We start from the raw sequence: 114,455 nt of genomic DNA on the forward strand, positions 1-114,455 counted from the left end.
CTCAAGAACAGGATCGAGAGCTGCCGCGATGTGGAGATTAACAAGCTCTGGCACGAGGACATCGTTCGCCTGGAGCAACGTGAGAAGAACTCACTCAAGGCTCTGGTCGCCTCGATCCGCAAGCATCCTGACCTTGCCAAGAGGCTTGCGCTAATCAACAGTGTCGATGGCATCGGGCTGCCGACCGCCGTTGCCATCCTGGTGCGTCTGCCTGAGATCGGCCGGATCACCCGGGAGCAAGCCGTCGCTCTCGCCGGCCTTGCGCCCTATGACGACGACAGCGGGGACCAGGTCGGTGTTCGGCATATCGAGGGCGGTCGCAAGCGGCTGCGGCGCGCCCTTTATACGGCTTCACTGGCCGCATCGTTTCGCTGGAACCTGCAGCTCATCCAGCTCTACCAGAGGCTGACCGCGGCTGGAAAGGAACACAAGCGAGCGCTTGTCGCCTGCGCCAGGAAGATGCTCATCTTCGCCAACACCGTGGTTGCTCGCGGAACGCCGTGGCGGGAGTGTCCACCCTGACAGCCGGATAGCTTTCGTTTCTTTGTTCGATCCAAAGCAACGTTTCTTCGTCCCGACCTGCCGGTCCCAACGACACCGCGCGCAGCGGCTGTCAAGGATGGCCGTCGCTCTTTGCCATCCCGTCCTCCGCAGCTGCCAGGCCGTCCTTGACGGCCGCGAGCACGGTGTCACGCTAGACCAGTACGGGCGATCACACGTTCTTATGGTTGCTACGATCCCGACTCGCTATAATTGCGACGCGGCGACTATTATCTGGTCCACACACCGTCGTGGAGGGCTTCGGCTTCGTCTTCCAGGAGCGGGCCGACCACCTCCGTTGGCCGCTGACCGCTCGCAAAAACCTCGCGGCAGGGCAGGTCGAGCGTCGGGTTCTCCGGGTGGTTGCCGGTGACGCCGCGCAGGCGATGCTCACTCAAGGCATAGACCACGCGGCCGATGCCGGCCCAGTAGATCGCGCCGGCGCACATCGCACAGGGCTCGGCGGAGGAATACAGCGTTGCCTTGGCGAGCACCTCGCGGCTGAGCGTGCGGCAGGCCTGTGTGGCGGCGAGACGCTCGGCATGCGCGGTGCCGTCATGGTCCGGCATGTAGCCGTTCTCGGCCTCGATCAGCACCTTGCCGTCCGCATCGACCACGATGCAGCCGAACGGGTGGTTGCCATGGGCGAGGGAGCGGCGGGCGACTGCAAACGACAGGCGCAGGAAGTGCTCGTCGCGTTCCGATGCGCCGCTCATCGCTACTCCCGGTCAGTGTCCCGCCATATGACGGCCGACCACGGTGAGGTCGGCTTCGCTGGTCCGTGCTTCATACACGAATTCGCCGTGGAACATCACCACCAACCGATCGGAGAGCTCCAGCAATTCGTCGAGATCCTCGCTGACCAGCAGCACCGCCGCGCCGCGATTGCGAGCGGCCATGATCTCGGCATGGATCTGGGCCACCGCGGCAAAGTCGAGGCCGAAACAGGGATTGGCCGCGACCAGCACCTCGACGTCACCACCGAGCTCGCGCGCCAGCACCGCGCGCTGGACGTTGCCGCCTGACAGCGCCGAGATCGGCGTCTCCGGCGTGCGCGTCTTGATCTTGTATTGCGCGATCTTCTTCTTCGCGTCGTCACGGAAGGCGCCGCGGTTGAGCCACCAGCCGAGGCTCGCAAAGGGCGCGCGGTCGAACTCGCGGAAGGCGATATTGTCGGCGACGCTCATGCCGCCGACGCAGGCGTTCTTGAGCGGCTCCTCGGGCAAGAGCGACATCTTGTGTCGGCGCATCTCCTCGCGCCGCGCGTGATAGGGATCGCCGGCGACGCGGATCTCGCCGCTCTCGGCCTCGCGCTGGCCGGCCAGCACCTCGACGAGCTGGCGCTGGCCGTTGCCGGAGACGCCCGCGATGCCGACGATCTCGCCGGCACGCACAGTAAGGGAGACATCGTGCACGGCAACGGCGCCGGCATCGTCGAGCGCGCGGACCTTTGCCAGCTCCAGCCGCGCCTGGCCTGTTTCGCCGGTGCGTGGGGGCTGCACGGTTAACTCCTCCGCACCGATCATGGTGCGCGCCATGGCATCGGGCGTGAGCTCGGCGACCTTGCCCTGGCCGGCGAGCTTGCCGCGCCGCAGGATCGTCACCTCATCGGCGAAGGCCATGACCTCGCGAAACTTGTGCGTGATCATCAGGATCGTCAGCTCGCCTTTGACCACCATGTCGCGGAGCATGCCGAGCACCTCGTCGGCTTCCGCCGGTGTCAGCACCGAGGTCGGCTCGTCCAGGATCAGGAAGCGCCGCTTCAGATAGAGCTGCTTGAGGATCTCGCATTTCTGCCGCTCGCCGGCGGAGATGTCGGAGACCTTGGCGTTGAGCGGCACCTTGAACGGCATCCGTGCCAGAAAAGCTTCGAGCTCTCGTTTCTCCTTGGACCAGTCCACCACCGCCGGAACGTCGTCGCGCGCGAGCACGAGATTCTCGGCAACCGTCATCGCCGGCACCAGGGTAAAATGCTGGTAGACCATGCCGAGCCCGAGCGCGTGGGCGTCCTTCGGGTTACTGATCGCCTGCTGGCGGTCGCCGATCAGGATGTCGCCTTCGGTGGCGTGGTAGTAGCCCATGATGCACTTGACGAGCGTCGACTTGCCGGCGCCATTCTCGCCGAGCAGCGCGTGGAAGGAGCCGGGGCGCACCTTCAGCTCGACATTGTCCAGCGCCAGGAAGTCGCCGAAACGCATGGTCATGGCGAGCGCGTCGACGCCGAAGGCTCCGCTCGGCGGGGGTATTTCGCCGATGATCACGAAATCGCTCCGATGATGGCATCCGAGGTCGACACCGCGCCGAACACGCCGCCCTGCATCTTGATCATCTTCAGCGCGTGGTCGTGATTGCCCTTGTCGGTCGCGCCGCAACAATCGTGCAGCAGCACGCATTCGAAGCCGCGGTCGTTGGCTTCGCGCATGGTGGTGTGGACGCAGACGTCGGTGGTGATGCCCGTGAGCACGATGTTCTCGATGCCGCGCACCCGCAGCAGCAATTCGAGATCGGTCGCGCAGAACGAACCCTTGCCGGGCTTGTCGATGATGGGTTCGCCCGGCATCGGCGCAAGCTCGGGGATGATGTCCCAGCCGGGCTCGCCGCGCACGAGAATACGGCCGCACGGGCCGGGATCGCCGATGCCGGCGCCGATCTGCCGCGACCGCCAGCGCTTATTGGCGGGCAGGTCGGAGAGATCGGGGCGATGGCCCTCTCGGGTATGGATGACGTGGAAGCCCTGCTTGCGCATCACCGCGAGCAGCTTTTTGATCGGCTCGATCGGCGCGCGCGTCAGCGACAGGTCATAGCCCATCTTGTCGACATAGCCGCCGACGCCGCAGAAATCGGTCTGCATGTCGATGATGATCAGCGCCGTGTTCTCAGGTCGCAGATCGCCGTTATAGGGCCAGGCGTAGGGCTCGGACTTGATATGGCGCTCGGGCATGGGTTCGCTTCCTAGCGGGTGATCGACAATTCGGCCGGCGCGCCGGTCAGCGTGCGCTTCGGCGAGCAGGTGATGATCATGATCGCCAGCGTCAGGATGTAGGGCGCGGCGTTGAAGAGATGATAGCCGGAGGTGACACCGACCGATTGCAGCGCGGGGCCGAGCGCCGCGGCGCCGCCGAAGGCGAGCGAGGCCCACAGGCACAGCATCGGATCCCACCGCGCGAAGATCACGAGCGCGACCGCCGTGATGCCCTGGCCCGAGGACAGGCCCTCGTTCCAGCTTCCGGGATAGAACAACGACAGGAACGAACCGCCGATGCCGGCAAGAAAGCCGCCGACCATGGTGGCGCGCAGCCGGATCAGGAGCACGGAATGGCCCATGGCGCGCGCCGCATCCGAGCTTTCGCCGGCGGTGCGGATGAGCAGGCCCCAGCGCGTGGTGCGGAAGGCCCAGTAGAGGATGGGCGCAAGCGCGACGCCGATCAGGAACATGACGTTGATGCGCAGCGCCGCGCGCACCTGCGGGATGTCGCTCCACCAGCCGAAATCGATCGCCGGCAGCCGCGGTGCGGTTGGCTCGATCAGCGGCTTGCCGAGATAGAAGGCGAGGCCCGTGCCGAACAGCATGAGCGCAATGCCGACCGCGATGTCGTTGACGCGCGGCAGCGAGCAGATGCCGGCATGCAGCGCGCCGAGAAGCGCGCCGGTGACGCCGGCGGCGAGCACGCCCAGCCACGGCGAGCCTGAGAGATAGGAGATGCCATAGGCGCTCATCGCGCCCATCACCAGCGTGCCTTCAAGGCCGAGATTGATGCGGCCGGAACGCTCTGTGATGCATTCACCCAGGCTCACGAAAAGGAACGGCGTCGAAACGCGAATGGCGCCGCCGAACACGGCGAGCGGCACGGTCCAGAGTCCGATCGAGCCATCCGCCATCTCAGGACTTTCCTTTGAGAAAACCGACGCGTCCGTAGAGCGCATCGCTTGCCAGCACGAAGACGAAGATGATGCCTTGCAGCACCAGCACGGACGCATCGGGCAGCCCGAGGCGGCGCTGCAACAGCCCGCCGCTGGCGCTGATGCCGCCGAGCAGGATCGCGACCGGAATGATCGCAAGCGGATTTTGCCGCGCGAGGAAGGCGACCAGGATGCCGGTGAAGCCGTAGCCGGCGGCGAGATTGGCATTGGTGCGGCCCTGCACGGCCGCGACCTCGACCATGCCCGCGAGCCCCGCCGCGCCGCCGGCGAGGAAGCAGATCGTGAGGATGAGCTTGTTGACGCCGAGCCCGACGATCTTCGCGGCGCGGATGTTGCCGCCGGCAACCCGCGCGGCGAAGCCGAACACGGTGTGGTAGATCAGGATGTAGGCGGTGATTGCGGCGATGAGGCCGAAGACGAGGCCCCAATGCACGTCGGTGCCGGGGATGCTGCCGATCATGTTGGCCGCGCCGATCTCGCGCGTCGAGGGCTTGTTGAGGCTTGCGGGATCCCGCATCACGCCTTCGACGAGATGGTTGAGGATGGCGAGCGCGATATAGACGAGCAGGAGGCTCGAGATCGTCTCGTTGACGCCGCGATATTGCCGCAAGCCGCCGGACAGCATGATCCACAATCCGCCGCCGATCACGCCGCCGCAGACCATCGCAATCTGGATCACGAGCGGCGGTGCGCCTTGCAGCGCCAGCGCCGCGCTGGTTGCCGACAGCGCGCCGATCAGGAGCGCGCCTTCGCCGCCGATGATGACCATGCCGAGCTGCGCCGGCAGTGCCGTGCACAGCGCGGTCAGGATGAGCGGTGAAGCGCGCGTCAGGGTGTTCTGCCAGGAGAACCAGGTGCCGAACGCGCCCTGGTACATGTAGAAATAGAGGTCGAGCGGGTTCTTGCCGAACAGCGCGACGAAGATGCCGAACACCGCGAGCGCGCCGACCAGCGCCGCGCCCGGGATCAGGATGTACTCGATGCTCGCGCCGTGGCGCTGGAGGAATCCCGGCTCGGCGGCCGGGGCGACGGCCCCGACCGCACCGACGGGATCCGCCGCTTCCGTTGTCACGAAGTCGCTCCGATCACGCCTTCGACGAGATAGTCCATCTTCTCGAGCTCGGGATCCTGCTGGCCGCGCTCGGTACCAGCCGCGATCACCGTCTTGCCCTTGTTGTCCGTGATCGGACCCTTGAAGATGACGTAGTTGCCGGCGGTGAGCTTGGCCTTGATGTCGTCTGCATGCTTGCGCGCCTCGGCGGACACCGCTTCGCCATAGGGCGAGACCTTGACAATCTCTTCCTTGAGGCCGCCGCGATAGAAGTTCGGGATCTCTTGACCCGCGGCAATCATCTTGACGAATTTGGGATAGAGCGCCTCCCAATTCCACTCGGCGCCGGTGAGATACGCCTTGGGCGCCAGTGCCGACTGGTTGCAGTGATAGCCGCACACCATCGCGCCGCGGCGCGCGGCGTTCTCGACCATGGTCTTCGGACCGTCGACATGGCAGGTGAGCACATCGATGCCCTGGTCGATCAGGCTGTTGGTGGCCTCGGCTTCCTTGACCGGCATCGACCAGTCGCCGGTGAAGATCACCTGCGTGGTTGCCTTCGGATTGGCGAGCCGTGCGCCGAGCGTGAAGGCATTGATGTTGCGCAGGACCTGGGGGATCGGTTTTGCGGCGACGAAGCCGAGCTTGCCGCTCTTACTCGTGTAGCCGGCGACGATGCCCGAGATATACTGGGCTTCGTCGATGTAGCCGAAATAGCTGCCAGCGTTCTTCGGGTCCTTGTCGGTCCACAGGCCGCCGCAGTGCTCGAAGCGGAGCTTCGGGTACTTTGTCGCCATCTTGATCATGTGCGGGTTGTAGTAACCGAACGAAGTCGGGAAGAGCAGGGTGGCGCTATCGAGATTGATCATGGACTCGATGGTCTTCTCGACCGCATCGGTCTCCGGCACCTTCTCTTCCTCGACCACCTTCAGGCCGGGAATCTTCTTCAGCGCCGCCGCGCCCTGCGCGTGCGCCTGGTTGTAGCCATAGTCGTCGCGCGAGCCGACATAGATGAAGCCGATCGTCGTCTCGGCCGCGAAAGCCGGGCGGACACCGACCGCCGCTCCCAAGGAGAGCGCCGCGCTACCCTGCAACAAATGCCGTCGTGAAATCCTGCCAAAATCCATTGGATTCTCCCTTGGCGGATGGACCGCCCCTCTCTCCTGGCCACCGCCGGTCTGGGGTAGCCGGAATGAGATGTCGCAAGCTTCGTGCCAGAGATTATCGAGCAAGCATGCACAATTAAGTCATTGTAAAATAACGAGTATGTTTAGAGTTCGAAACTTAGGCAGGAGGTGGATAGTCTAAATTATAGGCAGTATATCGGAATTGTATGCAAGGTAGTTAAGCAGCATTAACCCGGTCTCCTGGCGGCCGTCCGATGTGCCGGATGGCCTGCCGGCCCTGCATTCATGCTAACCAGTCCGCGAGTCGGACCCGCCGCGCTGGCACCGAACTTGTATCGATGGTCATCGGGCCTCCCTCGAGCGGTTGCGCCTGCAGGATGGAAAGTTTGAGCGAGATGGCTCGTGGTATCGCCGTTCAAGATGGCTCGCTCGGCGAGGAGATCGTACGTCGCATCAACGAGCTCGGCGCCATTTCGGAGGACGCGGGCAAGCTCACGCGGATCTATCTGAGCAAGGAATTGCGCACCGCCGCCGATCTCATCCTCGGCTGGATGCGCGAGGCCGGCATGCGCGCACATCTCGATGCGATCGGCAACGTCTGCGGCCGCTACGAGGGCGAGCGGCCGGGCTTGCCGTGCCTGATGCTGGGCTCGCACTACGACACCGTGCGCGATGCCGGTAAATGGGACGGTCCGCTCGGTGTGATCACGGCGATTGCCTGCATCGCCGAGTTGAACCGCCGCGGCACGCGCCTGCCGTTCGCGATCGAGGTCATCGGCTTTGCCGACGAGGAGGGCGTGCGGTTTGCGTCCACGCTGCTCGGCAGCCGGGCGGTCGCCGGCACGTTCGACGAGAGCGTGTTGAACGCGCGCGACCGCGACGGCGTCTCGATGCGCGATGCGCTCGTGCAGTTCGGTCTCGATCCCGACCACATCGGCGCGGCGGCGCGGACGCGGCGCGAGCTGCTGGCCTATCTCGAGCTGCACATCGAGCAGGGACCGGTGCTGGAGGCGCAAAATCTCTCGGTCGGCGTCGTCAGCGCGATCGCCGGCGCGACGCGGCTTGCCGCGCGGTTGACCGGCATGGCCGGGCACGCCGGCACCGTGCCCATGGCGCTGCGCCGCGACGCGCTAACGGGGGCGGCCGAATGCATCGGCGCCATCGAGCAGTTCTGCCGCACCGATGAGGGCGGGCTCGTCGGCACCGTCGGCTACGTCCACGCAAAGCCCGGCGCGACCAATGTCATTCCCGGCGAAGTGTCGTTCACCATCGACATGCGCGCGCCGACCGACATGCACCGCAAGCGTGCGGTCGCCGACGTCGTCCGCCAGATCGAGGCGATCGCCAGGCGCCGGCAGTTGTCGCTCCAGCTCGACGTCACCCACGAGAACCGCACCGCGCCCTGCGCACCCTGGCTGAAGGACCAGATCGCGCAGGCGATCGCCGCGGAGGGATTTGCGGTGTTCGAACTCGCGAGCGGCGCCGGCCATGACGGCATGGCCATGATCGACATCGCCGATGTCGCCATGATCTTCGTCCGCTGCCGTGGCGGCATCAGCCATCATCCCGACGAGCACGTCGAGCCCGCCGACGCCGACGTAGGCGCCCGCGTGCTGCTGAGAGTGATCGAGAATTTTCGGCTGCGGGAAGGTAGCTAGTTCTCTTACCTTCTCAAGACTGGCGCGGCCTCTCACTGCACGCGCGTGAACCTATTCCCAGAACATTGACTTGGATCAATACTGCCTACGGTCTGAGTGCGCCGGTGTTGGGCCATCTTGGAGGCAGCTCCAATGCGCACATTGGCTTTGACGATTTTGACGACGGGTATCGCCTTAGCAGCAGGGCACGTCCAGGCTCAGAGATATGATCCGGCTTTTCCCGTCTGCTTGTACGTCGTCTCTTTCGGAGCCACCCCTTACTATAGATGCAGCTACACGACGATGGACCAATGCAGGGCGTCGGCCAACGGTCAGATGTGCGTCCTCAACCCGTATTACGCGGGTGCGGCGGCGCCGGTGAGACGGGACAACCGGCGTCATTCTCGCCAAGCCGGATCAAGATCACCCGCGCCCGTTGAGACCAGATCGTACGCGCAAGGTAAGCCGCCGATCCACTACAGGGCCGCACCGCACAATCAATACAATGAACCGTATTATGGAGCTTCCCAAGGTTACGCGCCCGGCGAAAAACAACGATTTCTCGAAAGTGTGAGACGAAGCCTCTAGACACGCCCGGTGCAGAAGCTTGGCACCCGTGCCGAACCTGAGACATCAATTGATCGATCAATTCGGCGGGCAAAGATGAGAGAGCGCATAAGCATGGACAGGAAGCGCCTCCGCTTGAGTACCTCCTAATGGTAGGCGCCCGATCTACCGTTTGCTCGCGAGGATCGGCATGATCCACGGACTGTACGCCGTGAGGTATTAGACAATGACCAATGACCGCCTCGTGCAGCCACCGCCGATCTCTCGCATTCGCAAGAGCGGCATCGTCGGAACCGCGCTCCTCCTGCTTGGGCTAATGGTCGCTTCCACCGCGCTTGGAGAAGGGACGCGCATCTCTGAAGGCTTCGAGCCGTTCGAGAAATCAGCGAATGAACGCGTCGCCCAAGCCTTCGAGGATATTGAGGGGCTCTCGCCCATCTCTGACGAGCTGAAGACGGCGCTGGCATCGCTGAGCCAGAGCGTCCAAGGCACGCAGAAGCCGCCGGTTCAGGCCGAGGGGCAATGATCCTGCCGATCAACAAACTTGCCGTCGAATGTTCGATAGCAGCACTCCCGCTCACGCCCGGTTGCGATGGAACTCGCGGGAGATCGCCGGCAAGCCATTGACTGCAATCGACAAGCGCTCGCCGGTTGCGACAATTGGTCCCTGCACGTTGTCATAATCGCGTAATGGAAGTGACACGTCTGCGCAGCACGTCTGACAAATGCGCCTCTTAACCTGACATGCACTGAAACAATTCTCTGCATTCAGGAAACGAACAGAGGGGCGCGCAATGCTTTCGAACATGACACGACGTCTACGCGATCGCACGGTGGTGACCACCGCGATCCTGTCGCTGATGGGATGTGATGCTTATGCGATGGACAACAATTCGCTCGGGGGCACCAACAAAAACGGCGACCGGACCGAGACGCCGATCAAGCATGTGATCGTCATCCTTGGCGAAAACCGCACCTTCGACCACGTCTTTGCCACCTTCGAACCGCGCCGTCCGGGCGAGCGCGTCGACAATCTGCTCTCCAAGGGCATCATCACCAAGGACGGATTGCCCGGCCCGAACTACGCCAAGGCCGCGCAGTTCTCTGCCGTCGTCAACAATACGTTCTCCATCAACCCCGGCCAGAAGACGCCGTACAATCACACGACCAACAAGGTGCAGGCGCCGGGAACCTCCTACGCGCCGCAATCCTGCTACACCTCCGTCGATCAGGCGGCGCTCAACGGTCCGGGATGCCTCGCCACGCTGCAACTCGCGGCGCAGGCGGACTACGGCCTCAGTCAGCACGATCTGCCCCTCCTGACGACCGGCGCGACGGGATTGCCTGGCAATTCACCGGACTCGCGTATTTTGGATTTCGACAATCTGCCGAACGGTCCCTATCCGCTGGTTACGCTGGCGCAGGCCGGCGAAACCCCGACCAGCCTCTACAAGACCTATGGTGGCAGCCCGGTCCACCGCTTCTACCAGATGTGGCAGCAGCTAGACTGCGACGTCGCCAAGGCTACGCACCACAACCCCAGCGGATGCCAGGCCGATCTCTTCACCTTTGTGGAAGAGAGCGTCTCCTCGGGCAGCAATGGCAACCCGACCCCGCACGCGCTCAAGGAGGGCGCGATCGCGCTGGGCTTCTACAATGTCGCCAAGGGCGACGCGCCCTATCTGACCGAGCTTGCGCACAAGTACACGCTGAACGACAATTTCCACCAAAGCGTGATGGGTGGCACTTTCGCCAATCACATGATGATCGGCTACGCCGACGCGCTCTATTATGCCGACGACAAGGGTGATCCCGCGACGCCCGACCACGTGCTCATCCCCGGTTCCAATCCACCGCAATACGTCAACGAGATCGAGAATCCGAACCCGGCGCCTGGCACCAACAACTGGTATCTCAATGACGGCTACGGAGGCGGCAGCTATTCAAACTGCTCGGATCCGAGCCAGCCGGGCGTTGGCCCGGTCGTCACCTACCTCAACGCCATCCACGTGCCGCCGCGCTGCGCGCCGCACGCCTACTATCTCCTGAACAACTACGTTCCTGCCTTTATCGGCAGCGGCGCGACCGATCCGATCAACAACGGCCCGTTCACCTTGCCGCCGGTCATCAAGCAGCGGCACATCGGCGACGCGCTGACCCAGGCCGATGTCTCCTGGGCGTATTTCGGTGAGCGCTGGAATGACTTCAAGACCGCGCCTGGAGAAGGCACCAATTTCGGTGCGCTGGACCCGGTCGCCTACCTCTATTGCAACATCTGCAATCCGTTCCTGTTCTCCGCCTCGGTCATGACCAATGCGGCACAGCGCAACGCACATCTGAAGGATACGCTCGATCTCTACGACGCAATCGCCAACGGCAATCTTCCCTCCGTGTCCTTTGTCAAGCCGAGCACGTTCAACGATGGTCATCCCTCGTCATCCCGGGTCGATATCTTCGAGGCCTTTGCCAAGAAGATCGTCGATCAGGTGAAGTCCAACAAGGAACTGTGGAAGTCCACGGCCATCGTCATCACCATGGATGAGGGCGGCGGCTACTACGACTCCGGCTATGTCCAGCCGGTCGACTTCTTCGGCGACGGTACGCGGATCCCGCTGCTTGTCGTGTCGAAATATTCGCGCGGCGGACGTATGTCGCACGAATATGGCGATCACGTCTCGATCACCAAGTTCATCGAGCGCAACTGGCACCTCAAGCCGCTCGGCGCCAAGACGCGCGATACGTTGCCCAATCCGGTGACCTCGGACGAGAATCCTTACGTCCCCGTCAACCGTCCGGCGATTGGCGACCTCTTCGGCAATTTCAACTTTGCCGACCGCCGCGACGACGATCGCGACGATGATTGATCGAAGCTGATCGCTTCACCAGGCATGACCCGGCGGCCCACTGCCGCCGGGTCAATTCTCATATCAATCGTCGCAGCATTGGAGCAATTCGCTTGGATGTTAAGCTCCAGGGGAGCGTCGCTTCGATCGACGCCGCGCGCGGTGCGTTCGCCGCAGGTGATCTAGCTGGCACCGAGCGGATGTGCGCGCAGATCCTCGGCCAAAATTCCAACGAGTGGCGCGCCTGGGCGTTGCTGACTGAAACCGCGCTGCTGCGTGGCCGGCAGGATGCGGCCAGCGTCAGCGCAGATCGCGCCGTCGCGCTCGCACCGACCAACCCGATTGCACTGGTGTTGCGCGCGAAATGCCTGTTCGTGGCTGGTGAGACCCGTCAGGCCTGCGCGGCGACGGAGGTCGCGGCCGAGCATCTCGGCAAGGAACCGGACGCGCTCGACGCCGTCGGCGCGATGTTCGGCCTGCTCGGGCTTCAGCAGCGGGCGAGGGAGCTTTTTCGTCGCGCGGTGGCCGCGCGGCCGGATGTACCGCAATATCTGTTCAATCTGGCGGCCGCCGAGCGGATGATCGGCGCGCTCGGCGATGCCGAAGCGCATTGCGACGCGGCGATCGCTCATGACCGCAACTATGGTCTTGCGCACTATTTGCGTTCGGACCTGCGCACTCAGAGTCCCGATCGCAACCATATCGATGAGATGGAAACGCTGCTTCGCGAGGGGCGGCTATCGCAGCCGAGCGAAATCATGCTGCGCTTTGCGCTCGGCAAGGAGTGCGAGGATCTCGATCGCTGGGATCGCGCTTTCGATCATATCGAGGCCGGCTGTGACCTCCAGCACCGGTCGCTTCCGCGCGATCCCGCCGACGAGATCCGCGAGATCGATGCGATCATCCGAGCGCACACGCGAAGCTGGATCGAAGCTGCGCCGCGCAGCTTTGCTGCGGCTGCGCCCGTCTTCGTCACCGGCCTGCCGAGGACCGGCACGACGCTGGTGGAGCGGATCATCGCCAGCCATTCCGCGATGCATTCCGTCGGCGAAACCAGTGCGTTCGCAGCCGAAATGCGCCGCGTCATGGCAGAGCGTCCGGGCGGCCGCGACCTCGAGAGCATAGGCAGGCGCTATCTGGACCAGGCCACGGCGCTTCGCGTGCCGGACAATGTCCGCTTCATCGACAAGACGCTGGAGAACTATCTCTATTGCGGCCTCATTCACGTGGCGCTGCCGTTGGCCAAGATCATCCTCGTGCAGCGGCATCCGATGGATTCGTGCTGGGCGATCTACAAGGCGCACTTCCGCGGCAAGTTCTCCTTCGCCTATCACCAGATCGAGCTTGCGGACTATTATCTGGCGTATCGCCGCCTGTCTCGGCACTGGCGCGCGGTGCTGCCACCCGACGCGCTCATGGAGATCAACTACGAGGACATCGTGCGGGATCAGGCGGCGGCGAGCCGGAACATCATTCGCTTTCTCGGGCTTCCCTGGGAGGACGGCGTGATGCGCTTTCATGAAAGCCCTGCGCCATCCTCGACCGCCAGCGCCGTCCAGGTGCGCCGCCCGATCTACCCGTCATCGGTCGGCAAATGGCGTCACCATGCCGAGCGGTTGAAGCCGCTCCGCGAACGCCTGGCGCGAGAGATTCCGGAGGCGGAACTGGCATGACGATATGCAGGCGATCCATGCTGCTCGCGGCGGTATCGGCCAGCCTTTTGGCCGGTGATTGCGCGGCAACCGCGGAGGTGCAGGTCGACGGCAGGCCGGATGCCGTGCACATTGAGGCCCGCGACGCCACCCTGCATGACGTCCTGGCGGCGCTGCACGACCGCTTCAACCTGCGCTATCGCACCAGCAACGCGCTTGAAACGCAAACGTCCGGCGTGTTCGACGGTCCGCTGTCGCGCGTGGCAGCGCGTCTCCTCGATGGCTACGACTATGCGATGCGGATTACGCCGGATGGCGTCGATTTGCTGGTGCTGGGACGGCAGCAATCCAGCTCCGCCGTCGTGATTGCGGTGACACCGGCAAACGCGGCCAGACCGCCGCTCACGGCGGCGGAGCGCAGGCACTATGAGAACGCGCACCTGCGCTAGAGCATGATCCGGAAAAGTGTGAAGCGGTTTTCCCTCGCGACAAACGCGGAACGCGTTTGCCCGGGGATCATGCTCAAACAACAACCTAAAGCGCGATGACGATTCATCCGAATCTCATCGCGCTTTAGCCCCGACGGCGGCTTAGCCCGCCGTCACATCGACGGTCTCGCCGCCGTCCAGCACCTGCGCCGCCTTGGCGCGGTCGAGATCGCCTTCCCAGGCGGCGACCACGACGGTGGCAACGCAATTGCCGGTGAGGTTGCCGAGGGCGCGCGCCATGCCGATGAACCAGTCTACCGAGAGCACCAGCACGAGACCGATCGCCGGAATGCTCGGCACCGCGTTGAGTGTCGCTGCGAGGATCACGATCGCCGAGCCGGGCACCCCGTGGGCGCCTTTTGACGTGATCAGGGACACGCCGAGCACCAGCAGGAGATCGCCGAAGGACAGCGGCGTGTTGGTCGCCTGCGCGATGAAGACGACGGCGAGCGTCAGGTAGATCGAGAAGGCATCGAGGTTGAAGGAATAGCCGGTCGGGATCACGAGACCGACCACGGAATCCTTCACGCCCATCCGCTCGAGCTTCTTCATGATCTGGGGCAGCACCGCGTCGGAGGAGGCGGTCGCGAGCACGATGGTCAATTCCTCGCGCAGGTAAGCGAGGAATTTGAGGATGTTGATTCCGGCGAGCGCCATCACGCTGCCGAGCACGCCGAGCACGAAGATGCCGACCGAGACGTAGAACAGCATCACCAGCGAGACGAGCTGCTTCAGCGAGCCGACGCCGTATTTGCCGACGGTGTAGGCGACCGCGCCGAGCACGCCGAGCGGGGCGACCCGCACGATCAGCCCCATGACGCGGAACAATACGGTGGAGGCTGCATCGATGATGGAGGTGACGAGCTTGCCCTTCTCGCCGCCGACCAGCGCGAGGCCGACGCCGAACAGCACGGCGAAGAACAGCACCTGGAGCACGTCGTTGCGCGACAGCGCGTCGAACGAGGTCGACGGGATGACGTTGAGCAGGAAGGCGCCGATGCCCGCGCCCTGCAGCTTGTGGGCGTTGTCGGCGTAGGTGTTGAGCGCCTTGGCGTCCAGCGTCGAAGGATCGATGTTCATGCCATGGCCGGGGCCGAAGACGTAGGCGAGGATGAGGCCGACCACGAGCGCCACCGTCGTCATCGCCTCGAAATAGAGCAGCGCCTTGACGCCCACGCGGCCGACCTTCTTGAGATCGCCGGCGCCGGCAATGCCGTGCACGACGACGCAGAACACGATCGGCGCCACGATCATCGAGATCAGTTTGAGGAAGGCGTCGCTCAGGATCTTGAGGCTGATGGCGAAGTCCGGAACGGTCACGCCCAGAATGATGCCGAGCACCAGCGCCGCCAGAACCTGGACGAACAGCGAGGTGTAAAGCGGCTTCGGCTCGGCGGCCGGCGCCGCGGTAATGGTCGACATGGTGAACTCCCCCGGTTTGACGCGTCTTGGACGCCAAAAAGGGAGCAACAACCATGCCAGATTGTCGCGGTCGGGCCGGAATCCGCCCGTTTTTCTTGTCTTTTCCCCGGCGGCTCGCTTCAAATCGAGGGAGTGGTCGCCCTTTCAATGGATGTCTCGCCGGCCTGTTCGGTCGGGCCGTCCGAGTGCCGCCGCAGGATCAGCGGCAGTAGCCCGCCGACGCGCAGGGTCTCGCATTCCAGATTGGTTTCGACAGCGGCAGTGCCGACGAAGCGGTCGATTTCGGCGCCGTCACGCAGGATGCGAACATTGACCGCCGCGCGGGGCTTCAGCGCTTCGAAGGGGGCGTCGATCTCCAGGCGATCGTCCGGCCTCAAGCCCAACTCTTGCGGTCGGTGGTCCGCCGGCAGGCGCAGCGGCAGGATCCCCATGCCGATCAGGTTGGAGCGGTGGATGCGCTCGAAGCTCAGCGCCAGCACGGCGCGCGCGCCGAGCAGCGCAACGCCCTTCGCCGCCCAGTCACGTGATGAGCCCATGCCATAGCGCTCGCCGGCCACGACGACGACCGGGCACTGCTGCTTCTCATAGTGCTCGGCGGCAAGCCGGAGCGACAGCCGTTCACCGGAGCCTGCAAGGATCGTCTGCCCCGGCGGCAGATCGGGGCCGAGCAGGTTGCGCACGCTCTTGTTGGTGAAGAGCCCGCGCAGCATTGCCTCCCAGTTTCCGCGCCGCGCGGCGTAGACGTTGAGGTCGTGCGGGTTCTCGCCGCGCGCGACGAGATATTGCGCTGCCTCGCCGTTTGCCGCGATCGCGCCTGCCGGCGAGATGTGGTCAGTCGTGATGTCGTCGCCGAGCACCAGGAGCGGCGTGGCCGCGTAATGTCCAAGGCGCGTACCGCGGCCGAAATCCGCGAAAGGCGGACGGCGGATATAGGTGGAGGCGTCATCCCACGGAAACAGCGCCGTGCTGGGGGCCTCGAACGCGGCCCAGTCGGCGCTGGCTTCCGCGGCGTCATAGGCCCGGCTGTAGTCGCGGCTTTCACGTGCGCGTGCCAGTGCGGTATCGATTTCGCGACCGGTTGGCCAGAGATCCGAAAGGCGCACCTCGGAGCCGGCGGCACTGCGCGCGATCGGGTCGCGAAGGATATCGCGTGCGACGTCGCCGGCGAGCGCAAAGGCGACGACCAGTGGCGGCGATGCGAGGAAAGCAAGCTCGATCTGCGAATGCACCCGGCCGGGAAAGTTACGGTTACCCGACAGCACGGCGACAGGCGCCATTTTCGTCTCTGCAATCGCGCTGGTCATGGCAGGCGCCAGCGGTCCGGAATTGCCGATGCAGGTCGTGCAGCCATAGCCGACGATGCCGAAGCCGAGCGCCTCGAGATCGTCGAGCAGGCCTGAGCGCCGCAAATAGCGCTCCGCAGTCGGCGAGCCCGGTGCGAGCGAGGTCTTCACCCAGGCGGGTGGCTTGAGCCCGAGTTGCCGCGCCTTGCGGGCAAGCAGTCCAGCCGCGATTAGCAGCCTTGGGTCCGACGTGTTGGTGCAGCTCGTGATCGCCGCAATTGCGACCGCGCCATTGGCCGGCGGATCGGCGCGATCCACGTCGGTGGTTGCGGTGGAGCGTCCGAGCGAGAGTGCCTCGGCGGTGTTGCCGGCAGCGATACGGTCCTGCGGGCGGCGAGGGCCGGCGAGACTGACCTCGACCTCGTCGAGATCGATGCTGATGGTCTCGGTGTAGCGCGGCGCGGCCTCGGGATCGAACCAGAGTTTTTGACGCCGCGCATACGCCTCGACCAGCGCGAGCTGCTCACGCGACCGGCCGGTCTGCCCGAGATAGTCGAGGGTCCGGCTGTCGATCGGGAAGTAGCCGGAATTGGCGCCGAACTCCGGCGTCATGTTGGCGACGACGGCCCTATCGCCGGCCGAGAGCGCCGAAACACCCGACCCAAAGAACTCGACGAAGCGGTCCGCAAGATCGATTCTTCGAAGGCGCTCGGTGACGGTCAGCGCGAGATCGGTCGCGAGCACGCCCTCACGCAGCCGCCCGGTCAGGCGGACACCGACGACGTCAGGCACGCGCATAGTCACGGGCATGCCGAACATCACGCTTTCGGCTTCCAGCCCGCCGACGCCCCAGGCGAGCACGCCGATGCCGTTGATCATCGGGGTGTGGCTGTCCGTGCCGATCAGCGTGTCGGGTGCGGCCCAATTTTCGCCGTCGCGATGCAGCGTCGTCACGACGCTGGCGAGCCGCTCGAGATTCAGCGTGTGCATGATGCCGGTACCGGGTGGATGCACGCGCACGCCGTCGAGCGCCTGGCTTGCCCATTTCATGAAGCGGTAGCGCTCGCCGTTGCGCGTCAGCTCCTGCGCCATGTTGCGCACCATCGCGTCCGGCCGTGCAAACACGTCGACGCCGAGCGAATGGTCGGTCGAGACGTCGACCGGGAGCACCGGATTGAGCCGGTTCGGATCGCCGCCGGCTTCCGCGAGCGAGGCGCGCAGGCCCGCAATGTCGACCAGCGCCGGGCCGCAGGTCGTGTCGTGCATGAGAACGCGCGAGGGTTGGAAGGCGATCTCGCTCTCGCTGCGTCCATTGGCGAGCCAACCGAGAATGGCGGCAACCGACGCATCCCGATCCGTGCCGCCGATGCGCAGCACGTTTTCGAGCAGGATGCGGTGGATCACGGGCAGGCGAGGGAGGTCCTCACCTGCCACGGCCGCGATGTCGGCGATGCGATAAGTCTGCGATCCGCTGCGAAGCATTCCGAAATCAGTCATCTCTCGATCCTGCCTATCCGATCAGGCGTGTTGCTCAGCAGCCTGCGTCTGCGCTTCGTCCGCGTTCTCCATCCGGGCGAACCAGGTCATCAGGAACGACACGAACAACAATCCGCTGAGGAACAGGAGTCCGCCATAGGTGCTGCCGGTCCAGTCCTTGATTGCGCCGATGGCGTAGGGTCCGGCGAAGCCGCCGAGATTGCCGATGGAGTTGATCGCCGCGATCGATACGGCTGCGGTCGAGCGCGTCAGGAACAGGCCGGGCAGCGACCAGAACGGTGACTTGAAGGCGTAGATGCCGGCGAGCGACAACGAGATCAGCGTCATGGCGACGGCGGGCTGAACCACGAGGCCGGTGAGCGCGAGCGCGATCGCACCCCATAACAGTGGAATCGCCGAGTGCTTCTGCCGCTCGCCGGTGCGATCGGAGTTGCGCGACCATAGCACCATGACCACGGTCGCGAAGGCGTAAGGCAGCATGGCGACGAGGCCGACCTCGAAATTGGTCAGCGAGGACGAAAGGCCCTTGATGATCTGCGGCATCCACATTCCGATGCCGAGATTGCCGACCTGGTAGATGAAATAGATCATCGACAGGAACAGCACTTTTGGATTGGTGATCGCGGCGACGATGCCGAGGTGCTGAACGTTACGCCGGCCCGCATGGTCCTTGCGCAGCTCTTCGGTGAGCCAGTCGCGTTCCTGCTGTGTGAGCCATTTGGCCTGCTCGGGACGATCGGTCATGACGAAGTAGTTGACGACACCGGCGATCACCGCGGGTCCGCCTTCGAGCAGCAGCATCCAGCGCCAGCCGCTGAGACCAAAGCCCGCGACGTGGTCCATGATCCAGGTGCTCAGGGGCGCGCCGATCAGATAGGACACCGGAATAGCCGCGGTGAACAGCGCGACCGTCGTCGCCTGCTCCTTGGCGCGGAACCAGTAGGTCAGATAGATGATGATGCCGGGAAAGAAGCCGGCCTCGGCGACGCCGAGCAGGAAGCGCAGGACATAGAGCTGCATCGGGCTCTGCACGAAGGCGCTTGCGGTTGCGACGATGCCCCAGCTGATCAGGATGCGCGAGATCCAGATCCGTGCGCCGTATTTGTTGAGCGCGATGTTGCTCGGCACCTCGAACAGGAAATAGCCGATGAAGAAGATGCCGGCGGCAAAGCCGAAGGCTTCGCTCGACAGCGCGAGCTCCTTGTTCATCTGAAGCGCGGCGTAGCCGATATTGGCGCGGTCGAGATAGGAGATGACGTAGAGGCCGAAGCAATAGGGCACGATGCGCCAGGACACCTTGCGCATGGTGGATTGTTCGATGGTCGCTGCGGTGGCGGACATTGTCGGCGTTCCCTTGCTGCGTTTCGTCGGGGCTTGTCGGCAACGCCAACCTCCCCTGCAGGCGGGCGCCTTGCAGGCATTTATGCATTTTATACGATAAAATGCAATATCGTCGAAATCAGACCTTCGGGACCTTGATCAGGCCGGCGCCCTCGATGTGGATGCGGAGGAAGTCCGACGCCTCCTGCCGCAGGCCTTTTTCCAGCAATGTCAGGATGTTGATGTGCTCGCGGCACTGGATGGGGAGGCGGCTGCGGTCCACCGTGATGCGATACTCCACCAGCCGGCGCAGCCGGTTCACTCGCTTTACCGCGTCGAGAAAGAACGGATTGTGCGCGCAGCCGACCAGCATCTCGTGGAACTCGGCGTTGGCGGCAAAGATCTCCGAGCGTGACGCGCGCTTGTAGCCGCCGTCGAGCAGCCATTGCTGCTGCTCGCGCGCGGCCGCGAACGCCGCACGATCGATCTCAAAGCTCGACAGCAGCAGGGCCTGCGGCTCCAGCGCTACGCGCAGTTGATAGCCCTGCTGATAGCTCTCGCGCGAAGTGAGCAGCGGACCGAACGCCCAGCCATTGCCGGGCAGGCGCTCGATCCAGCCTTCATCGGCAATCTTGGTAAGGATCTTCAGCAGGCGTGTGCGCGAGAGGCCATAGCGGCGCATCAACTCGTTCTCGCTGACCTTGTCCGGGAGCTTGCCCGCCAGCCGATCCTCGGCGATGGCGAAGTACCACTCGTCCTCGCGCTCGGGCTCGGCTTCCTCCGCATCCGGCAGGTCGGGAAGCTCAGCGGCGCTCTTGACCAGGAAGAAGCCGCGATTGGGCTCGGAGCGGACGATCTTCATGTCTTCGAGGATTTGCAGCGCCGTGTTGATCGGCGCACGCGAGACGCGCAGTGCATCCGCCAGCGTCTGGCTCGGCAGATGCTGCTCGGCCTGCAGGTCGTTGGCGCGGATGTAATCGAGGATCCGCGCGGTCATCTGGGTCGCGAGATTCGGGCGGGGCATGGGGCGACTCGGGTTGGTCCTCTCTCAAGGAGGTGTCGCTTACCGGCGCGGGCGGCACAAGCGGGTCGCGGGTGGTTCTTGCGTCTCGCGCATAATTGTGTTTTAAAAAATAAAAAGCAATATGAGGGGAGCCATGACGCCTGGAGATTCTGCTGCACACCCCGCGTCGTTGCCCCGCTCTGATCGAGTTTCCCTCTCGCGGCGCGTGTTCGCGCGCCTCGTCGCCGCCGGCGCCGTTACGGCTGCATGGCGCGCCGCGTCAGCGCTATCCCAGACACAGAAGTCTCATCCGGAGGACAACATGCCCGAAGGCTCTCGCTCATTCGTCTTTGTCGGAGCGCGCACCACGAAGGAGCGCAACGCCCGCGGCGACGGGCTCAACGTCTACGCGATGGACAATGCGACCGGCGCCTGGCGTCATGTCCAGCTCCTCGGCGATCTCGTCAATCCGTCGTTTCTCGCCTTCGACCGCACGCGACGCTTTCTCTACACGGTGCACGGCGATCTCAGCGAGATCACGGCGATGGCGATCGATCCTGCGAGCGGCAAGCTTGCCGTGATCAACCGGCAGAGCACGGAAGGAAAGAACCCCGTCCATCTCGCGATAGATCCGACCAACCGGTTCGTGGTGGTCGCCAATCACATCACGTCCACGCTTGCACTGCTGCCACGGCAGGAGGACGGCTCGCTCGGCGCCGTGATCGATCTCGTCAAGCTGGAAGGGAAGATTGGGCCGCATCGCGTCGAGCAGCCCTTCGCCAAGCCGCACCAGGTCGAGTTCGATCCATCAGGCGCGTTCGTCGTGGTGCCGGACAAGGGCCTCGACCTCGTCTTCACCTACAGGATCGATGCCAAGACGGGAAAGCTCGCCCTTGCCGGCAAGCCGGTGCCGGCGCGCGAAGGGGCAGGGCCACGCCATGTCGCGTTTCACCACAGCGGGCGGCTCGCTTATGTCGTCAATGAACTCGACTCGACCGTCACGGCCTATCACTTCGATCCTGCAACCGGCGCACTTGCGCCGTTCCAGATCGTCTCCGCGGTGCCTGATACCTATACCGGCAACAGCCGTGCGGCCGAGATCGCCGTTTCGGCCGATGGTCGCTTTGTCTACGCGACCAACCGCGGTGACGACAGCATCGCTGTGTTTGCGATCGAGGCCGCAACCGGCAGACTGACACCCGTGGGCTGGACGGCAAGCGGCGGCAAGACGCCGCGTTTCTTCGCGCTGGCGCCATCGGACGACTTCCTGTTCGCGGCGAATGAGGACACCGACACGGTCAATCTCTTCAAGCGCGACGCCGCCAGCGGCCGCCTCTCTGCGACCGACCAGGTCGTCCATGTCGGCAGCCCGGTCTGCATTCTCTTCAAGACGCTTTGATCCAGTGAAGAGGGGGGAGGCATGTTTCGACTGCGTTGTCTGCTGCTGCCCGTTGCCGTGGTCATCGCCTCGATGAACAGTCCGCCCTCGCGCGCGGAGACGGTCATCGATGAATGGCAAAGCATCAAGGCGCCACCTCCGCCCCAGCTACAGTCCGTGACGCTCGATCCCAAGACAACAGCGCTCCTGCTTGTCGATATCGTCAGGCAGACCTGCAACACGGAGAGGCGGCCGCGCTGCATAGCGGCCGTGCCGAAAATTCAGAAGCTTCTCGCCGAAGCTCGTGCCAAGGGTGTGTACGTAATCTACGCGCTTTTTCCCAGCCCGTCGCCGGCGACCTTCCCTGATCCGAAGATCAGCGATTACATTCCCGAGCTTGCGCCACAGGGCAATGAACCCGTCGTAACGGCGTTCGTCGACAAGTTCATCCTCCGCGACAAGGACACGGGCCTTCAGAAGCTGCTGACTGAGCACGGGATCAAAACCCTCGTGCCCGTTGGTGTCGCGTCCCACAACGGCGTCCTGTTCACATCGGTTTCGGCCGCGCTGCGAGGGTTCAGTGTTGTCGTTCCGGTCGATGGGATGGCCGGCAACAACGCCTATGAGGATCAGGCTGCCGACTACATCCTGACGAGTTCGATCGTCTACAAGGTCACGCCGACAAGTATCGGTATGATCAATTTCGCGAACTAGCGCGGCCCGGCTCGAGTTCACCACGGATTGAGAGAGTTGATGAAGGTATCGGCTGCAATCGTCGCCCCGCTTGTGACCTCAACTTTCCTTGCTTTGGCAAGCGGAGCTTTGGCTCAGGGTTCCGATAGCACCGGCTCTGCGCCACGCCCCTTCCGCGGACCTTGGAAGCCCGACCTGCCTCTCTCCAAAGCCTATGACGATGCCGCCAAGGCCATGGCCATGGTCGACGACAATCCTTTGATCCGCTGGGAATATCGGGTGTGGTGCGTCACAGGCTACCGACATCCCGATGAGGCGGGAACCGGCCAGGCTGTCGATCGATTGCCGGACCCGACGAAAGACCTCATGTCGCCCAATGGATTCTTCTACAACACATTGGGGATGAAGCGCGTCATGCCGCCGGGCGGCGTTCGGTTCATGGACAATGCCTGGTACTTCGGCACTGATTACGTCGGTGCCGTCGTCGTGAAGACGCCGGATGGCTTGTTGATGTTCGACGCACTCACCACCCCAGAGGATATGCAGACCCAGGTCCTGGATCAGATGCCTGCGGCTGGTCTCAATCCCGCAGACTTCAAGTACATCTTTCTGGGCCATCAACATCAGGACCACATCGGCGGCGCCAATCTGATCCGACAGCGATTTGCTCCGGATGTGAAGTTTGTGATGGCTGAACCGGACGCGAAGGCCGTCGCCGCGATGCGCACAGCCGTGATAGACGGGACAGCAAAGCGGCGAGGGCCGGCGCCGACGACGCCTGAACAGGCTGAAGCCGAGAAGGCTGCGCGTCTCTTGGCTCTTCCCGACAAGATCGATATCCAAGTGCCTGCCGCACCCGCTGTGAAAGTCGGCGCCATGCGCTTGCGAGTGGGGCCGAGCACGGAGGTCGTCACGATTCTCGATCCCGGGCATACGGTCGGCCAAATGTCCGCGATCGTTCCTGTGACGAAAGACGGCAAACCCCACAAGCTCTTCGTTTTCAGTGGAAACGACGAGCCCTCCGAAGCCGCGCAATATGCGATCTCCATCGATTTCGCCCGCGGTGTTGCCGAAGCCGAAGGCGCCGACGTCTGGATCAACACCCACGCCTATCAGAGTGCGCTGTTCTATCACCTTCGCGAGCTGCGGAAGAATCCTGACGCGCCCAATCCGCTGTTGATGGGAACGAGCGGGGTATCCCGCTATCTCGGAATATTCGCGGCATGCCAGAGAGCGGTGAAGCTGCGCCTTGAAGACGGAACCTGGCAGGCCTGGTGAACGCTGTACGCCGGCTCCCACACCTCGCAACGACGGCGTGGGTGCAGTGAGCGCTAGCCCGTCATCCCCGCACAGCGGCGAGGCCGTTGTCACTGGGCGCGCTGGAGCGTAGCGGAGGTCTCGAAGGGCGACGGGTCCGCTGTGGGAACGTTTCTCCTTCGAGGCTCCCCAGGCGGTGCGCTGCGCCCCATGGTTCGCACACCTCAGGATCAGCGACGAACAACTGTCGGTTGCCGGGCATCGATGGCCGGGTGGCAGAAGCACCGCTGCGTCCATTGTTGCAGCGCGGGGTGCCTCAAATCTCGGCTTGACCGCCGAAATCGCCATGTCAGACTTATGACATGAATACAGCCAAGCGACACGAACCCAGCCTGCGCGACGAATACGCCGAGATGACGCGGCAGCGCATCGTTGCGGCGTTCGTCGAGACGCTGGAGGACGAGGCGGCCGACGATATTTCGATGGCCGCGGTGGCCAAGCGTGCCAAGGTCGCGGAGCGGACCATCTATCGCCACTTCAAGACCCGCGCGGAGCTGTTTGCGGCCGCCGGCGAGTGGATCGAGAACAACGTTTTCAGCTACATTCCCTTCACCTCGCCAGATGAGCTGCCCGATATTTTCCGCAAGCTGTGCAAGCGGTTCGACCGCCATCCGCATCTGGCGCGGGCCATTGCGATGACACGGGCGGGTCGCCGCGTGCGCGCGGGCTTCCGGCGGCACCTGATCGAGCAGCACCGCAAGGCGATGGCGCCGCTGGTGCAGCATCTGTCCGCGAAGGAGGTCCGCCAGGCGGAGGCGCTCGCCTCGTACCTGAACAACGTGCTGGCCTGGAATGCGATGCGTGAGGATTTTGGCATGTCCAGCACTGATGTCGCCGACGCGATCGAGTGGGCGCTCACGACCCTCTTGAAGGATGTCCGTCAGCGCGATGCCGCTGCGGCGCGCAGCGGCAAGGTCGGTAAATCGCCGCGAAAGCGAACCACGGCTGCGAAAGAGCCGGCGTAGAACGAGGCAGGCCATGAATGCGATACCCGACGATCTCCTGATCAATGCGCCCGACGAGGTTCGCATCCGCCAGGACCTCGTGCTGACGGCGCTTGGCCGCCGCCCGGCCGATCGCTCCTTGCGGGTCGGCAAGTTGCTCGACGTGCACAGCCGCACCTGGAGCGAGGATCAGGAGATCGTCTTCAAGGGGCGGCGCATCGCGTGGGTCGGGCCCGCCGGAAGCTATCCGGGCGAGGTGCGCGAGCGCGTGCATCGGCCGGATCTTGCCGCCGTGCCCGGCTTCGGCGAGGTGCACAAGCATATCGAAAGTTCGCATCTGACGCCGGAATGGGAGGCGGCGCTGGTGCTGCCGCATGGCAATACCTGGACCTGCGAGGCGAGCCACGAATTCTCCAACGTCAACGGTGCACGCAATCTCGAATTCTGGTTCGAGGCACGCCGCCGCGGCTCACCGCTCAAAATCTTTCCGCAGCCGGGTTCGGCCGTGCCACCGACGGCTTACGAATGGGGCGGCGGCTGGTATGGCCGTGATGAGCAAGCTCGCTTCATGGGCGAGAGCCTGATGGTCACCGGGCTCGACGAGGTCATGGACTGGCCGGCGGTGTGGAATCCCGACAATCCCTCCTACAAGCGGCTCTGGGGCATGATCGAGGCAACGTTCGCGGCGCGCGGCGTCGTCGAAGGCCACGCGTCGGGCTTGCGGGATTTGCCCTCCATCAACGCCTTTGCCGCAGCGGGGCTCGCCTCCGACCACGAGGTGCAGACGCCGGAGGAGACCTGGGACAAGCTCACGCGCGGCCTGTTCGTCGAGTTGCGCGTCTACGCGATGGATGAGATCGTCAAATGGCTGGTTGCCAAGGGTTTGCAGGACTGGTCGCAGATCGCGTTCACGACCGACGACCGCAGCGCCAGCCACACGCTCGAGCTCGGCGCCAGCGACCACAATGCGCGGGTCGCCATCGAAGCCGGGCTCGCACCGGAAATCGCGATCCAGTGTCTCACCATCAACCCGGCGCGGCACATGCGCCTCACGCCGTTCGTCGGCAGTCTCGCCCCCGGGCGCTTCGGCGATGTCGTGCTGCTCTCGGACGTATCCAAGCTCAGCATCGTCGAGGTGTGGGCCGATGGCGCGCAGGTCTCCGACGGCAAGCGCTACCTCGGCGATGTCCCCAGGATCGAATGGCCGGACTGGGCGACGAAAACGGTCAACATCGAGCGCACGATCAGGCCTGAGGATTTCGCGCTGCCGGCCGAGCCCGGTCGTGCCACGATGAAGGCGGCCGTGATCCGTCCCTTCCATTGGCATCCCGAGTTCTACACGCTCGAATTGCCAGTGCGCGACGGCGCCGTGCAGCGCGATGAGCGCGAGGCCATCACCAAGTTCGCGATCGTCGACCGCTTCTCGGGCGACGGGCGGGTTGCAAAGATGTTCTGGCGTGGCTGCGGGCCGCGGACGCCGGAGACGGCGCTGGCCTGCTCGGTCGCGCATGACAAGCACAACATCTGGGTGGTCGGCTCGTCGGACGCGGCGATGGCCAAGGCAGTGAATGCGCTGATCGAGCTTCAGGGCGGATGGGCGCTGGTGCGCGAGGGCGAGCTCGTTGCCACCGTGCGCTTCGAGGTCGGCGGCCTGATGAGCTGCCGCTCGGCGCAGGAGCTCGATGCCGAGATGCAGGCGCTCTACGCCGAGGGCCGCAAGGTCGACTGGATGTATGAGCCGACCTTCCGGCCGCGCTGGTATCCGGGATTCCCCGAGAGGCTGATGTTCGCGACGCTGACCTGCGCGCCCTGGAGCTGGGTGCTGGTGGCGCCGTGCGAGCAGGCGCCGCTCGGGTTCATCAATGTGCAGACCGGTGAAGCGCACCCGGTGGTCTGGTAGGGGAGTGACTGGGATGAACGAGATGACGCCGCCACAAGCCGCTTCCGCCGAGCCGGCGCCGCGCGCCGCCTCAGGCTCGCTGGATCGCATCTTTGGCCTCACCGAGCGCGGCACCAGCGTCGGTCGCGAGGTGATGGCCGGTGCGACCACCTTTGCGGCGATGGCCTATATCATCGCGGTGAATCCGGCGATCATGTCCAACGCCGGAATGGATCGCGCCGATCTCGTCAGCGCCACGGCACTCGCTGCGATCTTCGGCTCGGTGATGATGGGCCTTTGGGCCAACCTGCCGCTCGCCGTTGCGCCGGCGATGGGTTCGAACGTCATCTTTACCTACGTCATCGTCAAGCAGATGGGGATGCCCTGGCAGGGCGCGCTCGCCATGGTCGCCTTCACCGGCGTGCTGTTCCTGATCCTCAGCCTGTCGAAGCTTCGCGAGAAAGTTGCGAAGGATGTTCCGGAAGCGCTGAAGATCGGTATCCAGGCTGCCGTCGGCACGCTCATCGTCTTTATCGCGCTGCGCGGCGCCGGCTTCGTCGTGCAGAACCCCTCGACCTACGTCGCCATGGGGTCACTGCGTAGCCCGCCGGTGCTGCTGACCCTGTTCGGTCTCCTGCTGACGCCGGTGCTGGTGGCGCGTCGGGTGCCGGCAGCCCTGATCCTGTCGATCGCGGTGCTCACCCTGATCGGCTTCTTCGTTCCAGGCGCCAACGGCAAGATGGTGACGTCGGTGCCATCTGCCATCATGTCGTGGCCGCGCTGGCCGACCAGCACCTTCATGGCGCTCGACGTCGGCTATCTCTTCAGCCATTTTCTCGTGGCGCTGCCGCTCCTGTTCTACTTCCTATGCGCGGAGTTCTTCTCGACGCTGGGCACGCTGATCGGTGTCACGGGCGCCGCCAATCTGCGCAAGCCCGACGGCTCGATCCCGAATGCCACCGCGGCATTCGCGACTGATGCGACGGCATCCATCGTCGGTCCGCTGCTCGGCACCTCCGTCGTCACAGCCTATATCGAGTCCATCACCGGCGTGCAGGCCGGTGGGCGCACTGGCCTGACCTCCCTGACCGTCGCGGCGCTGTTCTTCCTTGCACTGTTCTTCTGGCCGATCTTCGTCATCATCCCGCCGCAAGCCACCGCGCCCGCGCTTGTGCTCGTCGGCGTCTTGATGATGCAAGGCCTCGCGCGCATCGACATGACCGATCTCGTCAATGCAGTGCCCATTGTACTGACGTTGCTGGTCACCGTGCTCACCAACAATCTCATCAACGGCATGGCGCTGGGGACACTGAGCTATATCGCGCTGGAGGTCGCCATGGGGCGCCGCGCGCAGATTCCGGCGATGGTCTGGGGGCTGGGTGTCGTGTTCATCGCCTACGCGATCGTGATCGCGCAGATATTCTGAGGGCAGGGCTACGCCGCCAGATCCAGCAGCCGGCACGATCCGCGCACCAGCACCTTGCGGCCGGATGAAGTCATGACGGGCACGCCGTCCCTGATTGCGACGAGGCCGAGTTTGACGAGATCTTCGACCGCATGGGTCTTCGAAAAACGATACTGCATCGCCGGACAGCGCAATGCCCTCAAGATTTCCCACTGGTCCGGCGAAAGATCGAAGTCGAAATCGTCGTTCATGTTGCCTCGAAATATCTGGCCGTTCGTGCACCGATTAGCGGTGCAGCATGAAAACCATGCGACGACATTGAGTCGGGAATTCGATTAGCTGTTTAGAACATCTCTTCACGAATGCCTGAAATCGCTGCGTCACAATCGTTAAGATCGCGCGCATGTAGATATCTTCCCGAGATTCGATCACTTCTCGAAGATCTGGCGGTTGGTGCGTTGCGAATTGCCGCAGTGCACGGGAAGAGGGCCTGTCCCATTCCGCGCTGCGATGTGCACAGGAAAATGAGACAAGCCGTTCAAGACTCTGTTACGCTGTTTCGCAGGAAATGGCTTCACGCGGCAGGAGTGGAGTGCATGAACAGGCTGGTGGCAATTCGCAGTCAGGAATCCTTTTGCCGGGAACGTGCGGCGCTGGATTTCGATCGCAGGGTTTTCTGGCTCGCGCAGGCGGAAGAGTGGGAGCAGCGCGCGCTTGACGAGATCGCCCATCACTTTCGCGAGTGCAATCTGGCTCACGGCGATTTGCGCCCAGTTGCCAGCTAGCGGATCGTCACGGGTTTACTGATAGCTCGCCACGATATCCGACACGGCGCGCTCGAGCTGTTGCGCGGTGCCGCATTGTCGCACCACGCTGCAAAATGTCGCGTAACGCGGCATCTCGGAGTCGCCAAAGCCCCAGACCATGCGGCCCTCGGGATTGAGCCAGACCAGCCGCTTCGACCGTTCTGAGATACGGCGCAAGATGTCGGCGCGCGGATCGAGATTGTTGCTGCGGGCGTCGCCCAGCACGATGACAGTGGTCTGCGGCGTCAGCGTGCTCATGAACTCGTGCTCGAAGTCGTCGAGGGAGGAGCCGTAATCGGATGAGCCGAAGCCGACCTTGGACATGATCTCGGCCATCGCAACTTCTGGCGAGTTCGATTCCAGGATGTCGCTGACCTCGATCAGATGTGAGGAGAACGCGAAGGAGTGGACGTCGTCGACCACCTCGTGCAGCGAGTGGATCAGCAGCAGGAAGAAGTCGGAGACGCGCGCGACCGAGCCCGAGACGTCGCAGAGCGCGACGATCTTCGGCCGGTCGCGGTGCTTGCGCTTCCAGGCGGTAAGGAACGGAACGCCGCCCCAGGCCGCGTTGCGGCGCAGCGTGCGGCGGACGTCGAGATGGCCGCGGCGCTGGCGCTTGCGCGGCTTGGAGTAGCGCTCGCGCAGACGCCGCGCGATCTTGCGGATCAGCGCGCGCATCTCCTCGACCTGGCGCGGCTCGATGCGGGCCAGGGGCGCGTTGCGCAAGATATCGTTGCGCAGGTTTTCGGCCTCCTCGCGCGCATAGAGCGCGAGCCCCTGCGAGACCGTGTCGCGGACGGCTTCGCGCAAGCCCTCGAGCGCCGCGCGCAGACGCTCCGCGAGCGACGGGTTGGTCGCGGTCAGTTCGTCGAGATCGTCGCGCAGGCGCTGAAGACCCATCGCGTCGAGAATGCGACTGGAAAATATCCCGCGTTGGGTGGAGTAGCGGATGTCGGACAGCGACGCCGCGCCGGCGGCGCTGGCAATGGCGGCTGCGATCGCATTGCGGTCCTGCGACAGGAGCATTTGCGCCAGTGCACCCAGGCCTTCGGTGGGCTGACCGCCGCCGGCCTCATTCGTCGCGTCGGGAGAGGGCGGATGGCTACCCTCCGGAGGCGTATCGTTGTCGTTGGCCTCGGGCTGCTCAGGGCGCGGCTCCGGTTGGCTGAAAAAAAGATCGAAGCAGTCGCCGAGCGCGAGTTTCTCGTCCTGCGACTTCGCCAGCGTCAGCAGCAGCGCATCGCGCAAGATGTCGCGGTCGGCAAAGCCGACCTGCGCGACCGCGCGCATCGCGTCGATGCTTTCGGCGGGCGAAACGTGGACACCGGCGCCGCGCGCCGCCCTAAAGAAGCGATGGAGGTTCTCCCGCATCGGTGTCAACCGAAGACGTTGGACCGCGCCGCCTTGGCAATGAACGTCGTGACGTGGGGCGCCGCCGCCTCGATGTCGGCCTCGTATTTCAGGAGCACGTTGAGCGTGTCCTTGACGATCTCGGTGTCGAGCTCGCCGGCCTGCAATAGCACCAGCACGCGTGCCCAGTCGATGGTCTCGCTGACCGAGGGCAGTTTCTTCAGATCCAGCGTGCGGATCTCGTGGATGAAGCCGACCATCTGCCGTCGCAGCGTCTGCGAAATGCCGGGCACGCGGCTCTCGACGATGCGCTCCTCCAGCCGTTGCTCGGGAAAGCCGATGTGCAGATGCAGGCAGCGCCGCTTCAAGGCGTCGCCGAGATCGCGCTCGCTGTTGGAGGTGAGGATCACCGTCGGCGGTGTGATCGCCGAGACGGTGCCGAGCTCGGGAATGGTGACCTGGAAATCGGACAGGATCTCCAGCAGCAGCGATTCAAACTCGGCGTCGGACTTGTCGATTTCGTCGATCAGCAGCACGCAGCCGCCGGGCTGCTCGAGGGCCTGTAGCAGCGGGCGCGGTTCGACGAACTCCTTGGAGAAGAACACGTCGCCGAAATCATGCAACTGATCGAGCGCGGCGTGCAGAGTCTGCGCGCCGCCGAGCACTTCGCCGAGCTTGTCCTTCAGGATCTGCGTGTACAGAAGCTGCTTGGCGTACTTCCATTCGTAGAGCGCCTTGGCCTCGTCAAGACCCTCGTAGCATTGCAGGCGGATCATCTTCTTGCCGCGCCAGGCGGCGATCGCCTTGGCAAGCTCGGTCTTGCCGACGCCGGCGGGCCCCTCGACGAGGATCGGCTTCTCGATCTGTTGTGACAAATAAACAGCGGTCGCGATCTGCCGGCTCGCGATATAGCCCTGCGCGGCGAGGCCGCTCTCCACTGCCTCGATCGAGGTCGAGGCCTTCTGATCAGCCACGAATGGGCGCTCCCGATGGTCTTGCGTGAGGCTTGTTCTGCCCCCCTTCCGGACAAAGGACAAGCCTCGATTATCGGGGAACACGTTGCGCTGACGGCATTTTTCCGCTCGGCGCAAATACGCGAGCGCTAGGCTCGGGCGTCTCGATCAGTGATGCAGATGCTCAGGTTTGCAGATGGTCTGCCGCAACTCGCCACCGCAATCGGCGCATTCGTAGACGAAGTCGATCTTGGCAAGGCTCCAATGCGGCTCGACCTCGCGTACATACATTGGCAGGAACCCCATGCAGCTGGGGCAAATCACAGGCGCGATCTCGATGTCCTGATGATGCTGTACATAGGCTGGCATCTCGGCTCTCCTTCGCAGGCGACCATCTAACCCCGCGCAGAATCTACCGCCGGTGGCGTAAGTGCCGTCATCAACTCTTTCGAACAGAGGCGGAACAGCGGGCATTTGTCCACCGCTGTGGCATTCATGTAACGTCTCTGTACTGTAACGGGCGGACTAAATGCCTATTTCACAGTGTCCGATCCGCGTCTTCGACGAACACCCAGCGATAAGGGAGCAAACACCCATGACGCATGCCATTCGTTTTCACAGGACCGGAGGTCCGGAAGTCCTGGTTTGGGAGCAAGTCGAGGTCGGCAAGCCCGGTCCGGGTGAGGCGCGCATCCGTCACACCGCGGTCGGTCTCAATTTCGTCGACATCTACAACCGCTCGGGTCTCTATCCCGCGCAATTGCCCAGCGGGCTCGGCAGCGAGGCGTCCGGTGTGGTCGAGGAGGTCGGACCCGGCGTGACCGATTTGAAGCCGGGTGATCGCGTTGCCTACGGCGCCTCGCCGCTCGGCGCCTATTCCGAGGCACGGCTGATCCCGGCCGACCGGTTGTTGAAGCTGCCCGATGGCGTCGACGACAAGACCGCGGCGGCGATGATGCTGAAGGGGCTCACGACGCAGTATCTGATCCGGCAGACCTATCGCGTGAAGGCGGGCGACACCATCCTGCTGCATGCGGCAGCCGGCGGCGTCGGCCTGATCCTGAGTCAGTGGGCGAAGCATCTCGGCGCAACCGTGATCGGCACGGTGAGCAACGACGAGAAGGCCAAGCTCGCGAAGGCCCATGGCTGCGACCACGTCATCATCTACAGCCGCGAGGATTTCGTGAAGCGTGTCGACGAGATCACCGGCGGCAAGAAGGTGCCGGTCGTCTATGATTCCGTCGGCAAGGACACTTTCCTGAAGTCACTGGACTGCCTGGCGCCGCTCGGTGTCGTCGCACTGTTCGGCCAATCCTCCGGCGCGGTCGAGCCGCTCAATCTCGGCCTGCTCGCGCAGAAGGGCTCGCTCTACGTCACCCGCCCGACGCTCTTCACCTACGCGGCTAAGCGCGAGAACCTGGTGGCGATGGCAGGTGAGCTGTTCGATGTCGTGAAGTCCGGCGCGGTCAAGATCGAGGTCCACCAGACCTATCCGCTAAAGGACGCGGCGAAGGCGCATGCCGATCTCGCGGCGCGCAAGACCACGGGATCGACCGTGCTGCTGGTATGATGCCCGACCAGATGGTGATGCAGGCCCCTCGCGGCCTGCATCACGACCGTTCGTGCTTGCGCAGGTCGCGGGCGTGATCGAAGCTGGCAGCCTGGAGGTCGACCTCGCCAGGCGCAATCTCAGGCAGCGCGGCCTGGGTGAGGATGTCCGCGGTCACGTCCTCGACCGCGGACCCGCTGATTTCGTGGATGAAGCAGATGTTTCCGTATTCACCGGAGGCGACGCGCGAGACGACCTCGCGCCGGGTGATTTCGGGGTCGACGACCGCCTCGCGGCCGCGGCGGCCATAATCGATCATCACGACGAAATACTGCATCAAGATTCCCTGCCCGCATCGAGGCAGGCTGCAGTATTTCTGAAAATAAGAATATAGTCAAGCCTCGACTTCCAAAAATCGGAAATCGAGGCTCTGCGGTCCCGAACAGTCCGCGCGTTACTTGCCCTTGCCTTTGCGGGCGCGGGCCGACTTGGCGCGCAGGCGCTCGAGCTGGCCCTTGGGCATCGTGAGGCAGATTTCGCCGACCCACTCCAGCTTCACGCCGACGATCGGCTTGGCGTTGAAGCTGGCGAGATTGACGACCGAGGGGGTCTTGCCCCGTTCGATGGTCTTCAGATAGCGCTCTCCCGTCTTCAGCCGGACCACGGCCTCCTCGCCATAGAAGCTCGACAGAGGGAAGCGTTGCTCCTTGTAGACCACGATCACGTCGCCGTTCTCGTACTTGGGCAGCATCGAATCGCCCATGACCTCGAACGCGACGGTCTCCTCCATGATCGGGAAGGGTAGCACGATGTCGCCAAGTCCTTCCGGCGGGACCTGCTCATATTCCGGCTCGATCACGGCCCCGGCGCCGACCCGGCCCATGATCGGCGACAGATTGAGCTCGAGGTATTCCATAATGGGCAGGATTTCCGACGCCTTGACCAGGCGCTCGCCGCCGAGGATTTCGGAGACCGCGCCCGGGCGGACGCCCATGGCCTGGGCCAGCCCGCCCTTGCTCTTGCCTGACCGCTTCAGGCCCCGTTCGATCATCGTTGCGTCCAGCATGGTGATTCCCTCATTTGTCCAGCTTCGTCTATATTAAACCGAAATTCGGAATTATCTATTACGAATATCAGAATTCTAGTTTGACTTAACCTTCGGAATATCGGAATGTGTGTTTCGCCTCAAGGGGGCCGTTCGGGCCAGATGAGGCAGATCACAGGGCAAGACAGTATGGAACCGGGCAACTGGGCGTCGGAGCACTCCGACGCACTGCGCGACTATTTTCTCAAGGGAATGTCTTTTGCGGAGATCGGAAGGGAAATTAACGCAAGATTTGGAACGGATTACACCCGAAATGCGGTGATCGGGCGGGCCAAGCGGATGGGGCTTGCCGCGCCCGGGCGGGCGTCGAGCCCGCCGATCGCGCCGCATCTGCCGAATGGAGTTTTCCCGCAACACCCTTCGGGAAAAGGCGAGGCGTCCAAACCGCCTCTCGTGCCGGCCGAGCCCGCGAAACTGCGCTGTGTCGGGATCCGGCCGCGGCTGGTCTCGCTGCTCGCGCTCAAACCCGGCGACTGCCGCTATCCGTATGGCGGGGACAAGGACGGGGAGCCGATCGCCTTCTGCGGTCATCCCCGGCGCCCGGGCTCCAGCTATTGCACGCCCCATTTTCACCTGACCTCCGGGCCCGACACGGCGCGAACGACCGGCCCGGTCATCCTGCGCCTCGTCGCGGCCGCCTGAACGCGGTCGCCCCGTGCTGGGAATCCGATTTCCATCGTTTCATGTCAAGGAGTATCCGAGTGGCACGTGCCAAACGCAGCAAAACCTACAGGTTGGGAAGGATCTGCGACCGCAGGTCACGCGACGTGCCGCCCCACGCCGAAGTGGCGGAAGTCGAGGTCGACAATCCCCTAGGCCTTGATCCCGGCGAGAAGATCGTCGCGTTGCGCTCGACCCGCAACGATCCGTTGGGCCGGCTTCATGCCCATCACCAGATCGACGAAGCGCAGTACCGCGGCGGCCGTGCGTTCCAGAGTGACTGGGAGAAGGCGGAGCGGGGGCCGCAGGCGGTCGATCCGAGCCGGGAATATGTCGACGGCACCCTTGGCCGGGAGCCCGTGACCGAGAGCCAGCGCCAGGCGGTGCTGCGGCTGAACCGGATCGACCGCGAGCTCGGCACCGACGGCACGGCGCTGGTGCACGATGTCCTGGTGCTCGGGCTGACGATGGAGCAGGTCGGCGAACGCCGTGCCGTGCGCAGCCAGCGCTGGAACGACTATTTCTCCAAGAGGCTGCAGGAATGTCTGGACCGGCTGGCGCAGATCTACGGCTTTGCGTCCGACGGCGGCGCTGGCGCGCCGAGCCCGCCCAGCCGCTAGCTCAGGTCTCGCTTGAATAGGGTGCAGGGACAGTCCGGCGTCGATTTTTGTCCACATGCCCAAGAGCGCGATGAGATTGGATGAATCGTCATCGCACTCTGGGTTATTGTTCGATCGTGATCACGCATCTCACGGATGCGGCACGATCTGGTATGGCGTCGTGTAGGGTTCGACACGGAGCGAGGCGTTGGCCAGCAATCCGATCTTGGCGGTCGGCGCCTGCTGCATCTCGCCGTTCTGGCCGCGGTGGACGTTGTATTGCCACACCGTGAGATCGCCCTTCTGCGCCAGCGCATGGGCCACCGCGCTGGCGTCGGTGCCGCCGAGCGCCTGGAGCTCTTCGGCGTTCAGTCCGATGACGATTTCATCCTTGACGGTGACGATCTTGAACAGGTTCATCTTGGCCTCCTGCGCCCATGCGCCGTGTGATGCGAGAGTGAAAAGCGCAACCGCCGCGCCCTTGATGAGATCGCTGCGAGAAAGCATGCCGTCTTCCTTTGCTGGACGTGCGCCCGAATCGTTGGTCGAAAAGTGTCAGCCATGGCGCCCATGATCTGCGTGGCCGTGTCGCACTGGGCTTTGGTCGCCCGCTTGCGAATGGCGGTTCATGTCTTTGAAAAATATCGTTGCACGGGTGAACCGCGACGCGGCGCCCCGCGTCCAATTACGAGAATTAGGGACCCTCGGATGAAATTGACCGGCGTCGTTTGCTTTCTTGTTTCTGCGGCTACGGCCGGCGTCGCTCAGGCAGCCGATCCCTCCTACGTCGGAAGCTGGAAATTCACGAGCGCGGTGGTGGCGCCTTGGGCGGATCCGCAGCACAAGCCCGACAGCGCCGAGCAGGTGCGGCTGATGGGCAAGACGGTTGTCGTCAAGGCCAAGGAAATCTCCGGACCGCGCCCCTTTGCCTGCGCCAAGCCGCAGTACAAGCTCGCCGACTACGGCCCCGACATGATCTTCCAGGGCGCCTTCGACGAGATGCAGCACTCCAGCAAGAAGGTCGATCCGAAGGCGCTCGCCGCCTCGCTCGGCTTCACCGGCGACAATATCAAGACGCTTGAAACGGGCTGCGAGATCGATTTCCACATCGTGGATGATGCGACCATCGAAGCGGGTCTCAACGATTACGTTTACACGCTGAAGAAGCAGTAGCCGATCGGTTCTGCTTGCTGGAATCACCCAGCAAGGTGATCGTCTTTCACGGATCGCTCGGGCAGTTCCCGGCGGGAAGCTGCTGCGCCAGATCCTTGCTGCGCGCGATCGCGGTAGCCAGTGTCGAAAACTCCACGCCTTGCCGGATCCCGAACCGAGACGCCACCCTTCAAATCGAAATAATATGTGCGCATCGTGACCCCGCTCCTGTTCATATTGGGAAACACTTGTCGCATTGACGCCGATCAAGCCAACGTGCAGCTATCACCCGCTGAATCCTGTCGCCTGCGGGGCCGGACCGGGTCCGTCATCCGGAAATGCCGAGGTGCGATGACGACGAAGCAACCCTCTCCTTGCAGTTTGGCTTGCCGGAGGGGTTGTTCCTTGTCATAGTTGCAACCTCATCGGGTTCGCCCGATCGGTTGCAGGCATGCAGTTTGGCGGTCCGCCCGCGGTTGCCAGGCCGAGAGTCGTTCATGTCCGAGGCCCGGTGCTCGAATGACGTCTGCCCTCTCACGAAGGCGGTTCCTTTCATAGGTGCGAGATGAAAAACCTCAATTTCGCGACTGAACTGCACCTGAAGCTGGGGGCGCCTGCGAGTCAAACCGTCGAGAGCCTGCGATTGCTGCGCGCATTTCTCAAGCTCGCGCCGCGGCAGCGTTTCGAGGTCATCAAGCTGGTAGAGGACCTTACTACCGAAGAGATTCCCGAGCACCCGCTTTCGTGAGGCGGGGTATCGCCCGTCGACGCCCCAGCCAGAACCGCCGTCCCCAGGGTCCCTGACGCCAGCCGAGCCGCTGGAATGCGATCCGATAAGTGTGATAAATCAGTCAGGGACAAGGGGAGGACGGCGACATGATCGAACCGAAGCTCGAAGTTCCGGCCGAATTGCGCGATCTGGCCGAGAAGACCATCGATCAGGCGGAGAAAGCCTTCGGCCTGTTTTTCGATGCTGCCACCAAGTCGATGACATCGGTGCCTGGAACCGGCACAGAGGTTTCCAAGCAGGCGCTTGCTTTTACCGAACAAAACATGAAGGCGGCGTTCGAGCACGCGCGTAAGCTGGTTCACGCAACCGATCTCCAGGAAGCGATGCGCATCCAGTCCGAATTCCTGAGAAGTCAATTCACCAATGCGGGTGAGCATATGCGACAGATTACCGGCAATCTGATGCAGCCCGGCAAAGGCAAGTCCTGAACCGCGGGCGGCGCGCTTGCTCACAAATTGATCTTGCGTGAGAGCGTCGCGCGGAATTCAATTGCACGGCAGCTCCATGATGGGCCACCGGATGAGCATATCATCCGCCGTCCGTCATCCTTTCTGCTGATCCCTGTCGGCTCAACCGGCAGGGATTTGCATGTGAGGCCAGCGTCAGCGCGCTACTGGTGCAGCGAGCCGATATAGGCGGCGATGTCGCCGGCCTCGATCCGGCTCAAGGGAAAGTTCGGCATCTTCGGATGCGGATCGAGCAGGAAGAAGGCAAGCTTCTCCGGCGTGAAGTCGGGCCTGCGCGCGATGGCCGCAAAGCCGGGGACGTCGGCGCTCGCCTGTTTCTGTTCACTCGCCACGACGTGGCAGCTCGCGCACCAGCGCTTTGCGAGATCGGCGCCGTGATCTGGATCGGCGGCGAAAGCCGGCGATCCATGCAGGCCTGCTGCGACGATCAGAGTTGAAAGCCGTCTGATAGGCGCGCGCATGAGGCGTCCTTGAACCATTGGCTGGTGTCCGTACTCAACCGCAGCACGATCCGGGAAATTGCGAGAGATCGATGCGGGCGATGATCGACCGGACCAGCCTGCGGGTGGAGCGGTAGAGGCGGCGAAGGAAGGCCGGCGCAGCCGCGGCGGGCAGTCTTAGACTTTGTGTGTAGTGCGACATCTGGGCTTTCCCGACGTTCGAGGTCCGCCTTGTCGCGTATTCGGCGCCGCGCCGCCTTGATCTGCCGCAAGTCGGGCCTGGCTGGGGCCCAACCCACAGCACCCGATGGCTGGACCATCCGAACAGCCAGGCTATTGGAGGACAAACGGGCCTCAGGCGTGCCCGTCGATTGACGAGTGGGCCTAAAGCATGATCCGGAAAAGTGTGAAGCGGTTTTCCGGAAATATCATGCGCAAACAACAACCTGAAGCGCGATGACGATTCATCCTAGTCTCATCGCGCTTTAGTAGTCGCCGGGATTCATGATCATCGGGCTCGTCGTATCGGCCGGTGCGAGCTCGCTGCTGGAGCTGCTGCGCAGGAACTGATCCAGCGTAGCCTGGATCTTCTCCTTCACCGAATCCGGACCGCGGTCGCTCAGCTCGGTGTGCTGGGCGCCGGTATTGATGATGTCGATGCCGCGCGACTTCGCCTGTTCGGGCGTTGGCAGAACGCCGGGATCTGTGACGAATTTCGGATCCTTCGAGCGGAATGACAGGATCTTCAAATGATCGCTGAGCACGAAGGGCACCCGCAGATTGTCGAGCGTGATCACCTTGGACACCAGCTCGGGATGCTGGTGGGCGACATACATGGAGACGTCGCCGCCGTTGGAATGGCCGACGAGCGTGATGTGATCGTATTCCGCATTCTCCTGCTGCTTCTTCAATTCGTTCAGGACGAACAGGATGTTGGCCTCGCAGCGCATATAGACGCCCTGCCTGCCGACATAGGGCTGGCCGATCTTGGTCATCAGGGGCGGATCGGTTGGCAGGTCCTGCTGGATGCTGGCCACGAGATATCCGCGCGCGGCGAGCGCGTTGGCCAGGAACGAGTACTCCGTGGCCTTGACCGTGTTGCCGTTGCTGATGACTGCGAGCGGAAGCTTCCAGAGGCCGAGATTGGCCTTGGTCTCGTAATCGCGGCGCACGGCGATGTCGACCGAGACCGGCCGCTGGCGTGCGGGGTCAAACAGATTGAGCGTCTCGTGGCGGATTGCGAACTTGCTCACGGCGAAATATTCGCCCGCAGCAAGGACGCAAAGGAACGCCAGAATCGCAAAAGCCCTTTTCATCGTTTCATCCCGATCACTTTTCACTGACGTGGTGAGGGGGAACTCACGGATCGAGCGATTGTGAGGGCGGGACGGGATTAAATTTAGGCAAGCTTGCTGCGATCGCACCGCAAACAATAGTCTGAGAATTAGAGGCAGTTCGCCTTGCCGCGCTCCGGACAAAGCCTGAAGGCGTTCGACAGCGTGAACAGGAATCGCGCGTTCCGCCGCTCATTGTCAGGCGCGCGGTAGCTGAGCGGAGCGGCGACGGCGAGATCGGCTCGCAAATCGTCCCACAGGAACAGGCGTATGCCGGCGCCGGCGGATGTCAGCGACAGCCCGTCGCGCAGCCGATAGCCGTCGTTCCACACCGCGCCGGCATCGGCAAAGCCGTAGATCTGGTAGCCGGTCCAGTAGCGGAAATTGACCGTCTGGTCGAAGCGGAGCTCGAACGATCCGGCAAGCCCGTTGTCGCCGCTGATTTCGGCTGTGCCATAGCCGCGGCCAAAGGCGGCACCGCCGAGATAGAATTGCTGCGACGTGAACAGCGGCCGGGACGCAGTCTGGCTTGCGCCTGAGAGCTTGATCGACCACGCGTCGGTAAGAGTCTGGTAGCGCGTGAACCAGGCGTTCAAGACCGAGAAGTTCGCCGAGGCGCCGTCGCGCGACAGAAGGTCGTCGGTCCAGTGCGAGGCGCCGAAGATGTCGAGCCCCTGGCGATAGGTCAGCGTCAGATAGTTGGTGCCGCCGAAGCGGTCCTGCAGTCGATAGTCCGAGGTCAGGCTCGCGGTCCTGATATGGTCATTGTACCACGGCCCGAACATATCGTGCTCCGATACGTTGCTGAAGGTGAAGGCCGAGGTGAGCGTGAGCGAAGATGCTTGCGACTGAAGCGGGACGATGCTTGCCCGTACTTCGAAGGATTCGGTCGTCGTAATGTCGCTGTCGAGGCGGCGGGCATCCCCCGGCCGCACTGCGCTGTACAGGATCGAGGCGCCGAGCCGCACGCCGTCGACGCCAACAGGCGCGTCGTAGGACAATCGTCCGAAGCCAAGCTGACGCGGATCGTTCGCGATCGTCGACAGGTTGACCGCCAGCGTGTCGCCGGGTGCGAGGTAAGAGTTGAAGGCGCCGGTCGCATAGGTCTGCCACGGTCCGACCGATGATGATCCAAGATTGTCCAGGCCGAACGAGGTGAAGATGTGCCAGGTCTTCAGGAAGACGGTGAGGCGGAAACGGCCGCTCGCGGTGCCGACCTCCTCGAGCCCGGTATCGGCGATCCGCACGCCCGGCCATCCGTTGATCAGATAAAGCTGGCGTTCGAGCGTAGCGAGGCGCGAGGGATGTTCGGCGAGGACCGGGCCCAGCATCGGACGGATGCCGAACTGCTCGGCGCCATCGCCTTTCAAGTCGACCTCGACGATGGCACCTTCGATCACTCGGATCTGCACGCGTCCATCCTGAATGTTCTGCGGCGGGATGATGGCCCGGCTCAGATGGAAACCGGCGGAGCGATAGAGATCGCTGATGGCGCCGGCGATCGCCGCGAGGTCCGCCTGCGAGACCTGCTTTCCAAGATACGGTTGCCAGGTGCCGGTGAGGCGGTCACGCGGAATGCTGTCCGCACCAACGATGCTGACGCCGCGGAGCACGAACTGCGGTCGGGTGTCGGCGCCGACGTCTGGCCGGCGGAGACTCGGTAGTTGTACGGGGGGGCGGCTGCGGGAATTCTGATCGGATTGCGTGTCGAAATATTTTTCGGTCTGGCGCGGATCGAAGCCCGGCTGGTTCGCCTGCTGCGCGAGCACCTGCGGAATTCCCGCAAGAGTGGGCGCAAGCAGGCCCATTGCGGTAACAAAATGTCGCCACCGACGGCTCCATCGGGACCGCCGTCCGTAGTTCAACGGAGTCCCTCCACGGGCTCGGTAAGAGATCGTTAGCCGCATGATTTTTCTTAGTTTTTTATGGTCAACGAATGGTTAACGCGGCGGTGGAACTTGCCGGGACTCCGGCTAATCCTATCTTGAGACATCTCCGATAAGCCTGAGGACCGCTATTCGCGGACTGAGGACTGATCATGCTCGGCAGAGATGGAATGCGGCGCGCCCTGTTGGCCGTGCTGGTACTGGGATTTGCTTCCAACGCCATTGCGGCGGATGGCGGTGTATGGTCGGTCAGCAAGGCGTCCGGCGACGTCTGGATCGCGACGGACGGCGCACAGCAGGTCTCGCTCAAGCAGGAAGAGACGCTGAAGCCCGGCGAAACCATTCGGACCGGGCGCAACGGTCGTGTGCTCCTGGTACGCGGCGAAGAGACCATCCTGATCTCACCAAATTCCGTCGTCGGTCTGCCGACGGAGCAGAAGGACGGGCTTTCAACCACCATCGTGCAGCAAGCGGGCTCGATCCTGCTCGAAGTTGAAAAGCGCAACGTCAAGCATTTCGAAGTCGAGACGCCCTATCTCGCAGCCGTGGTCAAGGGCACGCAGTTCAGCGTCACGGTGAACGCGGACAGCACCAAGGTCGGCGTCGTCCGCGGGCAGGTCGAAGTCTCCGATTTCCGCACCGGTCAGATCGCCCAGGTGATGCCCGGCCAGGCCGCGACGGCTTTCGAGCATGGCAAACCTGGCCTCAATCTGAGCGGCTCTGGCACCTTCAATCCGATCGAGCAGGGCAAGCCGCGCGCGTCGACCATCGAGCGGGTGCCGGTACCGAAATCGGGCCTGCCGGCTCCGCGCAACGCCGCGAACGTCCACACCTTCCACGCTCTCGCGCACATCGAAAAGGGCAAGGCGGCCGGCGCGGAGCCGAAATCCCAGCAGGCGGTTGGCGGGTCTCATGCCACACCGGGCGTAATCCGCATCTCCGGCACGCTTGGCGAAGTGAAGCTCAATTTCCACAAGGTGACACACGGGCTCGCGCGCGGGACCGTTGCGGCAGGCGCCGTCAGAAGCGCGTCGACCTCAAGCACCGACACCGTGTGGAGCGATAGCAAGACGAGCACGACCACGACGGCTTCCAATAGCACCGCCCAAACGGCGGTCGTGACGAGCGGCAGCGCGGCGAGCAACAGTACGAGTTCGTCGAGCACGACCACGACGACGGTCGCGACGACAGCCGGTTCGTCGAGTGACAGCTCCAGCGGCAGCAGTGGAAATTCCGGCAGTGGCAACGGCGGTTCCACCGGCAACGGGAAAGGCAACAACGGCAATGGTAACGGCAACGGCGGGGGTGATGGCAGCAACGGCCATGGCCACGCTTACGGCCACAACAAGCACTGAGGCTATTTCGTAGGCGACCAAGGGGGCGCATCCGGATTGAGCCGGATGTGCGGGGGGATCGGGTGAAACGTTATCGACCGCATATTCTGGTTGTGGCTGCGCTTGCGGTCGTGCTGTCCACGGGATGGCACGGCGCGCTGCGCAGCGCGCTCACCGATTTTCGCTTCGCCTGGCAATCGCGCGAGGCGAGCGGCGATATTGCGGTGGTTGCGATCGATGCGGCATCGATCGACCGGATCGGCGTCTGGCCGTGGCCGCGGCGGCTGCATGCCGAACTCTTGCGCAAGCTCGAAAGCGCCGGTGTCCGCGATGTAGCCTTCGACGTCGATTTCAGCACACCGTCCGATCCTGCATCCGACCAGGCTTTCGTCGAGGCGCTGAGGGACGTCGGCGGTTCGACGATCCTGCCGTCCTTCAAGCAACCAGCACCGAATGGCGGCGCCATCCACATCAACCGCCCCCTGACTCCATTCGGCGAACAGTCATGGCCGGCCGTCGTCAATGTTACCGTGGAGTCCGATGGGCTGGTTCGACGGTATCCCTTCGGCGAGAAGCTCGGCGAGGAGTTCGTACCTTCGATGGCCGTGGTGCTCGCGGGGCAATATGCCAAGCGGAGCGCGCCGTTCCTGATCGATTTCTCGATCCGCGCGGCATCGATTCCGCGCGTCTCCTTTGCCGACGTGTTAAGCGGCGACGCCACAACCCTTGCCAAGCTGAAGGACAAGAAGGTCCTCGTCGGGGCCACCGCCCTCGAGCTCGGCGACCGCTTCAGCGTACCCAACGGCAGGGTCGCATCCGGTCCGGTGCTGCAGGCGCTGGCGGCGGAATCGATCCTTCAGCAGCGCACGCTGCGCTGGACCTCAGATATCGGCATGATCCTTGGCCTGGGCGCCCTGGCTTTGCTCATGATGTTCTCCTGGCGCCGGCTCGGTCCGGGAGTTCGGGTCGTGATCCTCGTTACGGCGGCGGCGGCAGTCGAGCTGGTTGCCGCCCTCGTGCAGCTGAAATGGCCGCTCGTCATCGACACGTCGCTGTTCCACATCGCAACCGTTGCCTATCTCACTGCGATCGCGCTCGACGAGATCGATTTCCGCAGCCTGCTCGGTCGCATCGCCGAGAGCCGCTTCCATCGCATTGCGATGTCGCTCGGCGACGGCCTCGTCTGCACCGACGAGAACCACATGATCACGGTGTGGAATCCCGGCGCGAGCGCGATCTTCGGCTACATGCCGGCGGAAATCATCGGCCGTCCCTTCGAAGCGCTGTGCGCGGCGGCGAGCGACGGCGCGGCCAAGCGCTTCTCGACGCGTGACGCTGCCCGCCAGGCGTTGCTGGTCCCGGGCGGCGCCGTCGTCGTCGAATTCGAGGGACGGCGCAAGACCGGCGAGGTGTTTCCGGTCGAGGCCAGCTTCTCGGGTTGGCAAGGCACCGATGGCTTCCAGTATGGCGCGATCCTGCGCGACATCTCGGTCCGCAAGCGCGAGGCCGAACGCGTGAAATATCTCGCCGAACACGACTCGCTCACGGGCCTTGCCAACCGCAACACGCTGCATACGGGGCTTGTCAGCCTGGTCGCCGCGGCGGAGCGGCAGTCGCACGAGGTCGCGCTCCTGGTGTTGGGCCTCGACGGCTTCCAGCGGATCAACGATATGCTCGGCCATGCCGCCGGCGATCTCGTGTTGCGGGCGGTGGCCGAGCGGTTACGTGCAGAAGTGGACGACAAGGCGATCATCGCGCGGCTCAGCGGAGACGAGTTCGCGATCGCCATTGACTGCGCCGAGGCCGATGAGCCGATCTCGGAGTTTGCCGATCGTATCGCCCGCGCGTTCGAGCTCCCGCTCACTGCCGGCACGCGCCAGCATCGCGTCAGGATCAGCGTCGGGATCGCAGTCTATCCGGACGGCGGACGCAATGTCGACGACCTCCTGGGCAATGCCCATCTCGCGCTATGCAGGGCAAAGATGATCCGGCGCGGCAGTCATGTGATCTTCGAGAGCGCCATCAGGCTGGAGCTGGAGACCAGGCTGACGCTGGAGAGCGAACTGGCGCAGGCCGCAGATCGCAACGAGTTCGAATTGTTCTACCAGCCGCAGGTTCGCCTGGTTGATGGCGCGCTCCTCGGTGCCGAAGCGCTGATCCGCTGGCGTCATCCTATGCGCGGTTATGTCTCGCCGGCCGAGTTCATGCCTGTCGTCAACACGTCAGCGCTCTCGGAACGGATCGCCGGCTGGGTGATGGAGACGGCGTGCAAACAGGCGCGGGCATGGGAATTGCTCGGTAACAACGTTCGCGTCGCGATCAATCTCTCCCCATCGCAGCTGCACTCGGGGGATCTCGCTCATTCAGTCTCCGAATTGCTTGCCGCCACCGGCCTTACGCCATCGCTGCTCGAACTCGAGGTGACCGAGGACATCCTGTTGCTGGACGAGGCGCGGGTGCTCGACATGTTCAAGCGGATCCAGGAACTCGGCGTCCGCGTGCTGTTCGACGATTTTGGTACCGGTTACGCGAGCCTCAGCTATCTGAAGAAGTTTCCGCTGGACGGGCTCAAGATCGACCGCTCCTTCGTGCTCGATCTGCTCGCCGATTCCGACGATGCTGCGATCGTCAGCTCGACGGTAGGGCTAAGCAAGCAGCTCGGCCTCTCCGTGATTGCCGAGGGTATCGAGAACCGCGCCACGGCCGACTTCCTGGTCAGCATGGGATGCGAGGAAGGGCAGGGCTATTTCTTCGGCCGCCCGATGCCGGCTGCTGAGTTCGAACGACAATTCCTGACGGTGCAAGACGTCCGGGTGGCGGTTGGCGCCGCCTAAGCGCGGCGCGTGGCCGTAAAGACAATCCCGCCCAAATCTGTATCATAGGTCGCGTGCGACACGCCCGTCGTGTGGGGCTCATCGAGACCGTGACCAATGATCAGCCGAAGGTGGCCAAGTCCGCACCTCTGCACGATCAGAAGGGCCGTCGCGATTTGCGTTTGGACATCTGTCGCGGGCTGGCGCTGTGGTTCATCTTCATCGATCACATCCCGGACAATTCGTTGGCATGGCTGACGCTGCGCAATTACGGCTTCAGCGATACCACCGAGGTGTTCGTCTTCGTCTCCGGCTATACCTGCATGCTGGCCTATGGCGGTGCCCTGCCGGAGCAGGGATGGCTCACGGTGATCGCCCGGGCGCTACGGCGCAGTTTCGAAATCTACTGTGCATTCCTGCTGCTGTTCGTCGCCTATGTTGCCCTGGTATGGCTCGTCGGCGGTGGCGAGCGGTACGTCGACGAAACCAACACGGGCTTCTTCTTCAAGGACCCTGGCGCGGCGCTCGTGCATGCGGCGATGCTGCAATATACGCCCGTCAATACCGACATCCTGCCGACCTTCGTGCTGCTGCATCTCGCATTTCCCCTGCTGCTGTGGCTTCTGATCCGCATCCCCACGACGACGCTGGCCGCTTCGTTTCTCGTGTATCTGATGGTCCAGCTCCGGAGCTGGCATGTGCCGGCATGGCCGACGGGGGAGCTCTACTTCAATCCGTTCGCGTTCCAGCTCCTGTTTGTGATCGGCGCCTGGTATGCCGGCGGCGGCGGTAACATGATCAGACCGCTCGCGCGGTCGCGGGTGACCCTGGTGGTTGCGCTGCTCTATCTGCTGTTCAGCCTTGTCATCGCCTTGAGCTGGCAGTTCGATGTGCTGAAGCTGTTGATCCCGGACGATGTCTCTGGATGGATCTATCCGATCTACAAGAGCCACCTGGCGCCGGTGCGCCTGTTGCACTTCCTCGCGCTGGCCGTCGTGGTTTCGCAGCTCACGCTGCGGAAGGGTCGCCTAGGTGTGCCGTCGCTTGCGATCGCGATGATCCGCTGTGGTGAGAACTCGCTTTCGATGTATTGCCTGGGAGTCCTGCTGTCCTTTATCGGTCAGGTCATCCTCAGCGATGTTTCCGGCGGCTTCGTCGCGCAACTTTGGGTCAGCGTTGCCGGCATCGCGGTGATGATCGTCGCTGCCACGCTGGCGACATGGGAGGCCCAACTCGACCGGCGGGGACCAAAGCTATTCTAGCGCTACCGCCTGCGTGCAACGGCGACGCCGAACAGGAATGCGACGAAGAGACTCGCCAGCGGCGCCTCGCGCGTAATCGCAGCGACTGTCGAAAGCGGCTTTCCGGGCTTTCGCGCTTCTTCAATGGTCGCGGTCAGGCGATCCACAGCGGCATGCAGGCCGCCTGCGACCTCGCCGATCGTGCGCGAGACGTCGGTCGCCGCGTCGATCGCGCGCTCCGCCATGCCTGGCTGGGAAATGGGTTCCGGCATGTCCACGCTCAAGGCTCAAGCCCTCCACACCCGCGAAACGGCTGGGACCGGCACCTTTGGCTATCCTCGCGAGCGCTCGTTTTGAACAGCGGGCCCGAAGACCTTTGGCTATCCGCGACTGGCGCCGTCTTGACGGCGGGTGCCGGCCTGCACTGAAAATGCCGTCGGCGGGGTTTTGTTCCTGCAAGGTCGGCGGGCGACAGCAACGGATCCGGGAAACGACGGATGCGAATCTCTGTTAGGCTGACGCCTCAGCGCAGACCTGATCAGGGAGATGGTCGTGACCGATCGCACAACGTCGGATCGAACCAGGCGCATTGCGTTGCTCGGCGCTCCCATCGATATGGGGGCTTCGCAGCGCGGGACGCTGATGGGCCCTGCGGCCTTGCGGACCGCTGGCCTTGCGACCTTGCTGGAAAGTCTCGACTTCGAGGTCGTCGATCATGGCGACCTTTGGGTCGCCGGCATTCCCGATCCAAGCGACGAGCCGCCGCAGAACGCCAATCACTACCGCGAGATCCAGCGCTGGACGCGCCTGCTGAGCCATCGTGCCCACGACGTCGCGAAGAGCGGGGCGGTCCCGATCTTTCTCGGCGGCGATCACACGCTGTCGATGGGCTCGGTCAATGCCATGGCGCGTCATTGGCAAGAGCGCGGGCGCAAACTGTTCGTGCTTTGGCTCGACGCGCATGCCGACTACAACACGCCGGCGACGACGATCACGGCGAACATGCATGGCATGTCCGCGGCATTTTTGTGCGGGGAGCCCGGGCTCGACGGGCTGCTCGGCAAGGAACCGCGCGCCTCGATCGATCCCGGCCAGCTCGAGCTGTTCGGCACGCGCTCGATCGACAAGCTCGAGAAGGAGCTGATGCGCACGCGGCGCATCCGCGTCGCCGACATGCGCCAGATCGACGAGTTCGGCGTCGCCGTCCTGATCCGGCGCCTCATCGAGCGGGTGAAGGAAAGCGACGGCGTGCTGCATGTCAGCTTCGACGTCGATTTCCTCGATCCCTCCGTAGCCCCCGGTGTCGGTACCACGGTGCCGGGCGGGGCGACCTATCGTGAGGCGCATCTCATCATGGAGCTGCTGCACGATTCCGGGCTCGTCCGCTCCGTCGACATCGTCGAGCTCAACCCGTTCCTGGACGAGCGCGGGCGCACTGCGCGCACCGCGGTCGAGCTGATCGGCAGCCTCTTCGGCCAACAGATCGCGGACCGCCCCACGCCGAGCAACGCGATCTCGTCGGCGGAATGAGGCGGCCGGCCGGGCTGCCCGAAAAGGAACTCCTCCCCCCGCAACGGGATTTAGATCAGCTTCGACTGAAATCGCCTCCTTTTGAAACGTTGCTGAATTGCCAAGCGCGCCGCCGCGGGATTTCATGCCGCGCGGCTGCAACGGAGGATCGCTGATGGCCAAGGACAAGGATGCCGGGGCGGCCACGCGTCGGCGCTTTCTTCGCGATGGCGGCGTCGCGCTGGGCGGTGCAATTCTCGGCGGCGGTGCGGGCGCCGTGACCGCCAAGGCGGACAATCTGCCGCCCGAGATTCCGGAATGGATGAAGGCGCCAGGCGAGCCGATGGGCAGTCAGCCCTATGGGACGCCGTCGCCGTTCGAGAAGGGTGTCGTCAAGAACATCTCGAAAAACCTCAAGCAGTACATCTCTGCGTCGAGCCGGACACCGTTGCAGGAGCTCGACGGCATCATCACGCCGAACGGGCTGTTCTACGAGCGCCATCATGGTGGCGTGCCGACGATCGACCCGGCGCAGCACCGCCTGATGCTTCATGGCCTGGTCGAACGTCCCCTGATCTTCACCGTGGACGATCTGCGGCGCTTTCCGTCGCAGTCGCGCATCCACTTCCTCGAATGCTCGGGCAATCCCGGCTACACGAAACCCTACGGCAAGACCGCCTCTGACCTCGTGGGCCTCGTCAGTTGTGCCGAATGGACCGGCGTGAGCCTGAAGCTCGTGCTGGAGGAAGCCGGTCTCAAGCCCGAGGCCAAGTGGGTGGTGGCCGAAGGCGCCGACGCCGCGGCGCTGACGCGCAGCATCCCGATCGAGAAATGCCTCGACGATGCCATGCTGGTCTACAGCCAGAACGGCGAGCGGTTGCGGCCGCAGCAAGGCTATCCGCTGCGGCTCTTCCTGCCGGGCTTCGAAGGCAACATGAGCGTGAAATGGCTGCGGCGCCTGCACGTGACCTCGGAGCCCGCCTATTCGCGCGAGGAGACCTCGAAATACACGGATCTATTGCCTGACGGCACCGCGCGCGAGTTCTCTTTCTACATGGAGGCCAAATCGATCATCACGCGTCCTTCCGGCGGACAGCGCCTCGACGTTTCAGGCTTTCACGAGATCACCGGCATTGCCTGGAGCGGGCACGGCAAGATCGTCCGTGTCGAGGTGTCCGTCGATGACGGCAGGAGCTGGCAGTCAGCGCAATTGCAGGAGCCGGTGCTGACGCGTGCGTTGACGCGCTTCCGCTTTCCGTGGCGATGGGACGGCAAGGCCGCCGTGATCCAGAGCCGTGCCATCGACGAGACCGGCTACGTCCAGCCGACGCTTGCCGAACTGCTGGCCGTGCGCGGCGAAAACTATTTCTACCACAACAACGCGATCTGGCCCTGGCGCATCGCAGACAGCGGAGAGGTGACCAATGCGCTGGCGTGAATTCGGCGGCATCGCTGTCGCGATCATGTTGTGCGCGTGGACGACGGGCGCGCGGGCGCAAAGCCCTTACGGCATCGGACGGCCGGCCAGCCTCGCGGAGATCGCGGGCTGGAATATCGACATAGGACGCGATGGCAGCAATCTGCCCGAGGGACGCGGCACGGTCAGTCGGGGAGGCGAGGTGTTCGCCCAGCAATGCGCGTCCTGCCATGGCGACAAGGGCGAGGGCGGTTTGGGTGATCGGCTGGTTGGCGGGCAGGGGACGATCGGGACGGCGCGGCCAATCCGCACCGTCGGCAGCTACTGGCCTTACGCGACAACGCTGTTCGACTACATCCGCCGCGCCATGCCGCAGAACGCGCCGCAGTCGCTCAGCAATGACGACGTCTATGCGGTGTCGGCCTATATCCTGAGCCTGAACGGACTGCTGGGCGCGGATGCGACGCTCGATGCGAAATCGCTGGCCGCGATCAGGATGCCGAACCGCGACAAGTTCGTCGGCGATGCGCGTCCCGACGTGAAGTGAGCTTGCGGAGCGGGCCTTCAACGATCCATCTGCGGAACTTTCGCACCTAGCCTGAGTTAGCCGGGAGAATTCGCAAATCCAGCCGACGCGAGGCGCCGCCCTCCATGACCGAGACCGCTCTTCCCGCAGCGCCAAGATCCCTTCGGATGGTGCTGAGGCGGCTGGGGCCCGGTCTGATCACGGGGGCGGCCGACGACGATCCGTCGGGCATCGCCACCTATTCGCAGGCCGGCGCACAGTTCGGTTACGGCCTGCTGTGGACAGTGTTTCTCACCCTGCCGTTCATGATCGCAATCCAGCTCGTGAGCGCGCGGATCGGCCGGGTCACCGGCAAGGGGCTGGCGGCCAACGTCATGAAGCTCGCGCCGCGCTGGGCCGTGCTGGCGCTGGTCGGCATGCTGGTTGCCGCGAACACGTTCAACATCGCCGCCGACATCGCCGCGATGGCCGAGGCGCTCTCGCTCGTCATCGGCGGGCTGAACCACGAGCACGCGCTGATCTTCGCGGCATCATCGACCCTGCTCCAGGTCTTCGTGCCCTATCGCCGCTACTCGCCGCTGCTGAAATTCCTGACGCTGTCGCTGTTCGCCTATGTCGCGACCGCCTTCACCGTGAAAATTCCCTGGAGCACGGCGCTGCTGGCGGCGGTCTGGCCGCAGGCCAATGTCAGCGCCGATTATTTCCTGATGGTGGTCGCCGTGCTCGGCACCACCATCAGCCCCTATCTCTTCTTCTGGCAGGCCTCCCAGGAGGTCGAGGAGATGAACCACAGACATCGCCGGCCCCTCGCGGAGGCGCCGCGCGCCGGGGATCCCGAGCTGACGCGGATCAGGACCGACACCACGCTCGGCATGCTGCTCTCGAACGGCATCGCCTTCTTCATCATCCTGACCACGGCGTCCGTCTTGCACGCGAACGGCGTCACCAGGATCAACTCGGCGACGGAGGCCGCCGAAGCGCTGCGGCCGCTCGCCGGCGACTTCACCTTCCTGCTGTTCGCGCTGGGCATCATCGGTACGGGCCTCCTGGCGATCCCGGTGCTGGCGGGCTCGGCCGCTTATGGCGTCGCGGAGATCTTCGGATGGCGCGCCACGCTGCAGGCGAAGCCCGACGAGGCCATCGGCTTCTACACGATCATCGCGGCCGCCACCGTGATCGGCTTCTCGCTCGGCTTCACCGGCATCGATTCCATCCACATGCTGGTGTGGAGCGCGGTGCTGAACGGCATCGTCGCCGTCCCCATCATGGCGATGATGATGCTGATCGTCTCGAACGCGCAGCTGATGGGCCGGTTCAGGGCGCGGCGATGGCTGATCGTGCTCGGCTGGCTCGGCACCGCGCTGATGGCGCTCGCGGTCGTGGCGCTGCTCGGCTCGTCCGTCGTTGCTTGAGGCGGCGCGCGGCTCAGTTCGAGGTCAGGGCCGCCGAAACCTGCGATGCGATGATGAAGGCCACGAACACGGCCGGCACGCTGATCAGTCTCAGAAACTGGTCTACCGAAAGCATCTGTCATCCCCCAAGGACAATGCGCCTTCGCGAACCGTGCGCCCTTACTCAACCCTCTGCACGATTTGCTGGTCGGCCGTGAGAATCTGGTCGGAAACGGCTGCCCCACCCAGAGTGAGCAGCGCCAGAATCGAGATAACGGCCAAGGCTTGCATGGGGCTGATGCTTGGGTCCGATTGTGGCCAAAAGTGCGAGATACCGGCACGATTTCGCGGCGGTCCCGGGATAGATCGTGGCTATCCCCAGCCTTGTCCGGTGGCTTCTTTCGCGCCGCAACGACGCCGATGCATGGGGCTTCCGCGCTTCCTGCCGCTTCACGGGTGCTGGCCGTTGGCTTAACAAGCTAAAGCATGATCCGGAAAAGTGCGAAGCGGTTTTCCGGAAAGATCATGCGCAAACAACGACCTAAAGCGCGATGACGATTCATCTGAAATCTCATCGCGCTTTTGGCGGAGCGTAGCGCGCACGCCAGAACAAGCGCGACAAGCGCGACAACCGCGAAGCGTTTGCGCGGAGATCAACAAGGCTCGAAAAGAGCCGCCGGGGAGCGATATGACCAATTCATCGAAAGCCACCAGTCTCGAGATTCTCGCCTGCGATGCCGGCTGGCGAAACTACCATTTCGTCAAGCTGACGACGGAGGACGGCATCGTCGGCTGGAGCGAGTTCGACGAGGGCTTTGGCTCACCCGGCGTCGGTGCCGCGATCCAGCGCCTCTCCAGCCGCGTGGTCGGGCAAAACGTCTTCCAGCACGAGCGCATTCATGCCGAGCTCTTCGCGGCGACGCGTCCCGCGGCCGGCGGCGTGGTGGCGCAGGCGCTGGGGGCGATCGAGAATGCGCTGCTCGATGCCAAGGCCAAGTGCCTCGGCGTGCCCTGCTATGAGCTTCTCGGCGGCAAGATCCGCGACCGCGTGCGCGTGTACTGGTCGCATTGCGCGACGTGGCGGATCAATCATCCGTCCTGGTACAAGCCGCCGATCGACAGCCTCGACGGCGTCAAGGCAATGGGGCGCGAGGTGCGCGAAAAGAAATTCACCGCGCTCAAGACCAACATCTTCTCCTATGACGACGGCAAGCCGACCGGCTGGCGGCCAGGCTTCGGCTCGCCGTTCCTGCCGGAGATCAATGTCGACCGAAAAATCCTGCGCGACCTGCACATGCATCTGGAGGCGATACGCGACGGCGCGGGACCCGATGTCGAGATCCTGCTCGATTGCAACTTCAACGCCAAGACCGAAGGCTATTTGAAGATCCTGCGCGCGATCGCCGACATCGACATGTTCTGGGTCGAGATCGACAGCTTCAATCCCGAGGCGCTCGGTTACATCCGCAGGCAGAGCCTGCACCCGATCTCGTCCTGCGAGACGCTGCTGGGCCTGCGCGAATTCCTGCCCTATTTCCGCGAGCAGGCGATGGACGTTGCGATCATCGACACGCCCTGGAACGGCGTCTGGCAGTCGATGAAGATCGCATCGGCCGCCGAAGCCTTCGAGGTCAACGTCGCCCCGCATAATTTCTACGGCCATCTCTGCTCGATGATGAACGCGCATTTCTGCGCCGCGGTGCCGAACCTGCGCATCATGGAGATCGACGTCGATCGCCTGGCCTGGGACCGCGAGCTGTTCACGCACGAGCCGGAGCTCGCGAACGGCCATCTCGTCATTCCGGATCGCCCCGGCTGGGGCACCGAGCCGAACGAGGAGGCGCTGCGCGCGCATCCACCGAAGACCAGCGGCGGGCTGCTCAGCTACGGACGCAAGAGCTAAAGGCCAAGGCCTGAGGGCTAAGGCGTCACGGGATTGACGGCCGGAGACGTCTTCGGCCCCGGCCGCGCCGGCTCGACCGGCGATCTCGGCTCGGTCGGCAGCACGATCGCGCCTGCGGCGCGCGCGGCTTCACCCGTGGTGTGATACATCGCGACATGCGCCGGCTGGGACTTGGCCCGGCTCCACGGGCCGTGATCGACGAGCAGCATCGCGGCGATGGTAAGGCCTGCGACGATGAGCGCAATCACGCCGGGATGGCGAAGCGCAATAGCAAGGGAGTTCGTGAAGCGGGTTGCCATCGAACACTCTGGGCTGTTTCCTCTGAAAGGTTAATTCAATGAGGGCGCGCGGGGTTCCGGCTCATTTGGCCCGGTTCCCTGCGGCTCGTTTCGGATTATGCGCATTTGCACTTGACGCGTCGGGCAAATCAGGTGTAAACAGGCATCATCGCAAGAGTCGTCGATGCCCGCGAACTACGTATTCATTTTGGGTTGCGGGACCGGTTGCCTCGACGGAAGGCTGGTGCTTTCTGCACGTTCAGGCCATCCAGGTCGTGATCGATCAATATGCGGAAGCCGCTCTCGGCAATTGCGCGTTCTTCTGGAATAAGCCCCACAGTGCTGGCTAGGGCCAGCTCACCCGGCTCTCTGGCCCGGTACGTTCCCGCTGAGATGACGCCGTACTTTGTACGATCCCTGCCGAGGAGATGCAAAAAGGGCGATGCTGGATCGGCGCCGCCCAACCAGGTGATCCCAGAGTCGCTTGAACCACGCTACATGACCCGTCACGCCTCTACGGTCGGCGCGATGCATGGAGCCCACATTGCGTGGACGCAACGTCGTAGTCTTTCTATCGGAGGGAGCGAGATCCCTGACTTCGTGGCTCACATGCCCGGCGGAAGAATCCTCGATATCCTTCGCCCGGATCACGTCATGAACGCGTGGTTCGTCGTCGTGACTTTCCTTCACGGGGTCGGCGCGCTGATCCTGCACAGATACGACGTGCGACGCGTCCTGAACTGGAGCGCGTTCGTTTGGTTCGTGCCGGGCTGGCTCCTGCACGGTTACTGGAGTGAGCACGACAGGAGCGGGCGGCTGTGGCCTCGCAGCCGAGCTTGCAGTCTGCACGCTAGCGCTAGGATGCAGACAACGACGCGCTGTTTCGATTTGGGCATCGCTGGCGCCGTGATTTCGTGCCCACGTCTCAGCGGCTGCTTCCGAGTATTTTGCGACATAGAAGCGTACCATGGCGCAAGAGACGCCGGCCGTGGCCGTTTGACCAAGCGCAATCAATGCAACAAAAGCTGGGATTACTCGTCTCATCATCGCGATGCCCCCTGACGCTAACGCAGCAACTTCGAACGCCTCTGCTTTGGTCCCGCTCGCCGCCGCAAAGCACAGAACCTAGCGGATGCTGACGAACATGCCCCAGGCCGCGGCGAGGGCCGCGCCAGCAAAGACAATGATGGGACTATCGCAGAAGGCGCTGCCATAGGTGCACATGGTGACGCCTAACGAGCCGATCTCGTGATGGCTCGCGGAATAGAACAGGCCCGACAGGCCGAGCAGTGCAGCGGCGACGTAGTACATCGATCTCCTCCGATGGATTTCAAGCGCCGGGCCGCCGCGCAGCGCTTGATCCCTGATCGGAGATGATGGTGGCGTGAAGAAGTTTCATTCCGCCAAATTCGATTTAGTGCATTTTAGATAAAGTTTGATACGCCTGCGCAATCACCGGCAGAACGGCAATCATCGAGACGAGTTCGCCGTTTATTGATAGAACGGGTTTCGTGAGCGGCCCGAATCTACGCCCGCTTCACTCCGAATGCGCTTCGTTAACGCGCAACTGCAAGACGACGTTAGCGGCCACCTTTGATGGCCGCTATGAAGCGAGCCACTTTACGCGTGCCCATAGCGCGACGACTACACAGATATCAATCAAAAGGTGGATCGCCAAGGATATCCAGGGCGGGTTAGCATTTGAAACAAGCATCTTAATTGACGGTTCGAATGGACTGCATCCCGGTTTAGATAGCATGAAACCAGAAATATCGTCCTGTAGCTGCCGATTGATTTGAAGTCCTTGTCTCAGCAATTGCGAATGTCCGATGGCGAATGCCAAGAACCCAACCGTCACGGCTGCGGCAATACGGGGAGACAGGGGCGATGCGGCAAACCCATATCCCGCCGCGGCGAATGTCGCCGCAGCATAGACGGTCCAGAGACCATTAATTGTTGTCGTCTGTTGAGTGAACAGACCAACGGCATGGTTAAGCTCAAACTTGTCGTCCATTCTCACCTTCCCTGATCATCATGAATAATCGCGGTCTTCACTGAAACAGCGATTTTCAGTACCAGCCGTGTGGCGCTTGCGGTGATCCGGAGCCGAATGTCCGCCTCAAGATGCGGCTAGATAATCTCGTGCGAGTTCAAGTATGCGAGAAGCGCGAGAATGAGCATGAGCACGCCTGCAACAAGCAATCCCGTTGAAGCAACTCCTTGCCATCTCACCTTGACCGGCCCCACCTTGACGTCTGCAGAGCTTTTGTCTGCAGAGCTCTTGTCTCGGGAGGGGGACGGCAGAACAAAGCCACCCAAGGCAAGAAACATCCCGCCGAAAGTGACTCCCAAAAATGCCTTCACGCCCAGTATCGTCACGAAGGCAATGATGAGAGGCAGTATTACAGGCAACAGTTCGTGCAGAACCACTTTCATGGCGACCTCCTGGGTTCTCCGCCGTTTACGACGCAAAGGACCGCGCGGTTATTCGCACAAAGCAATTCGTTCCGAGTCCATACGGCTCGGTTAGGCTACCTCTGAAAATCTAATCCTAGTTGAGGAAGAGGGCCTCGAGTGTGAGATGCATTACATTACTCCACAATCATGGATCGAAATCTCGTGCGCATGATGCGCTCGCCTTCAGGATGAGGCGAAGCATCCCATTAGATAGGAAAATCCGAAATACACTTGACACGTCGGGCAAAACACCTCTAAAGTGGCATCATCGAAAGAGTTCGCATCGACCCGCGCGGAGAGATCCGCTGCGGGTTTTTCATCTCGATCCCAACCATGCGGCGATGGCGTTGGCCCAGCCGAACGTCCGCTTTCAATACGAGAGCAGACGGTATGCGACTAAGCCGAGACTGGCGCTCTTGACCCTTTGCGGACATATCGAAATCAAAACAGACCGAAACGGCCGAGACGAGAAGCACTGCGGCTCAACTACGGAAGTCCTTTTGTCGCCGTAAAGGGATTGAACCCGCGTTCTGCAAGAGCAGCCCATGAAGCTGCGCCAAGATGTGGCAATCGGAAATAGAGTCGTGGCTTGGCCGGATCGGTATCCAACATGAACCCAGTCGGCAGCCCTCGGACACTTGTGGCATAGAACCCGCCATCCGGCGACCTCTGGGATTCGATTACAGCGACCAACGATTTTGCCTCCCCAGTCCTGCCGAGCAATTCCAGCAAGAGAGCCATTTGGCTCGTCCCTTCGGTCCACACACCATCTCGATCTTCGCCGTAAGAAAAGCCCTTGTCGACACTCATTCGCTGTTCGGCGGTCGCAATTGCCGATACAAATTTCTTGGCCGCTCCGGGGAGCGCCGTTAAGGGCCAGACTTGAGCATCCAGAGCCAAAGTCGGGTTGCGCGTGACGCCGTCTTCGGCGGTGCCTGCGGCGAAACAAGCGCATGCCGGATCCCACATCGTATTTACGAAGTGCTCTGCAGCTGTTGCCATATCACGCCAGCGCGAATCGCCTGTGCGGGTTGCAAGAAGGCCAAACGCGGCGGCGAGGTCAGTATTGTGTTCAGTCGATTTCCATGTCCGTACGTCGGGCGTCGGTTCGTGCCCAAAAGTACCGCCCGTGAAACCGCCAGTACCGCGCGTGTCGACCCATTGCGCGACCCAGGTGCCAAGCCGTGCCGCACCATCGCGGAACCGAGAGCTGGCGCTCACATCGTCAATCGACAGCAAAGCCAACATTGCCCATGCAACGTTGCCATTGTCGCTGCCCACCTGATATCGATCTTCTAACCACTTGTTCTGAGTATTGTCCCACCAGCCCGGAAGCTTGGCGGAGCCACTCGCCACCACACCCGCGGCGTAAGCGTTCCGGAGCCGTCCATCATGCCAGGTCCGGTCGTTATCGATGGCCCAGAGAATCGCCGCGCCGATCCGAGATGCTTTGTCTCGCTCACCGCAACCGACTAATGCGATGGCGGCCACCGCATTGTCATAAAGGTATGCGGCGCCATTTAGAGGCCCCGATTCCACGGTCGGATAGCTGGGCAAGAACAACGGCCCTGGTGGTGCCTTATCGATTAGACCAGCGAGGTACCCGCATGCAGACACTTCTGGTGTTGCTAAAGCCCGTAGTGGAGTGGCGGCCATAATGATTATGAAAGTCGTTACGATCCATACGGAGGTTTCTATTCGGGCCACTTGCTGTTCTCCGGGGTGGACGATGATCCTATATGCCATCGGCGATGTCTGGAAGTGGCCCATAAGAGACGAACTGCCATACCTTTGCGAATGTCGGTTTGAAAGGTAGAGCGGGCATTCGGTCGTGTATGAAAATCCGAAATCGACTTGACACGTCGGGCAAATCACCTCTAAAGTGGCATCATCGAAAGAGTTCGCATCAACCCGCGCGGAGAGATCCGCCGCGGGTTTTTTCATTCCAATCCGAGATCGGACGGCGGCGGCGCTTCGCGGCCTCGCCCTCGTTGATATGCGTTCATTGAGCGCCGATCAGCGCGCCGTCGTCCGAACCATTATTGGCCGTGCACGCGCGAACGTGCCGGCCCGCGGCGCGAGCCAGTTGCTTGCGCCGCCGCGGCCCCCTGGCTGGGGATAGGGTTCGCGCCCGAAATGAATCGCGCTTCGTCTCGCGATCTGCCGCGCTCATTCTTTTTGGGAGTAGCCAATGACGGCTTATCTGATCGCGCTCGCGCTTGCGCGCGCAAATCCGCTGCGGGTTTTTTCATTCCGATGCCCGGCCGTCTTACCCGCAGCCGCAGGCTTGTTCGCTGTGAAAAGCGCGTCTGCAAGCGGTGGTGCGCGAAGATCGTCACAACTAGGCCGGGTGACTTGCGGAGATCGGGCATTGGTATGAGCCGGACAAGCTGATGGGCTATTGCGTTGCGATCTACTTTTCGAAGCTCCTCGTCTTCGACAAGGTGCTCGGTCTTGGTTCGACTGATCCTCTTGCAGGTTTTGCCTCGGTCACCGCAAATCTCGTGGTCTCATTCTATTTCGCCAAGCGCGGGTTCGAAAACGTCGCAAGGATCATCAAGCGGTGAACATTCGGGATGACGAGATCAGGGCCATCGTTGTGGAAACGCGTCCTTACGAAAAAAAACGGCCCGGCAGCTTGATGCTGCCGGGCCGCTTTTTGTGTTTTGATCGACTCGCTGTGCGGGCCTTATGATCGGAAACGTGCAGGGGACTTGCGCCGTGGCGTGCGGCGGGCTTTAAAGTCGGCATTCGGCGGCAACAAGCCGAGTAGGGAGAAAGCGCGCATGTTCGATCAGCAGCAACTGCCGGAGCGCCCACCGCGCGCCGGGAACGGGCCTACGGCGCTCGACGGACTGCTGGTCATCGATTTCACGCGCGTGGTTGCGGGACCTGCCTGCACGCAAATGCTTGGCGATTTCGGCGCAGAGATCATCAAGATCGAGAACCCCGACGGCGGCGACGATACGCGGGCCTATGAACACGCCGAGATCGGAGGCGAGAGCGCCGCCTTCCTCAGCCTCAATCGCAACAAGCGCGGCATCGCGCTGGATCTCGCAGTGCCGGCCGCGCGCGAGGTGGCACGCGAGCTGATCCGCAAGGCGGACGTGGTCGTCGAGAATTTCTCGGGCGGCGTCATGAAGAAGTTCGGCCTCGATTACGAATCGGTCGCGCCGATCAATCCGCTGCTGATTTATTGCTCGATCTCCGCCTATGGTCGGACCGGGCCGTTTGCCTCGCGGCCCGGCTTTGATCCCATCACCCAGGCCGAGAGCGGCTTCATGTCGCTCAACGGCTTCCCCGATGGTCCCCCGGTCCGGACTGGTCCGCCGATCGTTGACATGGCGACAGGGATGGCGGCTGGCAACGCCATCCTGCTCGCGCTGCTGGCCCGGCAGAAGCTGGGTCGCGGGCAGCACGTTGAAGTCGCGCTGTTTGATATTGCGATGGCCATGACCGGCTTCTACGGCATGGCCTATCTGATCAATGGCCAGAATCCCGGACGATTTGGCAATTCGCCGAGCGGTTCTCCCACCGTCGGAGTCTATGAGGCATCTGACGGACCTCTCTACATGGCCTGCGCCAATGACAGGCTGTACCGGCGCCTGGTCGTTGAGGTGCTTGATCGTCCCGACCTCATCACCGATCCTCGCTTCGCAACGCGGAAAGCGCGGTCCGAGAACAAGGAGAGGCTGCGCGCCGCCATTGCCGAGGTGTTTGCAACCGATCGCCTCGAGAACTGGATGATGAAGATGAAGCAGGCCAACATCCCGGTTGGCTATCTTCGCACCGTCGAGGAAGGCTTCAATGCGCCCGAGGCGCGAGAGCGGCAACGGCTGAACCGGATCCCGCACCCCACGGCGGGCTGGGTGCCCAACATCGAATCTCCGCTGTCCATGAATCTCACGCCCGCAATTGAGCCCGTCGCGGCGCCGCTGTTGGGTGAGCACACCAGGGACGTCTTGCGCGAGACGCTTGGTTATGACGAGCAACGGCTCGCCGAGCTTGCGGAGAACGGCGTCTTCGGATCAGGCCGGCGATCGGGGTAACCCGGCTGGATCCTGCCGCTGACATTGCATCGTCTTGATTTGGCGGGCTTCCGGCCGCATAACAGTCGAGAAACGAGGGACACGAATGGTGGCCGGCAATCCCATCACAGGTGCGGCCCAGCCGGAGGCTGAGACCGGTGAGCGTGCCTATGCCGCGATGATCGCCCGTACCAGGGCGCTCGTCCCTCAATTGCGCCAGCGCGCGGCGCGGACGGAGGAGCTTCGATGCCTGCCGCCCGAAACCGAGCAGGACCTTCATGAGGCCGGCCTGTTCAGGATCCTTCAGCCCAGGCGCTTCGGAGGATCGGAGCTCGAATACGTTGCGCTGATCGATTGTGCCGATCTGCTTGGGCAGGCAGACGCTTCAGTGGCCTGGAATTTTGCCAATCTGGCGAGCCACCACTGGATGCTCGGCATGTTCGAGGAGAAGGCCCAGACTTTGGTCTGGGGCCACGATGCCAATGCCCTGATCGCCTCGTCGTTCATTTTCCCCGCCGGTCGCGCCCGGAAGACCGAGGGCGGCTATCGGCTGCACGGAAGCTGGCCGTTCTCCTCGGGCGTTGCGTCCTGCGAATGGAACATGCTTGCGAGCGTGGTCTACTCCGATGATGAGGCCGACGGCATCGAGTATCGCATCTTCCTGCTTCCCAAGAAGGACTACAAGATCCTCGACACGTGGAACGCGGCGGGACTGCGCGGCACCGGTTCGAGCGATGTGGAAGTCAGGGATGCCTTCGTTCCCGACTACATGACAGTCGCCGTCGGCAATCTAGCTGGAGGTCCAACGCCCGGAAGCGTGGCCAATCCCAATCCGCTTTATGCACTGCCGGTATTTTCCTTGTTTCCATACGTTCTGTCCGGCGTCGCGCTCGGAAACGCACAGGCGTGCCTGGATGACTATGTCGAGGTCGTGCGCCATCGCATATCGACCTACAACCGCGCCAAGCTGAGCGATTTCCAGAGCACCCAGATCAAGATTGCCGATGCCTCCGCGAAGATCGATGCCGCACGCTTGATCATGCGCTCGGCCTGTGCGGTTGCCATGGAGGATGCGCGGCGTGGCCACGTTCCGAGCATGGCAGGCAAGACCAAGTACAGGCGCGACGGCGCATTCTCGGTCAATCTGTGTACCGAGGCGGTGTCGATGCTGTTTGCCGCGAGCGGCGCGCGTGGATTGTTCACGAGCGGCGTCTTGCAGCGGCAATTCCGCGATGCTCACGCCATCAACTCGCACCTCGCGTTCAACTTCGACGCGGCTGGTACGAATTACGGCCGCGTGGCGCTCGGCCTGCCGTCCGAGAACCTGACGCTGTGAGGCCGGCCGATGACTGATTTGCCCAAGCAGCCGCCGGCCGCCGACCCGGCCAACGAATTGGCGAGCGACAGCTCGCCGATCGACCCGCGCGATTTTCGCAATGCCCTCGGCACCTATGCGACCGGCGTGACCATCATTACTGCGGCGGGGCCCGACGCCAAACCTTATGGTCTGACGTGCAATTCGTTTGCGTCGGTGTCGCTCAATCCACCGCTCGTGCTTTGGAGCCTCGTGGTCTATTCGTCGAGCCTGACCGTGTTTCAGAATGCCAGCCATTTCGCGGTCAATGTGCTCGGCGCCTCGCAGCAGGCGCTTGCGAACAAGTTCGCAAAATCCTCAGACGACAAGTTCACCGCTGTTGACTGGAGCCCCGGGCTCGGCAATGCGCCGGTGCTTGCGGAAAGTGTTGCCAATTTTCAGTGCCGGTCCGTCAATCGATATTACGGCGGCGACCACGTGATCTTTCTTGGAGCCGTCGAGGCCTACTCCTACAATCGAAACGAGCCGCTGCTTTTTGCGCGGGGGAGCTACGGTCGTTTCTTGGCGGAGGATGATCGCCAGAAGTCCTCGTAAGATGGGCCGGTTCGGCGCGCAGCGCTCAAACTAATTCAACCCTTCGGCGCAGAGAGCTTGTAGATCTCCAGTGCATCGGCATCCGCGCCGCGGCTCGCGCTTGCCAGCCTGAACAGCTGCCCCGCGAGCGAAGCCATCGGTACGGGCGTTGAGGTGGCGTGGGCGACATCGGCGATGGTGTCGAGGTCCTTCATCATCGTCGCAATGTGGCCGAGCGGCGGGGAATGAATGCCCTGAACCATCCGCGGAACAAAGAGCTGGAGGGGAATGGAATCGGCAAAGCCTCCGGCGAGGGCTTCCGGAAGCCGTCCTGCGTCGATCCCGGCGTTCACGGCAAGGCGCGTTGCTTCGGCGAGGACGGCCATCGCGCAGCCAACGATCACCTGGTTGCAGAGTTTGGTAGTCTGTCCGGCACCAATTGGGCCCATGTGCGTGAGCCTGCGTGCCATTGCGAGGACGTACGGCCGCACTCTCTCGATATCGGTGGCGTCTCCGCCCGCCATGACCGCTAGCGTACCTTCCTCTGCTCCTTTCGTGCCGCCCGAGACCGGCGCGTCGATCCAGCCCATACCGTTTGCCGCCTTGAGCCGCGCAGCGATGTCGCGCGCGGCATCCGGATGGATGGATGAGAAGTCGACGACGAGTTTGCCCGCGCCGGCGACTGCCGACAGTCCTTCGGGGCCGAAGATCACGTCCTCGACCGCTGCGGCATCCGTCAGGCACATGAAAACGATGCTGGCGCTGGTCAAAACGTCGCGGGGGCTGGCCGCGCGCTTTGCGCCGGCTTCGACCAGGGGAGCCGCCTTCGCGGCCGAGCGGTTCCAGATCGCCACGTCAAAGCCAGCCGCGAGCAGTCGCCAGGTCATGGGGGCACCCATCAATCCCAGGCCGAGATAACCGAGCTTCTCGGCGGGGTGCGCCTTCGCGCCGGCGGATTCAGCCATGGGTCGCTTCCTTCTGTCGCGGTGCAATGCTGGTTGAATGTCGCCCTAGCATACATCGGGTGGTGATGGGGAAATTGCGGCGGCGGGCATGGCTTGCCTGACTGTTTGAACCATGAAACATTTGGCTCCTGGTCGGGTTGGGTGGCGTCGGTCGGCGCCGAAGTAGCGGAGCGGGCATGATGCGGACGGTTTCAAAGTGGGTCCTGGCATTTGGGACGGTGGCGGCACTCGCCGCCAGCGCAGGCTCATCGCGGGCACAGCAGACGATCCGTGTCGGCTGGACCATCCCGGCCGAGGAATCCAAATATTGGATGATGCGGCGGCCGGCGGAATTTCCCGATCTCGGCAAGACCTACAATATCGAATGGACACAATTCCAGGGCACCGCGCCCATGACGCAGGCGCTCGCCGCCGGCGCGCTCGACTGCGCGACGCAGGCGCCGTTGTCGCTGTCCAACGGCGTGGTTGGCGGCAATCTCAAGGCCTACATCGTGGCTCAGCACGTCTTTGAGAAGCCGGGCGGCTTTTCGGTCTACTGGGCGGTGATGGACGATTCGCCGATCAAGACGATCGCCGATCTCAAGGGCAAGACGGTCGGCATTTCCGTGATCGGAGGCGGCACCCAGGGGCCCTTCAACATGCTGCTCAAGCAGAATGGCATCGATCCCGCAAAGGACATCAAGCTCGTCGAGGTCGGATTTGCGGTCTCGGAAGACGCCCTGCGGCAGGGCCGGGTCGACGCCGTCAACATGAACCAGCCATTCGCTGCGCGGGCGGAAGCAAAGGGTGGCACGCGCAAGCTGTTTTCGCTGTCGCAGGCCATGCCGAACATCGTGCACATCCTCGAAGCCTGCCGCGCCGATTTCGTCGACAAGAATCCGGAGTTGGTGAAAGCCTATGTGCGCGACATCACCTCGGGCATGAAGAAGGCGCTGGCAAACCGCGAGGAGACGTTGAAAGTGGTCTCGGAGGTCCTCAAGGCGCCGATCCCGGTCCTCGACACCTACTTGCTCAAGGACAATGATTTCGGACGAGATCCGGGCGCTGCGCCGAACTTCCCAGCGATCCAGAAGATGCTGGATATCTACGCCGAGACCGGCATGCTGCCGAAACTGGATGTCGCGCAGTTCAAGCATCCGACCATCGTTGCGCCGCTGCAATAGACAACCTGGCGAATAGCCGGAACGATCTGCGGCGTCCCAATATTGCGTGGGACGCCGAATGTAGATGATACAGGCATGAAGAAGCTGCGCTCACGGGTAACGACTGACGGCCTTGACCGCGCGCCGCATCGCGCCTTCATGCGTGCGATGGGATTGGACGACGCGGCCCTCGCCAAACCCATGATCGGCGTCGTCAGCATGAAGGGCGAGCAGACGCCCTGCAACATGACGCATGATTTCCAGGTCGAGGCCGCCAAGGCGGGTATCGAGGAAGCCGGCGGAACGCCGCGCGAGTTCACGACGATCTCGGTGTCCGACGGCATCAGCATGAATCACGAGGGGATGAAGTTCTCCCTCTTTTCACGTGAGCTGATCGCCGATTCCATCGAAGCCGTCGTTCACGGCCTTGCCTACGATGCACTGATCGGCTTCGGCGGCTGCGACAAGACGCTTCCCGGCGTGATAATGGGGATGATCCGCTGCAATGTGCCGTCGATCTTCATCTACGGCGGCAGTGCATTGCCAGGCCGACTGGAAGGACGAACGCTGACCGTCCTCGATTCCTATGAGGCGGTCGGCGGGTTCATGACCGGTGAGATCGACGGTACCACGCTCGAAAAGATCGAGCGGAGCTGCCTGCCGACCATCGGCGCGTGCGCCGGACAATTCACCGCCAACACCATGGCGATGGTTTCGGAAGCGATGGGCCTCACCATCCCCAATTGCTCGATGATCCCCGGCGTGTATCCGGAGCGCGCGCAGGTCTCGCGCCGTGCGGGCCGGCTCGTCATGGACATGCTCGAGCGCGGCGGGCCACTGCCGCGCGATATCGTGACACGGAGGGCGCTGGAAAATGGCGCTGCGATTGTCGCCGCCACCGGCGGCTCGACGAATGCGGCCTTGCATCTGCCGGCAATAGCGAACGAGGCCGGGATCTCCTTCACGATCGATGATGTCGGCGAGGTTTTTGCCCGCACGCCGCTGATTGGGAATCTGCGTCCCGGTGGCAAGTACACTGCAAAGGACGTTTACGATATCGGAGGAGCGGCCGTCGTGATCCGGGAGCTCGTTCAGAGTGGGCATATCGACGGAAGCGCCCTGACGATTACCGGTCGTACACTTGCCGAGGACTATGCCAGCGCCAATGTGCCGGATGGCGAAGTCATCTATCCGGCCGGCGCGCCCATCATGAATGACGGAGGCGTCGCGGTGTTGAAGGGCAGTCTCTGCCCGGATGGCGCCGTGATCAAGGTTGCGGGGCTGAAGAATCTGTCCTTTGAAGGACCAGCGCGTGTCTTCGAGGATGAAGAGGCCTGTGTCCAGGCCGTCCGTAACCGCAGCTACAAGGCAGGTGAAGTCCTCGTGATCCGTAATGAGGGACCGGTCGGCGGCCCCGGCATGCGCGAGATGCTCGGCGTCACGGCGCTGATCTATGGCCAGGGCATGGGCGAGAAGGTCGCCCTCATCACCGATGGGCGTTTTTCCGGCGCGACACGCGGCATGTGTATCGGGTACGTGTCCCCGGAAGCCTTTGTCGGGGGCCCGTTGGCGCTGGTGTGCGACGGCGATCGAATTAGGATCGACGCCGGCGGCCGTCGTATGGATCTGTTAATCGATGAACAAGAGCTCGCAACACGCCGGCGCGACTGGAAGCCGCGGCCGCCTCGCCATCGTGCTGGCGCCCTTGCAAAGTATGCGCGCCTGGTTGGGCAAGCTCCGGGCGGAGCGGTCACTCACGAAGGACCGGCGGAATGGCCCTGGTTCAAGTGAGCGTTTCGAGCGTCGGAATTCGTCCTGGCAAGTTACTTGCTGAGCCGATGTCAACCGTTAAGGGAAATTGAATTGAACAGGTCGTTCGTATTCGGGGGCGCGCACGCATGAGGCAAGGGACGGCATGAAGGTGTTGCCTTCAAGATCGAGTGAGGTGGCGACTCCGGGGCCGGCGCGACAGCCGGCGACCGCAATGATCGAGATCGACCACGTTTCGCAAGTTTTTCAAACGTCGGCGCGCAAGGATCATCTCGCGCTGTCGGATATCTCGCTGACGATCGAAGACGGCGCTTTCGTCTCCATCCTCGGGCCGTCGGGCTGCGGCAAGTCGACACTTCTCTACATCGTCGGCGGTTTCGTCAGTCCGACCAGCGGCTCTGCGAAGGTGAAGGGCAAGACGATCACGGCACCCGGGCCCGATCGCGGGCCGGTGTTTCAGGAGTTCGCGCTCTTTCCATGGAAAACCGTCCTCGGCAACGTGATGTACGGGCCGCGTCAGCAGGGTGTCCGCGCGACTGAAGCGGAAGCACAAAGCCGCGCGCTGATCGAGATGGTCGGCCTCAAGGGCTACGAGAATTTCTTTCCGAAGGAACTGTCAGGCGGAATGAAGCAGCGCGTCGCGCTTGCCCGCACGCTCGCTTACCATCCCGAAGTGCTGCTGATGGACGAGCCGTTCGGCGCGCTCGATGCTCATACGCGTACGCGGCTTCAGAATGACCTCCTCAACATCTGGGAGCGCGACCGGAAGACGGTTCTGTTCGTGACTCACTCCGTCGATGAAGCGGTGTTTCTTTCGGACAAGGTCGTGATGATGTCGCGATCTCCCGGCCGTATCCGGCAGGTGATCGATATCGATCTGCCGCGGCCGCGCCGGCGGACCGAGCTGTTGCTCGACCCGCGTTATCAGAAATACGTCGTCGATATCGAACGCATGTTCGATGACATCGACGAGGCTGGTGTGAACCCATGACTTCGTCCGCTGCCATCGGCCGGCGCGTTGCTCCCTTGCTCGCCTGCATCGGGCTGCTCGCGGCGTGGCAGGTCGCGGCGCTTGCCTTGAAGAACGACAGTTTCCCGACGGCGCTTGAGGCCATGCGTGCGGTTCCGGCCATCCTTGGCGACAAGGAGGCCCTGATCAATATCCTGGCCTCGCTCCGCCGCATGGCCATCGGCTTCGCCGCAGCCGTCGCCGTTTCGATCCCGCTCGGGCTCCTGATGGGGCGAAGCCGCACGGTGGCGGCTTTCTTCAATCCGCTGCTCATGGTGATCTATCCCGTGCCAAAGGCGGCCTTGATGCCGATCATCATGCTTTGGCTGGGCGTCGGCGATATCGCCAAGACGCTTGTCATCTTCCTCGGCGTCAGCCTGCCGGTAATCTATCACAGCTTTGAAGGCGCCAAGGCGGTCGAAGAGAAGATGCTATGGTCCGGGGCCGCCATGGGATTGTCGGCGGCGCAATGCCTGGTTCGCATCGTGCTGCCAGCGGCGTTGCCGGAGATCCTGACTGGTTGTCGTACTGGGCTCGTGCTGGCGCTGATCACCATGATCACCAGCGAGATGATCGCCCGCCAGTCCGGCGCAGGCAATATCCTCTTCAATGCGCTCGACATGGGCCAGTACGACACCGTCTTCGCCATGATCATCATCGTCGGCGCCATGGGAATAGGTCTTGATGCTGCCTTCGAGAAGGTCCGGGCACGCCTGGTGCGATGGTCGGAGCCCCAATTCGACATGCCCCTGAGCTTTTCATGACCTCGCGCGCGCTCTCTACGGACGTACTCCTCGGGCTTCTGCCGATCGCCTTGCTCATCGCGTTATGGCAGGGCCTGGTATCGTTTGAACTTGCGCCTGTCGCTTTGCTGCCCCCGCCAGGACTCGTCTTTTCGCGACTGCTGCAACAGCTTGTGACCTTCAGTTTTCAGCAGGAGATCATCGCGACCCTGTTTCGATTATTCACCGGCTTCCTGATTGCGGTCGCTCTGGGCGTCGGCGTCGGTATGGTGGCGGCCGCGAGTCCTGCGATCAATGCGACCGTGCGCCCGCTTGTACGGGTTCTTGCGCCGCTGCCCAAGGTCGCGCTTTATCCGGCACTGTTGCTGCTGCTCGGCTTCGGTCATGAATCGAAGATCGCGCTCGTTGCTGCGGATGCGCTGTTCCCGATCCTTTTGTCCACCTATTATGGTGCCTCCACCGTAGAGCAGAAGCTGATCTGGTCGGCGATGGCGGCTGGTACGCCGCGGCGGGAGATCTTGCTCAAGGTCGTACTGCCGGCCGCGATGCCGTCGATCCTGACGGGTTGCCGGATCGGGCTTGTCATTTCGTGCATCGTGGTGTTCCTGGCCGAGATGATCACGTCGACCGATGGCCTTGGCCATGTGCTCATCACTGCGGCCCGCACGTTCCAGGCCGTTGACATGTTCGTGCCGTTGATCACCATCTCCCTGCTGGGATTGATCCTGAACGCCCTGCTGCAAGCCGCGCGATCGTACCTGCTGCGGGGCTTTCCAGAAGCGTGATCTGACCGAACAAGAACAGGGACATCAGGGAGTGAACCATGCTGGCGGATCGCATCGAGGCAAAATGGATCGACGCATTCTGCGAGGTCTTTGAGCGGTGCGCGGTCAAGGCCGGCGATACGGCCGCCATTCTTTCGGAAACCCAGTCGCGTGCGCTCAACGTGCATCTGGCGGAGCTCGCTCTGCTGCGTCTGGGTGCACGAGCGTTCCATGTCGTCATGCCCACTCCGAGAAACCGCCACATCGTGCCCGTCCGTTCCACAGGAGCGAGCGAGGCAATCCAGCGGATGGCGCCCGTCATCAGCGCCCTCCAGCAGGCCGGTTTCGTGGTCGACTGCACCATCGAAGGCTTGATGCATGCGGTGGAGACGCCTGAGATCCTCAAGGCCGGCGCCCGCATTCTGGTGATCTCCAACGAACACCCTGAAGCGCTCGAGCGCATGATGCCAGATCCAACGCTCGAAAAGCGGGTTCGCGCGGCGGCGAAGATGCTGCGTGGGACGAAGCGGATGCGCGTCACCTCGAAGGCAGGCACCGCGCTCGATGTCGACATGGTTGGCGCTTCGACGGTCGGGGTCTGGGGGTGGACCGACAAGCCGGGCACGTTGGCGCATTGGCCGGGCGGCATCGTCGTCAGCTTTCCGAAGAGCGGGACCATCAACGGGACACTGGTCATGGCGCCGGGCGACATCAATCTCACCTTCAAGCGTTACCTGACCTCGTCAGTTAAGATGACGCTGAAAGACGATTATGTCGTCGAACTCGAGGGCGAGGGCACTGATGCTGCGATGATGCGCGCCTATCTCGCTGCCTGGGGTGACCGGGAGGCCTATGCGGTGTCGCATGTCGGGTTCGGCATGAATCCGGGCGCGCGCTACGAGGCGTTGTCGATGTACGATCAGCGCGACACCAACGGCACCGAGCTGCGCGCGGTCTCCGGCAACTTCCTGTTCTCGACCGGGGCGAATGAATTTGCCGGCCGCTACACGGCGGGACATTTCGATTTGCCGATGATGGGAACCACGATCGAGCTCGACGGCGTTGCGGTCGTGCGTGACGGCGTGCTGCAGGACGTGTTCGGCTAGCCGCCGCCGAGCACTGGCGGCCGCGCAAGGCCAAAGTGCCGGAGCAGGTCGACCATCGCCTTCAGCCGCGTCTCGCGATAGGCGTCGACATCGAGGCCTGAATAGTCGAGGAAGCCCGCGCCGGTACGGAGTCCGATCCGGCCTTCCTGCATGTTGCGGGAAATGACTTCAGGTGCGCGATAGCGGTCGCTGCCGAGCGCGCCTTCGAGATAGCGGCTGGCGTAGTAGAGAATGTCGCCGCCGCCCCAATCGATGAACTCCAGGAGGCCAAGGACCGCATAGCGGAAGCCGAACCCGTAGCGGATCGCCTTGTCGATCTCCTCGGCGCTGGCAACGCCTTCCTCGACCATGCGCGCAGCCTCGTTCATGGCGAGCGCCTGGATGCGCGGCACGATGAAACCGGGCGTTGCGGCGCAGACCACCGGCACCTTGCCGATGCCTTCGAGCAGCGCCTTCACCTGATCTACAACGGCCGGATCGGTGGCCGCGCCTGGCGAGACCTCGACGAGCGGGATCAGATAGGCCGGATTGAGCCAGTGCACGTTAAGGAAACGGCCGGGATGTTCGATCGCACCGGAGAGATCGTCGACCAGGATCGTCGAAGTCGTAGAGGCAATGATCGTGTCGCGCCCAACCCGCTTAGAGGCGGCCGCAAGAACCTCGCGCTTGAGCTCGACGACTTCAGGCACGCCTTCGAAAACCAGGCCTGCGCTAGAGAGCGCTGCGTCGTCTTGATTGGCTGGCACCACCGAGACCCGCTTGATAAGCGTGTCGGCCTGCGCATCGGTGAGCAGTCCAAGGCGCGCCAGACTCGCGAATGTCTTGCGAACTTCGCTCAATGCATCCGCCTCAAGCCTTGCGAAGTCCTCCGCAGAACGTGCCTTGACGTCGATCATGGTGACAGCGTGCCCCGCATAAGCGAAGGCGACCGCAATCCCACGCCCCATGCGGCCGGCGCCGAGACAGGCGATGTTGGTGCGGGCGGTCATCGGTCAAAGCCCTCACGCAGTAGCGTCTGCAAGTCGGCCTGACTGAGTTGGCCGAGACCCAAGGTTGTGAGCGTACGGCCTCCTTCCGCAAAATTCTCGCCGCAGATCACCCCGCCGATGGCGAGGAAGGCTCTTGCGAGCGGCGTTGCAATGCCGGCCAGTTCGGCGACCGAGACGAGCAACGAGAGCCCCAGCCGCAGATCTTCCCGCATGTAACGGTGGTCGCTGAGCACGATACGCTCGCGCCAATCGCCGGAGTCGGTGAGGCGGTCGTGCGAGCCGCGGCCATACATCCAGATTTCGCCCTCCTTTGCGTAGTGATGGGCGAGTGGAAAATGCGGTGCGCCGTAACCGAGCCTTTCGCGCACCGCGATGCGCTCGGCATCGAGCGCATCCGTCACCCGGCGGATCGCCGGCTGCGTGCCTTCCTTGTGAATGTCCCAGCGCTCAAAATGCTCGATTGGACCTGCGTTCATGACGATCAGCGGCGGGTGAATGATAGCGCCTGCGTTCATCAAGGCGCCGGAGAGAGCGTCTCCACAGGGTTCAATCGCACCTGGAAGTGCGCGGCCGATCACTTCGAGTGCGTGCGCGGCCAAGTTCAGTGGGAACACGCCGACCGGCAATCGTTTGGCGCGGATCGTGATCGCGACCTCGAACGGCCCGTGCTTGCGCGTGAGCCAGGGCAGCGTGCCGGTTTCGGCAAAGCTCACCCTGGCGCGATTGCCGGAGTCGCGCATGGCGAGCGCGAAGATCATCGAGCCGAAGGTTGCCGGTGGCAGAAACACGACCTGTCCGTCCCGCAAATGCGGCGCAAGCAGGCGAGCGATATCCGGCTGGGCAAACGCCGGTGCGGGGCACAGGATCAGCTCGGTGCCGCTGACCGCGTCGGCGATATCGGTCGTGACCAGCGCGAGCTTCACGTCGTGCGCGCCGTTGTGGTCCTTGACGAGGATGCGCGAACCGGCCGCGCGGTGGGCCGCAACTTGATCCTGGTCGCGACGCCAGAGCCGAACCTCGTGTCCGGAGAGCGCGAAATCACCGGCGGCGGCGAACGAGCCGTTACCGCCACCCAGCACTGCAATCTTCAACTGACTTCTCCTTGTGCGCGGGACTGTGTATCGAGCTGCTTCAGCAGGAAATGCTGGACCTTGCCCAGCGCCGTGCGCGGCAGGTCGCCGACAAAGACGATCTCGCGTGGAACCTTGTAGCGCGCCAGTTGTGCCTGGAGATGCGCCTTCAACTCGTCAGCCTCGGGCCGGTGGCCTGATCGTGGGATCACATAGGCGATCGGCACCTCATCCCAGCGCGGATCAGGTCTGCCGATCACCGCACATTCGCTGACGTCTGGATGCTCCAGCAAAACGCGCTCGACCTCGGCCGGATAGATATTCTCGCCACCGGAGATGATCACGTTTTTTTTGCGATCCCGGATCCAGAAATAGCCCTCCACGTCGCGCAGGCCGATATCGCCGGTGCGGTACCAGCCGTCTTGCAGCGCTTCGCGCGTCGCGTGCACATTGCCCCAATATTCGAAGAAGACATTGGGGCCGCGTACCGCGATCTCGCCTGGCGTTCCCGGCTGCACCTCGTTGCCGTCGTCGCCGATCACCTTCGCTTCACAGCAGAGCCCGGGAAGACCCGTCGAGCCCGCCCGCGACAGGTCTCCTCCGAGCCGCGTATAGACGGCGATGGGGCAGGTCTCCGTGGAGCCATAGACTTGCAAGACCGGAACACTGCGCGCGACGAAGCGTTCGATCAGGTGCGGTGGCACGATGGTCGAGCCGGTCGCAAGGGCCTTCAATGATGAAAGGTCAGTCTCGGCCCAGCCGGGATGGTCGGTCACGGCTTGAATTGTGGTCGGCACCAGAACGGTCAATGTCGGCCGGTCGCGTTCGAAGCTCGCGAGCGTTGCCTCCGGCGTGAAACGCGAATGGATCGTGACCGTCGCGCCCAATTGCAGCGCCGGCGTGGTCTGGATGTTGAGCCCGCCGACGTGGAAGAAGGGCAGCACGGTCAGCACACGATCGTCCGAGGTCATGTTGTGCATGTGCTGGCTCATGACGCCGTTCCAGAACAGCGCGTCCTGGCGCAGCACCGCGCCCTTCGGCCGGCCGGTCGTGCCCGACGTGTAGACGATGAGCAGAGGGCAGGACAGATCGGCGTGCGGGTCGCGCGCATCGCCCTCGCGAGGTTCCAGCAGTGAGGCGAACGTGCTGCCATTTGGCGGCGCGAAGTCGAAACCGAGAAGGCTGACGCCCGGCAGGCTTCGCTCCAACTCCGGAACAACGCCGGCAAAGGCCTGTTCGAGCACAAGCACCTTGGCGCCAGCATCCGCGAGAATGAAAAGCTGCTCGGCAACCGCGAGCCGCCAGTTCAGCGGGACCAGGATCGCGCCAAGCCGCGCGCAGGCATAGAGCAAGACGAGGTAATCGGGCCTATTCAGGCTCAGGATCGCAACGCGATCGCCGCGACCGACGCCGAACTCGGCTTTCAGAGCGCCGGCGGTCCGCTCGATGCGCTTCGCGAACGCCGCATAGCTCAGGCTCTCGCCTTCGAAATGGATCGCGGGCTTGTCCGGCGCGAACGCCGCGTTGCGATCGATCAGATGACAGAGGTCCACCGTCAGTCGTCCGATTCGCCGGGCTCGTACAGCGCCTCGCGCCCGATGCGATCGAGGCAGAGCTCGGCGGTCCAGGGCAGCATCAGCGAGCCGCAACGGCTGTCGCGATAGATACGCTCCAGCGGCAATGATTTGAGCATGGCCTGGCCGCCGCAGGTGCGGATCGCCAGGGTTGCGAGCTCGTTGGCGCCTTCCATGACAGAATATTGGGCCGCGTAGGCCCGCAGCACCTGCTCTTTGCTCGGATTGGCGCGGGCCTCGGTGATGGCCTGAAACCAGATCGCCTTGATTTGCTCGAGCTTGATCTGCATCTGAGCGACCGCGATCTGCTTGGTCGGATACATCCTGCGCTTGACCGGCGGCATGCCGGGAACCTCGCCGCGCAGATAGCGCAATGTGAAGTCATAGGCCGCCTGTGCAAGGCCCATATAGGTCGGTGACAGCGTCAGGAACATGTGCGGCCAGCGCAGCGCCGCCTGGAAATAGACGCCGCGCGGCATTAGTGCGGCATCTTCCGGCACGAACACGTCCTTGAACAGGAGTGTGCGCGAGACCGTGCCGCGCATCCCAAGCGGATCCCAATCCCCGACGACTGATACGCCTTCCGTTCTGGAAGGAATGGCAAGGTAGAGCGTGTGTCGCCGTGAGGCCTTTTCGCCTTCGTGTATCTCGGTGCAGAGCACGCCGTAATAGTCGGCATGTCCCGAGAGCGAGGCAAAGATCTTCTTGCCGTTGATGATCCAGCCGCCGCTGACGGGTTTCGCCTTGGTGCCGAAGGCAACGCCGCCTGCGGCCGCGGCGCCGCCTTCCGAGAAAGGCTGCGAGTAGATCGCGCCATCCTCGATGATGCGTTTGTAGTGGATCGCGCGGCGCCGCTCGTGCTCCGCGCGCGTCGCGTCATCCATGTCGAGGTCGTCGGCCAGCGGACCCGACCACAGGGTCGAACACACATGCATGTTCCAGGTGAGCGCGGTCGCTCCGCAATAGCGGCCGATCTCGGCCGCAGCGAGCGCATAGGTCTGGTAGCCGGCCCCCAGTCCACCATGCTTCTTGGGAATAGTGATGCCGAGCAGGCCAACGCGGTGCAGATCCAGGTAGTTCTCGGTTGGGAACACCGCGTCGCGATCATAGGCCGCGGCGCGGCCCGCGAACACACTCTGGCCGATCTCCCGCGCCAGCGCGATGATGTCGGTCTGCTCGCTGTCCAGGCGGAATGCAACGGGATCGAAGATCGGCGCGTCGAGCGCGAGCTTGTCAGCCGTGCTGGTCTTGCCGACTTGCATGGTCATTGCCCGGTCGCCTGTGTTTTGGCCACGCTTGACTCCAGAAACGCGTCGATTGCCTGGTTGAACGCGTCGGGACGTTCGAGATTGGCGAGGTGACCGACGCCGGCGAGTTCCACATAGCGCGCCGCCGGAATATAGCCCGCCATTTTCGCCATCATCGGCGCAGGGGCATTGTTGTCCCTGGATCCCGACAAGAGCAGCGTCGGAACGGCGATGTCCTTGAGCGCGCTCCGCAGGTCGAATCCGATCAAGGCGAGCATCATCGCGCGATAGCTCGCCTCCGGCACGCTGGCCATGCAGTCACGTGCGACATCCATGCCCTTCGCATCGGGATTCTCGCCAACCAGTTCCTTGACCAGGGAGGGGGCGAGCAAGTTCATGGTCTCGCCGCGATCGAGCGGGCCAAGCCGCGCCGCAATGAACGATTTTTGCCAGTCACCGTCGGCCTTGCCGAAGGCCGGGCTGGTCTGCGCCAATACGACGGCGCGTGCGGCGCGGGGGTATTGCGCCAGCCATTGCTGCACGATCATCCCGCCGATCGAATGGCCAACCAGGACGGGCTTGTCGGCTTCGATCTGTTGGAGGAACTCCTGCAAGGCCTCCGCCAATGCGGTGATGCTGACGTTGGGGAGCGGTTTCGACCCGCCATAGCCCGGCATGTCCCAGGCAATCGCACGAAAACGACTGCCGAACGTGGCAAGCTGGTGGCGCCAGGCACGCGCGGCACCGCCAATGCCATGCAGAAAGACCAAAGACACCGCCTCCGGACTGCCTGCGGCCTCATAGGCAAAGCGTCCATCCCTGGTTATCGTCGGCATCGTTTGCTGCACACGGCTTCCTCTTGCTCTTCTACCGATGCTAACAGGCTTGTCGGGGATGGGAAGGGACAACTTTATACTTAAAGCAATTTCCGGGCCGGCCCCTGCAAGAGCTGAAGCAGGGGCTTCCATTGCAAAAACTTTAAGCTTAAAATATATCCGGAAAAGCTCGACGAGCCGATGCCGTCAGGGAGGCTGCACATGTCCGGACTGCCGCGTTCTTCGCATGCGCTGGTGACAGGCGGCGGCCGCGGCATTGGTCGCGCGATCGCAGCAGCTTTGACAGGGGCGGGCGCCACGGTCACCGTACTCGGCCGCAACGCCGCGACTTTGGAAGAGGCCGTTAGTGCAGGGGCCGCGCATTTTGCCGCTGTCGCCGATGTCTCGGATGAAGTGGCGCTGAGGGCTGCAATCACGAAGGCGGCCGAGCGACAGCCTATCGATATCCTGATCGCGAATGCCGGCAGTGCGGAGTCCGCCCCGTTCGCGAAATCGGACGCCGCGCTCTTTGCCCGGATGATGGACGTCAATTTCATGGGCGTGGTGCACGCCGTCCGGGCCGTGTTGCCCGGGATGAAGGATCGGCCTTACGGCCGCGTCGTCGCGATCGCATCGACTGCGGGCCTGAAAGGCTATGCCTATGTCAGTGCTTATACCGCTGCCAAGCACGCCGTGGTCGGGCTCGTGCGTTCGCTGGCGCTGGAAATGGCGAGCACTAATATCACGGTGAATGCAGTCTGCCCGGGATTTACCGATACGGACCTCGTTGCCGACAGCATCGAGACCATCGTGAAGAAGACAGGGCGGAGCCGCGAGCAAGCGATCACCGATCTCGCGCGGCACAACCCGCAAGGCCGGCTCGTCACGCCTCAGGAAGTGGCCGACGCTGTGCTCTGGCTGTGCGGTGATGGCGCCGGCGCAATCACGGGGCAGGCGATCGCGGTCGCCGGTGGCGAAATATAGACCGCAAGGTAGCGGAACGAGAACGACAGGGAGTCCTCATGAGCAGACCAGCCAATCCCGTGACCGTGCCGCTGGCGGATTATTCCCCGCAGCATTTCCTGCTTGCAGTGGTTGACCATGTGGCCACGGTCACGTTGAATCGCCCGGACCGAAAGAATCCCCTGACGTTCGAGAGCTATCGCGAGCTCACCGACTTCTTCCGCGCCTGCGCGTTCGACGACGCGGTGAAGGCCATCGTCGTCACGGGCGCCGGCGGCAATTTCTCCTCGGGCGGCGACGTGTTCGAGATCATCGGCCCCCTCGTCAAGATGGACACCAAAGGGCTAACCGCCTTTACGCGGATGACCGGCGATCTCGTGAAGGCGATGCGAGCCTGCCCGCAGCCGATCGTCGCCGCTGTCGAGGGTATCTGCGCCGGTGCCGGCGCGATCGTCGCCATGGCATCGGACATGCGGCTGGCGGCGAGCGGTGCGAAGGTCGCGTTTCTGTTCAACAAGGTTGGACTCGCCGGCTGCGACATGGGCGCCTGCGCTATCCTGCCGCGGATCATTGGCCAGTCGCGGGCCTCGGAGCTGCTTTACACCGGTCGTTTCATGACCGCGGAGGAAGGTGAGCGCTGGGGCTTCTTCAGCCGCATCGTCACGACGGATCAGGTCCTGCCACAGGCGCAGCTGCTGGCGAAACAGGTCGCGGAAGGCCCGAGTTTCGCCAATACCATGACCAAGCGGATGCTGGCGATGGAATGGGCCATGTCGGTGGAAGAGGCGATCGAGGCGGAAGCCGTGGCGCAGGCGCTCTGCATGACGACGGCCGATTTCGAACGCGCTTTCGAGGCCTTCGCCAACAAGGTCAAGCCGGTTTTCAGGGGCGATTAAGCCCGCACCGCAGCAGAATAGACGAACGGCGGGATTTTCGAGGAGCTGTTAATTAAGGCTAAGCCCAAGACCTAAGCTGGCGTGGAAGGCGAGGGCGATAAAGCCGCTTGCGGCGGAGTGACCGCCCATGCGACGTTAACCCCGTTGCCTGGCGTGTATCGAGTGGAGTTTGGGCGATGAAGGCGATTATCGTCGGTGGCGGTATCGGAGGTCTCACCACGGCGTTGATGCTGCGCGCGCGCGGCATTGCTTGCGAGATCTTTGAACAAGCCGATACCATTCGCGAGCTCGGCGTCGGCATCAACACCCTGCCGCATGCGATGCGCGAGCTTGCCGGGCTCGGTCTCTTGCCGAAGCTCGACGAGGTCGCGATCCGCACCGACCAGCTCTATTATCTCAATCGTCACGGTCAGGAAGTCTGGCGCGAAGCGCGCGGCATCGACGCAGGTCATGACGTGCCGCAATTCTCGATTCATCGTGGTCGCCTGCAAGGCGTCATCCACCGCGCGGTCGAAGAGCGGCTCGGGCCCGAGGTCATTCACACCGGTTGTCGCCTCGGCGCCTTCACTCAGGATGAAGGCGGCGTCACCGCCTACTTCTTCGATCGCTCCGGCGGGCACGTCCACACGGCGCGTGGTGATATCCTGATCGGTGCTGATGGCATCCATTCCCGTGTGCGCGAGACGTTGTTTCCGAGCGAGGGGCCGCCGTGCTGGAACGGCCTGATGCTGTGGCGTGGCGCGCGCGACTGGCCGCTTTTCCTCACCGGCAAGTCGATGATCGTTGCCGGTGGCCTGAACGCCAAGGTCGTGGTCTATCCGATCGCGGAGGGCTCGAGCCCCGCGAGCCGCCTCACGAACTGGGCGGTGCTGGTGAAGATCGGCGAGGGCAATGCGCCGCCGCCGCGCAAGGAGGACTGGTCGCGGCCCGGGCGTCGCGAGGAGCTGATGCCGCACGTTGCGCGCTTCTCGGTGCCCTATATCGATGCGAAGACCCTGATCTCGGCAACGCCAGAGTTCTACGAGTATCCCACCTGCGACCGCGATCCCTTGCCCTATTGGTCGTTGGGGCGGGTCACGTTGCTGGGCGATGCCGCGCATCCGATGTATCCGGTCGGCTCGAACGGCGCGTCTCAGGCCATTCTCGATGCGCGCTGCCTTGCGGATCTGCTGGCACGCTCCGAGCACCCGCGCCAGGCGCTGGTCGAATACGAGAAGAAGCGCCTGCCAATGACGGCGGAAATCGTTCGCTCCAATCGTCGCGGCGGCCCCGAAGGCGTGATCGACGCGGTCGAGCAGCTCGCGCCGGACGGTTTCGACAATGTCGAGAACGTCCTCAGCTACTCGCAGCGCGAGGCGATCGTGCGCGGCTACGCGACAAAAGCGGGCTTCGCCGCAGTGCCAGGTCTTGCCGCCGTCAGGGCGTCCTAAAGCGCGATGAGATTGGGATAAATCGTCATCGCGCCTTAGGTTGTTGTTTGCGCATGATCTTTTCGGAAAACCGCTTCACATTTTTCCGGATCATGCTTTAGGACGGCGGCGGGGGCAGGAAATGGATGTTGAACTCCGCGGCCATCGCGACGACGTCCTCGGGCTTCTGCTCCTTCATGTTGTGAAGGCCCCAGAACAGGTCATAGAGTTTGCGGCTCGGTGATACCCAGAACAGCACCTTCGCCGTCTGGTCCGATTTGTTGAAGATGCCGTGCGGGACGCCCATGCCAAGGCGGATCAGATCGCCCGGCGTTGCCTGCGCTTCGGTATTGCCGAGCAGGAAATCGAGCTTTCCCTCCAGCATGTAGAGATACTCGTCCTGATCGGGGTGGATATGCGGCGGCACGAAGGTGCCGGGCGGCAGCGTCGCATGCCAGGAGAAGCTGTGCTCGGCATAGCTCTTTGGCACATAGGTCTGGCCGAGAATGTTCCAGGAAATGCCCTGGATCCCCTCATTGGCCCTCGTGATACCGGTGATCTCGCTCTTCACTTGAAATCCTCCCTTTATACTCCAGGCTCAACGCGGCATTTCAGTTTGCCGGCTTGCAGTCTTTGGCGTAGCGGTCGCCGTAGTTCTCGAAGACCTTTTGAACGATCTCGGTCTGGAATTTTCCGTCGGGGCGCTTGGCGACCTTGGTCAGATAGAAATCCTGGATCGGATAGCCGTTGGTGTTGAATTTGAAGGTGCCGCGCAGCGAGGTAAAGTCAGCCTTCTTCAGGGCCGCACCCACCGCGTCCTTGTTGGAGAGGTCGCCCTTCACCGCCTTGACTGCGCTGTCGATCAACATCGCTGCGTCGTAGGCCTGGAAAGCATAGGTGCCAGGCACGCCGTTGTAGGCGGCTTCATAGGCCGCGACGAACTTCTTGTTCTGGGGGTTGTCGAGGTTGGGCGCCCAGTTCGCGCCGCCGAACATGCCGACCGCTGCATCCTGCTGCGCCGGCAAGGTCGACTCGTCCACCGTGAAGGCCGACAGCACCGGGATCGTATCGGCAAGCCCAGCCTGCCGGTACTGCTTGACGAGGTTCACGCCAAGGCCACCCGGCATGAAGGTGAAGAGCGCATCGGGCTTGAGCGAAGAAATCTTCGAAAGCTCCGGCTGGAAGTCCAGCGTGTTGAGCGGCATGTAGGATTCCTCGACGATCTCGCCCTTGTAGTCGAGCTTGAAACCGGCCGCCGAATCCTTGCCGGCCTGATAGTTCGGCACCATCACATACATGCGCTTGTAGCCGCGATCCTGGGCCACCTTGCCGAGGATCTCGTGCACCTGGTCGTTCTGGTAAGAGGTCACGTAGAAGAACGGGCTACAGTCCTTGCCCGCGTAGGTCGATGGGCCGGCATTCGGGCTGATCAGGAATGTCTTGGACTCCGTGACCGGGCGATGGATCGCCTGCAGGATGTTGGAGAAGATCGGCCCGACCACGAAATCGACCTTATCGCGCTCGAGTAGGCCCTTGACCTTGGTCACCGCCGCATCCGGCTTCAACTCGTCATCGACCACGACGACCTCGACATCGCGGCCACCCATCTTGCCGCCGAGATCCTTGACCGCGAGCGCGAAACCGTCGCGAACCTGCTGGCCGAGCGCAGCGGCGGGTCCCGACAAGGTCACGATCACGCCGAGCTTGATCTTCTCCTGCGCAAGTGCCGGATCCAGCGCGGCGCCGACGAGCAGGGCCAATCCCGCCAACTTCAATTGCTTCTTCATGATTTTTTCCCCGATATGCTCGCGCTTACACTACAGCCCTGTCGTTCGATCCAAGCTTATTCTGATGACGGCATCCGCGGCAAGCAGAGCCGAAGCTGCGGCATCCTGCGTCGCGCCATCAGCCCGGCGCCGCATGCAAGCGGCGCGCCAATTGCTTGAAGCCTAAAGAAATTCGGCCCCGGCGGGTTGTTCGGCACGTTTTGACTTGCGGCGAAGCGGAAATTATTTGAAGCTCAAAACGACCGTTCGCTCGCCTCCGCCAGTGCCGTGACATAGCGACCGCACCACGATGCTCGATTCCGAGACCAAGGCCGTCGAACTTCCGGAAGACCACGCCGAAGAGCTTCGGTTGTGGCTGCGTCTGTTGACCTGCACGACCCTGATCGAGGGTGAGGTACGCAGCCGCCTGCGGGAGCGGTTCGACGTCACGTTGCCTCGCTTCGATCTGATGGCGCAACTCGACAAGGCGCCGGACGGCATGACCTTGTCCGACGTCTCCAAGCGCATGATGGTCTCCAACGGCAACGTCACGGGGCTCGTCGAACGTCTCGTGGAATCCGGGCACCTCGACCGCCGCACGTCCGACACCGACCGGCGCGTCCAGGTCATCCGGCTGACGAAGCTCGGCCGCGCCGAGTTTCGCAAGATGGCCGCGGAACACGAGAGCTGGATTGCCGACGTCTTTGCCGATCTCACGCCAAAGGACCTGCGTGAATTGATGCGCCTCCTGGCCAAGACCAAGGCCTCGGCCCAGAAATCCGCCTCGCGCCGCAGAGCCTAGGCTGTTCCGCAGCGAAGTCTCCCCTTACCGCCAGAAAAAGCACGTGATGGCCAAATCCGCTATTGCGCCAAATTATTTTAAGCCTAAAATGATTTTCAGATAGTGCTGCCGGGTGCTCTCCAATCCGAAAGGAGCGTGCGATGGCTAACGCCGCCAAGGTTCAACTTCCGGGCTCATATGACGGCAGGGCTGGGACGGCTCACGCCGACACCTTTGCCCTGCAACATCTGCCGCCCCGCGATCTATGGCCCGAGTTCATCTTCACGCGGCCGGAGCTGCAATATCCGCCGCGATTGAACTGCGTCAGTTACTTCCTTGATCGCTGGGTCGAGGAGGGGCACGGCGATGCGCCTTGCGCGATCGGTCCTTCCGTCAGCTACAGCTATCGCGAGCTGCAACAGCTCGTGAATCGCATTGCCAACGTGCTGGTCGGCAAGCTTGGTCTCGTGACCGGCGGACGCGTACTGCTCCGCTCGGCGAACAATCCCATGATGGTCGCGACTTATCTTGCGGTCATCAAGGCCGGCGGCATCGTGGTTGCGACCATGCCGCTGCTCCGTGCCAAGGAGCTTCTGTATCCGATCCAGAAAGCCGAGATCACGCTGGCGCTGTGCGACGGCAAGCTATCCGAGGAAATGGAGAAGGCGAAAGCGGCAGCGCCCGCGCTGAAGCACGTCGTCTACTGGGGCACTGGTGCCGCGGACTCCCTGGAAGCGCTGACCGCAGAGGCAAGCTCCGAGTTCGAGGCGGTCGACACGGCGTCCGACGACGTTTGCCTGATCGCCTTCACCTCGGGCACGACCGGCGACCCCAAGGGCACCATGCATTTCCATCGGGATATGCTGGCGGTGTGTGACGGCTATGCGCATAATATCTTGCGGGCGAAGCAGGACGATCGTTTCATCGGTTCGGCGCCGCTCGCCTTCACGTTCGGGTTCGGTGGCGTGTTGTTTCCGATGCATATCGGCGCGTCCTTTGTCGTCCTGGAGAAGACCTCGCCGGATGATTTTCTTAGCGCCATCGAGCGCTACAAGACCACGGTCTGCTTCACGGCGCCGACGGCGTACCGCGCGATGCTCGGCAAGATCGCGGGCCGCGATATCTCGTCCTTGCGCAAGTGCGTGTCCGCTGGCGAGAGCTTGCCCAAGCCGACATTCGACGCCTGGCTGAAGGCAACGGGCATCAAATTGATGGACGGCATTGGCTCGACCGAATTGCTGCACATCTTCATCAGCGCGACGGAAGACGAGATTCGCCCGGGCGCCACCGGCAAGCCGGTGCCGGGCTACGAGGCCAAGATCGTCGATGATGACGGCAATGACGTGCCGTCGGGCACGATGGGGCGCCTGGCGGTCCGAGGGCCGACCGGATGCCGCTATCTTGCTGACGAGCGGCAGCGCAAATATGTGCACAATGGCTGGAACATCACCGGTGACACCTATGTGATGGATGCCGACGGGTACTTCTGGTACCAGTCGCGCTCCGACGACATGATCGTTTCGGCCGGCTACAACATCGCCGGTACGGATGTCGAGGCTGCGCTCATGACGCATCCGACGGTCGCCGAATGCGGTGTCGTTGGTGCACCCGATGAGGCTCGCGGCATGATCGTGAAGGCGTATGTGGTCCCGGCGCCGGGCGTCATGGCGGACGCACAGCTTGCGACCGAGCTGCAAGAGCATGTCAAGCGCGAGATCGCGCCCTACAAATATCCGCGCGCGATCGAGTTCGTGACGCAATTGCCAAAGACCGAGACGGGCAAGTTGAAGCGCTTCGCCCTGCGGCAGATGGCGCAGGCGGCGGCTTCGTCGCCTGGAGCATGATCCGGAAAAGTGTGGAGCGGTTTTCCGAAAAGATCATGCTCAAACAACAACCTAAAGCGCGATGACGATACCCCCAAGACTCATCGCGCTTTAGTATCGACACCAAATAAGAGAGGAATGGACGCTTGTCTGCAACGACGCCGAAAAGCCCGCAGCTCGCAACGCTGCCGATCAGGGAAGATGCAGTTCCGACCCGCATCCTGCAGCCCTCCGGCTGGCCGATGCCGAAGGGCTATTCCAACGGCGTGGCCGCGGAAGGACGCATCGTCGTCACCGGCGGGGTGATCGGCTGGGACGCTGAGGAGCGCCTCGCGGATGGCTTTGTCGCGCAGGTTCGGCAGACGCTCAGCAACATCGCGGCGATTCTCGCCGAGGGTGGTGCGCGGCCGGAGCACCTCGTGCGTCTCACATGGTACGTCGTGGACATGGACGAGTACCTGGGCAACCTGAAGGCGCTTGGACGGATTTACCGGGAGATTTTTGGCGCGCATTATCCGGCGATGGCGCTCGTGCAGGTCGTCAGGCTGGTCGAGAAGGCGGCGCGCGTCGAAATCGAAGCCACCGCCGTGATCCCGCGCTGAAACACCGATCAGCTTGCCTTGTCAGCTTGCCTTGGCGAGATTGTCGTCCTCCGGTGAATTCAGATAGACGCCGGAGATCGTGTCGACCCAGCACAGATGGTCGTGCACCTTCTTCACGCCGTCGATGTTCTCGGTCAGGACGATTGCCGCACGGCGCGCGCTCTCGTCCGTGACGACGCCGCTCAGGTGGACGATGCCGTCGCGGACGATGACGTTCAGTCCGAACGGGCACCAGTCGTTCTTTTCCATCGCGTCAATGATGCGGCTGCGAATGTGATCGTCGTCCGCCGTGGGATCGGGCACCTGGCGGGCGAGGCTCGCGACAGCCTGAAGCAAGTTGGCGCGAGAGACGAGGCCGACGACCTTGTCGCCGCGCACCACGGGCAGGCGCTTGATGTTGTTCTGCTCCATGATGTCCACGATCTCGGCCAGCGCCGTATCCTCGGTGATGGTCACCGGTGACGTCGTCATCACTTCGGAAACCTTGCGGCCGTGCTCCTGAACGAAATCGCTGGCCGATTGGCCGGGGCCGAGGATGAACTTCAGCCAACGGCCACGCTTGCGCTGGGTCCCGATCTCGCTGCGCCGGATGAAGTCGCCCTCCGACACGACTCCGACCAGCTTGCCGGTCTCGTCGACCACGGGAAGGCCGCTGACATGGCGTTTCAGCATGATGTTCGCGGCTTCGACGATGGTGGTGTCGGGCGTGACCGAGATGACCGACCGGGTCATGATCTGGTGGGCGCGCATGGTGTAGCTCCGCATGTCCTGGCAGAATTCGATATCGCGAGCCTAGTGCAGGCGGGCCTTGGCGGTTTGACGCAGGTCAATCGGTGAGGGCGTGGCCGCGCTTGACGCAGCTCAAGGTGCGCCAGGCCCATGGTCATATTCTGGAACCTGAAACGTCCCAGGGGCAGCCAGGAGGTCACCTTGAGCGAACTCGCCAGACTGCAAGATTTTGCGCCGGAGAGGCTGGTATCGGATCCCGTCCGGCGGGTCGCGGAGGCAAACCAGCGCGCGTGCGATCTCATGTTCAGCGCGCAACGGCTGTTCCTCGACGAGACGGTCTTTGTCGCCAACGAGCTCCTGGACCGGACGCAGACCGAGACGCATTTGTTCGCGGAGTTCATCTCGAAACTGGCGGGCTCGCACTCGGTCAAGGACTGGAAAACGCTCTGCGCCGAATGCGGTCAGCATCAGCTCGATTTCATCCGCCGCGACTGCGATCGGATTTTCAGGCACGGCGACAGAGTGATCGCGACCACCACCGGCCTGTTCAATGTTACGTCTCGCAATTGAGCCCGAAATCGGAAATGCCGACGAAATGCGAGCCATGAGCGCCGGAAAGACCTCTCTCCTCCAGCGGGCTGAGGAGCCCGCGCTCGTGGCGGATCCGATTGCCGACGCGCCAGCAGGCACTGAGGCTTCAACCCCCGAAGCGGTGGCCGTCGACCCGACCTCATCGGCGGAATCCTATCCGGTTGACCGAGCCTTGCATGCGACGCTGGCGCGGCTGACCGGCGGCATCTCGCCGATCGCCTTGTCGCTCGCCTTTCTGGACTGGGGATCGCACCTTGTGGCCGCGCCGCAGCGACAGATGGAGATTGCGCAGGACGCCGTTCGAGATGCGGGCCGGCTGCTCCAAGCCGCAGCACATGCATCGCGAAAAGATCAGGACCCTTGGTCCCTCATCAAACCGCAGGCTCAGGATCGTCGCTTCGCCAGTCCCGAATGGGACAATCGTCCGTTCAACCTGTTGGCTCAGGCGTTTCTGCTGAGCGAGCAGTGGTGGCACAAGGCGACGACCGGCGTCCGAGGTGTGGCACCCGCCAACGAGGTGGTCGTGGAGTTCTCCGTGCGCCAGGTCCTCGACATGCTGGCGCCGTCGAATTTTGCTGCAACCAATCCCGAAGTGCTGCAAAGGGCCTTTCGAAGCGGCGGCCAGAATTTCGTGCAGGGTTGGCAGAATTGGTGGAGCGACCTTGTACCGATGCGTTCCGCCAACAAATTGGCCGGTGACGGAAAGTTCGTGGTCGGCAAGACGGTGGCGGCCACCGCGGGAAAGGTGGTCTACCGGAACGAATTGATGGAGTTGATCCAGTATTGCCCGACCACCGGGAAGGTCCGGCCCGAACCGGTTCTCATCGTCCCGGCCTGGATCATGAAGTATTACATCCTCGATCTGTCGCCGCAGAAGTCACTTGTGAAGTATCTCACCGGCGAGGGTTTTACCGTGTTCGCTATCTCGTGGCGCAATCCTTGCGCCGATGACCGCAACGTCGCCTTCGACGATTATCGGATGTTGGGCGTAAAGGCGGCGCTTGATGCGATCGCCTGCATCCAGCCGCGTCGGAAGGTCCATGCGCTCGGCTATTGCCTAGGGGGAACCTTGCTGTCGATCACCGCCGCGGCGATGGCGCGCGACGGCGACAACCGCCTGAAGTCCATCACGCTCCTCGCCGCGCAGACGGATTTTACCGAAGCGGGCGAGCTGACGCTGTTCATTAACGAGAGCCAGGTCGCGTTCCTCGAGGACATGATGTGGGAACGCGGCTATCTCGACACGACGCAGATGGCCGGAGCCTTTCAGCTCCTGCGCTCGAACGATCTGATCTGGTCGCGGCTGTCCCACGACTATCTCCTGGGCGAGCGGTCGCCGCCGAGCGATCTGATGGCCTGGAATGCGGACGCCACGCGTCTGCCGTATCGGATGCATTCGGAATATCTGCGCCAGCTGTTCCTCGACAACGATCTGGCGGAGGGGCGCTATCACGTTGACGGGCGCAACATCGCCTTGTCAGACATTCACGCGCCGATGTTCGTGGTCGGCACGCTGAGGGATCACGTGGCGCCATGGCGATCCGTCTACAAGATTCACTATCAGATCGACGCCGACGTCACTTTCCTGTTGGCTAGCGGCGGCCACAATGCGGGGATCGTGGCGCCGCCTGGCGAGCCGGGGCACAGCTATCAGGTGATGACCAAGGCGGCAGACGCACCCTATGTCGGCCGTAACGAATGGCTCGATCTCGCGCCGCGTGTCGAGGGGTCGTGGTGGCCGGAATGGACCAGATGGCTCCTCGCGCGGTCCGGCGACCTCTGCGAACCCCCTCGCATGGGGCTCGGCAATGTCGATCATCTGCCGGATGCACCCGGCGATTACGTTCTGACCTAGTCGGCAGGCTCCGCGCCGAGCTTCAATCGTGAGGTTCGAAAAGGCTTCGCCTTGTTGAGCTTCTTGTAGGCAGTCGCCGCCGTCTTCAGCAGCTTCTTCTTCCGCGAGCGACCGAGGAAGTCGAAGCTTACAACCGAGCCTTCATCATTTAACGTCTTGGCAAGGGCGCGGCCGCTCGCGTCGTCATTGAGCTGCCCCAGGCTGCGTTGTGCGCGGCGCAATTGTTTGAGGATGGCCTTCTGCTTTTCAAGCGACTCCTCGACAAACAGGTCTTCGAGGGACTCGATCGCATAGGTCAGCCGCTTGTTGCGAAGCCTCAACCGATGCCGCTTCTTCACACCGAGCTCGTCGAGCTTGCGGGACCGCTTCAGAAGGATCTTTTCCCACTCGGCCAGTTGCTGCGCGGCGTGTTCGGCGAGCGGGACGCGGCGCAATCTGATGGCCTCTTTGGTTCGTCTGGTCGACCAGGGTCCGCTCTCGATCCAGCCGGACGTCTGCTCGATCAGGCGGCGATATCGGACCGATCGCAGCGCCCGTGCCAACAGACGATGGCTTTCGGCCCGCTTTTCCTGCCACGACTGAAGCTCGGCAATCACGGCGAGTTCCTCGGCGCTGGCGGCCACTATGCGCTCGATTACGACATCCAGATCGCGCACCATGCCGAGTTGCCTGTGCAGCCATTTCAGCTCGGTCCAGACGGACGGTCGCACGGTGTCGTCAACCATGGGAGAAAAGAACCGGATGGCCGTGCGAAGATACGTGAGCGCTATGCGAATCTGGTGCAGGGCGTCGGGATCGCCGCCGCACGTCCCCTCGTGCTGGACCATGATTGCATTGAGGTGACGGCGGGCGACGATTCGAAATGCGGTATCGCAGGCCATTCCCGCGCTCAGGCGGGCCGGCGAGGTGTTCCGTGCCGATGCCGGCTTAACGCGGGCGGGAGCCTCCGGTGTCGTGATGGGTCGCGCCATCGCCTTGGTTACCTGTCCCCCGCCATCCCGATCCGGCAACGGTCGCGCGTCTGCTCTGGTGTTCCTGAGGCGTTGACGATCGCCCAGTCCAGATCGCCGATATTATAGTGCTCCTGAAGCTCGGCAACCTCTCGCGTTGCGTCCGACGCGTCATCCCGTCGGCTGCCGATGCGCGCCTGGCGCGTCGCCAGGTCCGCAACCAGGAAGAACCCGCTCAAGGGGACGTTGCACGCCCGGGCCAATGCGGCCGCCTCGTTCCGCTCGGACTGCTGCGCAAAGACTGCATCGACGATGACCGAATGTCCCTGCGGCAGAACGCGCCGTGCGCGCTCTGCAAGTATGTCATAGACCCGCGCGGTGACATCGGGCTGATAGGCTGATGGCGGCAGCCGGTCTGTTTCGCTGACCTGAAACAGCTGTTTTCGGATGACGTCGCTGCGCAGCACGACGGCTCCGGGCTGTGGCGGTACGAGGGGCGCGAGCATGCGTGCGAGCAGAGATTTTCCGGTCCCCGAAAGGCCGCCGACTGCGATCAGGCGGGGAGCCGGAGGATCGATCAGCACCTGAGCCAGCCGAAAATAGCGGCGCGCGTCCTTGAGAATCGTGCTCTCTGCGGCATGAGGCCGCGCCTGCTTCGCGAGCAATACCTGGGCACGGATCGCCGCGCGGATCGACATAAGCAAAGGAAGCACGCCAAGCGCGTCGTGATTTTCGACCTCGGTCGTCGCGAGGTAGCGATTGAGGACGCCATTTGCTGCCGGCTGCTGCTCGTGGTGCAGCAGGTCCATCAGCGTGAATCCGAGATCATAGAGCACGTCGATCGAAGCCATCTCAGGATCGAACTCGATCGCGTCGAACAGGACAGGCCGACCGTCGATCTCGACGATGTTTCCAAGATGCAGATCGCCGTGGCACCGTCGCACAAAACCCTGGCGACCTCGCTCTTCGAGCCGCTGCCGAACGCGCAGGAGTGCGTCGTGTGAAGCCTGCGCCAACGCATCGATCTCGGTTGTCGAGACATGGCCGCCGCGCCGCAGACCCTCGCTATTTCCGTCGATCAGCGCCGGGAGCGTTTCAATCCAGCGAGGTGCCTCTACGCGCGGCGCGATCGCGTGCGAGGCGGAGATGGCATCGGCGATAGCTGTGGCGAGATGCGCATCGAACGGCCCCGCTTTTGCCAGGTGATCCAGCGTCCGGTTTTCGTCGAAGCGGGTCATCTCCACGGCGAACTCGATCGCCGGGCCGTCCCCTTCAATTCTCAGCGAGCCGTCGCGATCCTCGGTGATCGCCACCATGCGCCGGTAGATTTGCGGTGCCAAAGGCCGGTTGATCCTGATTTCCTCCTCGCAGGCTGCCTTTCGTTTCTCCAGCGTCGAATAGTCGAGGAAGGGAAAGCGCACGGCCCGCTTGATCTTCAACGCGCGATCACGATCGAGAAAAACCGATGCTGCGTGCGTATCGATCCGCGTGACGCCGGGATGCGTGGTCGGATCAGTCAGGAATGCGAAGATCCGCTCCTGGGTCGAATTGTCTGGGTGAGAGAGCGTCATGTGCCGATATCGTCAGGGCCGCAGCACGGCCGCTCCCAGGAGTTGCCCGCTCCGCAGCCTGTCCAGGACCTCGTTGGCCTCGCTCAGTGCAAAGACGGTCGTCTCGGTCCGGACGCCGGCCTGCGGCGCGATTTTCAGAAAATCCAATCCATCCTGGCGGGTGAGGTTGGCGACGGAGAGGAGCTGTCGTTCCTCCCAGAGCAAATGATAGCGGAAGCTCGGAATGTCGCTCATGTGAATGCCGGCGCAAACCACGCGGCCGCCTTTGCGGACCGCGCGCAAGGCGGCCGGCACCAGCTCGCCGGCAGGGGCGTAGATGATCGCGGCATCGAGTGGCGCATCGGGCGGCTCGTCCGAAGCCCCAGCCCAGGCGGCACCGAGATCGCGCGCAAAATCCTGTGCTGCGATGTCGCCTCGGCGCGTAAAGGCGTAGACCGATCGCCCCTGCCACACCGCGACCTGGGCGACGATGTGACCGGCAGCTCCAAAGCCATAGATCCCGAGGCGCTCTGCACTTCCTGCCATCACCAGTGAACGCCAGCCGATCAGGCCCGCGCACAGCAGCGGTGCGATCGCGACATCGTCGCCGTTCTCGCCAAGCGGAAAAGCGTAGCGCGCATCGGCAATGGCGTGCGTCGCATAGCCACCGTCGCGGGTGCAGCCCGTGAACAATGGACGATCGCAGAGATTTTCCATGCCTTCGCGGCAGAACCGGCAGGTGCCGCAGGTGTAGCCAAGCCAGGGGATACCGACGCGATCACCTGCCCGATGCGTCGTCACGTCGGGCCCGATGAGGTCGACGCGGCCGACGATCTCATGGCCGGGGACGATCGGATAGCGGATGTCGGGCAGCTCGCCGTCGACCACATGAAGGTCGGTACGGCAGACGCCGCAGGCGCTGACCTTCACCCGGATCTCGCCATCGCCGGGGATCGGGTCGGGCCGCTCATCCATCCGCAGCCGCGCTCGCGGGCCGGGTAGCACCATCGCGCGCATCAGTCTCTCCGGAGCGCATCGCAGCAATCACCTAGATCCTAAGGTAGGTGCACGGCAAGTCCTTGATGTCCATCAAGTCCTGTCGTCGGCTTGCGGGCCGGCGTCCCCCTCGGCTTTGACAAGGATCAAGGGCCGCGCGGGGAGGCGGTCTATTTTGGCCGACAGAGGAGAATCCCGATGCCCATCAAGGACGTCCTTCTGCCGCTTGTTGGCGAGCCGAGTAAGCCGGCACTGGCCGCGATCGAGACATGCGTTGCGGCTGCCGCCGATCTCGGTGCGAAGATCACCGCGTTCGCCGTCGAGGAGGATATTTTCGTCCGGCCGAAGGTGGTGATCTCGTCGGACCTGGATAATGCGGCGGAGGCTCAGGCTGTGCGCAGCGTGACGGGGGCCCAGGACCTGTTGAATGCATTCAGGACTGCGGCATCCCGCTTGGACGTTCGCGCTGACGGCCAGTTGCACAAATTGGAGGCGGCGGCGGTTGCGCCGGCGGTGGCGGAGCGAGCGCGTTACAGCGATCTCACGCTGGTCCCGGTCAAGGCCAACGACAGCCGGTCGGAACGCCTGGTCGAACAGTTGATTTTCGAATCTGGCCGGCCTCTTCTGCTCTGCCCCGAAGCGCATGCCGACAAGCTGCGGGTTGAATTCGAGAACGTCATGATTGCGTGGGATCGTTCCGCGCCCGCGGCGCGGGCCGTGGGCGATGCGCTGCCGATCCTCCAGGCGGCGGCCTCGGTGCGGATCGTCACCGTCACCGACGAACAGACCGATGACGTCATGACGTCCGGGACGGGCCTCGTCGACCACCTCCGGGAGCACGGGGTTCCCGCGTCCTTTGACGCCGTCCGGATCGACGGCAGCTCGATCGGCAAGGTGCTGGCGAGCTGGGCACGCGGGCACGCCATCGATGCGATTGTCATGGGGGCCTACCACCATTCCCGCCTGAACGAGATCGTCTGGGGCGGCGTGACCAAGACCGTCATCGGCGATCCACCTTGTTGGGTTATGATGTCGCACTAGAGCATGATCCGGACCCAAAGGGCCGCGTTAGCGCAAAGTGTGAAGCGGTTTTCCGCAAAGATCATGCTCAAAAAAAAACCTAAAGCGCGATGATGATTCATCCCAATCTCATCGCGCTTTTGGTGCTTTAGCCATCTGTCATGGCCGGGTTCCAAGCATGTGGCCTGGCGCCGAGTGAATGATTGCGACATGTCGACCTATCGTCTGAAGAATCTGCTGTCGCCCCGATCGGTGGCGATCGTCGGGGCCAGCCCGCGCCGCGTGTCGGTCGGTCGTGCGGTCCTGGAAAACATCCGCAAGGCGCGCTTCGAGGGCGAGCTGGGGCTCGTGAACGCGCGCTATGCCGAGATTGCCGGCGTTCCCGCCGTGGGCAGCCTCGACAAGCTGCCATTCGTGCCGGAGCTGGTTGCCATCACCGCGCCGGCGAGCGAGGTCCCCGGCATCATCGAGCAGGCCGGGCGCCGTGGCTCGGCGGGTGCGCTGATCGTGACCGCGGGCCTCGGGCATGGTCCCGGATCCCTCGAAGAGGCGGCCCTGGTAGCGGCGCAGAGATACGGCATGCGGCTGATCGGTCCCAACTGTCTGGGGATCATGATGCCCGGCGTGAGCCTGAATGCGAGCTTCTCCGCGCACATGCCAGGCGCAGGCAGCCTGGCGCTGATTTCGCAGTCGGGCGCGATCGCTGCCGGCATGGTGGACTGGGCGGCGCAGCGCGGCGTCGGCTTCTCCGGCATTGTCTCGATCGGCGACCAGCTCGACGTCGATATCGCCGATCTCCTCGATTACTTCGCGCTCGACCACAAGACACGCGCGATCCTGCTCTACATCGAGGCCGTCAAGGACGCGCGCAAATTCATGTCGGCGGCGCGCGCCGCGGCGCGGGTGAAGCCGGTGGTCGTCGTGAAGTCCGGCCGCATGGCGCAAGGCGCGCGCGCGGCCGCGACGCATACCGGTGCTCTCGCCGGCGCCGATGCCGTTTACGACGCGGCGTTCCGCCGCGCCGGCATCCTGCGCGTGTCGGATTTGCGCGAATTGTTCGACTGTGCCGAGACGCTCGGGCGCGTCGAATCGCCGAGCGGAAAGCGGCTTGCCATTCTCACCAATGGCGGCGGTATCGGCGTTCTCGCGGTCGACCGCCTGGTCGAGCTCGGCGGCATTCCCGCGCCCATGACGCCGGAGACGCGGCAAAACCTCGACGCGGTGCTACCGCCGACCTGGTCGGGCGCAAACCCCGTCGACATCGTCGGCGATGCCGACGCCTCGCGCTACGCGGCTGCGCTCGAAGTGCTGCTCGCCGATCCCGGCAACGACGCCGTGCTGGTTCTCAATGTCCAGACCGCGATCGCGTCCGCTTCCGAAATCGCGACCACGGTGACTGAACTCGTCACGAAATACCGCGAGCAACATCGTAGCTGGGCCAAGCCGGTGCTCGCCGCCTGGGTCGGAGCCGATCAGACAATCGTCGACACGCTCTCACGTGCCGGCATCCCCAACTACCCGACAGAAGACGACGCGGTGCGCGGCTTCATGCATCTGGTGCGGCATCGCGAGCTGGTCGAGGAGATCACGCAGGTGCCGCCGGCGATGCCCGACGCGTTTGCGCCGGACGTTGAAGCCGCCAGACAGATCGTGAGGGCCGCCATCGCGGACGGCCGCAAATGGCTCGAGCCGGTCGAGATCAAGCGGCTGCTCGAGGCCTACGATATCACCATGGTGCCGACCTATGCGGCCGCCGATGTCGAGCAGGCGGTCACTTACGCCAGGGAAATATTCGCGCGAGGCGCCACCGTCGTGCTCAAGATCCTGTCGCGCGACATCGTGCACAAGTCCGATGTCGGCGGTGTCGTCCTCAACCTGACCACGCCGGAAGCCGTGCGTGCGGCTGCCGCCAATATCCTGGCCCGGGCGAGGAAGCTGCGCCCCGAGGCGCGCATTTCCGGCGTCATCGTGCAGGCCATGGTCGTGAAGGCGAAGGCGCGCGAGCTCATCCTCGGCCTTGCCGACGATCCGACCTTCGGCACGGTCGTCGTCTTCGGGCGGGGTGGTACCGCGGTCGAGATCATCAATGACAAGGCGCTGGCGCTGCCGCCGCTCGACCTGCAGCTCGCGCGCGACCTGATCGAGCTCACCCGCGTCTCGCGCCTGCTGCGCGCCTATCGCGATGTGCCCGCCGTCAAGCAGGACGCCGTTGCCATGGTGCTGGTCAAGCTCGCCCAGATGTCCGCCGATATTCCCGAGATCCGCGAACTGGACATCAATCCGCTGCTTGCCGATGAGACGGGGGTGACGGCGGTTGATGCGCGCGTCGCCGTCGGGGCGCCGCAGCGAAAGTTCAAGGGCACGGGGCCCGGCAATTTTGCCGTCCGCGCCTATCCGTCGCAGTGGGAGCGTCACCTCGAGCTCAAGGAGGGCTGGCGCATCTGCGTGCGGCCGATGCGTCCCGAGGACGAGCCGACCATTCACGAATTCCTCAAGCACGTGACGCCGCACGACCTGCGCCTGCGCTTCTTCGCGCCAATGAAGGAGTTCACCCATCAGTTCATCGCGCGCCTGACCCAGCTCGATTATGCCCGCGCGATGGCCTTCATCGCTTTCGACGAAGCGACCGGCGAGATGGTCGGCGCGGTCCGCATCCATTCGGACTCGATCTATGAGAACGGCGAGTATGCCATTCTGCTGCGATCCGACCTGAAGGGCAGGGGACTAGGATGGGCCCTGATGCAGCTGATCATCGAATATGCGAGGTCGGAAGGGCTGAAGGTGATATCGGGCGATGTGCTCCAGGAGAACATCCTGATGCTCGACATGTGCCGGCAGCTCGGCTTCGAGGTGAAGCCGGACCCGGTCGAGCCTGACATCTGCGACGTACGGCTGAAACTCTAGACCGCGATGAGATTGGGGTAAATCGTCATCGCGCCTTATGAGCGCGCCGCGTCACGATTGATTTGCGTCAAGCATGGAGAGGTTCTGGCTGGCTTGAGGCAGGTCAATCTGACTGCCATGCGTCGGCCTAGAAACGCACCAGCTTGGGACCGGTCGTCCCGAGGAGGATGTGATCGTGAACGCTGAACCCCTGTTGGCGGCGATGCCGTCAGGCGACGTGCTCGAACTGCGCCCGGCCGGGTCCTGGATCGCAGCCAATGTCTCCAAGCTCGAAGCGCTGTCCGGGTCGGTGAAGGCCGATGTTGATCGGTCGAGGGCCGTGAAGCTGGACATGAGCGGGGTGAGCGAGCTCGATACGCTCGGCGCGTGGCTGCTGGAGAAACTGTCCCGCCGGAGCCCCTCGACGGGCAGCCCGGCCGAGATCGTCGGCGTTGCCGACAATTACAGCGGCCTCATGGACGAGGTTCGTCACGTCAATCGGCACAATCCGGCGCCGGTTCCTGCACCCAACGCGGCTTTGCTGCGGTTGAACGATCTCGGCAAGGCCACGGTCGGCGCGCGGGAAGACATCGCGATCTTCCTGCAAATGCTGGGTGCGCTGTTCATGGCCTTGATCGGCGTCGTGCGGCGGCCGCGATCGTTGCGGCTGACCTCGCTGGTCTACCAGCTCTACCGCATCGGCTGGCAGGCGATCCCGATCATCATCCTCATCACCTTCCTGATCGGCGCGATCATCGCGCAGCAGGGCTTTTTCCATTTCCGCAGGTTCGGTGCCGAGTCATACACCGTCGACATGGTCGGCATTTTGGTGCTGCGCGAACTCGGCGTCCTGATCGTCGCCATCATGGTCGCCGGGCGCTCGGGCAGCGCCTATACCGCCGAGCTCGGCTCGATGAAGATGCGCGAGGAGATCGATGCGCTCTCGACCATGGGGCTCGATCCGGTCGACGTGCTGATCCTGCCGCGCGTGATGGCACTCGTCATCGCGCTCCCGATCCTGGCCTTCATCGGATCGATTGCCGCCCTCTATGGCGGCGGACTGGTCGCGCAATTCTACGGCGACATGGGGCCGGCGATCTATCTCGCGCGGCTGCACGAGGCGATCTCGGTCACCCATTTCAAGGTCGGCATCCTCAAGGCGCCATTCATGGCGCTGGTGATCGGCATCGTTGCCTGCAGCGAGGGATTGCGGGTGAAGGGCAGCGCGGAGTCGCTGGGCAAGCAGACGACGACGTCGGTGGTGAAGTCGATCTTCCTCGTCATCGTGCTCGACGGCCTGTTTGCGATCTTCTTTGCCTCGATCGGAATGTGACGATGGTGGATACGTCACAAACGTTCGCGATCCGCGTCCGCGATCTCGTGGTCGGCTTCGGCCGCCAGATCGTGCTCGATCATCTGTCGCTCGATGTCCGCCGCGGCGAGATCCTCGGGCTGGTCGGCGCGTCCGGTGGCGGCAAGTCGGTTCTGATGCGCACCATCATCGGCCTGATCCCGCGCCGGAGCGGTGAGATCGAGGTGATGGGCGAGCCGATCGGCGCGACGCACGACCGCAGCACCCGGAGCCTCGCGAGCCAATGGGGCATCCTGTTTCAGCAGGGCGCGCTCTTCTCGTCGCTGACGGTGCGGCAGAACATCCAGTTTCCGCTCCGCGAAAATCTCGTCCTGTCGCAGCAATTGATGGACGAGATCGCGACTGCAAAGCTCGAGATGGTGGGGTTGCGTCCGCAGGACGGCGACAAATATCCGGCAGAACTATCCGGCGGCATGACCAAGCGCGTGGCGCTGGCGCGTGCGCTGGCACTCGACCCGCCGATCCTGTTCCTGGACGAGCCCACGTCCGGCCTCGACCCGATCGCGGCCGGCGACTTCGATGCGTTGATCAAGACCTTGCAGAGGACGTTGGGGCTCACCGTGTTCATGGTCACCCATGATCTCGCCAGTCTTACGACCGTCTGCGATCGCGTCGCGGCGCTCGCAGATGGAAAGATCGTGGCCATCGGGCCGATGCGCGAGCTGCTTCAATCCGAGCATCCCTGGGTGCGAGCCTATTTCCACGGCAAGCGCTCTCAGATGCTGCAACCCCAGATGAGATGAGACATGGAAACCCGCGCTCCCTACGTCCTGATCGGCGCCTTCGTGATGGCTGCAATTCTCGCGGTCTTCGGTTTCATCTACTGGCTGAACAACACCGGCGGCATCGGACCGCGCGCCAGCTACCACGTGCAATTCCAGGGCCCGGTGCCCGGACTTCTGGTCGGCGCCGGCGTGCTGTTCAACGGCATCCGCGTCGGTGAGGTCACTGCGCTCGCGCTGGCGCCGGACAATCCGCGCTTCGTCGATGCGACGATCTCGGTGGCATCGACCACGCCGGTGCGCGCCGACACCAGGGTCGGGCTCGATTTCCAGGGCCTGACCGGCGTGCCGGTGGTGGCGCTGGAAGGCGGCATGATCATCGCAAAGCCGGGCGAGATGCCGGTGCTCATCGCCGATGCGGGTGCCGGTCAGAGCATGACCCAGGCGGCACGCGACGCTTTGCGCCGCGTGGATTCGGTGCTGGAGGAAAACTCCGGTCCGTTGAAGGATACGATCGCCAATTTCAAGACCTTCTCGGACGGGCTAGCCCGCAACACCGGAAAGCTCGACGGCATCGTCGCCGGGCTGGAGCGGCTGACGGGCGGCGGCACGCCGGTGCAGAAGATCACCTTCGATCTTCGCGCGCCGCAGAACCTCGGGGCCGTTGGCAAGACCCTGTCGGAGCCGTTGGCGATCCCCGAACCGACCGCGGTCGCGATGTTGCAGACCCAGCGGATGCTGTTCTCACCGGTCAAGGACTATCCCGGCTTTGCCGAGTTCCTGTGGGCCGACAGCATTCCAAAGCTGCTCCAGGCGAGGCTGATCGACAGTTTCGAGAATTATGACATCGCGCACGCCCCGTTGCGGGCAAGCGATGTCGGGCAGGCGGACCATCAGCTCCTGATCGACGTCAGGCGCTTCCGGATCTCGACCGACGGTGATCCCATCGCCGAGATCGGCCTCTCGGCGAGGATCGTCGACAAGAACGGCAAGGTGATCGCCTCGCGTCTTCTGGAGGCGAGCGAGAAGCTCGACAAGATCGAGCCGGCCGCAGCGGTCGAAGCCTTCAACGCCGCCTTCGCGCGGATCGCCAAGGAGCTGATCGGTTGGACCGTGCAGTCGGTCTAGCGGGCGTACTCATAAACGTCGGCTCTCCGAGAGGAAAGTGGACGTCGCCCCGCTTGGTCGCCTTCGACGGCTTGTGACCCTGACCAAACCTGCGGCCAGCCCTCCCTACCGGACCCAATAAGTTGTAGAGTCATTCTGCAACTTCCCGTCGGATCGTCATCCCACTGCCTCGGAGGACCGAATGGATCACGTGAAGCGGCGCGAGTTCATGAGCCTGCTCGCAAGCGCGGCAGCGACTTGGCCATTGGTGGCCTTCGCCCAGTCGCCTGAACACATGCGGCGCATCGGTGTCGTGATGGCCTACGCCGAGGACGATCCGAACGGGCAAATACAGGTGGAGGCGTTCCGAGAGACCCTAGCGACGCTTGGTTGGGTGGAGCGCAAGAACGTCACCATTGACGTTCGCTATGCGAGGGGTAATCCCGCGCGTGCCCGGGAATTGGGGACCGAGTTGCTCCGGCAGGGGTTCGACCTCATGGTATCCAATTCCAACCTTGTCACTGCAATCCTTCAGACGGAGGTGCGTACAATCCCACTGGTATTCATATCTGTCTCAGATCCTGTGGGCAGCGGCTTTGTCAAGGAGTTGGCGAGACCAGGCGGCAACATTACCGGCTTTGCCAATTTCCAACCTTCAATGGGTAGCAAATGGCTGGAAAAATTGCACGAGCTGGCACCGCAGGTCGATCGCGTCGGACTGCTTCTGCATCCCGAGCCGCCGAACTTCGGATACCTGAAGTCGGCTCAAGAGGCAGCCCCCTCGCTCAACATCAGGCTTTTTGATCTCAGCGTGCATGACAGCGCCGGAATCGAAAGCGCTCTCGCCAACTTCGCAGGAGAAACTCGCACCGGTCTTATTGTCGCGCCTAATGTCGTCAGCTTTGCGAACAGCCAGCTCATAGTAGCGTTAGCAGCGCGGTATCGGCTGCCTGCGATTTATCCATTCGCCTTCTTTGCCAAGGAGGGAGGCCTTATTTCCTATGGATTTGACGAGCGGGATCAGTTTCGGCAAGGCGCGGTCTATGTCGACAAGATACTGAGGGGGGCCAAACCAGCCGACCTGCCCGTGCAGTATCCTACGAAATTCGACATCGTGATCAATCTTAAGACTGCGAGGGCGCTTGGAATTGTTGTGCCTTTGCAACTCATCCCCGATCTCGTAATCGAATGAGTCGGTTGGTCACAAACTTCGGAGACCAATACGAGAATGTGCGGTCGTTCTGCCTCTCGCGTCCAAATTCAGATTACCTACCGCACTTCAGCTTTTTTGAACTTTTCAGCGTTGATGGTTGCGGGAGGGCCGAGCATGCAAAGGATTGCTGGAAGCCGGCACACAGATCGGTGGTGGCTACGCGGATGGTACGCAGAACGGTTAGTCCTTTCGCCAAATCGCTACGCCACGGATGCGCCGTCCCGGGTATTTCGGATCCTCTCGGAGCGGTGATGCGGCCGACAAGATGTCGCCTTCAATTTTGAACAAGCGAACTTGCTCGGTCCCGATCCAGGCCGGTCGCCACGCGCTATCAACCGTTGTGATGAAGCAGTCGTCGCCTTGCAGCCTGTAGCGACCTGAATATGCGATCATGCCCTCGAGCAACTCGCCAGCTGCTGCATCCATCGCCCTTTCGCGTGCAGTCATTAACGCAATGAGGCGTTCCTCGGTAAGAACCAAATACCCGACCGGATTGGGACCTAGTGGTTCGTCTCGTTGGTCGCTGTCTTCGAATTCGTATTGAAACGATAACAATTTCCACGTCCCCACAGGGGACCTCGATCGGTGAGCCAATTCTGTCATATTGCTCCTCCGAGGATCGTCGACAACAACGGCAGGTGATTGCCTCGCGCCTTGTGGAAGCACGCGAGAAGCCCGACAAGATCGAGCCGGGAGCCGCGGTCGAGGCCTTCAACGCCGCCTTTGCGCGGATCGCGCAGGGGCTGATCGGCTGGACAGTCCAATCGGTCTAGGGCGCCTGCTCATAAACGTCGGCTTCCGAGGGGAAAGCGGACGTCGCCCCGTGTTCGAGGGCCTGTGACGCATAGCCGACATGAGCCACAACGCCAGCATCACAGTGCGCGCTTGTATCTCGGCGTCCTACCAGTTCCAAGCCGGAAGATATATCTCCTGATTCCCATCGCGTATCACCGGCACTACGGGCGGGCCGTTTGGATCGACCCGGTCGTCCTCAGGGCGATAGCGATATCGTGGAACGATATAAGAATCCCAGTAAGGTCTTTCCACGGGCACCCTGACGACAAGCCTTTCTCGTGGTTCACGAACGACTTTGGCCTCCCGCGCCTGGGCAGGGGCACCAAACGTCCCCAGGTTGCACAGCACCAAGGTAGCTCCGAGAGCGAACGCTACGTTCGTTATCCTCATGTCTCGGCCTCCTTGCCAATAACGGACATGCGTTTGATCTTTGGCGTTTGCCATTTTGCCGGAACGTCCTTGCGCGCTCCTGGGCCATCTTTCCGGCAAGCGATATCGAAGCAATCGAGATGGTGAAGACAAGCCACCACATTCGATCGTCTCCGGTCGTCCTCTGACTATATCATAAAACGGATGGCCGTCCCTTCTCCTCCGTCAAAAGTGAGGCCGTCTCAATCGACGGTCTTTTATATGGGCCAAGTCTGCGGGGCTGACCGGAATTCGATCGAGCAAGCCGTTCTCGATATCCCGAGCCTTTCCTTGACCGCAGCCCAACTGTATCCCGGCTCGCGCGCGGGTCCGAGAGGGGGCTGGTCAGCCTGTTCGTGTGCGGCGACGTGCGGATCAGGCGATACTTCTGTCCTCCATCATCCGGCGTTTGACCGTTTCGCAAGTCTTGCGAACATCTTCTGTAAACAGTGCACACTCTTCGATGCGCTTGAAAATCCTCTTGGCTTCCTCGCGATATGAGGCCGCGGTATCTCGCATGAAGGCAATGGTAGTGTGCACCTCGGCGGTCATCGCCTCACATTTTTTCGCCGCGCTGATCAACTCGGTCCCCATGGCTTCGATCTCCTTGGCCGCGGCCTCATAGTCGCGCACAACGGCCTCGGCAGTGAGCTGGCCGACACGCGAAACCCCCTCGCGATGCTCGACGTAGTCAGGCAATGGCCCGGATAGAGGTGGGGGTGCAGCCCCAGCCGACGCCGCCGTGACATCCGCTTCGAGCTTGGCCAGATCTACCGCCATGTTTCTCGGAAATCTCTCGATGTTCGCCATGGATCAATTCTCCTACTGGACTCTACCCCTCAGGAAATGGAGCCAACGCGCGAGAGAGTCCGGGCGATAGTCGCAGGCCCCGCTATTCCGCGGGATGGCCTCGGAACGGCGAGCTGATTGAGAATCCTGATTCGTGGCGAAAGATCCGCAAAACTACGGCGATGGTCCATCTTGAAGACGTGCTCCTCGGACGTCCACGCTCACGCTAAAGCCTCGATAGACCGTTTCTGGTCCGAAGGCGAAGATGGTCGAAACCCGCGTAAGGTCCGCTCCATAGGGCGGACCGGACTTCGGCGGCGCGGCTCTCGACCGGCGCTTTTGACCCTTAGCAGACCTCCAACAGATTTGAGACGATCCGCAAAAAGGCCTACCACGCGTAGTGGACGCCAAAATTGCCCTTGACGCCGTCACGGCGCAGCTGGCTGGAGGTGGCGAACTGGTAGCCGGCCTGGGCATAGAGGCTGAGGCCGGGAAGAATCTTCGCGCTGAGGCCTCCAGCGAACTCCAGCCGCGTTGCCTGATCGATCAAGGGCACCGGGTCGACGCCGAACATCGTCGTCGCGTTGCCACCCCAGTCCTGCCAGACATTGGCGAGCACGTACGGTTGCCACACCCGTCCGGCGGGATCATTGATGGTCCACTTGCCGCGCAGGCCGAGCCGCCCGCTGGCGCCGGACGTGGTGCCGAGCCCGACCGGGCCCAAGCCGTCATCGGCGTCGCGGAAGGAAACCTGCTGCCAGATGATCTGGCCTTCCGGCTCCAGCACAAAGCGCGGCCCGAGCCACGGCAGCGGGATCGGATAGCCCGCCTCCAGCGAGGAGCTGAAGCCCGCGCCACTGATCGGCAGGTTGGCAAACTGCGTCGATGCGTTGCCGTTGTAGAACGAGCCCTGCAGCACCGCGTCGATGTACCAGCCGCCGGGACCATAGTGCGTCCAGTAACCCCCGACCGAATAGGCATTGAGATTTACCGAACCAGTGTGTTGCAGCACATAGGCTGTCGCCGCCGTGTTAGTGACGAGGCCATCCACGTTCACATTGCCGTTGCCATACGCAAAGTAGACGCCGGTGCTGTCGCTATGGCCCGGGATCAAGCTGCCGCGCCAGAGATCGGCGCCGGCCTGGATGCCGGCCACCTGCCCGCTGGCGCGCGGGTCGGCGAAGGCTTGGTAGTGGTTGTCGATCTGCTGGCCGAACAAGCGGCCCCAGACCACCTGCCGGCAGTTGCCGTACAGGACGGGTGGGGCCTTGGTGATGAGGCTGTTGTCGGGCATGGCATTCAAGCACGCGGCGTCCGCTGCCGCATCGCCGACGCGCTCATGCAAAGTGCCGAGGGTGGTGAGCCCCATCTGCCGGGCAATCGGCTGCACCACGCCATAGGTGGCAAGCTCCGGTCCGATGATCGGGAAGACACCCGGCGGCAGCACCTCCGGTGGCGGAATGGGTGGCAAGATCGGCGGCTCGGGCGGCACCACTATCGGTGGTCCAACGATGAAGGTCGAGCGCAGGAACCAGTCTTGAGGATTGCTGCCGTTGAGGCCACCATGGAAGAGATCATAGTCGAAGGCGCCGCCGCGCACCTCGCCAGCGAGCGCGAAAACGCCGGGTGCCGAACGGCTGGGGTCGAGCACCTGCACCACCAGGATGCCGTCGCCGACGGTGAGCGCACCTGTGCCGCCGGCGTTGCGGATTGACATGCTTGTCGCGCCGCCCGGGCCAACCGATGTGCCGTCGACCACCAGGACGTCGGATTGTGAGGCGGGGCCGCCTTGGTTCAGCACGGTGTCGAGCTTCAGCGTCCCGCCGTTGGAAATGAAGGTGCCACCCCCGCCAATGCCGGGTGCGGAGCCGCCACGCCCGCCAGTGATCATCAATACGTCGCCGGCAACGAGATTTGCCTGCAGATCGATGGTGCCGGAATTGGTGAACGTGGTCGCTCCGAGAATCTGCCCCTGCACGGGGCCGCCTAGCGCCATGCTGTTGAAGGTCAGACCCAACGGCAGATATTGGCCGGTGGCATCGAGCATGGTCGCGCCAGGACCGCCGAGCATCGCCAGCGTTCCGTTGTTGGTGAAGATGCCGGGGCCAAGATCCGTAACCGCGACGCGGAGCGTGTCGCGCACACCGTCCCCATCAGTGTCGGCGAAGTGGCGCAGGTTGAAGGTACCGTTGTTGATGATGCTGTTGTTGCCGCCAACGAGCTGCGCGAAGCCCGTGATGGTGCCATCACTGTTGTTGATGATGCTGGTGTTGTTGCTGGGGAAGAGCGGACTGCTGGCGACTGCCCGATCGGACAAGGCGCCGATGGTGCCGTCATTGGTCAGGGTCGCGGCGCCAGCGGACGAACCGAGAACAATGCCAGCAGCCGGCAGACCATGGACCGAGCCGAGGCTCGTCGCGTCGGCCTGCCAGCCGCCCATGATTGATCCACCGGATGGGATGTTGACCGTCACACCACCGCTGCCGCCGGTCGCGCTGATTGCGGTGCCGAACTCTCCCAAGGTCGAGACGTTGCTCGCGGTGACCTGCACCGATCCGGTCGTCGAGGTGCGCAAAGCGCTGCCTTGACGTATCGTGGTGGTGTCGGTCTGTAAGCTGCTCTTTTGAGAGAGTATCGTGCCACTATCGGCGAGGATGCCGACCGCGTTGGCGCCGTCCGTCGTGTTGATCGGCCCGGAGGCATTCACCGTAATGCTGCCGCTGCCGGAAAGAGCCATGATACCGGCGCCGCCCCCGCCGTGAGTCGTGATGCCCGGGCCGGTGTAGGTCACAGTGGTCGGCGCATCCACGTAGCTAATGGTTCGGATGCCGACAGGGTTGCTGAAAAAGCTGGGATCAGGGATCGTGGCCCCGGAACTCGTGATCGTCGAGGCCACATTCGCGGTTATCGATCGACCATTCGCGGCCGTGGCTGAGTCTAGCTGGACAGCAATTGCCGCACTCAGAGGTAAGGTGGGGGGATCCACTCCGGGATTATTCGAGCCGCTGACGTTAATAACCGTGCCGGGACCGGTGGTGACTACAGCCGACCCGTCGCCCTCGGCCCATACGACGATACCACGTGGTTTCCTTCCAAACACGCTGATCGTGCCGCTATTGAATGTCACGGACGCATCGCCGGCCCCACTCACGCCCGACGGGAACGAGTCACCGGCATGTGCGATCAAGCCGTAAAAACCTGCTCCGCCCACGCCCGGGGTGCCCGTGATATTTCCGGAAGCAGCGATTGTGGCATTGCCGATCCCGCGGTTATCCGCCTGGATGCCGGTCGCTTCCGTTCCGCTGGAGGTTAGGCTCCCGCCGCTCCAGGTTACGCTGGCCAGATGAGGAATTCCCGCAGCGTTTGGCATTGCGAACGCCACGATCGCGTCCTCGCTTGCGGTGCCGGCCACGTTAATTGTGGTGTTCGTTGCCGTAATGATGGCGTCGCCGCTGGACTGTATTCGTAGTCCGGTGTTGTTAGCCGTAAGAGGATTGGCTGTGTTGTTTATGGTCACGCCATCCGCAGTGATGCTGATGTTAGCACTACCCGGAGTCACGCCCGTGGAGTTAGCGGCGTTGACGGCATTGACGCCGCCTGCACCGGCGGGGATGGTGACAATGACACCCGGCAGAAGCGTGAGGTTGATGGGGGTGCCGCCCAAGCCGTTGTTGGTATCGTAGCCGATGCCGGTCGGATAAGGGTTGCCGGCCGGCGCGCAGCTAGCACTGTCAAGGACGAGTGGCCCACATTCGTTCAGCGCAAGCGCCGGTGACAGCCCCGCGTCGACCGCGGCGGTAGTGGCAACAACGGCTAACGAAACGCTCGATAGTAACCAGGGGCGGAGGAGTTGAAATCGATCGGGGCTACCCGCCAGTTTGTTTCGGGCGACAGTCACGACTGCAAGGCGATCTCGGTATTTTATCGCATTCCAGGCGCAAGCATCCGACACGGTAGTGTCGAGAGCGACGGCTCCACGCTTCATCACTGCCCCATCAAGGTCACATCACCAAATGGAAAGGCAGCGCCCGGTTGTCAGACGCACGAACATATTCATTGCGTCAGACCGATTGGCGTGACGCGCAAAACTCGGAACACCGACTCAGCTGGATCAAACAACTCCAGCTTCGGCGGGAGGTTGTCGTAAGTGTGGCAGGCAACCAGTGGCTTTGAACTTCTCGCTTCATGGTTGCTGCCGGGTTACATAGTGGACAGCATTGCTGACCGAGCACAGCTTTCGGTCAGCTACGCCAGCCCGCTCGATCGATTTATCAGCGGAGATGTACAGGCCGCGGTAGTGAAGCTCGTTTCCCCCGACGCGGCCGAGACATTTCCTGATGTCAAGGGTTTCAACGCCCTGGCGCTCCGCTATTCCAGCGTCTTCAGATAAGACAGGAGATCGTGGATCTGGTCCGGATCGAGCTCGAAGGCAGGCATGTCGGCGTGGCCGGTATAGATGCCCTCGGCGAGCGCTTCTCCGAGGGTTTCGATCGGGTAGCGTTGATGCAACGTCCGGAACGGCGGAGCGATCTTCAGCGGGCTTTCCGAGTGTCGGTCGATGGCATGGCAGCGCGCGCAATTGGCGCGCGCGTAGGCCTCGCCGCGTTGCTCGGCCTTGGAGGCGGCGAGGGCTGGCGTGGCGAGGAGAAGCGCGATCAGGATCTGACGAAGCGCGAATTGCAGCATGGAGGCGTGGTCTCGACGGGCCGGCACGGAGAATACGGAGGCGGCGTGCTGCAAAATTGATCTGGGTCAACTGGGTTTGCGACAAGGCAGTAAAATGCCGACGCGCGGCAGACTCAGGCTTGAGGCCGAAGCGGGCTGCGCCTGGCTGGAGCGATGGATGAAGTCTTCCCTGGTTGCAATCGAACCCAATGGGCATTTCTGCAAGGAGTGTTCGATACGTGAGTTCAGCGTGTGCGCTTCGCTCGATGCGGCTGAACTCAGGGAGTTCGAGCATCTGGGACGCCGGGTGCATTTTACCGCCGGAGAGACGGTGTTCTCCGAAGAGGACGTCACGACATCCTTTTGCAATCTTCTGGAAGGCGTGATGAGGCTCTACAAGCTGTTGCCGGATGGGCGACGGCAGATCCTCGGCTTCGCGCTGCCGGGCGACTTCCTGGGAATGAATGTCTCCGGTCGCCACAATTTTTCCGCGGACGCGATCGGCGCCGTGACAGTCTGCCAGTTCGCCAAGGCTGCGTTCGGCCGCTTCATGGAGGCGAGGCCGCATCTCCTGCGCCGCATCAACGAGCTGGCCGTGCGCGAATTGAGCCAGGCCCGCGATCACATGGTTCTGCTTGGACGCCGTTCGGCGGAGGAGAAGGTTGCAACCTTTCTCCTCGGCTGGCGCGAGCAACTGATACCGCTCAACGGGCCGTCGAACACGGTGCCGCTGCCGATGAGCCGCCAGGATATCGCCGACTATCTGGGCCTCACCATCGAAACGGTCAGCCGCACCTTCACCAGGCTCGAGCGCGTCGGCGTGATCGAGATCATCCATGGCGGTATCAGCCTGCTCGACCCGGCGCGCGCCGAGGCCCTGGCGGCAGCCTGAGAGATCTCTTTCCTGGTGATCGCTGATTTTTGATCACGGTCAACGACGGCGATCGGCCGCCACGCATAATGCCCGGGCCGTTGAAAACTCAGGGGGCACCATGCCGATCGATGCGCTGTTGATGACCATTGCCGTTATGACCGTCTTCGTCGCCTTCGCGGCGGTGTTGGCGTGGGCGGACCGCCAAACAAGGCCCAACCAGCTCAAGTCGAACGAAACGGCCCTCAAACATTGAGGTGGCCGAGGTCATGGCCGCATTGGCATGACCTGAAATGGCGTTGGCTGAGCGTCCATCCTGGCTCGGGGGGCGAGCGCGGTACATGGCCGCACCATGGTTAATCTGCAACTAAGCATCGCGCGTAAAGCCTTGATGCAGCCTGTGGATGCAAATTTCGGGTGGCGGGAATGGTCGGTTTCCCGACACTTGTCCAAAAGTGCATATGTGGTTTCCGGTTGAAAAGCCCGGTAACGTTGACTACGCAGGAACTTCAGTACCTCGCAGTCCTAGGAGTGCGGCGGCGTGGCTCAGGATAAGACCAGCGATCCCCGGCAGTCGTCGGGCAACAAACTATCGGTGCTGCGCAAGCATCCGATCTTCGCTGATCTGGAGCCGGATGCGCTCGATCAGCTCTGCCGCTATGCCAAGCACACCACCGTCAAGCGCGGCGCGACGATCGCCGCGAAGGGCGATCCCGGCAACAACCTTTTCGCCGTCGTCTCCGGCACTGTGAAAATCTCCTCTTCTTCGCCCGATGGTCGCAACGCGATCCTCAATCTGATCGGCCCGGGTGAAATTTTTGGAGAGATTGCGGTGCTCGATGGTGCGCCACGGTCGGCAGACGCGACCGCCAACACCAATTGCGAGCTCTACATCATCGATCGCCGGGACTTCCTTCCCTTCGTGAAGAGCCAGCCGGAATTGGCGATGAAGTTCATCGAGCTGCTGTGCGGCCGGCTGCGCTGGACCAGCCAGCAGGTCGAGCAGGTGATCTTGCAGAACCTGCCGGGACGGCTTGCCAGTGCGCTGCTCGGCCTGACCGAGGAGCGCAAGCTCGACTCCGGCAGCGGGACCCTCGCGATCACCCAGCAGGAGATCAGCGAGATGGTCGGCATGACCCGCGAGAGCATCAACAAGCAGTTGCGGGCGTGGGCCGCGCGGAGCTGGGTCCGCCTCGAGCATGGCGCCATCGTCGTGCTCGACATCGACGCGTTGCGCGAGCTCGCCGAAAGCGGTCTCGAAGGCGGGTGATGACGTTCGGTGTCAGCCGTCGATGATGGCGACGGCCCGCGTCCAGCCTGCCGAGGCGCGCTCGATCTTCACGGGGAAGCATGAGACCGTGAAGCCCGTTGACGGCAGCTTTTCGAGATTGTGCAGCTTCTCGATATGGCAATAGCCGATGTGACGCCCGGCCTTGTGGCCTTCCCAGATCAGCTTCGCATCTTTGGTCTCCGCGTATCTCTTCGCGGTGTGGACGAACGGCGCGTCCCAGCTCCAGCCGTCGGTGCCGGTCAGGCGCACGCCGCGCTCGAGCAGATACATCGTGGCTTCATAGCCCATGCCACAGCCTGAATTGACGTAGTCGGCGCGTCCGAATTTCGCGCCGGCGCTGGTGTTGACGACGACGATCTCCAGCGGCGCGAGCGTGTGCCCGATGCGCGCGAGCTCCTTCTCCACGTCGTCGGCGGTCGCCACATGGCCGTCCGGCAAATGGCGGAAGTCGAGCTTGACGCCGGGCTGCAGGCACCACTCCAGCGGCACCTCGTCGATGGTCCAGGCGCGCTCGCCGCGGTTCATGGTGGGATGGAAGTGCCAGGGCGCGTCGAGATGCGTGCCGTTGTGGGTCGACAGCGAGACTTGCTCGACGGCCCAGCCTTGACCATCAGGCAGATCCTCCGCCTTCAGCCCGTCGAAGAACTGCAGCATGCGCGGCAGCCCCTGCTGATGATCGATGTACTGGATCGTCGGATGGTTGCCCGGCGGGTCGGCCGGCACGTCATTCTGCAACGGCACCGAGATGTCGATCAGCTTCCGCGGCATGGCCGTTTCCTCAACATGTCCCGTTCTGTTTCGGAGCATCTTGCGGGGGCTGAACCGGCGACGTCAAGTGATGCGGCCTGCCTCCGTGCAGGACGTGCCGTGGCGGCCGGAGCGAAATCTCCGGCAGAGTCCATTGATGCAACTTTTGCATTGATCGATGCCGGATTTGGCTTGGACTCAGAATGCCGCCCGCCGTACGGACGAGATTGGCGACATCGCGCCGATGCAGCGCGCTCGCACCGGGATGGGCGACCGTCTCGGCCGAACCTCCAAGCCGCAATCAATAGCGGTCGAGCATAAGACGAGAGGGACATCCATGGTTACGACGAGCATCATTACCTCGTATCCGGCATTGGCCGAGGGCGAGGTGCGAGTTACGGGACTCCGGAAAATTTGGCCGATATCGGCTATTCTCCACGCGACAACGCCGAGGACTTCGCGGCGGACATGACGCATGCCGAATCCGCCCGACTCCGCCGCACAATGCTACCAAGGTCGTGCGTTTGTAACGCTTGACTTTGCACCTGAAGTGGAGCGGCCTGCACCATCTGCCCGACAACGACATAATCAACTCAGGAGGAAGCCCAGATGAAGACATTAACCGGTATCGTCGCAGCCGCTGTGCTGGCGATCTCAGCGCCTCTGGCGACCGCACGCGATTTCCGCTCCGCCGACGTACACCCTGCCGATTATCCGACCGTCGAGGCCGTCAAGTTCATGGGCAAGCAGCTCGCGACGGCGAGCGGAGGCAAGCTCGGTGTGAAGGTGTTTCCCAACGGAGCCCTGGGCTCCGAGAAGGACACCATCGAGCAACTCAAGATCGGCGCACTCGACATGATGCGGATCAACGCATCGCCGTTGAACAACTTCGTGCCGGAAACCATCACGTTGTGTCTGCCCTTCATCTTCCGGGACACGCAGCACATGCGCACGGTCCTTGACGGGCCGATCGGCGATGAGATCCTGGCGGCCATGGAGCCCGCCGGATTGATCGGCCTTGCCTATTACGACAGCGGCGCCCGGTCCATTTACACCGTCAAGGCACCGGTCAAGTCGCTCGCGGACCTCAAGGGCCTGAAGATACGCGTCCAGCAATCCGATCTGTGGGTCGGCATGATCCAGAGCCTCGGGGCCAACCCGACGCCGATGCCGTATGGCGAGGTCTACACCGCTCTCAAGACCGGTCTGGTGGACGCCGCCGAGAACAACTGGCCCTCCTACGAGTCGTCGCGCCATTTCGAGGCGGCCAAGTTCTACAACGTCACGGAGCACTCCCTGGCGCCCGAAGTTCTCGTGATGTCCAAGAAGGTCTGGGACACGCTGAGCAAGGAGGATCAGGCGATGATCCGCAAGGCGGCCAAGGAATCGGTGCCCGTCATGCGCAAGCTCTGGGACGAGCGTGAGCAGGCGTCCCGCAAGACCGTCGAGGCGGCCGGCGTCCAGGTCGTCACGATCGCCAACAAGGCGGAGTTCGTCGACGCGATGAAGCCGGTCTACGCGAAGTTCGCCGCTGACGAGAAGCTGCAGAGCCTCGTCAAGCGCATCCAGGACACGAAGTAGGACACCAGCGTCGGGTCTGGCGTCGCCGACTGGCGACACCGGACCTCTCGCACGGAGACGCGCAAGGAGACCTGGATGTCAGCCCCACACGTCGCAAGCCACGAGCCGGAGGCCGCTGCGGCACGCCCGTCTACCGGCTTGCTGTCGCGGATCAATGCCGTCGTCGCCCGTATCGGCATGTATCTGTCCGTGAGCGGCCTGCTCGTCATCGTCACCATCGTGTTTTACCAGGTGTTCGGACGTTACGTGCTCAATTCCAGTCCGACCTGGACGGAGAACCTTGCGCTGGTTCTGATCCTGTATGTCACGCTGATCGGCGCCGCCGTCGGCGTGCGCGATGCCGGACACATCGGCATGGACAGTCTGTTGGTGATGCTTCCGGATCATTTGCGAGAGAAGATCGAGCTTGTGATCCACGTTCTGGTGGCCTTGTTCGGCATTGCGATGGTCTACAACGGCTGGATCCTCGGGGCGTCGGTCGGAACCGTGAAGATCCCCAATCTCGGCCTTCCCGAGGTCGTCCGCTACGTGCCGCTGATCGCCTCCGGCGCCTTGATCGTCTCCTTTTCAATCGAGCACATCATTGCTCTCCTGCGCGGCGAAGAGGTCGTCCCCTCATGGAACTGATCATTCTCGGCGCCACCTTCTTTGGCTTGCTGATCCTCGGCGTTCCCGTCGCCTTCGCGATCGGCCTCTCGGCGATCTGTACGATCCTCTACGAAGGCCTGCCGGTTGCCGTCATCTTCCAGCAGATGATGTCGGGGATGAACATCTTCTCCTTCCTTGCCATCCCGTTCTTCGTCTTCAGCGGTGAGCTGATGCTGCATGGCGGCGTCGCCGACAAGATCGTGCAGCTTGCCAAGAATCTCGTCGGACACATCCGCGGCGGGCTTGGCATGTCGAACGTGGTCGCCTGCACGCTGTTCGGCGGCGTCTCCGGCTCGCCGGTGGCCGACGTGTCGGCGATGGGCGCGGTGATGATCCCGATGATGAAAAAGGAGGGCTTCGACACCGACTACGCCGTCAACGTCACCACCCACGCCTCGCTGGTCGGGGCGCTGATGCCGACCAGCCACAACATGATCATCTATGCCCTGGCCGCGGGCGGCAAGGTATCGATCGGCGCGCTGATCGCTGCCGGCATCCTGCCGGCGCTCGTGCTGATGGCGTGCATGCTGGTTGCCGCTTACGCAGTTGCGGTGAAGCGCGGCTATCCGGCCGGCAAGTTCCCGGGCTGGGCCGAGGTTTTCCGCTCGCTCGCGGCCGCTCTGCCCGGCCTTCTGATCGTCGGCATCATCCTGGCGGGCATCCTGTCCGGCGTCTTCACTGCAACTGAATCCGCAGCCGTCGCGGTCACCTATACGATCCTGCTGACCTTCTTCATCTACCGCACCATGACCCTGCAGAACTTCCTGCGGGCCGCGGCCAAGGCGGTGAAGACGACGGGCGTGGTGCTGCTGCTGATCGGCGTATCCACCATGTTCCAGTATCTGATGGGGCTCTACGAGGTGGCCGACCTCGCCGGCGACATGATGAACAAGGTGTCCTCGGAACCCTGGATGATCTTCCTGCTCATCAACGTCATCCTGTTTTTGCTCGGCACGTTCATGGACATGGCAGCGACCATCCTGATCTGCACCCCGATCTTCCTGCCGATCGCGATGAAGGCCGGCATGGATCCAGTGCAGTTCGGCATGCTGATGCTGATCAATTGCGCCCTGGGGCTGAACACCCCGCCGGTCGGCACGACGCAGTTCGTCGGCTGCGCGATCGGCGGCATCTCGGTGGGCGCGGTGATGCGTACCATCCTGCCGTTCTACGCCGCCCTGATCGCAGCGCTCATGTTCGTGACCTACGTCCCCGCCTTCTCGCTTTGGCTGCCGCGCCTGCTGATGGGGTACAAGGGATAGCTGCCGTGCGTGCGCCGGCCCTTGGCCGGCGAACCGGCGTTGCGTAGTTTGCGTCACAGCAACAGGAGAATCTGTCCGTGACCGACTATCGCAAGCTCTTCGATCTCACCGGCAAGACGGGCGTGGTGCTCGGCGCCGCCTCGGGCATCGGCAAATCGTCGGCCGAGGTGCTGGCCGGGCTTGGCGCCCGCGTCGTCTGCGCTGATCGTGCGCTAGACGCAGCGGAAGCGACCGCCGCAGGCATTCGTGACAAGGGCGGCTGGGCCGAGGCGGCGGCGTGCGATGCTGCGAGCGCCGCGGACGTCAACGCGCTGGCCAAAACCGTGATGCAGAAATTCTCGCGGCTCGACATCGCCGTGACGACGCCCGGGCTCAATATCCGCAAGACCATCCTCGACTACACCGAGGAGGATCTCGACCGCGTCCTCAACCTGAACGTCAAGGGCACCGTGTGGTTCTTCCAGGCCTTCGGCCGCATCATGGTCGAGCAGAAGGGCGGCAGCATCATCGCCTGTTCCTCGGTGCGCGCGGTCACCATCGAGCCAGGCCTAGGCGTTTACGGCTCGACCAAGGCGGCGATCGGCCTCCTGGTGAAGGGCTTTGCCTCTGAGGTCGGTCATGCCGGCGTCCGCGTCAACGCTATCGCGCCGAGCATTGCCGAGACCGCGCTGACCGGCCCGTTCAAGCAGCGTCCCGACATCTACGATCTCTATGCCAGGCACACGGTCTTCAACCGCTGGAGCAGTGCCGACGAGGTCGCGACTGCGGTAGCCTATCTCGCCTCGGACGCTGCAAGCTATGTCAGCGGCAGCACCTTGTTCGTCGACGGCGGCTGGACGGCAGTAGATGGGCCGCCGACCGGTCTCACGCAGCTCAGCAAGTCGCGAGCGCTTTGATCTAACCTGCAAAACCCACGCGCCGGCGCAGCTCTCTTTGGTCTGCGCCGGCGAGCAGCTCGATCAGGACGCGCGCCGCGGTGGCATGTGCCGCGCATGTCGTCACACCCGCCGTGTACATCGTCGCGAGCGCGTAGTCCGGAGGCAGCGAGCCGGACAGCACAATGCCTGATGTCGCGATGATTTCGGTCGCCTGCGTGCATCCGATCGGCCGCGTGGCCTCGGATGCCGCAAGCTGCCGCATCGCGGTTGCGCCGTTAGGAAAGATTTTGAGGCGGGACGCAACCTCGCCGGCGATGCCGAGCTGGTCCAATACCTTGGCGACGTGAATTCCGGCCGTCGAGGCCTTGGTGTCGGGAACGAAGATCGCATCCGCCGCACACAGCGCGTCCCGCAGGTCAGACTCGGTCTTGACGCTGACCTCGGGATCGCCGGCACGTACGGCAAGCGCGGTCTCGACCACGCCGACGTCGACGATCGAGGTCGGATCGACGAGCCCTTCGTCGGCAAGCCTGGTCACGAGCGCGCGCGTCAGGATGACGAGATCGGCCGACGTACCTCCACGCAACTTGTCGGCCATCAGGCCGACCGCGCCGAACTCACCTTCGATCCCGTAGCCGGTCCGCGCTTCGAGGGCCCCGGAAAGCTCGGCGACGAGGCCCTGCGCCGCGCCGCCGCTCAAAATATGGATTGCCGTCACGATGCATGCTCCATTGCTGCGATCAGCCTTTCGCGCGTGATTGGCATGTCGCGCACGCGGATGCCGAGGCAATCGAATACAGCATTTGCAATCGCCGCCGTCACCGGCCCGTGCGCGGCTTCGCCGGCGCCGACCGGCGCGATCTCCGTTCGCTGGATGACCTCGACGTCGACGGCAGGCACCTCGCTGAAGGTGAGGATCGGGTAATCCGTCCAGGACGTGGAGGTGATGCGTGTGCGGTCGAAGCGGACGCGCTCCTTCAAGACCCAGCTCGTAGCCTGGATCGCGCCGCCCTCGATCTGGTTGGTCACCCCATCCGGATTGATAGCCTCGCCGACGTCGACCGCGAGCGTGAGCCGCCTGACGCGAATGTCCTCTTGGCTTTCGATTTCGGCAATCGCCGCGCAATAGGCGCCGGTGTTCTTGTAGCGCGCGAAGCCGAGGCCATAGCCGTTGCCGGCTTTCTTCTGCGGCTTCCATTTCGCGCGTGCCGCAACGGCGCGAATCACATCCTTGGCCCGCTCGTCCCGCAAATGGCGCAGCCTGAACTGGACGGGGTCTTCGCCGCTGATGGCCGCGATCTCGTCGAGCATGGACTCGATCGCGAACACATTGCCTTGCGCGCCGAGCGTTCGTAGCGCCGAGGTGCGGATGGGCATGGTCAGGAGGCGATGGCTTTCGATCGTCCAGGCGGGCAAGTCATAGAGTGGAATGGAGTTACGGTCGCTGCCGCCGCCATTGGCCACGGGAGGGTCTGACGAGATCAGGCGCGGGTAGGGCGTTGCGAGCTCGGTTGCCGCGAGCAGGGCAGGCTGCGCCGCGCGTCCCGGCCGGGCGGTATGGCCATTGCTCCAGACTGCGTGCCGCCAGCCGACGATCTCGCTGTCCGCATCGAGATCGGCCTCGATCTCGATCGCCATCGCCGCACCGAATGGCGCATGCGACATTTCATCGTGCCGCGACCATTGCACCCGCACCGGACGTCCGCCGGCCGCCCGTGCCAGCAGCACGGCGTCGAGCGCGACGTCATCGGCCGCATTGTGGCCGTAGCAGCCGGCGCCTTCCATGTGCTCGACGATGATGCTTTCGACCGGCAGCTTCAGCACGATCGCAAGGTCGGCGCGCAGCATGTAGACGCCCTGGCTGTGTGTCCAGACGCGGACGCGATCTCCCTCCCACTGCGCCATCGCGCAGGACGGCGCGATCGAGGCGTGCGCGATATAGGGACGGGTGTATTGCCGGCGGATCGTGCGCGCGATCTGCTTCGGCGCGGCTGCGCCTCTCGTGTCGATGACCCTGGTCTCGACCGGCTGGCCCTTCAGGAACGCAGCCAGATCGTCCTCGTCCGGCAGCGGCTCGCCGGCCGACCATGTTGCCCCCCTGCGCAACGCTTTCAACGCGGCCTCGGCACTATCCTCGGTCTCGCTGACGACGCCCACAAAGCTGCCGTCCCGCACGATCGCGATGAGCCCGGCAACCGCGCGCGCCGCGGTTTCATCGAGCACCATGAGCCTTGCGCCCGACACCTCCGGCCGCA

106 protein-coding genes and 1 pseudogene (1 of these 107 running past the window's edge) are annotated in these 114,455 nt (G+C 63.1%); 61 read left to right on the forward strand and 46 right to left on the reverse strand.

From position 1 onward, the window contains the following. Positions 1–522: transposase (locus QQL28_RS10175; protein ID WP_284264380.1), on the forward strand; the 522-nt coding region annotated here is incomplete at its 5' end. Between the two features lie 248 nt (positions 523–770). Here the strand turns inward: QQL28_RS10175 and QQL28_RS10180 are convergent. The 6 genes from QQL28_RS10180 to QQL28_RS10205 are packed head-to-tail and all read right to left on the reverse strand — an operon-like array spanning position 771 to position 6,639. Further along, on the reverse strand, positions 771–1,256 hold the full coding sequence (locus tag QQL28_RS10180; RefSeq protein WP_284264382.1) for a nucleoside deaminase: 486 nt from the start codon (positions 1,254–1,256) through the stop codon (positions 771–773). A 12-nt stretch (positions 1,257–1,268) separates the two neighbouring features. Next, on the reverse strand, positions 1,269–2,801 hold the full coding sequence (locus tag QQL28_RS10185; protein WP_284264385.1) for an ABC transporter ATP-binding protein: 1,533 nt from the start codon (positions 2,799–2,801) through the stop codon (positions 1,269–1,271). Next, complete coding sequence (biuH, locus tag QQL28_RS10190; protein ID WP_284264387.1) at positions 2,798–3,481, reverse strand: biuret amidohydrolase; 684 nt, start codon at positions 3,479–3,481, stop codon at positions 2,798–2,800. Before biuH ends, QQL28_RS10185 begins: the two co-directional genes overlap by 4 nt. 11 nt (positions 3,482–3,492) lie before the next feature. Next, the gene (locus tag QQL28_RS10195) at positions 3,493–4,419 is read right to left on the reverse strand and encodes an ABC transporter permease (protein WP_284264389.1); all 927 of its coding nucleotides are present in this window, start codon (positions 4,417–4,419) and stop codon (positions 3,493–3,495) included. Between the two features lies 1 nt (position 4,420). Next, the gene (locus QQL28_RS10200; RefSeq protein WP_284264391.1) at positions 4,421–5,533 is read right to left on the reverse strand and encodes an ABC transporter permease; all 1,113 of its coding nucleotides are present in this window, start codon (positions 5,531–5,533) and stop codon (positions 4,421–4,423) included. Then, positions 5,530–6,639: a BMP family ABC transporter substrate-binding protein gene (locus QQL28_RS10205; RefSeq protein ID WP_284264393.1), complete on the reverse strand. Its 1,110-nt coding sequence runs from the start codon at positions 6,637–6,639 to the stop codon at positions 5,530–5,532. The genes QQL28_RS10200 and QQL28_RS10205 overlap by 4 nt, the downstream gene beginning before the upstream one ends. Before the next feature lie 395 nt (positions 6,640–7,034). Between QQL28_RS10205 and QQL28_RS10210 the strand changes: the two genes are divergently transcribed. The 6 genes from QQL28_RS10210 to QQL28_RS10235 all read left to right on the forward strand — a co-directional run bounded on the left by QQL28_RS10210 (position 7,035) and on the right by QQL28_RS10235 (position 13,787). Continuing rightward, the gene (locus tag QQL28_RS10210) at positions 7,035–8,297 is read left to right on the forward strand and encodes an allantoate amidohydrolase (protein ID WP_284264967.1); all 1,263 of its coding nucleotides are present in this window, start codon (positions 7,035–7,037) and stop codon (positions 8,295–8,297) included. A 132-nt stretch (positions 8,298–8,429) separates the two neighbouring features. Further along, the gene (locus QQL28_RS10215; RefSeq protein ID WP_284264395.1) at positions 8,430–8,864 is read left to right on the forward strand and encodes a DUF3551 domain-containing protein; all 435 of its coding nucleotides are present in this window, start codon (positions 8,430–8,432) and stop codon (positions 8,862–8,864) included. 223 nt (positions 8,865–9,087) lie between these two features. Further along, the gene (locus QQL28_RS10220; RefSeq protein WP_284264397.1) at positions 9,088–9,369 is read left to right on the forward strand and encodes a hypothetical protein; all 282 of its coding nucleotides are present in this window, start codon (positions 9,088–9,090) and stop codon (positions 9,367–9,369) included. A 280-nt stretch (positions 9,370–9,649) separates the two neighbouring features. After that, positions 9,650–11,707, forward strand: a complete 2,058-nt coding sequence (locus tag QQL28_RS10225) for an alkaline phosphatase family protein (RefSeq protein ID WP_284264399.1) — start codon at positions 9,650–9,652, stop codon at positions 11,705–11,707. 92 nt (positions 11,708–11,799) lie between these two features. Beyond that, complete coding sequence (locus tag QQL28_RS10230; protein ID WP_284264401.1) at positions 11,800–13,359, forward strand: tetratricopeptide repeat-containing sulfotransferase family protein; 1,560 nt, start codon at positions 11,800–11,802, stop codon at positions 13,357–13,359. Between the two features lie 17 nt (positions 13,360–13,376). Then, the gene (locus tag QQL28_RS10235; protein ID WP_284264404.1) at positions 13,377–13,787 is read left to right on the forward strand and encodes a hypothetical protein; all 411 of its coding nucleotides are present in this window, start codon (positions 13,377–13,379) and stop codon (positions 13,785–13,787) included. Between the two features lie 141 nt (positions 13,788–13,928). On the opposite strand, the gene QQL28_RS10240 is transcribed toward QQL28_RS10235, so the two are convergent. The 4 genes from QQL28_RS10240 to QQL28_RS10255 all read right to left on the reverse strand — a co-directional run bounded on the left by QQL28_RS10240 (position 13,929) and on the right by QQL28_RS10255 (position 20,372). Continuing rightward, positions 13,929–15,248: a dicarboxylate/amino acid:cation symporter gene (locus tag QQL28_RS10240; RefSeq protein WP_284264406.1), complete on the reverse strand. Its 1,320-nt coding sequence runs from the start codon at positions 15,246–15,248 to the stop codon at positions 13,929–13,931. A 119-nt stretch (positions 15,249–15,367) separates the two neighbouring features. Then, positions 15,368–18,028, reverse strand: a complete 2,661-nt coding sequence (gene acnA, locus QQL28_RS10245) for an aconitate hydratase AcnA (RefSeq protein WP_284264408.1) — start codon at positions 18,026–18,028, stop codon at positions 15,368–15,370. A gap of 21 nt (positions 18,029–18,049) precedes the next feature. Further along, entirely contained in the window at positions 18,050–19,369 is a 1,320-nt protein-coding gene (locus QQL28_RS10250) for an MFS transporter (RefSeq protein ID WP_284264410.1), read from the reverse strand. Positions 19,370–19,487: 118 nt separating this feature from the next. Beyond that, positions 19,488–20,372, reverse strand: a complete 885-nt coding sequence (locus QQL28_RS10255; RefSeq protein ID WP_284264412.1) for a GntR family transcriptional regulator — start codon at positions 20,370–20,372, stop codon at positions 19,488–19,490. A 301-nt stretch (positions 20,373–20,673) separates the two neighbouring features. On the opposite strand from QQL28_RS10255, the gene QQL28_RS10260 reads away from it, so the two are divergent. The 6 genes from QQL28_RS10260 (at position 20,674) to QQL28_RS10285 (ending at position 27,988) form a co-directional block, all read left to right on the forward strand. Then, positions 20,674–21,750 (forward strand): lactonase family protein, encoded by a 1,077-nt coding sequence (locus QQL28_RS10260; protein ID WP_284264415.1) that lies wholly within the window; start codon positions 20,674–20,676, stop codon positions 21,748–21,750. A 21-nt stretch (positions 21,751–21,771) separates the two neighbouring features. Next, positions 21,772–22,443 carry a cysteine hydrolase family protein gene (locus tag QQL28_RS10265; protein ID WP_284264417.1) on the forward strand — a complete coding sequence of 224 codons (672 nt, stop codon included), beginning with the start codon at positions 21,772–21,774 and terminating at the stop codon, positions 22,441–22,443. A gap of 39 nt (positions 22,444–22,482) precedes the next feature. Continuing rightward, positions 22,483–23,700, forward strand: coding sequence for an MBL fold metallo-hydrolase (locus QQL28_RS10270; protein ID WP_284264443.1), 1,218 nt, complete (start codon positions 22,483–22,485; stop codon positions 23,698–23,700). A gap of 341 nt (positions 23,701–24,041) precedes the next feature. Next, positions 24,042–24,704 carry a TetR/AcrR family transcriptional regulator gene (locus QQL28_RS10275; RefSeq protein WP_284264445.1) on the forward strand — a complete coding sequence of 221 codons (663 nt, stop codon included), beginning with the start codon at positions 24,042–24,044 and terminating at the stop codon, positions 24,702–24,704. A gap of 13 nt (positions 24,705–24,717) precedes the next feature. Beyond that, on the forward strand, positions 24,718–26,583 hold the full coding sequence (locus QQL28_RS10280; RefSeq protein WP_284264446.1) for an adenine deaminase: 1,866 nt from the start codon (positions 24,718–24,720) through the stop codon (positions 26,581–26,583). Between the two features lie 13 nt (positions 26,584–26,596). Further along, a complete protein-coding gene (locus QQL28_RS10285; RefSeq protein ID WP_284264447.1) occupies positions 26,597–27,988 on the forward strand; it encodes an NCS2 family permease in 1,392 nt (463 codons plus the stop codon). Positions 27,989–27,996: 8 nt separating this feature from the next. Here the strand turns inward: QQL28_RS10285 and QQL28_RS10290 are convergent, their stop codons facing one another. Continuing rightward, positions 27,997–28,218: a hypothetical protein gene (locus QQL28_RS10290; RefSeq protein ID WP_284264449.1), complete on the reverse strand. Its 222-nt coding sequence runs from the start codon at positions 28,216–28,218 to the stop codon at positions 27,997–27,999. Positions 28,219–28,563: 345 nt separating this feature from the next. Between QQL28_RS10290 and QQL28_RS10295 the strand changes: the two genes are divergently transcribed. Continuing rightward, positions 28,564–28,752 (forward strand): hypothetical protein, encoded by a 189-nt coding sequence (locus QQL28_RS10295; protein WP_284264451.1) that lies wholly within the window; start codon positions 28,564–28,566, stop codon positions 28,750–28,752. 15 nt (positions 28,753–28,767) lie between these two features. Here the strand turns inward: QQL28_RS10295 and QQL28_RS10300 are convergent, their stop codons facing one another. The 3 genes from QQL28_RS10300 to QQL28_RS10310 form a co-directional block, all read right to left on the reverse strand. Continuing rightward, positions 28,768–30,144, reverse strand: a complete 1,377-nt coding sequence (locus tag QQL28_RS10300; RefSeq protein WP_284264453.1) for a vWA domain-containing protein — start codon at positions 30,142–30,144, stop codon at positions 28,768–28,770. A 5-nt stretch (positions 30,145–30,149) separates the two neighbouring features. Further along, positions 30,150–31,097, reverse strand: coding sequence for an AAA family ATPase (locus QQL28_RS10305; RefSeq protein WP_284264455.1), 948 nt, complete (start codon positions 31,095–31,097; stop codon positions 30,150–30,152). Between the two features lie 147 nt (positions 31,098–31,244). Continuing rightward, positions 31,245–31,445: a hypothetical protein gene (locus QQL28_RS10310; protein WP_284264457.1), complete on the reverse strand. Its 201-nt coding sequence runs from the start codon at positions 31,443–31,445 to the stop codon at positions 31,245–31,247. A gap of 226 nt (positions 31,446–31,671) precedes the next feature. On the opposite strand from QQL28_RS10310, the gene QQL28_RS10315 reads away from it, so the two are divergent. Continuing rightward, positions 31,672–32,646 (forward strand): quinone oxidoreductase family protein, encoded by a 975-nt coding sequence (locus QQL28_RS10315; RefSeq protein ID WP_284264459.1) that lies wholly within the window; start codon positions 31,672–31,674, stop codon positions 32,644–32,646. 40 nt (positions 32,647–32,686) lie between these two features. Here the strand turns inward: QQL28_RS10315 and QQL28_RS10320 are convergent, their stop codons facing one another. Together QQL28_RS10320 and QQL28_RS10325 are read right to left on the reverse strand one after the other, a co-directional pair. Further along, a complete protein-coding gene (locus QQL28_RS10320; RefSeq protein WP_284264464.1) occupies positions 32,687–32,962 on the reverse strand; it encodes a hypothetical protein in 276 nt (91 codons plus the stop codon). A gap of 117 nt (positions 32,963–33,079) precedes the next feature. Beyond that, positions 33,080–33,691 (reverse strand): S24 family peptidase, encoded by a 612-nt coding sequence (locus QQL28_RS10325; RefSeq protein ID WP_027528414.1) that lies wholly within the window; start codon positions 33,689–33,691, stop codon positions 33,080–33,082. 168 nt (positions 33,692–33,859) lie between these two features. Between QQL28_RS10325 and QQL28_RS10330 the strand changes: the two genes are divergently transcribed. Both QQL28_RS10330 and QQL28_RS10335 read left to right on the forward strand, forming a co-directional pair. Then, positions 33,860–34,372: a GcrA family cell cycle regulator gene (locus QQL28_RS10330; protein ID WP_284264467.1), complete on the forward strand. Its 513-nt coding sequence runs from the start codon at positions 33,860–33,862 to the stop codon at positions 34,370–34,372. Between the two features lie 59 nt (positions 34,373–34,431). Beyond that, complete coding sequence (locus QQL28_RS10335; protein ID WP_284264469.1) at positions 34,432–35,010, forward strand: hypothetical protein; 579 nt, start codon at positions 34,432–34,434, stop codon at positions 35,008–35,010. Positions 35,011–35,139: 129 nt separating this feature from the next. On the opposite strand, the gene QQL28_RS10340 is transcribed toward QQL28_RS10335, so the two are convergent. Then, positions 35,140–35,496 carry a hypothetical protein gene (locus tag QQL28_RS10340; RefSeq protein WP_284264471.1) on the reverse strand — a complete coding sequence of 119 codons (357 nt, stop codon included), beginning with the start codon at positions 35,494–35,496 and terminating at the stop codon, positions 35,140–35,142. Between the two features lie 201 nt (positions 35,497–35,697). Between QQL28_RS10340 and QQL28_RS10345 the strand changes: the two genes are divergently transcribed. The 3 genes from QQL28_RS10345 to QQL28_RS10355 all read left to right on the forward strand — a co-directional run bounded on the left by QQL28_RS10345 (position 35,698) and on the right by QQL28_RS10355 (position 37,359). Further along, positions 35,698–36,162 (forward strand): hypothetical protein, encoded by a 465-nt coding sequence (locus QQL28_RS10345; RefSeq protein ID WP_284264474.1) that lies wholly within the window; start codon positions 35,698–35,700, stop codon positions 36,160–36,162. A gap of 544 nt (positions 36,163–36,706) precedes the next feature. Beyond that, positions 36,707–36,889: a hypothetical protein gene (locus QQL28_RS10350; RefSeq protein ID WP_027528419.1), complete on the forward strand. Its 183-nt coding sequence runs from the start codon at positions 36,707–36,709 to the stop codon at positions 36,887–36,889. Between the two features lie 128 nt (positions 36,890–37,017). Further along, positions 37,018–37,359 carry a phasin gene (locus tag QQL28_RS10355; protein WP_284264476.1) on the forward strand — a complete coding sequence of 114 codons (342 nt, stop codon included), beginning with the start codon at positions 37,018–37,020 and terminating at the stop codon, positions 37,357–37,359. Between the two features lie 182 nt (positions 37,360–37,541). On the opposite strand, the gene QQL28_RS10360 is transcribed toward QQL28_RS10355, so the two are convergent. The 3 genes from QQL28_RS10360 to QQL28_RS10370 all read right to left on the reverse strand — a co-directional run bounded on the left by QQL28_RS10360 (position 37,542) and on the right by QQL28_RS10370 (position 41,079). Then, the gene (locus QQL28_RS10360; protein WP_284264478.1) at positions 37,542–37,859 is read right to left on the reverse strand and encodes a c-type cytochrome; all 318 of its coding nucleotides are present in this window, start codon (positions 37,857–37,859) and stop codon (positions 37,542–37,544) included. Between the two features lie 464 nt (positions 37,860–38,323). After that, positions 38,324–39,154 (reverse strand): alpha/beta fold hydrolase, encoded by an 831-nt coding sequence (locus tag QQL28_RS10365; protein WP_284264480.1) that lies wholly within the window; start codon positions 39,152–39,154, stop codon positions 38,324–38,326. Positions 39,155–39,282: 128 nt separating this feature from the next. Continuing rightward, positions 39,283–41,079 (reverse strand): ShlB/FhaC/HecB family hemolysin secretion/activation protein, encoded by a 1,797-nt coding sequence (locus tag QQL28_RS10370; protein WP_284264482.1) that lies wholly within the window; start codon positions 41,077–41,079, stop codon positions 39,283–39,285. Positions 41,080–41,210: 131 nt separating this feature from the next. Here QQL28_RS10370 and QQL28_RS10375 point away from each other — a divergent pair, with 131 nt between their 5' ends. The 3 genes from QQL28_RS10375 (at position 41,211) to QQL28_RS10385 (ending at position 46,467) form a co-directional block, all read left to right on the forward strand. Then, on the forward strand, positions 41,211–42,413 hold the full coding sequence (locus tag QQL28_RS10375) for a FecR family protein (RefSeq protein WP_284264484.1): 1,203 nt from the start codon (positions 41,211–41,213) through the stop codon (positions 42,411–42,413). 62 nt (positions 42,414–42,475) lie between these two features. Beyond that, the gene (locus tag QQL28_RS10380; RefSeq protein WP_284264486.1) at positions 42,476–45,226 is read left to right on the forward strand and encodes an EAL domain-containing protein; all 2,751 of its coding nucleotides are present in this window, start codon (positions 42,476–42,478) and stop codon (positions 45,224–45,226) included. Positions 45,227–45,315: 89 nt separating this feature from the next. After that, entirely contained in the window at positions 45,316–46,467 is a 1,152-nt protein-coding gene (locus QQL28_RS10385) for an OpgC domain-containing protein (protein WP_284264969.1), read from the forward strand. 2 nt (positions 46,468–46,469) lie between these two features. Here QQL28_RS10385 and QQL28_RS10390 read toward each other — a convergent pair whose 3' ends face one another. Then, positions 46,470–46,718, reverse strand: coding sequence for a hypothetical protein (locus QQL28_RS10390; protein WP_284264489.1), 249 nt, complete (start codon positions 46,716–46,718; stop codon positions 46,470–46,472). Between the two features lie 280 nt (positions 46,719–46,998). Between QQL28_RS10390 and rocF the strand changes: the two genes are divergently transcribed. From rocF to QQL28_RS10415, 5 genes are all read left to right on the forward strand, one after another. Continuing rightward, complete coding sequence (rocF, locus tag QQL28_RS10395) at positions 46,999–47,976, forward strand: arginase (RefSeq protein ID WP_284264491.1); 978 nt, start codon at positions 46,999–47,001, stop codon at positions 47,974–47,976. 154 nt (positions 47,977–48,130) lie between these two features. Then, complete coding sequence (soxC, locus tag QQL28_RS10400; RefSeq protein ID WP_284264493.1) at positions 48,131–49,393, forward strand: sulfite dehydrogenase; 1,263 nt, start codon at positions 48,131–48,133, stop codon at positions 49,391–49,393. Next, positions 49,380–49,919, forward strand: coding sequence for a c-type cytochrome (locus QQL28_RS10405; protein ID WP_284264495.1), 540 nt, complete (start codon positions 49,380–49,382; stop codon positions 49,917–49,919). Before soxC ends, QQL28_RS10405 begins: the two co-directional genes overlap by 14 nt. A gap of 104 nt (positions 49,920–50,023) precedes the next feature. Further along, positions 50,024–51,310, forward strand: coding sequence for an NRAMP family divalent metal transporter (locus QQL28_RS10410; protein WP_284264497.1), 1,287 nt, complete (start codon positions 50,024–50,026; stop codon positions 51,308–51,310). A gap of 667 nt (positions 51,311–51,977) precedes the next feature. Next, on the forward strand, positions 51,978–53,192 hold the full coding sequence (locus tag QQL28_RS10415) for a mandelate racemase/muconate lactonizing enzyme family protein (RefSeq protein ID WP_284264499.1): 1,215 nt from the start codon (positions 51,978–51,980) through the stop codon (positions 53,190–53,192). 17 nt (positions 53,193–53,209) lie between these two features. On the opposite strand, the gene QQL28_RS10420 is transcribed toward QQL28_RS10415, so the two are convergent. The 6 genes from QQL28_RS10420 to QQL28_RS10445 form a co-directional block, all read right to left on the reverse strand. Next, entirely contained in the window at positions 53,210–53,491 is a 282-nt protein-coding gene (locus tag QQL28_RS10420) for a hypothetical protein (RefSeq protein WP_284264501.1), read from the reverse strand. A 182-nt stretch (positions 53,492–53,673) separates the two neighbouring features. After that, positions 53,674–53,934: a hypothetical protein gene (locus QQL28_RS10425; RefSeq protein WP_284265023.1), complete on the reverse strand. Its 261-nt coding sequence runs from the start codon at positions 53,932–53,934 to the stop codon at positions 53,674–53,676. Between the two features lie 661 nt (positions 53,935–54,595). Then, positions 54,596–54,781: a hypothetical protein gene (locus tag QQL28_RS10430; protein ID WP_284264503.1), complete on the reverse strand. Its 186-nt coding sequence runs from the start codon at positions 54,779–54,781 to the stop codon at positions 54,596–54,598. Between the two features lie 292 nt (positions 54,782–55,073). Further along, a complete protein-coding gene (locus tag QQL28_RS10435; protein ID WP_284264505.1) occupies positions 55,074–55,484 on the reverse strand; it encodes a hypothetical protein in 411 nt (136 codons plus the stop codon). 116 nt (positions 55,485–55,600) lie between these two features. Then, a complete protein-coding gene (locus QQL28_RS10440; protein WP_284264507.1) occupies positions 55,601–55,906 on the reverse strand; it encodes a hypothetical protein in 306 nt (101 codons plus the stop codon). A gap of 507 nt (positions 55,907–56,413) precedes the next feature. Beyond that, a complete protein-coding gene (locus QQL28_RS10445; protein WP_284264509.1) occupies positions 56,414–57,871 on the reverse strand; it encodes a hypothetical protein in 1,458 nt (485 codons plus the stop codon). A 413-nt stretch (positions 57,872–58,284) separates the two neighbouring features. Here QQL28_RS10445 and QQL28_RS10450 point away from each other — a divergent pair. The 4 genes and pseudogenes from QQL28_RS10450 to QQL28_RS10465 form a co-directional block, all read left to right on the forward strand. Then, positions 58,285–58,494: pseudogene (locus QQL28_RS10450) on the forward strand (hypothetical protein); the annotation flags it as partial. A gap of 219 nt (positions 58,495–58,713) precedes the next feature. After that, positions 58,714–59,976, forward strand: coding sequence for a CaiB/BaiF CoA transferase family protein (locus tag QQL28_RS10455; RefSeq protein ID WP_284264511.1), 1,263 nt, complete (start codon positions 58,714–58,716; stop codon positions 59,974–59,976). Positions 59,977–60,061: 85 nt separating this feature from the next. Continuing rightward, positions 60,062–61,291: an acyl-CoA dehydrogenase family protein gene (locus tag QQL28_RS10460; protein WP_284264514.1), complete on the forward strand. Its 1,230-nt coding sequence runs from the start codon at positions 60,062–60,064 to the stop codon at positions 61,289–61,291. A gap of 9 nt (positions 61,292–61,300) precedes the next feature. Continuing rightward, a complete protein-coding gene (locus QQL28_RS10465; protein ID WP_284264515.1) occupies positions 61,301–61,864 on the forward strand; it encodes a flavin reductase family protein in 564 nt (187 codons plus the stop codon). A gap of 35 nt (positions 61,865–61,899) precedes the next feature. Here the strand turns inward: QQL28_RS10465 and QQL28_RS10470 are convergent, their stop codons facing one another. Beyond that, positions 61,900–62,808 (reverse strand): NAD(P)-dependent oxidoreductase, encoded by a 909-nt coding sequence (locus tag QQL28_RS10470; RefSeq protein WP_284264518.1) that lies wholly within the window; start codon positions 62,806–62,808, stop codon positions 61,900–61,902. A 179-nt stretch (positions 62,809–62,987) separates the two neighbouring features. Here QQL28_RS10470 and QQL28_RS10475 point away from each other — a divergent pair, with 179 nt between their 5' ends. From QQL28_RS10475 to QQL28_RS10500, 6 genes are all read left to right on the forward strand, one after another. Then, positions 62,988–63,971, forward strand: coding sequence for an ABC transporter substrate-binding protein (locus QQL28_RS10475; protein ID WP_284264970.1), 984 nt, complete (start codon positions 62,988–62,990; stop codon positions 63,969–63,971). A 75-nt stretch (positions 63,972–64,046) separates the two neighbouring features. Continuing rightward, positions 64,047–65,741: a dihydroxy-acid dehydratase gene (gene ilvD, locus QQL28_RS10480; protein ID WP_284264520.1), complete on the forward strand. Its 1,695-nt coding sequence runs from the start codon at positions 64,047–64,049 to the stop codon at positions 65,739–65,741. Positions 65,742–65,865: 124 nt separating this feature from the next. Further along, the gene (locus QQL28_RS10485) at positions 65,866–66,711 is read left to right on the forward strand and encodes an ABC transporter ATP-binding protein (RefSeq protein WP_284264522.1); all 846 of its coding nucleotides are present in this window, start codon (positions 65,866–65,868) and stop codon (positions 66,709–66,711) included. Continuing rightward, entirely contained in the window at positions 66,708–67,493 is a 786-nt protein-coding gene (locus QQL28_RS10490; RefSeq protein WP_284264524.1) for an ABC transporter permease, read from the forward strand. The genes QQL28_RS10485 and QQL28_RS10490 overlap by 4 nt, the downstream gene beginning before the upstream one ends. After that, positions 67,490–68,257, forward strand: a complete 768-nt coding sequence (locus QQL28_RS10495) for an ABC transporter permease (protein WP_284264526.1) — start codon at positions 67,490–67,492, stop codon at positions 68,255–68,257. The genes QQL28_RS10490 and QQL28_RS10495 overlap by 4 nt, the downstream gene beginning before the upstream one ends. Positions 68,258–68,295: 38 nt before the next feature. Then, positions 68,296–69,342 (forward strand): 2,5-dihydroxypyridine 5,6-dioxygenase NicX family protein, encoded by a 1,047-nt coding sequence (locus tag QQL28_RS10500; RefSeq protein WP_284264528.1) that lies wholly within the window; start codon positions 68,296–68,298, stop codon positions 69,340–69,342. Here the strand turns inward: QQL28_RS10500 and QQL28_RS10505 are convergent. From QQL28_RS10505 to QQL28_RS10525, 5 genes are read right to left on the reverse strand one after another with little or no spacing between them, the layout of a single operon-like run. Beyond that, on the reverse strand, positions 69,339–70,331 hold the full coding sequence (locus tag QQL28_RS10505) for a 3-hydroxybutyryl-CoA dehydrogenase (protein WP_284264530.1): 993 nt from the start codon (positions 70,329–70,331) through the stop codon (positions 69,339–69,341). The two genes, QQL28_RS10500 and QQL28_RS10505, sit on opposite strands and share 4 nt — an antisense overlap. Continuing rightward, complete coding sequence (locus QQL28_RS10510) at positions 70,328–71,422, reverse strand: NAD/NADP-dependent octopine/nopaline dehydrogenase family protein (RefSeq protein WP_284264532.1); 1,095 nt, start codon at positions 71,420–71,422, stop codon at positions 70,328–70,330. The genes QQL28_RS10505 and QQL28_RS10510 overlap by 4 nt, the downstream gene beginning before the upstream one ends. After that, entirely contained in the window at positions 71,419–72,954 is a 1,536-nt protein-coding gene (locus QQL28_RS10515) for a class I adenylate-forming enzyme family protein (RefSeq protein ID WP_284264533.1), read from the reverse strand. Before QQL28_RS10515 ends, QQL28_RS10510 begins: the two co-directional genes overlap by 4 nt. Before the next feature lie 2 nt (positions 72,955–72,956). After that, complete coding sequence (locus QQL28_RS10520) at positions 72,957–74,243, reverse strand: acyl-CoA dehydrogenase family protein (RefSeq protein ID WP_284264537.1); 1,287 nt, start codon at positions 74,241–74,243, stop codon at positions 72,957–72,959. Next, entirely contained in the window at positions 74,240–75,058 is an 819-nt protein-coding gene (locus tag QQL28_RS10525; protein WP_284264539.1) for an alpha/beta fold hydrolase, read from the reverse strand. Before QQL28_RS10525 ends, QQL28_RS10520 begins: the two co-directional genes overlap by 4 nt. Positions 75,059–75,259: 201 nt before the next feature. On the opposite strand from QQL28_RS10525, the gene QQL28_RS10530 reads away from it, so the two are divergent. From QQL28_RS10530 to QQL28_RS10540, 3 genes are all read left to right on the forward strand, one after another. Further along, positions 75,260–76,021 (forward strand): SDR family NAD(P)-dependent oxidoreductase, encoded by a 762-nt coding sequence (locus QQL28_RS10530; protein WP_284264541.1) that lies wholly within the window; start codon positions 75,260–75,262, stop codon positions 76,019–76,021. 38 nt (positions 76,022–76,059) lie between these two features. Beyond that, a complete protein-coding gene (locus QQL28_RS10535; RefSeq protein ID WP_284264542.1) occupies positions 76,060–76,896 on the forward strand; it encodes an enoyl-CoA hydratase family protein in 837 nt (278 codons plus the stop codon). 176 nt (positions 76,897–77,072) lie between these two features. After that, positions 77,073–78,326, forward strand: coding sequence for a flavin-dependent oxidoreductase (locus tag QQL28_RS10540; RefSeq protein ID WP_284264544.1), 1,254 nt, complete (start codon positions 77,073–77,075; stop codon positions 78,324–78,326). A gap of 97 nt (positions 78,327–78,423) precedes the next feature. Here the strand turns inward: QQL28_RS10540 and QQL28_RS10545 are convergent, their stop codons facing one another. Together QQL28_RS10545 and QQL28_RS10550 are read right to left on the reverse strand one after the other, a co-directional pair. Then, positions 78,424–78,876, reverse strand: a complete 453-nt coding sequence (locus QQL28_RS10545; RefSeq protein WP_284264546.1) for a cupin domain-containing protein — start codon at positions 78,874–78,876, stop codon at positions 78,424–78,426. A gap of 40 nt (positions 78,877–78,916) precedes the next feature. Further along, a complete protein-coding gene (locus tag QQL28_RS10550) occupies positions 78,917–80,092 on the reverse strand; it encodes an ABC transporter substrate-binding protein (RefSeq protein WP_284264548.1) in 1,176 nt (391 codons plus the stop codon). Between the two features lie 289 nt (positions 80,093–80,381). Between QQL28_RS10550 and QQL28_RS10555 the strand changes: the two genes are divergently transcribed. The 3 genes from QQL28_RS10555 to QQL28_RS10565 all read left to right on the forward strand — a co-directional run bounded on the left by QQL28_RS10555 (position 80,382) and on the right by QQL28_RS10565 (position 83,277). Continuing rightward, positions 80,382–80,873, forward strand: coding sequence for a MarR family winged helix-turn-helix transcriptional regulator (locus tag QQL28_RS10555; RefSeq protein ID WP_284264549.1), 492 nt, complete (start codon positions 80,382–80,384; stop codon positions 80,871–80,873). Positions 80,874–81,013: 140 nt separating this feature from the next. Next, positions 81,014–82,696 (forward strand): benzoate-CoA ligase family protein, encoded by a 1,683-nt coding sequence (locus QQL28_RS10560; RefSeq protein WP_284264551.1) that lies wholly within the window; start codon positions 81,014–81,016, stop codon positions 82,694–82,696. Between the two features lie 125 nt (positions 82,697–82,821). Further along, a complete protein-coding gene (locus QQL28_RS10565) occupies positions 82,822–83,277 on the forward strand; it encodes a RidA family protein (RefSeq protein WP_284264554.1) in 456 nt (151 codons plus the stop codon). 21 nt (positions 83,278–83,298) lie between these two features. On the opposite strand, the gene QQL28_RS10570 is transcribed toward QQL28_RS10565, so the two are convergent. Further along, entirely contained in the window at positions 83,299–84,027 is a 729-nt protein-coding gene (locus tag QQL28_RS10570) for a CBS domain-containing protein (RefSeq protein WP_284264555.1), read from the reverse strand. Between the two features lie 180 nt (positions 84,028–84,207). On the opposite strand from QQL28_RS10570, the gene QQL28_RS10575 reads away from it, so the two are divergent. Together QQL28_RS10575 and QQL28_RS10580 are read left to right on the forward strand one after the other, a co-directional pair. Next, positions 84,208–84,576, forward strand: a complete 369-nt coding sequence (locus tag QQL28_RS10575; RefSeq protein WP_284264557.1) for a hypothetical protein — start codon at positions 84,208–84,210, stop codon at positions 84,574–84,576. Positions 84,577–84,610: 34 nt separating this feature from the next. Beyond that, positions 84,611–86,452 carry a PHA/PHB synthase family protein gene (locus QQL28_RS10580; protein WP_284264559.1) on the forward strand — a complete coding sequence of 614 codons (1,842 nt, stop codon included), beginning with the start codon at positions 84,611–84,613 and terminating at the stop codon, positions 86,450–86,452. Here QQL28_RS10580 and QQL28_RS10585 read toward each other — a convergent pair. From QQL28_RS10585 to QQL28_RS10595, 3 genes are read right to left on the reverse strand one after another with little or no spacing between them, the layout of a single operon-like run. Beyond that, positions 86,449–87,423 (reverse strand): CHAD domain-containing protein, encoded by a 975-nt coding sequence (locus tag QQL28_RS10585; protein WP_284264561.1) that lies wholly within the window; start codon positions 87,421–87,423, stop codon positions 86,449–86,451. The genes QQL28_RS10580 and QQL28_RS10585 overlap by 4 nt on opposite strands. Before the next feature lie 8 nt (positions 87,424–87,431). Further along, a complete protein-coding gene (locus QQL28_RS10590; RefSeq protein ID WP_284264563.1) occupies positions 87,432–88,973 on the reverse strand; it encodes a bifunctional aminoglycoside phosphotransferase/ATP-binding protein in 1,542 nt (513 codons plus the stop codon). A gap of 12 nt (positions 88,974–88,985) precedes the next feature. Then, a complete protein-coding gene (locus QQL28_RS10595; protein ID WP_284264565.1) occupies positions 88,986–89,969 on the reverse strand; it encodes a zinc-dependent alcohol dehydrogenase family protein in 984 nt (327 codons plus the stop codon). Positions 89,970–90,146: 177 nt separating this feature from the next. Between QQL28_RS10595 and QQL28_RS10600 the strand changes: the two genes are divergently transcribed. The 6 genes from QQL28_RS10600 (at position 90,147) to QQL28_RS10625 (ending at position 98,244) form a co-directional block, all read left to right on the forward strand. Further along, positions 90,147–90,989, forward strand: a complete 843-nt coding sequence (locus QQL28_RS10600) for a universal stress protein (RefSeq protein WP_284264566.1) — start codon at positions 90,147–90,149, stop codon at positions 90,987–90,989. A 189-nt stretch (positions 90,990–91,178) separates the two neighbouring features. Next, a complete protein-coding gene (locus QQL28_RS10605) occupies positions 91,179–93,872 on the forward strand; it encodes a bifunctional acetate--CoA ligase family protein/GNAT family N-acetyltransferase (protein WP_284264568.1) in 2,694 nt (897 codons plus the stop codon). A gap of 175 nt (positions 93,873–94,047) precedes the next feature. Continuing rightward, positions 94,048–95,184 (forward strand): MlaE family ABC transporter permease, encoded by a 1,137-nt coding sequence (locus QQL28_RS10610; RefSeq protein ID WP_284264570.1) that lies wholly within the window; start codon positions 94,048–94,050, stop codon positions 95,182–95,184. A 2-nt stretch (positions 95,185–95,186) separates the two neighbouring features. Further along, positions 95,187–95,966: an ABC transporter ATP-binding protein gene (locus tag QQL28_RS10615; RefSeq protein WP_284264575.1), complete on the forward strand. Its 780-nt coding sequence runs from the start codon at positions 95,187–95,189 to the stop codon at positions 95,964–95,966. Positions 95,967–95,969: 3 nt separating this feature from the next. Beyond that, entirely contained in the window at positions 95,970–97,073 is a 1,104-nt protein-coding gene (locus QQL28_RS10620) for an ABC-type transport auxiliary lipoprotein family protein (protein WP_284264577.1), read from the forward strand. Positions 97,074–97,254: 181 nt separating this feature from the next. After that, entirely contained in the window at positions 97,255–98,244 is a 990-nt protein-coding gene (locus QQL28_RS10625; RefSeq protein ID WP_284264579.1) for an ABC transporter substrate-binding protein, read from the forward strand. 201 nt (positions 98,245–98,445) lie between these two features. On the opposite strand, the gene QQL28_RS10630 is transcribed toward QQL28_RS10625, so the two are convergent. Further along, positions 98,446–98,868, reverse strand: coding sequence for a lipocalin-like domain-containing protein (locus QQL28_RS10630; RefSeq protein WP_284264581.1), 423 nt, complete (start codon positions 98,866–98,868; stop codon positions 98,446–98,448). Between the two features lie 35 nt (positions 98,869–98,903). Between QQL28_RS10630 and QQL28_RS10635 the strand changes: the two genes are divergently transcribed. Further along, the gene (locus QQL28_RS10635; RefSeq protein WP_284264583.1) at positions 98,904–99,038 is read left to right on the forward strand and encodes a hypothetical protein; all 135 of its coding nucleotides are present in this window, start codon (positions 98,904–98,906) and stop codon (positions 99,036–99,038) included. Between the two features lie 805 nt (positions 99,039–99,843). On the opposite strand, the gene QQL28_RS10640 is transcribed toward QQL28_RS10635, so the two are convergent. Then, positions 99,844–100,278 (reverse strand): hypothetical protein, encoded by a 435-nt coding sequence (locus QQL28_RS10640; protein WP_284264585.1) that lies wholly within the window; start codon positions 100,276–100,278, stop codon positions 99,844–99,846. 367 nt (positions 100,279–100,645) lie between these two features. Then, positions 100,646–104,242: an autotransporter outer membrane beta-barrel domain-containing protein gene (locus tag QQL28_RS10645; RefSeq protein ID WP_284264587.1), complete on the reverse strand. Its 3,597-nt coding sequence runs from the start codon at positions 104,240–104,242 to the stop codon at positions 100,646–100,648. Positions 104,243–104,404: 162 nt separating this feature from the next. On the opposite strand from QQL28_RS10645, the gene QQL28_RS10650 reads away from it, so the two are divergent. After that, complete coding sequence (locus QQL28_RS10650; RefSeq protein ID WP_284264589.1) at positions 104,405–104,647, forward strand: hypothetical protein; 243 nt, start codon at positions 104,405–104,407, stop codon at positions 104,645–104,647. Here the strand turns inward: QQL28_RS10650 and QQL28_RS10655 are convergent. Next, positions 104,626–104,943, reverse strand: a complete 318-nt coding sequence (locus tag QQL28_RS10655) for a c-type cytochrome (RefSeq protein WP_284264591.1) — start codon at positions 104,941–104,943, stop codon at positions 104,626–104,628. The genes QQL28_RS10650 and QQL28_RS10655 overlap by 22 nt on opposite strands. Before the next feature lie 157 nt (positions 104,944–105,100). Between QQL28_RS10655 and QQL28_RS10660 the strand changes: the two genes are divergently transcribed. The 3 genes from QQL28_RS10660 to QQL28_RS10670 all read left to right on the forward strand — a co-directional run bounded on the left by QQL28_RS10660 (position 105,101) and on the right by QQL28_RS10670 (position 107,063). Continuing rightward, positions 105,101–105,814 carry a Crp/Fnr family transcriptional regulator gene (locus QQL28_RS10660; RefSeq protein ID WP_284264593.1) on the forward strand — a complete coding sequence of 238 codons (714 nt, stop codon included), beginning with the start codon at positions 105,101–105,103 and terminating at the stop codon, positions 105,812–105,814. 100 nt (positions 105,815–105,914) lie between these two features. Next, positions 105,915–106,049 carry a hypothetical protein gene (locus QQL28_RS10665; RefSeq protein WP_284264595.1) on the forward strand — a complete coding sequence of 45 codons (135 nt, stop codon included), beginning with the start codon at positions 105,915–105,917 and terminating at the stop codon, positions 106,047–106,049. A 285-nt stretch (positions 106,050–106,334) separates the two neighbouring features. Next, positions 106,335–107,063 (forward strand): Crp/Fnr family transcriptional regulator, encoded by a 729-nt coding sequence (locus QQL28_RS10670; protein ID WP_284264597.1) that lies wholly within the window; start codon positions 106,335–106,337, stop codon positions 107,061–107,063. Positions 107,064–107,075: 12 nt separating this feature from the next. On the opposite strand, the gene QQL28_RS10675 is transcribed toward QQL28_RS10670, so the two are convergent. Further along, complete coding sequence (locus tag QQL28_RS10675) at positions 107,076–107,852, reverse strand: cyclase family protein (RefSeq protein ID WP_284264599.1); 777 nt, start codon at positions 107,850–107,852, stop codon at positions 107,076–107,078. 588 nt (positions 107,853–108,440) lie between these two features. On the opposite strand from QQL28_RS10675, the gene QQL28_RS10680 reads away from it, so the two are divergent. The 4 genes from QQL28_RS10680 (at position 108,441) to QQL28_RS10695 (ending at position 112,218) form a co-directional block, all read left to right on the forward strand. Continuing rightward, the gene (locus tag QQL28_RS10680) at positions 108,441–109,412 is read left to right on the forward strand and encodes a TRAP transporter substrate-binding protein (protein ID WP_284264601.1); all 972 of its coding nucleotides are present in this window, start codon (positions 108,441–108,443) and stop codon (positions 109,410–109,412) included. Between the two features lie 75 nt (positions 109,413–109,487). Next, positions 109,488–110,039: a TRAP transporter small permease gene (locus tag QQL28_RS10685; protein WP_284264603.1), complete on the forward strand. Its 552-nt coding sequence runs from the start codon at positions 109,488–109,490 to the stop codon at positions 110,037–110,039. After that, positions 110,030–111,322, forward strand: coding sequence for a TRAP transporter large permease (locus tag QQL28_RS10690; RefSeq protein WP_284264605.1), 1,293 nt, complete (start codon positions 110,030–110,032; stop codon positions 111,320–111,322). The genes QQL28_RS10685 and QQL28_RS10690 overlap by 10 nt, the downstream gene beginning before the upstream one ends. Positions 111,323–111,399: 77 nt before the next feature. Beyond that, entirely contained in the window at positions 111,400–112,218 is an 819-nt protein-coding gene (locus tag QQL28_RS10695) for an SDR family NAD(P)-dependent oxidoreductase (RefSeq protein ID WP_284264608.1), read from the forward strand. Position 112,219: 1 nt separating this feature from the next. Here QQL28_RS10695 and QQL28_RS10700 read toward each other — a convergent pair whose 3' ends face one another. Together QQL28_RS10700 and QQL28_RS10705 are read right to left on the reverse strand one after the other, a co-directional pair. Continuing rightward, the gene (locus QQL28_RS10700) at positions 112,220–112,918 is read right to left on the reverse strand and encodes a molybdate ABC transporter substrate-binding protein (protein ID WP_284264610.1); all 699 of its coding nucleotides are present in this window, start codon (positions 112,916–112,918) and stop codon (positions 112,220–112,222) included. Further along, positions 112,915–114,455, reverse strand: the 3' portion of a protein-coding gene (locus tag QQL28_RS10705; protein ID WP_284264611.1) for a xanthine dehydrogenase family protein molybdopterin-binding subunit. 592 nt of this gene lie beyond the right edge of the window; 1,541 of the gene's 2,133 nt are visible here — the last part of the coding sequence; its start codon lies beyond the right edge, outside the window; its stop codon occupies positions 112,915–112,917. The genes QQL28_RS10700 and QQL28_RS10705 overlap by 4 nt, the downstream gene beginning before the upstream one ends.

It is taken from the genome of Bradyrhizobium iriomotense (assembly GCF_030160715.1).
Classification (GTDB): Bacteria; Pseudomonadota; Alphaproteobacteria; order Rhizobiales; family Xanthobacteraceae; genus Bradyrhizobium; species Bradyrhizobium iriomotense.

Bases quoted from the DNA above. Each gene is read 5' to 3' on its own strand.
- QQL28_RS10690 (WP_284264605.1), top strand. From the start codon at position 110,030: ATGGAACTGATCATTCTCGGCGCCACCTTCTTTGGCTTGCTGATCCTC.
- QQL28_RS10370 (WP_284264482.1), bottom strand. From the start codon at position 41,079: ATGCGGCTAACGATCTCTTACCGAGCCCGTGGAGGGACTCCGTTGAAC.
- QQL28_RS10210 (WP_284264967.1), top strand. From the start codon at position 7,035: ATGGCTCGTGGTATCGCCGTTCAAGATGGCTCGCTCGGCGAGGAGATC.
- QQL28_RS10485 (WP_284264522.1), top strand. From the start codon at position 65,866: ATGAAGGTGTTGCCTTCAAGATCGAGTGAGGTGGCGACTCCGGGGCCG.
- QQL28_RS10655 (WP_284264591.1), bottom strand. From the start codon at position 104,943: ATGCTGCAATTCGCGCTTCGTCAGATCCTGATCGCGCTTCTCCTCGCC.
- QQL28_RS10300 (WP_284264453.1), bottom strand. From the start codon at position 30,144: ATGCGGGAGAACCTCCATCGCTTCTTTAGGGCGGCGCGCGGCGCCGGT.
- QQL28_RS10550 (WP_284264548.1), bottom strand. From the start codon at position 80,092: ATGAAGAAGCAATTGAAGTTGGCGGGATTGGCCCTGCTCGTCGGCGCC.
- QQL28_RS10375 (WP_284264484.1), top strand. From the start codon at position 41,211: ATGCTCGGCAGAGATGGAATGCGGCGCGCCCTGTTGGCCGTGCTGGTA.
- QQL28_RS10265 (WP_284264417.1), top strand. From the start codon at position 21,772: ATGTTTCGACTGCGTTGTCTGCTGCTGCCCGTTGCCGTGGTCATCGCC.
- QQL28_RS10490 (WP_284264524.1), top strand. From the start codon at position 66,708: ATGACTTCGTCCGCTGCCATCGGCCGGCGCGTTGCTCCCTTGCTCGCC.
- QQL28_RS10580 (WP_284264559.1), top strand. From the start codon at position 84,611: ATGAGCGCCGGAAAGACCTCTCTCCTCCAGCGGGCTGAGGAGCCCGCG.
- QQL28_RS10675 (WP_284264599.1), bottom strand. From the start codon at position 107,852: ATGCCGCGGAAGCTGATCGACATCTCGGTGCCGTTGCAGAATGACGTG.
- QQL28_RS10525 (WP_284264539.1), bottom strand. From the start codon at position 75,058: ATGCCGACGATAACCAGGGATGGACGCTTTGCCTATGAGGCCGCAGGC.
- QQL28_RS10390 (WP_284264489.1), bottom strand. From the start codon at position 46,718: ATGCCGGAACCCATTTCCCAGCCAGGCATGGCGGAGCGCGCGATCGAC.
- QQL28_RS10355 (WP_284264476.1), top strand. From the start codon at position 37,018: ATGATCGAACCGAAGCTCGAAGTTCCGGCCGAATTGCGCGATCTGGCC.
- QQL28_RS10555 (WP_284264549.1), top strand. From the start codon at position 80,382: ATGCTCGATTCCGAGACCAAGGCCGTCGAACTTCCGGAAGACCACGCC.
- QQL28_RS10360 (WP_284264478.1), bottom strand. From the start codon at position 37,859: ATGCGCGCGCCTATCAGACGGCTTTCAACTCTGATCGTCGCAGCAGGC.
- QQL28_RS10345 (WP_284264474.1), top strand. From the start codon at position 35,698: ATGAAATTGACCGGCGTCGTTTGCTTTCTTGTTTCTGCGGCTACGGCC.
- QQL28_RS10595 (WP_284264565.1), bottom strand. From the start codon at position 89,969: ATGCGCGCGATGGTGCTACCCGGCCCGCGAGCGCGGCTGCGGATGGAT.
- QQL28_RS10520 (WP_284264537.1), bottom strand. From the start codon at position 74,243: ATGACCATGCAAGTCGGCAAGACCAGCACGGCTGACAAGCTCGCGCTC.
- QQL28_RS10365 (WP_284264480.1), bottom strand. From the start codon at position 39,154: ATGAAAAGGGCTTTTGCGATTCTGGCGTTCCTTTGCGTCCTTGCTGCG.
- QQL28_RS10280 (WP_284264446.1), top strand. From the start codon at position 24,718: ATGAATGCGATACCCGACGATCTCCTGATCAATGCGCCCGACGAGGTT.
- QQL28_RS10475 (WP_284264970.1), top strand. From the start codon at position 62,988: ATGCGGACGGTTTCAAAGTGGGTCCTGGCATTTGGGACGGTGGCGGCA.
- QQL28_RS10500 (WP_284264528.1), top strand. From the start codon at position 68,296: ATGCTGGCGGATCGCATCGAGGCAAAATGGATCGACGCATTCTGCGAG.
- QQL28_RS10440 (WP_284264507.1), bottom strand. From the start codon at position 55,906: ATGAAAGTGGTTCTGCACGAACTGTTGCCTGTAATACTGCCTCTCATC.
- QQL28_RS10255 (WP_284264412.1), bottom strand. From the start codon at position 20,372: ATGCCCCGCCCGAATCTCGCGACCCAGATGACCGCGCGGATCCTCGAT.
- QQL28_RS10685 (WP_284264603.1), top strand. From the start codon at position 109,488: ATGTCAGCCCCACACGTCGCAAGCCACGAGCCGGAGGCCGCTGCGGCA.
- QQL28_RS10505 (WP_284264530.1), bottom strand. From the start codon at position 70,331: ATGACCGCCCGCACCAACATCGCCTGTCTCGGCGCCGGCCGCATGGGG.
- QQL28_RS10660 (WP_284264593.1), top strand. From the start codon at position 105,101: ATGAAGTCTTCCCTGGTTGCAATCGAACCCAATGGGCATTTCTGCAAG.
- QQL28_RS10235 (WP_284264404.1), top strand. From the start codon at position 13,377: ATGCTGCTCGCGGCGGTATCGGCCAGCCTTTTGGCCGGTGATTGCGCG.
- QQL28_RS10605 (WP_284264568.1), top strand. From the start codon at position 91,179: ATGTCGACCTATCGTCTGAAGAATCTGCTGTCGCCCCGATCGGTGGCG.
- QQL28_RS10680 (WP_284264601.1), top strand. From the start codon at position 108,441: ATGAAGACATTAACCGGTATCGTCGCAGCCGCTGTGCTGGCGATCTCA.
- QQL28_RS10600 (WP_284264566.1), top strand. From the start codon at position 90,147: ATGCCCATCAAGGACGTCCTTCTGCCGCTTGTTGGCGAGCCGAGTAAG.
- QQL28_RS10585 (WP_284264561.1), bottom strand. From the start codon at position 87,423: ATGGCGCGACCCATCACGACACCGGAGGCTCCCGCCCGCGTTAAGCCG.
- QQL28_RS10330 (WP_284264467.1), top strand. From the start codon at position 33,860: ATGGAACCGGGCAACTGGGCGTCGGAGCACTCCGACGCACTGCGCGAC.
- soxC (WP_284264493.1), top strand. From the start codon at position 48,131: ATGGCCAAGGACAAGGATGCCGGGGCGGCCACGCGTCGGCGCTTTCTT.
- QQL28_RS10320 (WP_284264464.1), bottom strand. From the start codon at position 32,962: ATGCAGTATTTCGTCGTGATGATCGATTATGGCCGCCGCGGCCGCGAG.
- biuH (WP_284264387.1), bottom strand. From the start codon at position 3,481: ATGCCCGAGCGCCATATCAAGTCCGAGCCCTACGCCTGGCCCTATAAC.
- QQL28_RS10270 (WP_284264443.1), top strand. From the start codon at position 22,483: ATGAAGGTATCGGCTGCAATCGTCGCCCCGCTTGTGACCTCAACTTTC.
- QQL28_RS10325 (WP_027528414.1), bottom strand. From the start codon at position 33,691: ATGCTGGACGCAACGATGATCGAACGGGGCCTGAAGCGGTCAGGCAAG.
- QQL28_RS10455 (WP_284264511.1), top strand. From the start codon at position 58,714: ATGTTCGATCAGCAGCAACTGCCGGAGCGCCCACCGCGCGCCGGGAAC.
- QQL28_RS10665 (WP_284264595.1), top strand. From the start codon at position 105,915: ATGCCGATCGATGCGCTGTTGATGACCATTGCCGTTATGACCGTCTTC.
- QQL28_RS10275 (WP_284264445.1), top strand. From the start codon at position 24,042: ATGAATACAGCCAAGCGACACGAACCCAGCCTGCGCGACGAATACGCC.
- acnA (WP_284264408.1), bottom strand. From the start codon at position 18,028: ATGACTGATTTCGGAATGCTTCGCAGCGGATCGCAGACTTATCGCATC.
- QQL28_RS10315 (WP_284264459.1), top strand. From the start codon at position 31,672: ATGACGCATGCCATTCGTTTTCACAGGACCGGAGGTCCGGAAGTCCTG.
- QQL28_RS10405 (WP_284264495.1), top strand. From the start codon at position 49,380: ATGCGCTGGCGTGAATTCGGCGGCATCGCTGTCGCGATCATGTTGTGC.
- QQL28_RS10570 (WP_284264555.1), bottom strand. From the start codon at position 84,027: ATGCGCGCCCACCAGATCATGACCCGGTCGGTCATCTCGGTCACGCCC.
- QQL28_RS10205 (WP_284264393.1), bottom strand. From the start codon at position 6,639: ATGGATTTTGGCAGGATTTCACGACGGCATTTGTTGCAGGGTAGCGCG.
- QQL28_RS10640 (WP_284264585.1), bottom strand. From the start codon at position 100,278: ATGGCGAACATCGAGAGATTTCCGAGAAACATGGCGGTAGATCTGGCC.
- QQL28_RS10350 (WP_027528419.1), top strand. From the start codon at position 36,707: ATGAAAAACCTCAATTTCGCGACTGAACTGCACCTGAAGCTGGGGGCG.
- QQL28_RS10215 (WP_284264395.1), top strand. From the start codon at position 8,430: ATGCGCACATTGGCTTTGACGATTTTGACGACGGGTATCGCCTTAGCA.
- QQL28_RS10470 (WP_284264518.1), bottom strand. From the start codon at position 62,808: ATGGCTGAATCCGCCGGCGCGAAGGCGCACCCCGCCGAGAAGCTCGGT.
- QQL28_RS10620 (WP_284264577.1), top strand. From the start codon at position 95,970: ATGGAAACCCGCGCTCCCTACGTCCTGATCGGCGCCTTCGTGATGGCT.
- QQL28_RS10290 (WP_284264449.1), bottom strand. From the start codon at position 28,218: ATGAACGACGATTTCGACTTCGATCTTTCGCCGGACCAGTGGGAAATC.
- QQL28_RS10630 (WP_284264581.1), bottom strand. From the start codon at position 98,868: ATGACAGAATTGGCTCACCGATCGAGGTCCCCTGTGGGGACGTGGAAA.
- QQL28_RS10195 (WP_284264389.1), bottom strand. From the start codon at position 4,419: ATGGCGGATGGCTCGATCGGACTCTGGACCGTGCCGCTCGCCGTGTTC.
- QQL28_RS10625 (WP_284264579.1), top strand. From the start codon at position 97,255: ATGGATCACGTGAAGCGGCGCGAGTTCATGAGCCTGCTCGCAAGCGCG.
- QQL28_RS10250 (WP_284264410.1), bottom strand. From the start codon at position 19,369: ATGTCCGCCACCGCAGCGACCATCGAACAATCCACCATGCGCAAGGTG.
- QQL28_RS10285 (WP_284264447.1), top strand. From the start codon at position 26,597: ATGAACGAGATGACGCCGCCACAAGCCGCTTCCGCCGAGCCGGCGCCG.
- QQL28_RS10530 (WP_284264541.1), top strand. From the start codon at position 75,260: ATGTCCGGACTGCCGCGTTCTTCGCATGCGCTGGTGACAGGCGGCGGC.
- QQL28_RS10445 (WP_284264509.1), bottom strand. From the start codon at position 57,871: ATGAAAAAACCCGCGGCGGATCTCTCCGCGCGGGTTGATGCGAACTCT.
- QQL28_RS10420 (WP_284264501.1), bottom strand. From the start codon at position 53,491: ATGGCAACCCGCTTCACGAACTCCCTTGCTATTGCGCTTCGCCATCCC.
- QQL28_RS10430 (WP_284264503.1), bottom strand. From the start codon at position 54,781: ATGTACTACGTCGCCGCTGCACTGCTCGGCCTGTCGGGCCTGTTCTAT.
- QQL28_RS10295 (WP_284264451.1), top strand. From the start codon at position 28,564: ATGAACAGGCTGGTGGCAATTCGCAGTCAGGAATCCTTTTGCCGGGAA.
- ilvD (WP_284264520.1), top strand. From the start codon at position 64,047: ATGAAGAAGCTGCGCTCACGGGTAACGACTGACGGCCTTGACCGCGCG.
- QQL28_RS10590 (WP_284264563.1), bottom strand. From the start codon at position 88,973: ATGACGCTCTCTCACCCAGACAATTCGACCCAGGAGCGGATCTTCGCA.
- QQL28_RS10260 (WP_284264415.1), top strand. From the start codon at position 20,674: ATGCCCGAAGGCTCTCGCTCATTCGTCTTTGTCGGAGCGCGCACCACG.
- QQL28_RS10615 (WP_284264575.1), top strand. From the start codon at position 95,187: ATGGTGGATACGTCACAAACGTTCGCGATCCGCGTCCGCGATCTCGTG.
- QQL28_RS10645 (WP_284264587.1), bottom strand. From the start codon at position 104,242: ATGAAGCGTGGAGCCGTCGCTCTCGACACTACCGTGTCGGATGCTTGC.
- QQL28_RS10225 (WP_284264399.1), top strand. From the start codon at position 9,650: ATGACACGACGTCTACGCGATCGCACGGTGGTGACCACCGCGATCCTG.
- QQL28_RS10495 (WP_284264526.1), top strand. From the start codon at position 67,490: ATGACCTCGCGCGCGCTCTCTACGGACGTACTCCTCGGGCTTCTGCCG.
- QQL28_RS10240 (WP_284264406.1), bottom strand. From the start codon at position 15,248: ATGTCGACCATTACCGCGGCGCCGGCCGCCGAGCCGAAGCCGCTTTAC.
- QQL28_RS10560 (WP_284264551.1), top strand. From the start codon at position 81,014: ATGGCTAACGCCGCCAAGGTTCAACTTCCGGGCTCATATGACGGCAGG.
- QQL28_RS10435 (WP_284264505.1), bottom strand. From the start codon at position 55,484: ATGGACGACAAGTTTGAGCTTAACCATGCCGTTGGTCTGTTCACTCAA.
- QQL28_RS10540 (WP_284264544.1), top strand. From the start codon at position 77,073: ATGAAGGCGATTATCGTCGGTGGCGGTATCGGAGGTCTCACCACGGCG.
- QQL28_RS10535 (WP_284264542.1), top strand. From the start codon at position 76,060: ATGAGCAGACCAGCCAATCCCGTGACCGTGCCGCTGGCGGATTATTCC.
- QQL28_RS10415 (WP_284264499.1), top strand. From the start codon at position 51,978: ATGACCAATTCATCGAAAGCCACCAGTCTCGAGATTCTCGCCTGCGAT.
- QQL28_RS10410 (WP_284264497.1), top strand. From the start codon at position 50,024: ATGACCGAGACCGCTCTTCCCGCAGCGCCAAGATCCCTTCGGATGGTG.
- QQL28_RS10180 (WP_284264382.1), bottom strand. From the start codon at position 1,256: ATGAGCGGCGCATCGGAACGCGACGAGCACTTCCTGCGCCTGTCGTTT.
- QQL28_RS10310 (WP_284264457.1), bottom strand. From the start codon at position 31,445: ATGCCAGCCTATGTACAGCATCATCAGGACATCGAGATCGCGCCTGTG.
- QQL28_RS10340 (WP_284264471.1), bottom strand. From the start codon at position 35,496: ATGCTTTCTCGCAGCGATCTCATCAAGGGCGCGGCGGTTGCGCTTTTC.
- QQL28_RS10465 (WP_284264515.1), top strand. From the start codon at position 61,301: ATGACTGATTTGCCCAAGCAGCCGCCGGCCGCCGACCCGGCCAACGAA.
- QQL28_RS10460 (WP_284264514.1), top strand. From the start codon at position 60,062: ATGGTGGCCGGCAATCCCATCACAGGTGCGGCCCAGCCGGAGGCTGAG.